Source organism: Citrobacter sp. Cpo103 (genome assembly GCF_030332605.1).
GTDB classification, from domain to species: domain Bacteria; phylum Pseudomonadota; class Gammaproteobacteria; order Enterobacterales; family Enterobacteriaceae; genus Citrobacter; species Citrobacter portucalensis.
The window spans coordinates 1-115,343 of the sequence record NZ_JAOWHO010000025.1 but is presented as its reverse complement, the minus strand read 5'-3'; the positions used below and the strand labels follow the sequence as shown (position 1 = coordinate 115,343).

Here is a 115,343-nt window from a genome sequence, read left to right as displayed (position 1 = left end):
AAGGTTTTAACCGCCTGAGCATGGGGGTGCAGGACTTCAATAAAGAAGTTCAGCGCCTGGTGAACCGTGAGCAGGATGAGGAGTTTATCTTTGCGCTGCTGAATCATGCGCGTGAGATTGGCTTTACCTCAACGAACATCGATCTGATTTATGGTTTGCCAAAACAGACGCCGGAAAGTTTCGCCTTCACCCTGAAACGCGTTGCTGAGCTGAATCCAGACCGACTGAGCGTCTTTAACTACGCGCACCTGCCGACGCTGTTTGCCGCTCAGCGCAAAATTAAAGATGCCGACCTGCCCAGCGCGCAGCAGAAGCTGGATATCCTGCAGGAAACCATCTCTTCACTGACCGAAACTGGCTATCAGTTCATTGGTATGGATCACTTTGCCCGCCCGGATGATGAGCTGGCGATTGCTCAACGCAAGGGTGTGCTGCATCGTAATTTCCAGGGTTATACCACCCAGGGTGATACCGATCTGCTGGGAATGGGCGTGTCAGCCATCAGTATGATTGGTGACAACTACGCGCAGAACCAGAAAGAGCTGAAGCGCTATTATCAGCAGGTAGACGAGCAGGGTGACGCGCTGTGGCGCGGAATTGCCCTGACCCGCGATGACTGCATTCGTCGTGATGTTATTAAGCTCCTGATCTGCAACTTCCGCCTCGACTATGCCTCTGTGGAACAGCAATGGGATCTGAACTTCGCTGACTATTTTGCCGAAGACCTGAAACTGCTGGCACCGCTGGCGAAGGATGGGCTGGTGGATGTCGATGAGAAGGGGATTCAGGTCACGCCGAAGGGCCGTCTGCTGATCCGTAATATTTGCATGTGCTTCGATGCGTATCTGCGCCAGAAAGCGCGGATGCAGCAATTCTCGCGGGTGATTTAACGCTTTTCCGGGTGGCGCTTCGCTTATCGTGCCTACGAAAATCTCAATACGTAGGTCGGGTAAGCGAAGCGCCACCCGGCGAACCCGCTAGCTGAAAAGCCCAACAAGCGCTGCGCACAATACTGCGGCGACCGCAGTTTGTGGCGTATGGCTTTCGACTGCACCGCTCGACAGCAGATTAATGATTGATTCCAGCATGATGACTTCCCCCCCGTTTTCCGGGCACGATCATACTTAACTCATCGGAACAGTAAAGCGCAAAATAGCAGCTATTTGCGCTCAATTATTAATCTTTACACAGTGACGATATGTCACTCCATTCCGAGTTCTTTTAGCTTACGCGTCAAGGTATTACGACCCCAGCCGAGCAAGCGTGCCGCTTCCTGTTTATGCCCCTGAGTATGACGGAGCGCGGTAGTCAACAGCGTGCGCTCCATCTCCGGTTGGGCCTCGGAAAGCAAGTTTTGATGGCCGGAGCGTAATGCCCGATCTGCCCACTGTGCCAATAGCGTTGCCCAACTATCCGGCTGCATATGGGACGGTGCGTCTGGCACGGAGGTTTCAAACAGCTCGGTTGGTAAGTCCTGAATCAGTACTTCCTGCCCGGCGGCCATTACGGTTAACCAGCGGCAGGTGTTCTCAAGCTGACGCACGTTACCTGGCCAGGCCAGACGGGTGAGCGCAGCCTCAGTTTCCGGGTGTAATTGTTTGGCTTCCACCCCCAGTTCGCGGGCGGCCTCCTGCAGGAAATGACGCGCCAGGCGGGGGATATCCTCCCGACGTTCACGCAGTGGTGGCAGATGTACCCGAATGACGTTCAGCCGATGGAATAAGTCCTCACGGAATTTGCCTTCCTGCACGCGTAGTTCAAGATTCTGGTGCGTGGCGGCGATAATGCGTACATCTACCTTTACGGGCGCGTAACCGCCAACGCGGTAAAACTGTCCATCGGCTAATACGCGCAATAAACGCGTTTGCACGTCCAGCGGCATATCGCCAATTTCATCGAGGAACAGCGTACCGCCGTCTGCCTGTTCAAAGCGCCCCTGACGAATGGTATTCGCCCCGGTAAACGCGCCTTTCTCATGACCAAACAGCTCAGATTCGATCAAATCTTTCGGAATAGCCGCCATGTTCAGCGCGATAAACGGCGCTTTGACGCGCGGGCTATGACGGTGCAACGCATGGGCGACCAGTTCTTTACCGGTCCCTGACTCTCCGTTTATCAATACGCTGATTGACGATCGGGACAGGCGGCCAATAATGCGAAAGACATCCTGCATTGCCGGCGCTTCGCCGATGATGTCGGTTGTGGGGCCGTTAATCTGAACATTGCGCGGCTGCTGCTGTTCCTGATAATGGCTGATGGCGCGCTCGACCAGCGCCACGGCTTCATCAATATCAAAAGGTTTAGGCAGATAATCAAACGCCCCTTGCTGATAGGCGCTGACGGCGGCATCCAGATCGGAGTGCGCGGTCATTATGATGACCGGAAGCATCGGATGCCGCTGTTTAATCTGTTTTAACAGCGTCAGGCCGTCCATACCCGGCATGCGGATATCCGACAACAGCACGTCCGGCGTTTTGCTGGCCAGCGCGTCCAGTACCTCTTTACCACTTTCAAATGTGGTACAGCTTAGCCCTGCCCCTGCGAGCGCACGTTCAAGCACCCAACGGATGGAACTATCGTCATCAACGACCCAGACTATTCCTCGTTGCATAAACGTCACCTTATTTCCTGATAGGCAGGTAAACCGAGAACTCGGTATGACCCGGCCAACTGGTAAATTCAATTTTGCCGGAATGTTGATCAATCAAATTACGGGCGATAGATAATCCAAGGCCGGTACCACCTTCGCGACCGCTGACCATTGGGTAGAACAGCGTGTCCTGCAAATGCGAGGGAATACCCGGACCGTTATCCTCAACATCAATTCGTGCCGCCAGACGATAACGCATGCCGTGTAGCGTGAGCTGAAACGCGGTGCGGGTACGCAGAATGATCTCGCCGCCTTCCGGTCCCAGCGCCTGCAAAGCATTGCGCACGATGTTCAGCAAAACCTGCTCAATCTGGTCCGGGTCGTGCAGTAACTCAGGCAGACTTGGGTCGTAATCCCGGATTAGCGTGACGTTTTCCGGCAGCTCCATCGAGACCAGCGCCACCACGCGTTCCGCCACTTTGTGAATACTTTCCGTGATGTGCATTCCCGGCTGTTGTGGCCCCAGCAGACGGTCGACCAGATTACGCAGGCGGTCCGCCTGTTCAATAATGACTTTGGTATATTCGGTCAGCGCCGGGTCCGGAAGTGCTTTGCTGAGAAGTTGCGCCGCGCCGCGTAATCCGCCCAGCGGGTTTTTAATTTCATGTGCCAGACCACGCACCAGATCGCGGGCAGCAATCTGCTGGGCGTGCTGGAGCTGTTCCTGACTCAGACGGCGCTGGTTATCCATAGGGGCCATCTCCAGCAAGATAAGGCCATCAGGCAGCCTCTGAGCGGTCACAGAGAGGATATGTGAGTGGCTGTCTATCACCAGCGTCACTTCGTTATCCGTAAAGCCCTGGCCTGCTTCCAGGCTCTCTCGCATCAGTCCGATGTTTAAGGAGAAATAACTCAACAGATCGGGAAGCGGTGTACCAAATAGTTTGCGGGAGCTTTGGGCGAGCAGCTGTTGCGCCGCCGGGTTGGCGTAATGTACAGCCAGCTCATCGTCGACCAGTAAGATGCTGTTGATTAAAGAATTGAGGATCTGCCCAGCATCGGGCAGCGTGCCGGTTGCCATTCAGCAGTCTCCTGAAAAGTGTTGCACCAATTTAGTGCATTATAGCGTTTTACATCAAAAAAGCGCGAAAAAGCAGGTTGTTAGTGGAGAAAAAAGCCCATCCTGGGATGGGCTACAGATGACTGGCAAACATAGATGCCGGATGGCGGCTTTGCCTTATCCGGCCTACAAGGTAATGTTACCCTCCAGGCCTGATAAGTTTGCTCCATCAGGCGTCCTATCATTCGCCATCGATCTCAAGCCTGCCTGAGCAGGCTAAAAGTTCCACGGCAACTCAAACGATTAAACGCTGTAGTACAGCTCAAACTCTACCGGGTGCGGAGTCATACGCACGCGGTCATCTTCTTCGCGACGCAGCGCAATGTACGCATCGATCGCTTCATTAGTGAACACGCCGCCTGCGGTCAGGAACTCGCGGTCCAGATCCAGTTCTTTCAGTGCTTCTTCCAGAGAACCAGCAACCTGTGGGATCTCTTTCGCTTCTTCCGGCGGCAGGTCGTACAGGTTTTTGTCCATTGCTTCGCCCGGGTGGATCTTGTTCTTAATACCGTCAAGACCAGCCATCAGCAGCGCTGCGAAGCACAGGTACGGGTTAGCAGCCGGGTCCGGGAAACGCACTTCGATACGACGAGCTTTCGGAGAAGCAACTACCGGGATACGGATAGACGCAGAACGGTTACGGGCAGAGTAAGCCAGCATGACCGGCGCTTCGTAACCCGGGACCAGACGCTTGTAGGAGTTGGTGGTCGGGTTAGCCAGGGCGTTGATCGCTTTAGCGTGTTTGATTACGCCACCGATGTAGTACAGCGCCTGCTCAGACAGACCTGCATATTTGTCACCGGAGAACAGGTTTACGCCGTTCTTGGACAGGGACATGTGGCAGTGCATGCCGGAACCGTTATCGCCAAACATTGGTTTTGGCATAAAGGTTGCGGTTTTACCGAAACGGTGAGCGACGTTGTGAACGACATATTTGTAGATCTGAATTTCGTCCGCTTTTTTGGTCATGGTGTTAAAGCGGGTCGCGATTTCGTTCTGACCAGCAGTCGCCACTTCGTGGTGATGCGCTTCAACAACCAGGCCCATTTCTTCCATGATCAGACACATGGTAGAACGGATATCCTGAGAAGAATCTACCGGAGGAACCGGGAAGTAACCGCCTTTCACGCCTGGACGGTGACCTTTGTTACCACCTTCGTATTTGGTGGAGGAGTTCCATGCGCCTTCGATGTCATCGATAGCCACGTGGGAACCGGAAATAGATGCGCCGAAACGGATGTCGTCAAACAGGAAGAACTCTGGCTCTGGCCCGAACAGAACGGTGTCTGCGATGCCGGTAGAACGCAGATACTCTTCAGCACGTTTAGCGATGGAGCGTGGGTCACGGTCATAGCCCTGCAGCGTACCTGGTTCCAGGATATCGCAACGGATGATCAGGGTAGACTCTTCAAAGAACGGGTCGATGAGAGCAGTAGACGCATCTGGCATCAGAACCATGTCTGATTCGTTAATGCCTTTCCAGCCACCGATTGAGGAGCCGTCAAACATTTTGCCTTCTTCAAAGAATTCGGCATTTACCTGATGAGCAGGAATAGTGACGTGCTGTTCTTTGCCTTTGGTATCAGTGAAGCGTAAATCAACAAACTTCACTTCGTGCTCGTTCAGCATCGTCAAAACGTGTTCAGCGGACATACTTACTCTCCCGGATTGGTCATTGTCGTCGTGGTAACGAAGTCTTCAATTCTGCAAAAATTGGCCGTGTCGCCATAAAAAATATAAAGCGAAATCTGTGCCAACTTTTAAATTGCCCCTAAAAGGCGTTATCATGCGCACCATCGTGCAAAGGGGCTGCACCATGAAGGTTGTATTGCACCATTATAGTGCTTTAATGTGAACATTAAGCACCATATTGGTGCAAAGCATGTCAGATTACCCCTTTTAACGCTCCGTGAATGTGATCACAAAGAAACTCTGCAATACTTGTTTGCGGAGGATGTTTGTGATCCTGTTTTGTACTGCGATTAATCCGTGTACAATAACGCGCTATTTCTAAAATGCCTGAGGCAAAGTTGTGATCGAAAATTTGCGTAACATCGCCATCATCGCGCACGTAGACCATGGTAAAACGACCCTGGTAGACAAGCTGCTCCAACAATCCGGTACGTTCGATGCACGTGCTGAAACCCAAGAGCGCGTGATGGACTCCAACGATTTGGAGAAAGAGCGTGGGATTACTATCCTCGCTAAAAACACCGCTATCAAATGGAATGACTACCGTATCAACATCGTTGATACCCCGGGGCACGCCGACTTCGGTGGTGAAGTTGAACGTGTAATGTCCATGGTCGACTCTGTGCTGCTGGTGGTGGATGCAATGGACGGTCCGATGCCGCAGACGCGCTTCGTGACCAAAAAAGCCTTTGCCCATGGCCTGAAGCCAATTGTTGTTATCAACAAAGTTGACCGTCCTGGTGCGCGTCCTGATTGGGTTGTTGATCAGGTATTTGACCTGTTCGTTAACCTCGACGCTACCGACGAGCAGCTGGACTTCCCGATCGTTTACGCTTCTGCGCTGAACGGTATCGCGGGTCTGGATCACGAAGACATGGCTGAAGACATGACTCCGCTGTATCAGACTATCGTTGATCGTGTACCGGCTCCGAATGTAGATCTTGATGGCCCGCTGCAGATGCAAATCTCTCAGCTGGACTACAACAACTACGTTGGCGTAATCGGTATCGGCCGTATCAAACGCGGTAAAGTTAAACCGAACCAGCAGATCACTATCATTGATAGCGAAGGCAAAACCCGTAACGGTAAAGTCGGTAAAGTTCTGACCCATCTGGGTCTGGAACGTATCGAGAGTGATATTGCCGAAGCAGGCGATATCATCGCGATCACCGGTCTGGGCGAACTGAACATCTCCGACACCATCTGCGACCCGCAGAATGTTGAAGCGCTGCCAGCTCTGTCCGTTGATGAACCGACCGTAACCATGTTCTTCTGCGTAAACACCTCTCCATTCTGCGGTAAAGAAGGTAAATATGTTACCTCTCGTCAGATCCTTGACCGCCTGAACAAAGAGCTGGTGCACAACGTTGCGCTGCGCGTTGAAGAAACCGAAGATGCGGATGCGTTCCGTGTATCCGGTCGTGGTGAACTGCACCTGTCTGTTCTGATCGAAAACATGCGTCGTGAAGGTTTCGAAATGGCGGTTTCCCGTCCGAAAGTAATCTTCCGCGAAATCGACGGCCGTAAACAAGAGCCGTTCGAAAACGTAACGCTGGACGTTGAAGAGCAGCATCAGGGTTCTGTGATGCAGGCTCTGGGTGAGCGTAAAGGCGACCTGAAAAACATGAATCCAGATGGCAAAGGCCGCGTACGTCTTGACTACGTGATCCCAAGCCGTGGTCTGATCGGCTTCCGTTCAGAATTCATGACCATGACCTCCGGTACCGGTCTGCTGTACTCCACTTTCAGCCACTACGACGATGTTCGTGCGGGTGATGTGGGTCAGCGTCAGAACGGCGTACTGATCTCCAACGGCCAGGGTAAAGCAGTTGCGTTCGCACTGTTCAGCCTGCAGGACCGCGGTAAGCTGTTCCTGGGTCACGGTGCTGAAGTTTACGAAGGCCAGATCATCGGTATTCACAGCCGCTCTAACGACCTGACTGTAAACTGCCTGACCGGTAAGAAACTGACCAACATGCGTGCGTCCGGTACTGACGAAGCAACGGTTCTGGTTCCGCCTGTTAAGATGACTCTGGAGCAGGCTCTGGAATTCATCGATGACGACGAACTGGTAGAAGTTACCCCAACCTCTATCCGTATCCGTAAGCGTCACCTGACTGAAAACGATCGTCGCCGTGCAATGCGTGGCGCGAAAGAAGAGTAATTAACACTCTTTTTCAGGTAAGCACAAAAAAGCCGCTGATTATCAGCGGCTTTTTTTATCCCGGAAGAATTAGAAGAAATACTTAGCCCCGACACGAATTTGATTTTGTTCGCGGTGATAAGGTTCTACATTGCGATCTAACCAGCGTAGTTCCAGGTAGGGTAACCAGTGTTCATTGATACGATACTTGAAGGTATTCGTAATCTCCCAGTGATGATCTTTTCCGTTACTGCTATTGAAGTCATTCACTCGAATAAAATAGTGCGGCTCAAAGGTATAGGAAAATTTATCGGTGATAGTAAAATTCCAGTAGTTGCCTATTTCATAGGTATCATTATTGTCCTGGTCACCGTTTAGATCGGTTGAGCTGTAGTTATTATGGTTATATCGGTTACGCACGGTAAGATTAAACCATGGGGTAAATTTATAGTTAACATCCAGATAAGCCGCACCACCGGAACCCGCACTCTTATCATTTATCAACCCACCTGGCTGGATAGTTAATTTATCTGTCGGTTTAAATAACGGATACCAGCCCTCTATTTCATTATAGCCGTGTTTTAACTCATCCTTGCGTTGCATGGTGTAGGTGTTGGTGAGCATGATACCCGCGCCCATATCGGAGTTATAGCCAACGCGCATCATCACTTCTATCTGATCTGACGCCAGATTATATGCCTCGCGGTTCTCGACATAGGCACCCGCAAAAACAGAGGTAGAAGCAACCGAAGATAAGAGAATTATTGTTGTTAACTTTTTCATAATAAATCCATTTTTTAAGCGTAGGGAGGCCGCCATCCATTAAGATGGAATAGGCGGCTATTATTTTTATACGTTTACAGCAGAGGTATTATTTTTAGTGGTAACAGGATTCGATAGAGTATTGTTTTTCTTCCGTTGGCTGATTTCCTCAATAATAAAAGCAAAGCGAGTTTCGTTGAGCTTATAAAATAAACCCATTGTGAATGCAGCGATAATGGCCAGCCCACAAGGCCAGAGGAAAATAAGCTGACGCAGGCCGAGCAAAGTTGCATCGCTTTGGGTTATGTTGGGGATATAACCGATTTGCGTCAGCATGATGCCCGGCAGGAAACCAGCGAGCGCAGCGGAAATTTTGCGCGAAAAGGTATAACCCGTATACACCGAACCTTCCGCGCGGATCCCTGTTTTCCATTCGCCATAATCGACCGTATCCGGAACCAGCGCCCAGTTCAGGCTGTTAACAAAAGCGGTTCCGAAGAAGGCCATACAGGAGAATGTCACGAACAAAAATGATGTGCTGCCCCAGAAAAAGTTCAGTACATCGCCGATAGCCCATAATGCCAGACCGCCGAGGTAAACCTGCTTTTTACCGAAGCGTTTCACCGCAGCGGGAACCAGCAGCACCCCAACCAGAATGCATCCCATGCTGAAGAACCCCATCCACGACAGCAGATGAATATCATTGAGCACGTACTGGGTGTAGTACACCTGGATTGCCAGCTTGATGTTGAATGCCGCTAGCGTGCATAAGTTGGCGACACACAGCACCAGCAGGGGAGGGTTACGGAAAATGGCACAGAACGATTTGAGAATGCTGGGCTTATGGTGATCCGGCACGATTTCAATGTAGCGTTCCTTCACTCCGCTGAAACACCACCACATGCTGAACAGCCCGCAGACTGAAAAGATCAGTGCGGCGATCAGATAACCCAGCGAGGATGAACTGACAAATAGCGCTTGAATCGGCATAAAGCCAACGGTGCACAGTAACAGACCAACGGTAGCGCCGCCCTGACGCCAGGCGGCGAGCTGAGCGCGTTCATGCGGGTTTTTAGTGATCGCAGGCACCATCGCGCCGTAGGAGCAGTTCATCAGGCTATAGAACAGACCGAATAGCATAAACAATACTGTCGCCAGCCCAGTTTTTACCGTTAGCGTAAAATCTGTCGCCAAAAACTGCGCGCTGGCAACAACTGCGACAGGAAATGACGCATACAAAATAAAAGGTCTGAATTTACCTTTTGCGCCAATATTACGCCTTGAGTCCAGCAATACACCGGTCAACATATCAGTGAAGGCGGTGAAGAACTTCGCCACCAGAAAGATAATCCCACCGTAATACGCCGGCATCCCTAGTTCATCGGTATAAAATTTAAGCAGATACAGTGTGCCGATACACAGCATCAAATTTGAGCCGAAGTCACCCACTCCGTAGGCGAATTTTTCACGCAGGCTCAGTTTTAGCGTTAGCGGATCATGAAAAGACATAATCGCTCCTCAATAGCGCCCCGTAGAGCGCTATTAATTATTATTATCAAACGGGTTGTTTACGCGCTTCTATCTCTTCAACGATGCGGACATACATCTTCTCGTTAAGGTTGTAGAAACAGCCCATAGCCACAATGGTGATCACCGCTAAAGCGCAGGGATAAATAAAGATCAACTGACGCAAACCTTCGACCGTACTTGCTGATTGCACCACGTTGGGAACGTAGCCGATTTGCGTCAGCATCCAGCCGGGGAAGAATCCCGCCAGCGCTTGTGAAACTTTACGAAAGAAGGTGAAACCGGTGTATACCGTGCCTTCAGAGCGTACGCCGGTTCGCCATTCGCCATATTCCACCGTATCGGAGACCAGCGCCCAGTTCAGGCTGTTAACGAATGCTGAGCCGAAGAACGCCAGGCAGGAGAAGGCGACAAAGCTGACGGAACCGCCACCAAAGAAGTAGTTAAGCAAATCCCCCGCGACCCAAATTAGCAAACCGCCAATGTAGACTTTTTTCTTGCCGAAACGTCTAACCATTCCAGGCATCAAGAAGACGCCGATGAAGATACAGCCCATGCTGAAAAAGCCCATCCAGGAAAGGAGAATTGGGTCATTCAGTACGTACTGGGTGTAATAGACCTGAATTGCCAACTTAACGTTAAATGCGCCAAGCGTACAAAGGTTGGCAACGCACAGAATAAACAAAGGGCGGTTACCGGCGATGGCGCGGAAGGATTGCAATAATCCCGGTTTTTGCGCGGCATCCACGGGTTTCACTTCCACGTAGCGTTCTTTTACCCCGGCATAGCACAGCCACATAAACAGCAGGCCAAACAGCGAGAACAACGTGGCGGCGAAGATATAACCCAGCTGTGAATTGCCTTCGATCAAGTTCATTACCGGTACAAAGCCGACTGTACATAGCAACAAACCCAAGGTTGCGCCCCCTTGTCGCCAGGCTGCCAGTGAAGCGCGCTCGTCCGGATTTTTCGTAATCGCGGGAACCATTGCACCATAGGAGCAGTTCATCATGCTGAAGAACAGTCCGTACAGCATAAACAGCACCGTTGCCATCACCGTTTTACCGGTTACTTCAAACGGTGTACCGACAAAGTTGGCAATCGCCAGCAACGTAACTGGAAATGCGGCGTAAAGAACGAACGGACGGAATTTCCCTTTCGGGCCGATTTTGCGGCGGGAATCGAGCATAATCCCGGTGCCCATATCGGTAAACGCGGTAAAAAATTTGGCGATAAGGAAAATGATGCCGCCATAAGTTCCTGGTAAACCAAGGACATCGGTATAAAACTTGAGTAAATAGAGGGTACCAATGTCCAACAGGATATTGGAGCCTAAATCACCCATCCCATAGGCGAGTTTTTCTTTGAACGGCAAGCGTAGGGTTGCCGGATTAGAGGAAGTCTGACTCATTATTATTCTCCATGTGCCCGCGAGTTTCCCCGCGGGCGAGCCGTGTTAGATATTGCGTAAGGTGGCAAACAGTGACGCCCATTCACTCTTCGCGCGATAAAACACCGGAGGCTTGCCGATAGGCGCATCTACGGTAATTTCACCGCCCTGGTAAGTTTCCCCAGTCCAGACGTTTACCCAGCTATCCTCTGGCAGATACAGCGTCCAGTTTTGCTGGCCCTGTTCGTGAACCGGCGCGACCAGCAAATCTTGTCCCAGCAGATACTGATATTTCAGGGTATAGGTCCGAGCATCGTCTTCGTAATGCAGGAACAGCGGGCGCATCACCGGCAGACCGATAGCGCTGTTTTGCGCGACAGCCTGTTTTAGATACGGTTTCAGGGTGGTAAAGACGGTGGTCATACGGGCAAAGTGGGCGATGGTTTCAGCATCACCATCAAACTGCCAGTTATCGCCAGGGCGGTTACCTTCGTGGGTGCGCATCATCGGCGTGAAGGCACTGAAGTCACACCAGCGCAACAGCAGCTCTTTGCTGCGTTTCATGTCAAACAGGGTGGTGTAGCCGCCGATATCGCTGTGGTGCAGACCGTGACCGGTCATCGCCAGCGACAGCGCCGCAGGAACGACGGAAGCCAGACCGTCGTCGAGGCTCCAGTCAACGTTCTGATCGCCTGCCCACATCATGGTGGAGTACTTCTGGCTGCCGGTGTAGCCCGCACGCATAAAGAACAGGATCTCGCCGAGTTTGCCGGTCTCCTGTAACGCTTCGTAGTTGCATTTCGCCCACAGTGCGGGCCAGGCGTTATGCATAATTTCAGCGCTGACGCCGTTGTGCAGATACGTATCGGTTGGCAGATATTCGCCAAAGTCGGCCATCCAACCGCCGCAGCCCAGCTCAATCATGTTCTTTTTGATGACTTCTTTGAACCAGTTGTAGGCTTCGGGGTTGGTCAGATCGACCACACCGCCGTAAAACTCGCCGAACTCAACCAAATAGTCAGCGCCTGAGGCATCTTTCGCCAGATAACCGCGAGCGGCAGCTTCGGCACAGAGATCTTTATCGCTGGCGACGTATGGGTTGATGTAGGAGAGAAACTGCACGCCTTCTTCTTTCCACTGCTTAATACGGTTATCCAACTGCGGATAGTTTTCGCTGTTCCACTTCCAGTTCCACATCACGCGCTTGCCAAAGGAGGTCATGCGGATCCCGGACCAATCCTGCGCCCAGATGCCGTTTACTTTCACGCCTGCGTTACGCATGGTGTCCAGTTTGTTCTGGCAAATCTCAGTACCGCCCTGAATACCGAGCGTGACGCCGTCGTATATCCAGTCCGGCAGCTCCGGCTGGCGACCTAACAGCGCGGTCAGTTTTTCCAGCAGGGAAATATACGTGTCGGCGCACTCAAAGCACAGGGTGGTTTTGTCTTCCCACAGCGCCAGCTCGTGATACTCCGGTGCGCTGAAGTCGAAATTCATATAGCAACTGTTATCAACGTGGCAGTAGTACTTCTGTGTGCTGACGAAGGTCGGCTGCGGGAAGAAGGTCCAGTAGTAGTCTCCGCCGGCATTTTCTTTGCAGTCAGCCTGCCAGGTGACATAGCTGTTTTTGTTACGGCCCACGCCCTGTTCGCTGGTCCACAGTGGGAAGGGTTTTCCGCGCAAATCGAAGTAAGAGAATTGTTCACCGCAGCCGTAAATATGATCGTCCGGGTTGGCTGCCAGACGCAGCCAGATGCGGTTATGGCTGAGATCATCGTTGTGCAGGTCCAGCTTCAGGCGGCCCTGTTCATCGGTAGAGATGTGCAGCGTGGCGTTGATGGTATTACCGCGGCTGAAATGTACCAGCCAGCCATCAGGTGACTCGCTAACCGTGGCGTCGGTCAGAGCAATCTTCTCATTGAGCTTGTCTTTGATGCTGAAGTTGCCGCGAAACATGTCAATGTCGGCAACGCCAGCGCCGATCCATAGACAAGGGGTTTCTGTGCTGTGACGTAAAATCAGGCGCTGGTGGTACGTTAAAGCAAATCCATCAGGTAGTGATGTGAGTTCTAAGGCGGTTGACCGTTGTTGTAGCGAATTCATTATCGTCTCCGTAAAAATAGGGTAATTCGGTAATTTGTCGGAAATCTGTTATTCACTGCCGATTAAAAAATGCATTTGATGTGTTTCTCCGGGCGCGAGATGAATCAGGCTAATTCCGGAGTTAAAGGCGTCTGGCGGGCAGGTCATCGGTTCAACCGCAAGGCCACGCCGTGCTAATTTTTCGCCGGTGTACACCTGTAGCCAGGGCTGGTGGCTGCGTAAAAAAGTGGACATGTTTTGCGATGGACTGGTTATCCTGACTTCCCACTCAGCGTCAGGTGGCATGGTCCTGAACGTATGATCGATAGTGGTCTGCGCAATGCGTCGCTGCGTTGTGAAATCCCGTTCATCGCATGTTTCTTCACTCGCTGGGAGTGTTAATTCACAGTCATCGATAGGGTGCTGATTGCAGGTCAGGTAGGGGTGTGCTCCCGCGCCATAGGGTGCAATTTCGTCACCCACATTCTGTGTCCGAATAATGACGTGCAATCCGCTGTCTGCCTCCAGTCGGTAAATCACCTCTGAAACCAGCGCAAAGGGATAGCCATAAGAGGGCGGAAGAAAAATCGTCAACGACACTTCCGTGTTCGACAGTTGATTAATCTGCCAGTCCCGCCAGGCCAGCAATCCATGGATGGCGGTATGTGAAACAGGGTCGTTAACGGCAAGTTGGAAGGTCTTGCCGTTATGTTGATAGCAGCCATTTGCAACGCGGTTTGGCCAGGGAACCAGCACTTTTCCTAAATGTGCCAGCGGCATCTCTTCCGGCTTATGTGGAATCACAATGTGACGCCCACGGTGCGTCAATTCTGCTAGTCCAGCACCAACCGTGACGATTTTCGCCTGGAAGTTTCCGGCTTGAAGATGAATGGTTTTTCCACCGTTATGCATGGCTGCTCACCTTGTTACTTATTTAGCGTTGATATCCAGCAGACCGGCAGCCACTGCCGGAGCAAGGCCCGGAGCCAGCGGTAGACGCGGGATCACCAGGCAGTGCAGCAGGTGATAAATGTCCTGCTTACCGTCCCAGACTTTGGTCGTCACCTTGTTATCGGTATCCAGTTCCTGCCACCATGAACCGGTCTCGTAGTCCATCAGATATGTGATGCAGTAATCCCACCACTTCTGGTACCAGGCTTCGTACTGGCTGTCGCCGGTGAGGGTATACAAGGCATAGGCGGTACCCATGGCTTCGACTATCGGCCAACGCACTCTTTCGCGAACTATGGGTTTACCATCCCAGTCCACCGAATAGACAAAACCATCTGCACCGTCTGGTGCCCAGGCATCACGGATGGTGGCGTGGAACAAGCCTTTGGCATCTTCCAGCAGCCAGGCGGGAGGCGTTTCGAAGCGGGCTTCCAGTGCGGCATGCAGATGCAGCATCAGGCGACCCCATTCGATCCAGTGGCCCGGCGTGCCGCCGTAAGCGCGGAAACGGTGAGCTGGGTTATCCTTGTTGTAATCGCGGATTGGGTTCCACTGTGAATCGAAGTGTTCGTTAACGCGATACTCCCCGCTGCGGGCTACGTCATGAATAATCACCGATGCAATTCGCAGTGCGCGATCGAGCCATTTACGGTCATGGGTAACGTCATACACGATCAGGAAAGCCTCGACCGCGTGCATGTTGGCGTTACCGCCGCGGTAATCTTCCGTCTGGCTGAAAGCTTCGTCCCAGGATTCCAGGCACATCTGCTCTTCTTCACTCCAGAAGTACTTTTCAATCACGTCGATAGCGTCATCCAACAATTGCCTGGCCTGCGGATGACCGGTGGTGACCGCACTTGCCGCACCGAGCAAAACAAAGAAATGCTGATAGCCCTGTTTGGAGGCGTCCATAACGCCTTCGTCATTTACGCAGGCGTACCAACCGCCGTAGCGAGTGTCGCGCAGCGCGCCATTCAGTGCTTTAATGCCATGATCGACTAGCTGATATGCGCCAGGACGACCCATTGACGCGGCAACGGAGTAGACGTGCAGCATGCGGGCGGTGATCCACAGATGTGTCCCCATATCTGCTCTGACCTGACCACTGTTTCCCAGCCAGCCAAATCCGGTGGGTACCGCCGCATTCTTACCAAAGTTAAAGATGCGGTCGGTTTCTTGCTCCAGCCAACGGTTGTGGCTTAGGGTGTTGAACCATTTCATTCTTAGATCCTCTTAGCGCCGGGCCATCATTTCGTCGACGATATCGCCCAGGCGTTGCAATTTAGGTGCGGAAACATCACGCAGCATCAGTTCGGTATCCGGCAGGCCAACAACCGATGACCAGACCGCACGTCCGGCCAGGAAGCCAGATGCGCCTGCGGTCATTGCTACGCTGACTGCGCGCGGGAACAGTTTTTCATCTACACCAGAGGAGAGAATGACCCACGGCATGTTGATGTTTTCATTCAGGCGCAGAGAGGCGCTAAGCAATTCTTGTTGGGTACCTTTGCCGTACAGCGGCATTTCGACCTTGTAGAGATCGGCACCGCTATCACCCAGTTCTTTTGCGGCATCGATAATGGCCTGTTCGCGATCGAACTTATCGCCACGACGCGGTGGGCGAACAACCGGCTCGATGATGCTCAGCAGGCCATTGGAATGGCATAGCTCATTGAATTCTTTCACCATATCAAGACGCTGTTGGGCATCTTCATCGCTACGCCACAGCACCAGCAGTTTGAGAGCCTTAGCACCATCTTGCTTCACGGCCTGCGGGTTGATTTTTTTATCAATCACCACGCTATCGACCGGGATTCCGTTACCCGGAATAAACTCATCAGCGGCCACAATCATGGCGCAGCTTTTGGCGACCGCGTTTTGCTCTACAACCTGGCGGTAGCAGAACTGCTGATCGACCAGAATGGCGGAGGCATAGGGGGACAGGATCTTCGCCGCATTGACTTTGAAATCGGTCAGTACGCTGTCATTGACCGGGGATTTTGCACCTGCTGCGGCAAACATTAAGCGCATGGCTTCGCGCTGATCGACCGCCAGCATGGCAAATCCGCCAGAAGCTCGGGTGATATCTTTCAGGGTGTACTTCGTCATTGCTCAGTCCTTACTTATCTGTGTGTTTATTTAGCCCGGCGGATGCGCGAACCTGTTCAAGAATGGCCGTCCAGTCTTCCCGGCCACGGCCAGCGGCACGCGCCTGGTTATAGACTTCGCGGGAGGCAGCACCGAGCGGCATCGGCACATGCAGTTGGTTGGCAACGTCCAGCGCGATGCCAAGATCCTTGTGAGCTAAATCGATCATGAATGCCGGGGAAAGATCGCCTTTCAGCACTTTGTTCGGCCAGGAGGTAGTGAAGTGGCCTTTCCCGGCGGGGGTACCGCTCATAACTTGCAAGGCCACATCAAAGGAGAGGCCAAGTGCCTCGCACAACACGGCTGCTTCGGCAGAAAGAGCGTTCAGTGCGATACTCATGTAGTTGTTGATGAGTTTCACGCGGATCCCCATGCCGGGACCCCCTGCATTGATCAGTTCATTACCCATCGCCATCAGAACCGGTGCGGCGCGTTCTACCTGCTGTGCTGTTCCGCCTGCCAGCAGCAACAGCGTTCCCGCGATAGCGTGATCGGAGGTACGCCCAACCGGGCAATCCATCATGTCGAAGCCTTTGGCACGCATATCGGCGATCAGCTTGTCGGTTTGCAGTGGGTGAATAGTCGACATATCAATCACTAATGCCTGCGGGGAGAGGCTTTCGCAGATACCTTGCTCGCCGAACAGTACGCTACGCACCAGATCGCCATTTGGCAGCATGGTGATGACAAATTCCGCCCCTTTTGCTGCCTGAGCCGGGTTGCTGGCAGGCTGTGCTCCTTTTTCCACCAGGCGCTGAACGGCATCCGGGTTAACGTCAAAGACGCTGAGTTGGTGACCCTGCTTCAGCAAGTTGCTCGCCATGGGTGAACCCATCTGACCTAATCCGATAAATGCTATAACTGCCATAACGTTCTCCTGAGACGTGGATGTCATTTTTTGTCATTTAAGGTCGTTTGTTTTTGTCTGTTTTTGATCGTATTTGTAATTTATGGTCAAAAAATTGACAGCCGTCACTTTTTAAACATTTTGTGAAATTAAAATGGTCCCATCTTGAAACGCCTAAGGAATGACCATGATTCGTATTGCTTGTGTAGGTATTGCCGTGATGGATCGCATCTATTACGTGGAAGGTTTACCGACTGAAGGAGGTAAGTATGTGGCGAAGCGTTATACGGAAGTGGGCGGCGGGCCTGCTGCAACGGCCGCAGTGGCTGCAGCGAAGCTGGGCGCACAGGTGGACTTTATTGGCCGTGTGGGCGATGACGACACCGGAAATAGCCTGCTGGCGGAGCTGGAATCCCTGGGGGTAAATACCCGCTACACCCGGCGCTATGCAGGGGCGAAGTCTTCGCAATCGGCAATTATGGTTGATGCGCAAGGGGAGCGGATTATCGTTAACTATCCCAGCCCGGATTTATTGCCGGATGCTGATTGGCTGAATGAGATCGATTTTTCCCAGTGGGATGTGGTGTTGGCGGATGTTCGCTGGCATGAAGGGGCCAGAAAGGCGTTCACGCTGGCGCGTCAGGCGGGAGTGATGACAGTACTGGATGGTGACGTAACGCCACAAGATATCAGCGAGCTGGTGGCGTTAAGCGATCATGCTGCGTTCTCTGAACCTGGTCTGGCACGTTTAACCGGGATAAATGATTCTGAAGCTGGACTGAAACAAGCAAAAACGCTCACAAATGGTCATGTTTATGTGACACGAGGGAGCGAAGGCTGTGACTGGATAAAAAATAATACGTTGCAGCATCAATCTGGATTTAAAGTTGATGTTGTGGATACTACGGGAGCTGGAGATGTTTTCCACGGTGCGCTCGCATTCAGCCTGGCTGGAGGCGATGCTCCAGAAGAGGCCGTCAGGTTTGCCAGCGGAGTTGCTGCGTTAAAATGCACGCGTCCGGGAGGAAGGGCCGGAATCCCTGACTGTGATCAAACCCGATCTTTTCTGTCACTTTTTGTATAAAATGCCAGGGCAATGGTTTTTCGAGGAAATTTCATGAGTCTTACCGAACTGACCGGTAACCCGCGACACGATCAACTGCTTATGCTGATTAGCGAGCGCGGTTATATGAATATCGACGAGCTGGCCAGCCTGCTGGACGTGTCCACGCAAACCGTGCGTCGTGATATTCGTAAACTCAGTGAGCAGGGATTAATTACGCGTCATCATGGTGGCGCGGGCAGAGCTTCCAGCGTGGTGAATACGGCGTTTGAGCAGCGTGAAGTCTCCTGGACGGAAGAGAAAAAAGCCATCGCGGAAGCGGTGGCTGATTATATTCCCGATGGGTCAACGGTGTTTATTACTATTGGCACCACCGTTGAGCAGGTAGCACGCGCGCTGTTAAACCATAATCATTTGCGCATTATTACCAATAGCCTACGCGTGGCGCACATTCTGTATAACAACCCACGTTTTGAAGTCATGGTGCCGGGGGGAACGTTACGCCCGCATAACAGCGGCATCATTGGCCCTTCTGCCTCGGCATTTGTCGCTGATTTTCGGGCCGACTACCTGGTTACCAGCGTTGGCGCGATCGAAAATGATGGTGCGCTGCTGGAGTTTGATGTCAACGAGGCCAGCGTAGTGAAGACGATGATGGCCCATTCAAGGCATATTCTGTTGGCTGCGGATCATACGAAATATACGGCTTCTGCCGCGGTAGAAATTGGCAACGTGTCTCAGGTGACCGCGCTGTTTACCGATGAGTACCCAGGCCCGGCCCTGCATAATTTACTCCAGTCACAGCAGGTAGAAATTGTGCAGGTGAGTCCTTCACAGGATGATGTTCTGGCAGTGTAATTCTCCCCAATGATGGCTCGATAAGTTCGTAGCCATCACTCTCGCATAGTCAAACTTCTCCTTTCCCGCTACAGTTATTCATCCACGGCGAATAAGGAGAAGGGCATGCTCTATATCTTTGATTTGGGTAATGTGATTGTCGATATCGACTTCAATCGCGTGTTAGGAACTTGGAGCGATCTGAGCCGTGTACCGCTGGCTTCGTTAAAGCAAAGTTTCACCATGGGAGAGGCTTTTCACCAGCACGAGCGAGGTGAAATAACGGATGAAGCCTTTGCCGAGGCGATATGTCATGACATGGCGCTACCGTTAAGCTATGAGCAGTTCTCCCATGGCTGGCAGGCCGTTTTTGTTGCCTTGCGTCCTGAAGTCATCGACGTCATGCAAAAGCTGCGTGAGCAGGGGCATCGGGTGGTCGTCTTGTCGAATACTAACCGTCTGCACACGACGTTCTGGCCGGACGAATACCCCGAAATCCGCCAGGCTGCTGACCATATTTACCTTTCCCAGGATCTGGGCATGCGTAAACCGGAAGCGCGGATTTACCAGCATGTCCTGCAGTCTGAAGGTTTTTCTGCGCATGAGGCGGTATTTTTCGACGACAACGCCGATAATATTGAAGGGGCTAATCGGTTAGGGATTACCAGCATCCAGGTTGTCGATAAAACGACCATTCCGGACTATTTCGCGAAGTTGCTATGCTAAAAAATGTTCAGCAACAAGCCAGGCACCATACGCGTCCTGTTCGGGCCTGGCTGAAGCTACTATGGCAGCGGATTGATGAGGACAACATGACGACGCTGGCAGGGAATCTTGCCTATGTCTCATTGCTCTCATTAGTGCCGCTTATTGCCGTAGTTTTTGCTCTTTTCGCCGCATTTCCGATGTTTTCTGACGTCAGTGTTCAGCTACGTCATTTCATTTTCGCAAACTTTATCCCGGCGACGGGAGATGTCATTCAGCGTTATATCGAACAGTTCGTCGCCAACTCGAACAAAATGACGGCCGTTGGGGCGTGCGGGCTGATTGTGACAGCGTTATTACTGATGTATTCCATTGATAACGCCCTGAATACTATCTGGCGCAGCAAGCGTACTCGGCCTAAAGTTTACTCTTTCGCCGTTTACTGGATGATTTTAACGCTGGGGCCGCTGTTGGCGGGGGCGAGTCTGGCAATCAGCTCTTATCTGTTGTCATTGCGCTGGGCCAGCGATCTCAACACGGTGATTGATAACGTCCTGCGTATTTTCCCGCTGGTGCTTTCCTGGCTCTCGTTCTGGCTGCTATACAGCATCGTACCGACTACGCGTGTACCCAACCGTGATGCAGTTATTGGCGCCTTTGTGGCCGCTGTGTTGTTCGAAACCGGAAAGAAAGGATTTGCGCTCTATATCACGATGTTCCCGTCTTATCAGCTCATTTACGGTGTCCTGGCGGTGATCCCCATTTTATTCGTCTGGGTATACTGGACCTGGTGTATCGTCTTGCTAGGCGCGGAAATAACTGTCACTCTCGGGGAATACCGCAAACTTAAACAAGCCGCAGAACAAGAAGAAGCAGAGCAACCATGATTGCATTAATTCAGCGCGTAACCCGTGCCAGCGTCACCGTGGAGGGCGAGGTGACGGGTGAAATTGGCCCAGGACTTTTGGTCCTGTTAGGTGTCGAAAGGGATGATGACGAACAGAAAGCGAACCGCCTGTGCGAGCGCGTACTCGGCTATCGAATCTTTAGCGATGTCGAAGGCAAAATGAACCTTAACGTGCAGCAGTCAGGGGGCAGCGTGCTGGTGGTTTCACAGTTCACGCTGGCGGCAGATACCGAACGCGGCATGCGCCCGGGGTTTTCAAAAGGGGCTGCGCCCGATCGTGCAGAGGCGTTGTATGAGTACTTTGTTGAGCGTTGCCGCCAACAGGAAATGAATACGCAAACCGGTCGATTCGCTGCGGATATGCAGGTTTCACTGGTTAATGATGGCCCCGTGACGTTCTGGTTACAAGTATGAACCAGCTACCGGTGTGGCCGCGGACAACAAGAGAGAATACGACTATGTATCACCTTCGAGTACCGCAAACAGAAGAAGAATTGGAGCGTTACTACCAGTTTCGCTGGGAGATGCTGCGTAAACCTTTGCACCAGCCTAAAGGCTCCGAACGGGATGCCTGGGATGCGATGGCGCATCACCAGATGGTGGTGGACGAAGACGGAAATCTGGTCGCAGTTGGCCGACTGTATATCAATGCGGATAACGAAGCCTCCATACGCTTTATGGCCGTTGACCCTTCCGTGCAGGAGAAAGGGTTGGGCACGCTGATGGCGATGACCCTGGAGTCTGTGGCGCGTCAGGAAGGAGTCAAACGCGTAACCTGTAGCGCCCGTGAAGATGCGGTCGAATTTTTCGCCAAACTGGGATTTGTGAGCCAGGGAGAAATCACCACACCGCAAACCACGCCGGTGCGTCACTTTTTGATGATTAAGCCTATTGCGACGCTGGACGACATTCTCCATCGCGGGGACTGGTGCGGACAGCTACAGCAAGCCTGGTACGAACATATTCCATTGAGTGAGAAAATGGGTGTGCGCATTCAGCAATATACCGGGCAGAAATTTATCACCACGATGCCCGAGACGGGCAATCAGAACCCGCACCATACGCTGTTTGCCGGGAGTCTGTTTTCCCTGGCGACGCTAACGGGCTGGGGACTTATCTGGCTGATGCTGCGTGAGCGTCATCTGGGCGGGACGATAATCCTTGCCGACGCACATATCCGATACAGCAGGCCGATCACCGGGAAACCTACCGCTATCGCCGATCTGGGCTCGCTGAGCGGTGACCTGGACCGTCTGGCAAGAGGTCGCAAGGCGCGCGTTCAGATGCAGGTTGGGGTGTTTGGCGATGACACGCCGGGCGTGGTGTTTGAAGGCACCTACATTGTGCTACCCGCAAAACCGTTTGGCGCATATGAAGAAGGCGGGAACGAGGAAGAGTAGGCCTTCTAGCTGAAATGCAATATTGGGTTCATTTGCTGATGTAAAATGCGGATTATGAAAATGCCATAATCCGCATTTTGATAAAAAATCGCATGCTGTCGATGATTGTATTGACGGGTACCTTCCTTAATCGCAGAACAGTTGTGTCCCATCAAAGCGTTTTTCTCTAACAGTAAAAAAAGCTGTTCCATCTCAGTCGTGTATTTATCCGCCTGCTGATAACCGAATTTTCTCCAGGTGTATTCATAGATAGATTCAAAGTCTTCGACTGCCTGATTAGAGAGTTTATACATTCAGACTGCGCTTTTTCCTGTGCGCGACCTCCTGTAGAGTCAGGTCGCTTGTGCCGCTGTGTATCCCATCCTCCAGCGCGTCGCGTAATGCGTTGTTTCGCAATTCTTGTTCTTCCAGTAAACGTAATGCTGAACGGACAACTTCGCTGGTGGAACCATAGCGCCCACTTTCAATCATTTCGTTAATAAAACGATCGAGATGCTCACCAATCGTAATGCTGGTAGTTCTGGGCATAGGTTTGTCCTTTGTGTTATCTATTCACACAAGATAGCACCCGTGGACGAAAACATGAACAACCTTACTGACCTAGCCGCCAGGCCACATCCCGCATAACGCCTCGTGCCGCCTGGCTCACCCCAGCCAACTGGAAAAATCCGTGGATAACGCCGAGATAGCGTTGGCAAGTGCACTCCACGCCCTGCTCCTGGAACCGTTGATACAGGGCCTCGCCTTCATCTCGCAGTGGGTCGAATTCAGCTGTAATGATGTGCGTGGTCGGTAAGCCGTTGAAGTCTTCGCGCCAGAGCGGGCTGACTTCGGGATGCAATGGATCGGTTTGCGAAATATACATCTCGTAGCCCGACAGCAGCGTGTCGCGGGTGATAATGTAATCCTGTCCATTATGGTCATAGCTCGCAAACCTGGCTGTTGCGTCCAGCATCGGGTAGATCAGCATAAGCTGCGCAGGTTGCCATTGTCCGCTAGCTTTCAGGCGTAGTGCGGTGACCAGCGCCAGATGCCCGCCAGCGCTGTCGCCAGCCAGCGTAATGTTGCTGCGGTCGACACCCAGTTTCTGGGCATACTTCCAGATAATATTGGCCCCGGTTTCAGCATCGTTATGTGCTGCCGGGAAGATGTGCTCAGGTGCGAGGCGATACTGCACCGCAATGACCCGACAGCCGCTGTACCAGGCAAGTTGCCTTAACTGGTTATCATGTGTGGCAAATCCGCCGCTGACAAAGCAGCCACCGTGATAATAGATAACGCAGGGGAGATTTCCCGTGCTGCCCCGCGGCGAAACTACGCGAAACATCATGGCATCGAGTTCAATATCTTCAACTTGTACGCGTGTTTCAGTTTCTCCTGCCAGCGCAGTGCTGGCGATGTAGCCTGCTCTCCGGTCATCAATATTCTGCTCGCGTGAAGAAGGGCGTCCCGCCGCGATAAATGCCTCAACCAGCTGTGCAATCCCGCTTTCCAGTGCCATTTTTACTTCCCTTTATCTGTATGGATATACAGGTTTATAACCTGGATTACTAAGAATGAAAATGGGAAAAATGGGGGTGGGTATGATTCTGGAAAGCGGCTCGCAAAAGTAAAAATCGTTCGCGTGGATGCTATTTTCTCGCTTTTCTCAGGGGTATGTTGTGTGAAAATTAATCGTTGATGATATACTGGAGGTATATGTGAGTATGATGGCTGGGATGGATATGGGCAGAATTTTACTCGATTTATCAGATGAGGTGATTAAACGTCTTGATGACCTCAAGGTTCAGCGCAACCTGCCGCGAGCAGAACTCTTACGGGAGGCCGTTGAACAGTATCTTGAGAGGCAAGATCAGGCTGAAACAGCTATTTCACGTGCTCTTGGGCTGTGGCAAGGCTGTGAGGAAGATGGTGTTGAATACCAGCGTAAACTACGTGAGGAATGGTAATGGTCAAAGGATCAGCGCTTTTTGATACCAATATCCTAATCGACCTGTTTAGCGGGAGAAATGAAGCAAAACTAGCGATAGAAACATGGTCGCCACAGAACGCAATCAGCCTCATTACATGGATGGAGGTAATGGTGGGCGCAAAAAAATACCATCAGGAAGCCCGCACTCGCGTTGCGCTAGGTGCTTTTAACGTGATCAGCATTTCACAGGATATCGCTGAACGAAGCGTGAGTATCAGGCAGGAACATGGGATGAAATTGCCGGATGCCATTATTTTGGCCACTGCGCAGCTTCATCGTCTTACACTGGTTACGCGTAATACCAAGGATTTTGCAGGCATATCTGGCGTGGTCACGCCGTATACGTTATAACCCGGGCGACTTACGCCGCCCGGTAGTGCGAAGAACCTACTCCCCTTCACCCGGGAACAGGAACGGGTTGATGGAGCTGCGGGCAAAGCCCTCTTGCTCCATGTGCGCGTCCAGCATCAGTGAAGCGAGATCGTCAGCCACGGCTTCAACTTTAGGGTCTTTTTCCTGATAGAGAATCTTCAGGTAAGTCCCGCAGTCGCCGCAGCTTTCAGCTTTAATTGCCGCCTGTTCGTTATCCAGCGACCAGTAGTTCAAATCACGGCTTTGCTCGCAGTTGCTGCACTTCACGCGTACCACGTGCCACTCGGTTTCGCACAGGTTGCAGTGCAGATAGCGCAGCCCCTGAGTGGTGCCGATTTGCACCATGCTGGAGACCGGCATTGAACCACACACCGGGCAGTACTGACGCTGTTCGCCGTATTCCGCACGGGCTTTGCCGGGGATCAGGCTTGCCATCTGCGCCCAGTAGAGCGACAGGGCAGCCCAAATAAACGGTGCTTTATCGCTGCTGACGGAGGCGAAATCAGAGGCAAACAGCGCGCTGGCCATCAGCTCCAGCTCCTGCTCTGAGGCTTTTTCCAGATTTTCGATCACGGCAAGCGCAGGGCCGCTCATTTCTGGTTTCAGCTCAGCAATTAACGACTGCAGTAGTTTTTGCCAGTGCTTGTCGCGTGGCAGAACGTGGATATCCAGCGGCGGTTTGCCCTGATCGTTCGCTTCTTTGATGCGAGCGGTCAGATCCATCTGCAGCGGATGGTCGTACAACACCACTTCCTGCGCGTGGGCGATCAGTGCTGCAAAGCGCAGGTAGTCGCCCAGCGGGTTGTTCTCGGCCAGCTCGCGCAGGCGCTCAGCGCGGCGGTTATACAAATTTTTGAGTCTGGGGAATAATAACGGCGGAATCATATCCGCCGTGCGTTTCTCGCTCTTCTCCAGCTCATCTTGCGGGATTATGCGAATACTCATTCAGATGACTTTTCCTGTTTCTGGCGGACTTCACGGTACCAGCGCGGGTGATGTTTCTTCGCCCATGAACTGGTAACCCATCCTTCCACCATCGCGGTAATGGTGCCTTTCACCCAAAGGGCGGCGTAAATGTGCACCATGATAACCACAATTAACGCTACTGCGGCAAATGAATGCAGCATTAACGCGAATCGGATCACCGGGATTGAGAAAGCAGGCGCAAAATACGGACGCCAGATGACCACTCCGCTCACCAGCAACAGGACCAGGAAGATAATCGCCGCCCAGAATACGCATTTCTGGCCGAAGTTATAACGTCCCGTGTCACCTACTTCCTCGTTGACGACAATCTTACGAATATTCTTCGCCCAAAAGATATCATCCCGATTGATTAGATTGTGGTGCCAGTAACGGAAAAACATGATGATAAACGAGGCAAACATGATCACGCCGACAAACGGGTGCACAATTCGCGCCAGTTGTGGAGTGCCCATGATGTGCATCAGCCAGTTAAAAGACGGGAAGAGAAAGCCCATCCCGCTCACCGCCGCAAGAATGAAGCAGAAGGCGGTGATCCAGTGGTTGATGCGTTCCGGCGCCGTGTAGCGCACGATGGTGTCACGTCGTTTCATTTGCGCACCTCGTCGTCTTTTTCATGCAGATTGTCTTCTTCCTCTTCCGCACGGTTCGGGCCTACGCCGACGTAGTGGAAGATGCTGGCCGCAAATGTCGCTGCAAAGCCGACGGCTGCGAGGGGTTTCCAGATGCCTTTCCAGAACTTAACGGTAGCGCTGATCTCCGGGTTCTCTGGCAGGCCGTGATACAGATTCGGTTTGTCCGCATGGTGCAATACGTACATTACGTGCGTACCGCCAACACCCGCCGGATCGTACAGACCCGCGTTTTCGTAACCACGCGTTTTCAGCTCCGCCACGCGTTCGCCTGCCAGGGTTTTCATCGACTCTTTGGTGCCGAAATGAATGGCACCGGTTGGGCAGGTTTTCACGCAGGCCGGTTCTTGCCCGACCACAACACGGTCAACGCACAGCGTACATTTGTAGACGCGGTTGTCTTCCGGATTGAGGCGCGGAACGTCGAACGGGCAGCCCGCGATGCAGTAGCCACAGCCGATGCACTGCTCAGACTGGAAGTCGACGATACCGTTGGCATACTGAATGATTGCGCCTTCAGCCGGACACGCCTTCAGGCAGCCCGGATCGGCGCAGTGCATACAGCCATCCTTGCGGATAAGCCATTCCAGTTTGTCGTTTTGTTCCACTTCCGAGAAGCGCATCACCGTCCAGGATTTGGCGGTCAAATCAGCCGGGTTGTCGTACACCCCAACGTTGTTGCCCACTTCATCACGGATGTCGTTCCATTCAGAACACGCCACCTGACACGCTTTACAGCCGATACAGGTGGTGACGTCGATAAGCTTCGCCACTTCTTCCTGATGGTCCCGCGCCTGAGGCGCGGGGGTGAAACCGTTAGTGGCGGAACGACGAATGATGTCTTGCGATTGATAAGCCATAGGTCGTCTCCGTTACACCTTTTCCACGTTCACGAGGAAGGACTTAAATTCCGGCGTCTGCGTGTTCGCATCACCGACGAATGGCGTTAACGTGTTAGCGATAAAGCCTTTTTTCGCCACACCTTCGTAGCCCCAGTGAATCGGAATACCGATAGTGTCGATATCCTTACCGTTAGCCTTCAGCGTGCGAATACGTTTAGTCACCACCGCCTTGGCCTTAATGTAGCCGCGATTAGAGGAGACTTTGACGGTATCGCCGTGGGAGATACCGAGCTTATTCGCCAGCTTCTCGCCAATTTCCACAAACTGTTCCGGCTGAGCGATGGCATTCAGCAGCGCATGCTTGGTCCAGTAGTGGAAGTGCTCGGTCAGACGGTAGGTTGTACCGACGTACGGGAACTTATCTGCTTTACCCAGTGCTTCCGCGTCACCTTTAAAGATACGTGCGGCAGGGTTAGAGATAACGTTCGGGTGCAGCGGGTTAGTTCCCAGCGGCGTTTCAAACGGCTCGTAGTGTTCCGGGAACGGACCTTCCGCCATCTTATCGATAGCAAACAGGCGTCCCATCCCTTCCGGCTGCATGATGAACGGCCCAACGTTGCTGCCAGGTGCGGCGGCACTGTAGTCCGGAATATCCATCCCGCTCCACTTCGCCCCATCCCATTTCAGGATCTGACGTTTTGGATCCCACGGATTCCCCTGCGGATCAGCGGAGGCGCGGTTATACAGAATGCGTCGGTTAAGCGGCCATGCCCAGGCCCAGCCCAGCGTATTACCAAGGCCTGACGGGTCGGCGTTATCGCGACGTGCCATCTGGTTGCCTTCCGGCGTCCAGCTACCGGCAAAAATCCAGCAACCGCTGGAGGTCGTGCCATCGTCACGCAGTTGGGCGAACGAGCTAAGCTGTTGGCCTTTCTTGACAATAACCGCACCGGTTGCCGGGTCGGTAATGTCGGCCAGCGCTTTACCGTTACTCTCCATCGCCACTTCTTCCGAAGCCGGTTCGTGCGGGGTGGAGTAGTTCCAGGTCATGCTCAGCACCTGTTCAGGGTTCGCGCCACCTTGCTCGGCATACATCTTGCGCAGACGCAGGAAGATACCGGCGAGGATTTCGCCATCGGTAACGGCAATCCCCGGGGCGTCCGCGCCTTTCCAGTGCCACTGCAGCCAGCGACCGGAGTTAACGATAGAACCGTTCTCTTCAGCGAAGCAGGTGGACGGCAGACGGAATACTTCGGTCTGGATTTTCGACGGATCAACATCGTTTGACTCACCGTGGTTCTGCCAGAAGGTGGAGGTCTCGGTGTTGAGCGGGTCGATAGTGACCAGGAACTTCAGTTTGGACAGTGAAGCCACAACTTTGTTTTTGTTCGGGAATGACGCGACCGGGTTAAAGCCCTGGCAGATATAGCCATTCACTTTGCCCTGATTCATCATCTCGAAGTACTGCAGGACGTCGTACCCTTTATCCCACTTCGGCAGCCAGTCGAAGCCCCAGCTGTTTTCCGCTGTCGCTTTATCGCCAAAGAAGGCTTTCATCATCGAAACGAAGAATTTCGGGTAGTTGCCCCAGTAGTTCACCTGACCTTCCAGCAACGGTTTTGGCGTGTTGGCGGCAAGGTAGGTTTGCAGGTCAGTCTGTTTCTCGCTTGGCAGCGTCATATAGCCTGGCAGGCTTTGTGACAGCAGGCCTAAGTCGGTCAGGCCCTGAATGTTGGAGTGACCGCGCAGGGCGTTAACACCGCCGCCAGCCATCCCCATGTTGCCAAGCAGCAACTGGATCATCGCCATGGTACGGATGTTCTGCGCACCCACGGAGTGTTGCGTCCAGCCCAGGGCGTACAGGAACGACGCGGTTTTATCTTTGGCACTGGTTTCTGCGATGTACTCACAGACCTTCAGGAAGTCGGCCTTTGGCGTACCGCAGATGTTTTCTACGACGTCCGGCGTGTAGCGGGAGACGTGCTGTTTCAGCAGGTTCCACACGCAGCGCGGATGTTGCAGGGTGACATCGCGTTTGGCGAAGCCTTTTTCATCCAGCTCGTAGTTCCAGCTGGTTTTGTCATACTTGCGTTTGTCCGCGTCGTAGCCGGTGAACAGGCCATCTTCGAAACCGTAATCCTCACGCACGATCAGGCTGGCGTTGGTATAGGCCTCAGTATATTCGCGGTTGAATTTTTCGTTGTTCAGCAGGTACAGCAAAACGCCTGACAGGAAAGCAATGTCAGTACCGGAACGAATTGGCGCATAGAAATCAGCCACCGCAGCGGTTCGCGTAAAGCGTGGATCGATAACAATCAGCTTCGCACCGTTGTGAATTTTGGCTTCCATCGCCCAGCGGAATCCGACCGGGTGAGCTTCAGCGGCGTTACCGCCCATCACCACGACGAGGTTGGCGTTTTTAATGTCGACCCAGTGGTTGGTCATCGCACCGCGACCAAATGTTGGAGCAAGACTTGCTACCGTTGGTCCGTGTCAGACGCGTGCCTGGTTGTCGACCGCGAGCATACCGAGCGCGCGGGAGAATTTTTGCGTTAAATAGCCGGTTTCGTTACTGGAAGCGGAAGCACACAGCATTCCGGTGGAAAGCCAGCGGTTAACGGTTACGCCTTCAGCGTTTTGTGCCACGTAGTTAGCGTCGCGATCTTCTTTCATCAGCTTAGCGATGCGGTCAAATGCCTCATCCCAGCTAATCTGTTGCCACTTATCTGAGCCTGGTGCGCGATATTCCGGGAATTTCAGGCGGCTTTCGGAGTGGATGAAGTCCACAAGTCCTGCCCCTTTCGGGCACAGCGCGCCACGGTTCACCGGGTGATCCGGGTCTCCTTCGATATGGAAGATGGATGCTTTGGCGTTTTTTGCGCCGTCACCGAGGCTGTACATTAACAGTCCACAGCCAACGGAACAGTAAGTGCAGGTGTTACGGGTTTCGCGGGTGCGCAGCAGTTTATATTGCCGTGTTTCCGCGAGCGCTACGCCGGGTGCAAAACCCAGTGCCGCTGCCGTGGTGCCTGCCATACCGCCAGCGCAGATCTTAAAGAACTGCCTTCTGCTGACCTGCATGGTTCGCTCCTTGTTTCGACATTGTCACGTTCCCTTCGCTTTTCTGTAACGCGAACGCGAGGGAAGTGGTTGTTATTTTTCTTTGCGGACGGGACCGCAAAGGTCCAGAATTGGGTGAATTTCCCTCCGTCCAGGAGGGATTTGTAAAGAATACCACAATGTTGGTATGCGTGTTCCAATATGGTTAAAAGAAAGTGAATAAGATTATTCAAGAAAACATCAAGAATGTGACATCTTCGACAGGATCTCGCCAGCTGACCCTCTGGAAACGCGAGGATTTGCAACATCCTCAGCCTGATGAAGTAGCTGAAGAAGTGCCTGTTGCGCTGGTATACAACGGGATTTCGCACGTGGTGATGATGGCATCACCGAAAGATCTTGCGCACTTCGCGATGGGTTTTTCACTTTCTGAAGGCATTATTGAGTCCCCGCAGGATATCTACGGAATGGACGTAGTGCCTTCCTGCAACGGATTGGAAGTGCAGGTTGAACTGTCCAGCCGTCGCTTTATGGGGCTGAAGGAGCGTCGTCGCGCGCTGGCCGGTCGCACCGGTTGCGGCGTTTGTGGCGTGGAGCAGCTCAATGACATTGGCAAGCCGGTCCAGCCGCTGCCGTTTACCCAGACATTCGATCTGGCGAATCTTGATAACGCTTTACGACATCTCAAGGATTTTCAACCCGTGGGGCAACTGACAGGCTGCACGCACGCGGCTGCCTGGGTACAACCGTCAGGTCATCTGGCGGGCGGGCATGAAGATGTTGGACGTCATGTTGCGTTGGATAAACTGCTGGGACGACGTGCAATCGAAGGGGAAACCTGGCAACAGGGCGCGGTATTAGTCTCCAGCCGCGCCAGTTATGAGATGGTGCAGAAGTCGGCGATGTGCGGTGTGGAGATCCTGTTTGCTGTTTCTGCGGCGACAACGCTTGCCGTGGAAGTTGCCGAACGTTGTAACCTGACGCTGGTGGGTTTTTGCAAACCGGGCAGGGCGACGATCTATACGCATCCGCAACGTCTGGCCGCGCTGTGACGCCACCAGGCGGCCAGAATACTGCCGGAAAATGCCAGTTCCATGATTACGGCAACTGGCGAGCCAACAATCACATTGTTCAGCAGCCAACACAGGCTGCCACACAAGGTGTATCCCCGTAATTTTCCGCTGCGTTTTTGAAATGACGCAAATGTCATCAGCAGGCTTCCCATCAGCGGCAATATACTCGACAGATTTTGCCAAAGATAAATGCTACACAGCAGCGACCCCAGCATAAATCCCCACATCACCCAGCGGTGAAAGGTGACGATGGCTGTCGCGTAGCGGCATGCGGCAATGATCATTAACCCAGCTGCAGCGTGTTGATCCAAAAGATAGAAATGGATAGCTAACAGAGAAGTGGAGCTGGTGAGCAGCGTTAAAGTGATAGCCCGGCGTTGAAAATGAAAAGCGGAAATATCCAGTAAGAAGCTGATGCCAGCCAGCATCTGAGAAAGAAGAAATGCGTTCATTGTGGTCGCCATCTATTAAAGAGTGACGGGACAATAATCGACGCATCACCGTAAGGCGTTAACCTTTGTTAAGACGCTGGCGAATACGGGACAGGCTAACGGGGGTAATGCCGATATAGCTGGCAAGATCGCGCTGGGTGAGCTGTGACTCCCAGTCCGGGAAGTGTGTTTGTACGTACTGGTAGCGTTGCTCTGGGGTATTGAGCAGCAGCATTTGCTCTTTTTTCTCTTTGTAGATCAATTGCTGGACCAGTAGCTGAGTCTTAATATCCTGATTTTCCGGCGCATCAAGCAAAGCCAAGGGGAATTCAGTGGTTTCTCCTGCGGAGATCATTTGCAGGCTGTAATCGGCAGGTGTGTTAATTAGCCAGTTCAGGTACAGAAAGCAGTATTCCCCGGCAAAGTAGAACTCTTTAACCCTTTCAACGCCGTTGTCTGCGTGATAAACCGCACGAGCCACACCATGATGTAAAAGATGAATTTTACTTTGTGGTTCACCCTGACGAAGTAACCAACTACCCGCCGGTTGCGTTTTTCTACGGCTGCCAGCAAGCCATTGTGATTCCTGATTACGTAACATCTTATCTCTCAAATAATTTGAATAAGACTGGCAAATCCTTCCGCTTTCAGTTGTTCGAGTATCAGCCTATTATTTATCACATCAAGGCACAGTGCCTTACTCAAACAACTAAGTTAAAGGGTTTATATCATGAAAAGCATCAAAACTTTTGTCGCAGTTATCGCTCTGGCTACTTCATTCGGTTCTTTCGCTGCTCAGACAGTGACCGCAACCGGTTCTACGCTGGAAAGCGCTGAAGCAAAAATCGCCGCTCAGGCTGAACGCGCAGGTGCCAGCGATTACAAAATCACTCAGGCCTATACCGGTAACCGCGTGCACATGACCGCCGAACTGCTGAAATAAGATACCTTAGTACTGTCGAAAGAGCGCCCTTGAGGCGCTTTTTTAGTTTATGCCCGCCATTCGCAGCAGCGCCGTCACCACTGCCGCAGCGACGATCACCACGATTAGCGGCATCTTGCGCCAGGCGAGAAATACCGCAAAAGCCACGCCCAGCACGCGGGCCATGCCAGCGAAGTGTTCACCTTCGTAAAAGGTGGTCGCCAGCGCAACGGAGAACAGTAATACCGTTGCGGCGTCGGAAAGCAGCGCCTGCGAGCGTTCCGAGAACGCTAAACGGCTCCCAAGCTTCGCTCCTCCTAAACGCATTAAATACGTTCCCAGAGATAACATGGCGATACCGACGATAAACAGCGTCATGTTGCCCATTATTTTTTCCTCGTCAGTAAGCCAAACAGTGAGAGCAGAACCGGTAAACCGACCGGCGCAAAGGGGATGGCGGCAAGCGACAACCCGGCACCGCTACAGGCGCGAATCAGCGTGGTGCGGTTTTTAAAGGCCGGGACCACTAAGGCTAATAAAATTGCAGGGAAGACGGCATCCAGACCGATGGTTTCCGGGGCGGGGAGCAGTTTGCCGACGCCCGCGCCGATCAGTGTGCCAACAGGCCAGAAAATCGCGACGCCCAGACCGCACAGCCAGAAGGCGGCTTTACGTTGTTCGGGCGTTTTTTGCGACAGGCCAAAGACTACGCTTTCGTCGTTCATGATATGACAGCCGAGGAAACTCGCAGCCCGGGAGCCCACCAGGTCGCGAACCGTGACGCCAAACGGCACGTGTCGGGCGTTGACCAGTAAACCGGCCGCCGCCGCCGCCAGTGGGTTACCGCCGCTGGCGACGATGCCGATAAACATAAATTCGGACGCACCCGCCAGTACCGTAATCGAAAGCACAAACGGTACCCACAGCGGGAAGCCGTAGGCCATCGCCAGCGAGCCGTATGACATGCCGACTACGCCGACGGCCAGACAGACTAAAAATATTGCTTTTATCGTGTCGCCTTTGAGACTGGAAAAATAATGTTTCATACCGTTTTAGCCATATCGAACGAATTTCCATTATAATGAACGCGACCAGTTAATATTACAAGTCGAACGATTCGTTCGATATAAAGAACATGGAGTCGTGAATGACCCAGCCCATCAGTATGATCGCGAAAAGCCTTGTGCGTGAACGCCAGCGCACCGGTTTGTCATTGGCAGAGATTGCCCGTCGCGCAGGGATTGCAAAATCGACACTCTCGCAATTGGAAGCGGGCAATGGCAATCCTAGCCTGGAAACGCTCTGGTCGCTGTGTGTGGCGTTGGATATTCCCTTTGCTCGCCTGCTGGAGCCGCAGGAACAAAAAACGCAGGTGATTCGTCGCGGAGAAGGGACAAAGGTGGTAGCCGAGCAGGCGCACTATCAGGCCATTTTACTGGCCGCCTGCCCGCCGGGGGCGCGGCGGGATATCTATCTGCTGCTGACGCAACCGGGCGCGGATCGTATTTCACAGCCGCATCCACCGGGATCGGTTGAACACATCATCGTGACGCAGGGTAAGGCGATGGTAGGATTGACTGAAGCGCCGGAGGAGTTAGGCGAGGGGGACTATATTTGTTACCCCGCCGATCGGGCGCATATTTTTAAAGCGCTGGAGCCTGACACCCAGGCGATTCTGGTCTCTGAGCAAAATTGAATTGTCGGATGGCGCTATCGCTTATCCGACCTACAAAAAATAAAACCGTAGGCCCGGTAAGCTTGCGCCACCGGGCATATAACTTACTGCAAATAAAACACTTCTTTTAGCTCTGCGCTAACCGGGCTGTTGTCCGGGTTTGCTGGCATTACGTCACGCATATGCTTCCACCAACGTTGGCAAACGTCGGTGCTGGCAACGGCATTCCAGCGTTCTTCGGACTCAATCTCAACGGTGGCGAACAGCAGATTGCGCGCCTGATCGAGATAAATCGCGTAGTGATGGGCGCCGTGCTCTTTCAGCACCGCTTCCAGCTCTGGCCAGATGGGGTTATGACGACGCTGGTACTCAACGTGCGCGTCGGCATTCACCTGCATCACAAAGGCCTTGCGGATCATAACGCCTCCAGATACAGCTCGCGGACCTCGTCGCGGCTGGCGGTGCGCGGGTTGCACGGCGCACACGGATCGGCCAACGCTTTATCCAGCCAGCCTTCAATATCCTCTTTCGTCACGCCAAGGGAGCTAAAGCCCGCAGGAATACCGACACGCTTGCTGAGTGCACGAATCGCGTTGATGGCCTCCATACTTGCCGCTTCATCGCTCATGTTACGGATATCGACGCCCATTGCCTGCGCCACGCGGGCAAAGCGCGCCACGGCGTTCGGACGGTTAAAGTTTTCGATTACCGGCAGCAGGATGGCGTTGCAGACGCCGTGTGGCAGATTATGGGTTGCGCCCGGCTGGTGCGCCAGCGCATGCACCAGACCCAGACCAGCGCTGTTAAATGCCATCCCCGCCAGATACTGACCAAACGCCATTTGCTCACGAGCTTCGAGGTTATGACCGTCGTCGACCGCTTTTGGTAGCCACAGGTTGATCAGGCGAATCGCTTCCAGTGCGTTAGCGTCGGTAAGCGGATGAGCACCAACGGAAACATAGGCTTCCACCGCGTGGGTCAAGGCGTCCATACCGGTTGCGGCGGTGACGGAGGCCGGGATTTCCAGCATCACGCTGGCATCATCCACGGCGATATCCGGGATGATATTCGGGTCGATGATCACCTCTTTAACCTTACGGGCAGAGTCGATAATGACTGCGTTGCTGGTCATCTCTGCTGCCGTACCGGCGGTAGTGTTGATGGCGACCAGCGGGACGCCCGCATTTTTCACTTTGCCCACGCCGGAGTAAGCGGTAGAAGGGCCAGGGTTGGCTGTCAGGATTTTTACCGCTTTGGCGGTATCGATCGGGCTGCCGCCACCGAAGGCGATGATGTAGTCACATTCTGCGTTCTGATAGGCCGCAAAACCTTTCTGTACCAGCTCTTCTGTCGGGTTCGGGAATACTTCATCAAACAGGTGGTAAGACATTTGATGTTTATCCAGCGCGGCAAACAGGCTATCCAGCAGGCCCAGTTTTACCAGTTGACCATCGGTGACGATCAGCGCTTTGCCCCATTGTTTATTCGCCACGAGATTCACCATATCGGCAATCGCGCCGGCGCCATGCAGGCTAATTTTTGGCAGTGCCAACATAAAGCTCATCACTATTCTCCTTAATAATAAAATCCTGTAGGCCGGATAAGGCGAAGCCGCATCCGGCGTTGAGTTGGGAGGTATCAGTACAGCTCTATGGCGCTTGCCAGCGGCGTAACACCAAAGCGTTTGCCAAGTGCGACCAGCTCTTCACGCGAGATGGTCTGCTTCATACCGCCCATCGAAAAGATTTTGACCAGAACTTCGGCGGATTTCTCTGCGGTATCTATCAAACCGAACGCTTCGTCTAGGGTAGGTCCGCTTCCGAACACGCCGTGGAACGGCCAAAGTACCAGCGAGTGTTTCTGCATTTCCTCGGCGGTAGCCTGACCAATTTCATCTGTACCCGGCACTATCCACGGCAGAATGCCAACGCCATCCGGGAACACCACCAGGCACTCGGTGCTGCCTTCCCACAGCTTGCGGGTAATCAGCGCTGTGTTGTTTTCCAGTACGTAGGTCAGAGCGATCAGGTTGGTGGCATGGCAGTGCATGATCACGCGGTCTTTACCGTTCGTCGCTTTAATGCGTTCGCAGTGGGAGAGGAAGTGAGCCGGCAGTTCAGAGGTCGGCACGGCCTCGTGGGTCAGGCCCCAGAGGATGTGGTAGCCCGCACCGTCGCTGTCTACTTGTACCACGCCCAAATTTGCCGCGGGATCGAGCTGAACGTTACGGAAAAATTTACCGGAACCAGTGACGATAAACGGCGTGTTTGCCAGCAGCGGCATCGGCTGACTTAGCGCAATATAGCGTGGTTTTTCGTAGAAATCGGCGCTAAACGGCGCGATATCTGCTTCATCAAGACGCAGCGTCAGGTTGCCGCCGTTACGCTCGTCCCAGCCTTTCAGCCACGCATCAGAAGTGGCTTTGATCATCCCCTGGACGAACCAGGAAGTCGTAATATTTTGCATGTTCGGTGTTCCTGTTTATTGCCCGAACGTTATCGGGTCTTACGAAGGCCGGATAAGCGAAGCGGTATCCGGCAATCGTGTTTCATTCATTGCCAGATGGCGACGCGGAGCGTCTTATCCGGCCTACAAGCCTGGCGTCACGGTTAGCTACGTTTGCTCAAAATCTCTTTTTCATAAGCGCGCACGCTGTCCAGCCACTGGCTGCCCGCAGGCGTGTCGTGGCGCTGGCAATACATCTCCCAGACGGCCTGCCACGGCAGCGATTTTTGCTCTTCCAGCAGGGCCAGGCGTGCGGTGTAGTCGCCGTTGGCTTCGAGCTGACGCAGTTGTTCGGTGGGTTCTAACAGCGCGCGCAGCAGGGCTTTTTTCATATTGCGGGTGCCGATCACCCACGCGGCAATGCGGTTAATGGAGGCGTCGAAGAAGTCGAGGCCAATGTGTACGCGGTCAAACAGGTTGTGGCGGACGATCTCGCTGGCAATCGCCTGAGTTTCATCATCCAGCAGCACCACGTGGTCGCTGTCCCAGCGCACCGGACGGCTGACGTGCAGCAGCAGGCGCGGTACATACAGCATGGCGGCAGAAATTTTGTCGGAGATCACTTCAGTCGGATGGAAGTGGCCCGCATCCAGACACAGTGCGGTCTGGCGGCTGGTGGCGTAACCCATGTAGAACTCGTTAGAGCCCACGGTGTAGCTTTCCGCACCGATGCCAAACAGCTTACTTTCGACGGCATCGATATGGTGCGCCGGGTCAAGTTTCTCGCTGATCACTTCGTCCAGTGCGTCCAGCAGACGCTGGCGCGGCGCTAAACGGTCAACGGTGATGTCTTTCATGCCATCCGGGATCCAGATGTTCATCACCGATGGTGTACCCAACTGCTCGCCAAAATACGCCGAGACGCGACGGCTGGCTTTGCAGTGATCGATCCAGAACTGGCGAATGGTGTCGTCGGCGTGCGCCAGCGTGAAACCGTCGGCGCTCAGCGGGTGTGAGAAGCAGGATGGGTTGAAATCCAGCCCTAACTGGTTCGCTTTCGCCCACTCAACCCAGTTTTTGAAGTGTTCGGGTTTGATTTGGTCGCGGGCAACCGGCGTATCAGATTCCAGATAGATCGCGTGCAAATTCAGACGTTTTGGACCAGGAATCAGGCTTAGCGCTTGCTCCAGATCGGCCCGCAGTTCGGTGGCGTTACGCGCTTTACCCGGATAGTTACCGGTAGCCTGAATACCGCCAGTAAGCGAGCCTTCCGGGTTTTCGAAACCGGCGACATCATCGCCCTGCCAGCAGTGCATGGAGACCGGCAAACGATCGAGCTGGCGTAAGGCCGCCTCGACATCAATGCCTACCGCGGCGAAACGCAGTTTTGCCAGTTCCCAGGCTTGTTCAAGTTGAGTGGTCATGCGCAAAGCTCCTTTGTCTGTCGTAGTGATTGAAACTGCGCCTGGTAGCGGGCAATTTCACTTTCAGGATTGGGAATGAAGGTGGTCAGTTCGTAGTTGGCGCGCACCACCTGACGGAAATCATCGACGTTGTTCAGCTCGTCCAGCGTTATCAGCTGGATGCCAATATTGCCGAGAGTGGAAGCCTCAATCGGCCCGGACATCACGCGAATACCGCAGGCATCCGCACATAGCTGGTTCAGTAAGGTGTTCTGGCAGCCACCACCGACAATGTGCAGTTGGCTAAATGCTGCACCACGCAGTTGAGCCAGTTCTTGCAGGATATCGGCGTACAGCAACGCCAGGCTGTCGAAGATACAGCGCGCCAGTTCGGCGTTTTGCAGGGGAACGGGTTGGCCTGATTCACGGCATGCCGCCTGAATTTCTGCACTCATATCGTCGGGGTTGATAAAGCGATCGTCGTTCGGGTTTATCAGGAACTGGCAGGCCGGCAGCGCTTGCGTTTGGCAGATAAGCGTTGGCAGGTCGGTAATCTGGCGCTCTTTTAATACGCGCTGGAGCAGCCATAGCCCCATAATATTTTTCAGGACACGGTAACGTCCTTCCGCGCCGCCTTCATTGGTGATATTCGCCGCCAGCGCCGCATCGTTGGTATACGGTGTTCTGCTCTCAAAGCCCATCAGCGACCAGGTTCCGGAAGAGAGATAGGCGCTGTTTTTGTCGGCCAGCGGAGAAGCAATGACCGCGCTGGCCGTGTCGTGACTGGCGACGGCGACAACCGGAATTTGGTTTTTCTGCGGGCAAATCCAGTGGCCGATCACGTTCCCTGGATGCGTCGGGCGACCAAACCAGGCTTTGTCTGCCCCGGTCCACGCCAGCAGTGTGTCATCCCAGTCGTCGGTATTGATATTGACTAGCTGGGTGGTGGTGGCGTTGGTGTATTCCCAGTTCATTTTGCCGGTCAGGCGAAAGCTGAAGTAGTCGGGGATCAGCAGGGCATGAGCCACCTGCGGGAGCAGTTCTGGCTGCTGTTCAACCAGCGCACGCAGTTGATACAGGGTGTTAAAGGGCAGAAACTGAATGCCGCTACGGCGGTAAATTTCACCTTTACCCGGCTGCTTCATCGCCTGCGCCAGAATGCCGGTCGTGCGGCTGTCACGGTAAGAGACCGGCAGACCGACACGTTGACCGACGTTATCGATCAGAACGTAATCCACGCCCCAGGTATCAATGCCGATGCTGTCTATCCGAATGCCTTCATCGCAGACTTTTTTCAGGCCAAGACGAATATCGTGTTCCAGGCTGTCGATGTCCCAGGTGTCAAAACCGTCTGTTTTTTGCAGGCAGTTCATGAAGCGGTGGATTTCACGTAGCGTCAGGGAGCGGTGTTCACTGTCGTAACGCGCCAGCATTACGCGCCCACTGGATGCGCCGAGATCGACTGCGACACAATGGCGAAAAGTCATAGCGAGGTCCTTCTGAGTTTTATTGCACTCAGTCTAAGAACCCCAGATAAAGCGTACCTTCTTGACAGTGACAGCCACAATTAGCGGCTGGCAACATGGCAAAGGTGAACGTGACGCTGTTCACAATTTCTATTAATAGGACCTGTTTTAGCGGATGTGACGCCTTCCGCAATTCCCGATCTTTCCCGCCATTTCTTGAAGAATTGACCGTGTTTACGCACTTTGGCGTCAAAAATTTAAGGTGAGGGTGATAACCCTTAATTACTATTCAGCCATGTTCATTTGATCGGGAAGGATGTCATCATGACGGTATTGCATTGCGTGGATTTTTTTCCGACAGGTAAAGCGCCAGTGGCTATTGAACCGCGGCTTCCTCAACCTGCGTTTCCAGAGCATCATCATGATTTTCATGAAATTGTGGTGGTCGAACATGGAACGGGGATCCATGTGTTCAACGGGCAGCCTTACACCATCAGCGGCGGTACGGTGTGTTTTGTTCGCGATCATGACCGGCATTTATATGAACATACTGACAATCTGTGCCTGACCAATGTGTTGTATCGCTCTCCGGATGCGTTTCAATTTCTGGCTGGGCTGAATCAGCTTTTACCTCAGGAACAGAATGGGCAGTATCCCTCCCACTGGCGGGTGAATCAGGGGGTGTTGCAGCAGGTTCGACAACTGGTGGGGCAGATGGAAGCGCTCGGTGAGGGGATGGATACACCAACGGCGGCAAATCGCGAGATCCTGTTTATGCAACTGCTGGTGCTGCTGCGTAAAAGCAGCCTGATGGAAGCAGCGACCGATAACGACGCGCGGCTTAACCTCCTGATGGCGTGGCTGGAAGATAACTTTGCCGACGAGGTGTGTTGGGAGGCGCTGGCCGAGAAGTTTTCCCTCTCTTTGCGCACTCTGCATCGCCAGCTCAAACAGCAAACCGGATTGACGCCGCAGCGCTACCTTAACCGCTTGCGGCTGATCAAGGCCCGACATCTGCTTCGCCACAGTGATGACAGTGTGACAGACATCGCTTATCTCTGCGGATTCGGCGACAGTAACCACTTTTCGACGCTTTTTCGTCGTGAGTTCAAGTGGTCACCACGCGATATTCGTCAGGGGCGCGATCTCGTTGTGGCAAGCCGCCTCCAGTAACGCGAAAGCTATCAACGTTTTTTACCGCCGAATCTCAGATAATCATGTCCCTTAACGCCGGATGGTGGCTACGCCTTATCCGGCCTACGTGGATGCCCTGTAGGCCGGATAAGCGCAGCGCATCCGGCAAGCATTCAGGTTGAGGTCATGTGATGGCGAATCAGCTAATCCTTCTGAAATCAGACTTCTTTGCGCATGAGCAGCAGGCTGTGGCCGTGGCTGACCGTTATCCGCAGGATGTCTTTGCTGAGCATACCCACGAGTTTTGCGAGCTGGTTATGGTCTGGCGCGGTAATGGTCTGCATGTCCTTAACGATCGTCCGTACCGGATAACCCGTGGCGACCTGTTTTACATTCGCGCCGAAGATAAACACTCCTACACCTCCGTGAACGACCTGGTGTTGCAAAATATCATCTACTGCCCGGAGCGGTTGACGCTGAATGTTGACTGGCAAGGGGCGATCCCCGGATTTGACGGTACGCCGAGGCAGCCGCATTGGCGACTCGGCAGCGTTGGCATGAGTCAGGTCCGACAGGTGATAAGCCAGCTTGAGCATGAAAGCAATCAGCGTGATGCACAGGCTTTTACCATGGCTGAGCTGCTGTTCGGGCAGTTGGTGACACACCTTAAGCGGCATCGTTATGCCACGGATACGCTCCCGGCGACCTCCAGTGAAACGCTGCTGGATAAACTGATCACCGCGTTAGCCGGTAGCCATGAGCATGCGTTTGAACTGGATACGTTTTGCGAGCGCGAACAGTGCAGCGAGCGCGTTTTGCGCCAGCAGTTTCGCAGCCAGACCGGGATGACCATCAACCAGTATCTCCGCCAGGTGCGGGTTTGCCATGCGCAGTATCTGCTCAAACATAGTCGGTTGATGATTAGCGAGATTTCCATGCGCTGCGGTTTTGAGGACAGTAACTACTTTTCAGTGGTATTTACGCGGGAAACCGGGATGACGCCGAGCCAGTGGCGTCATCTCAGTACTCAGCATGCTTAGCTGGCCATTCCCAGACCGACAATGTTTGCCGCGACAATGATCACCACGCAGCCGAGGCTTAGCACGCTGACCGGACGACGACCCGCGTTTTTCCACTCTTTCAATACCAGACCGACAATCCCGCCGCACAGAACATAGAAGCTCATGTGCAGCATCCAGCTTACATAGTCATACTGCGCCGGAATACGTGCGTGGCCCCAGGCGTAGAAGAAGAATTGCAGATACCACATCAAGCCACCAAGCGCAGAGAGCAGCACGTTGGTGATAATCAGCGGCTTGGCTAACGAGAAGTCGGCTTTTATCGACAAGTTCTTCACTTTTGCCAGACGAATGAAGCAGAAGCCCAGGTTAACAAGCGCGCCACCGCCCATAATGACCACATAGCTAGGCAGGGCGACATACAGCGGATCGACGCCCAACGCGGCGGCGGCATCGTGCATCGGTTTCGCCGCGTTCATCGCAAAGGACATCCCGGCGGAGAAAATACCGCACATGACGGCCAGAACCAGACCTTTTTTCAGGTTGAAATCTTCCGCTTTGATGCCCATTTTGCGTTCTTTTAACTGACCGGCACGGGTAACAATGCCTACGCCAATCAGCGCGACCAGTACGCCAAGCAGCGTCATGCGGCCACCAGAGGTATTGATCAGTACATCAAAATTGCCGTTGATAATCGGGGTCATCAGCGTGCCGACAATCAGCGTAATACCTATCGCAATCCCGATACCCATCGACATACCGAGATAGCGCATGGTCAGGCCATAGTTGATATTGCCAATCCCCCACATTGCACCAAACAGAAATACCGGAGCCAGTGTGGAGAGGCTGAAGGAGCTGAAGTAGGCCCAGAAATCGGGAAGTAACATGGCGCTGATGGTCCACGGCAGGATTATCCAGGAGACGATCCCGCCAACCGACCACATCGTTTCCCATGACCAATGTTTGACTTGCTTGAACGGGGCATAGAAACAGGCGGCACTGGCTGCCCCTATCAAATGCCAAAAGATACCCATCGTAATCGCGTTACTCATGACTTAATCCTCGTTATTTTTTATCGTCGGTAATGACCCCTCCGACCTAACGAGTTTAAAAATTACGCAGGTGGTTAACCTTTTGACGATTGCCGCCCTTTTGCGCATGTTGGCAATTATCACGTTAAGTGGGTGATTCGGCTCACATCTTTAACAATGGGTTTGATTCATTAAGACCCTGTAAAAAGTACGGCATTGATAATCATTTTCAATATCATTTAATTAACTATAATGACCCAACTGCTTACGCGGCGTTAACACTGGCCGCCCGACAATACTGGAGATGATTATGAGTTATACACTGCCATCCCTGCCGTACGCTTATGATGCCCTTGAACCGCACTTCGATAAGCAGACGATGGAAATCCACCACACCAAACACCACCAGGCTTACGTAAATAACGCCAACGCTGCTCTGGAAAGCCTGCCTGAATTCGCCAGCCTGTCCGTTGAAGAGCTGATCACCAAACTGGATCAACTGCCAGCAGACAAGAAAACCGTACTGCGTAACAACGCGGGCGGTCACGCTAACCACAGCCTGTTCTGGAAAGGCCTGAAAACCGGTACTACGCTGCAGGGCGACCTGAAAGCGGCTATCGAACGTGATTTCGGCTCCGTTGACAACTTCAAAGCTGAATTTGAAAAAGCAGCGGCAACCCGCTTTGGCTCCGGCTGGGCGTGGCTGGTTCTGAAAGGTGACAAACTGGCTGTTGTCTCCACCGCCAACCAGGATTCCCCGCTGATGGGTGAAGCTATCTCTGGCGCTTCCGGTTTCCCAATCGTGGGCCTGGACGTTTGGGAACACGCTTACTACCTGAAATTCCAGAACCGTCGCCCGGACTACATCAAAGAGTTCTGGAACGTTGTGAACTGGGACGAAGCTGCCGCGCGTTTCGCAGCAAAAAAATAAGTTCTACGCTTTAACAAAGCCCTGCAAGCGATGCTTGTGGGGTTTTTTTGTGATCAAACTCAATATAAAAACAATGATCCACTTAAATTGAAACAAGGTTTTATTATGCGAGTGAGATCACTTTTATAGTCTCTATGAATGTCTATCTTCTTTTCATCAAGACGGGCGCATCTCAAAGCAAGATGCAATCGCCCATAAAAATTGCCCCATTTTTATGTCTACAGGTGATGGAAATGCAGATCAAACGTACGATAGAGAAAATCCCAGGCGGTATGATGCTGGTGCCGCTTTTCCTGGGCGCGTTGTGTCACACCTTTTCCCCCGGCGCCGGGAAATATTTCGGCTCCTTTACCAACGGTATGATCACCGGTACGGTACCTATCCTGGCAGTCTGGTTCTTTTGCATGGGGGCGTCGATCAAGCTAAGCGCCACCGGCACCGTGCTGCGTAAATCAGGTACGTTAGTCATAACCAAGATTCTGGTGGCGTGGGTGGTTGCAGCGATTGCTTCACGCATTCTGCCGGAACATGGTGTAGAGGTCGGATTCTTCGCTGGGTTGTCTACGCTGGCGCTGGTGGCCGCGATGGATATGACCAACGGCGGGCTGTATGCCTCGATTATGCAGCAGTACGGCACCAAAGAAGAGGCCGGAGCGTTTGTCCTGATGTCGCTGGAGTCTGGCCCGCTGATGACCATGGTGATTCTGGGAACCGCCGGGATCGCGTCGTTTGAACCGCACGTATTTGTTGGTGCAGTATTGCCGTTCCTGATTGGCTTTGCGCTGGGGAATCTGGACCCTGAACTGCGGGAGTTCTTCAGCAAAGCGGTGCAGACGCTGATCCCGTTCTTTGCCTTCGCATTAGGTAACACCATTGATTTGAGCGTGATTGCGCAGACCGGCGTGCTGGGTATTCTGCTGGGCGTGGCGGTGATTATCATCACTGGTATTCCATTGATTATCGCCGATAAACTGATTGGTGGTGGCGATGGTACGGCGGGGATTGCCGCTTCCAGTTCCGCGGGGGCGGCGGTTGCTACGCCTGTGCTGATTGCTGAAATGGTTCCGGCATTTAAACCGATGGCACCGGCAGCAACTTCCCTGGTCGCCACGTCGGTGATTGTGACCTCCATTCTGGTGCCGATTATCACGTCTATCTGGTCGAAAAAGGTCAAAGCAAGGGCGGCAGAAATTGATATTCGTGGTACCGTGAAGTAAGTCTCTTAAGCCGGATGGTCTGCTCCATCCGGCTTAATTATTTACCCTTTGACGACAAACACCTCATCGATTGTTCGGCACTCACTCTCGTTCAACTCTCCACCGGCATTACGTGACACGCCGGTACAATAGCCAAATTTACGCGATACCACGGTTTTGATGGTGGTGACAAAATCTTCGCCGATGGCATAGATGGACATGTAGGTGCCAATCTGGTCCTGAATATCGCGAAGCGCTGCCAGGTCGCCCTGTTTAAACGCTTCCCGCGCGCTGACAAACAGTTCCGGCATGACGTTGTTCAACCCTGAAATAATCCCCGCGCCACCTGCCAACAGGTTGGGAATGTAGTATTCGTCATAGCCGGACAGCACGGCAAAATCCTCCCGCACGGCGCGGGTGGTCTGAATCATGCTGCGGGTATGGGACTGACAGTCGACGGTGTCTTTAATGCCAGCAAAATTCGGGAATTCGGCGGCGAGGGTGGCTACCAGTTCGGGGGTTAAATCGCAGCCGGTGCGTGCCGGGAAGTTATAAGCAAACCATTTACCGCTGAGTTTCTGCCCCAACTGACGGAAGTAGCTCAGCAGCTGTTTCGCCGTTTGTCCGTAGTAATAGGGCGGCAGGATCATCACGGCATCGTAACCTGAGCGATACGCTTCCTGTGCCATCAATAAAACATCATTCTGGCAGGTGGATGAGACGTTGGCGACCATCTTTAGCGAGCTCATGGCGCGGGCCTCACGGATCAGCAGCAGCCTTTCTTCGAGCGTAAAGGAAGCAAATTCCCCGATGCTGCCCATCAGCAAAATCACGTCGATTTTGGCCTCGGTAAGGCGTTTGAGATGCTGGCTCAGACCGTTGAGATCGATCTTGCCATCATTGTCCATTGGCGTAATGGAAGGACACCAGACGCCAGCAAATTGCGATTGACCAGTCACGTTGTCGACTCCTTATTTGAAATGATGTTTCAAAACCAGATTACATTGATAGCATGTGTCCCTAAGTTTCATGTGAACCGTGCTCTCATTTTGAGCGACTGGGGTAAAATAAATGTGGTGTAATGGGGGAAATTTATCGGGAGAGGGAACAGATGCGATATCCGGTCGATGTTTTTACGGGCAAAGTTCGGGACTACACGGGAAGCCGTCCCAGCGCGATTGCTAAAGTCCAGATTGACGGTGAGTTGATGCTGACCGAACTGGGGCTGACGGGGGATGAACAAGCGGAAACGAAAATTCACGGCGGGCCGGATCGCGCGCTGTGTCACTATCCGCGTGAACACTATCAGCACTGGAGACAAGCGTTTCCGGAGCAGGCGGAGCTATTTGTCGCCCCCGCGTTTGGTGAGAACCTCTCTACTGAGGGGCTGACTGAAGAGAATGTGTATATTGGCGACATTTTCCAGTGGGGAGAGGCGCTGATTCAGGTCACGCAGCCGCGCTCGCCGTGCTTTAAGCTGAATTTCCATTTTGGCATCAGCGATATGGCCAGCCAGATGCAGGATGTGGGTAAGACAGGCTGGCTGTGCAGCGTCATCGCGCCTGGTCAGGTGTCAGCAGACGCGCCATTGATCCTGGCGTCACGCGTGAGCGACGTCAGCGTACAGGAGGCAATTGCTATCGCCTGGCATATGCCGTTTGATGATTCGCAATATCACCGTTTACTGTCGGCTGCCGGGTTATCAAAAAGCTGGACCAGAACGATGCAAAAGCGCCGTCTAAGCGGCAAGATCGAAGACAATTCCCGCCGTTTGTGGGGAAAATAAACCTACCTTCATCTGGCAATTAAATCAGGTGGCGACACCTGATTTACCTCTCCCCCGTGGTTCATCTCCTGCGTACCAAACCGGGCAAAAACCTGACGGTCACGGTTTGCTTCAAAGCCATTCTTGATACCTGGTCCACAAAAAGAAACTCTGCGTTGAAAAAAAACTTGAGTATTTCCTGCACTCAAATATCTTAGCTTCAAATTGGTTTAAACCAGATGAGCGAAATGAAAAAGAAAAACAATGTTGATGTGCTCAGAGAGCGCTTTGAAAGCTGGTTAAACGAGAATAATTTACCAGCGGGCTCCAAATTGCCCTCGGAGAGAGAGTTATGTGAGCTGCTGGATGCAAAGCGTATGACCTTACGTCAGGTTCTGATTGAGCTTGAGATCGATGCGCGTATTTTCCGCAAGAACCGCAGTGGTTGGTTTATTTCATCGAAGCGATTTATTTATAACCCTAAATCACTTTCCAGCTTCAATGCTGAAGCTTGTGCTCAGGGACGTAAGCCTTTTTGGGATTATTTAACCAAAGAAACCATTGATACAGTTCCGCATCATGTTGATGATGTTTTTCTCTCCTCCGGCGATCGCTATTTAGTTACCGGCTGGTGCGGCCTTGATTCACATAAAGTGTTTTACCATGAATCCTATATTGATGCCGATGTTGCGCCAGGATTCATTAATAAATTGGGCAATCAGTCTTTTGCCAGCGTCTGGGAAGATGCGTTTGGCCATGTTTTAAATATCAAAGAAATGATTTTTAAACCGGTCAATATGCCAGAAGTGGCCTGCAAAGAGCTGGGTGTTGCGCCTAATACGTATGGAATTTTAGTAGAAAAACATCGGGCTACCCGAGATAAAAAAGTGGTTCAGGTTGATTTCGAATACTGGCGACTTGAATCAGTGGAACTTGTTATTCGCGATGAATGAGAAAAATAATGGGAAAATGTAACCAAGAACTTCTTGCGGAACGCGCGAGAAATATACCGCTGTACCTACATGCTTATGCTTTTCATCTGAATATGCGCTACGAGAGAGTCCTGCCAGGGGATCTTCTGGATATTGCGCATCAGCAAAAATTGAAGGGTGTAAAAATACATGTTGAGGATGGTGAGTCCCAATCACTGCAGAAACTGAACGATCAGCAGCTACACGATTTTAAAGAAAAGGCCAAAAAATATAATCTGGATGTGCATATCGAAACGAGCGCATCGGATAAGGCAACATTGACGGATGCAATCCGTATTGCTGTTGCTACTGGTGCAACTTCAGTGCGTTTCTACCCGCGTTATGAAGGGTATCTGAACGATGTTATGGCGAAGATTGCCAATGATATTGCGTGGCTGTCTCAGTATGACGATTGCGGACTAAGCTTTACTATCGAACAGCATGAAGATCTGCAAGGCCATGAGCTGGTGACGCTGGTTAATAATAGCGGGATGAAAAATCTCTCTATTCTGTTTGATTTTGGCAACATGATTAATGCCAATGAGCAGCCGCTTTCTGCGTTAGAGGTTATGTCTCCTCTGATCACTCAGGTGCATATCAAAGACGCAAAAATTATTAAAGAAGGTAAAGGCTGGGGGCATGAGGCTTGTCGTTCAGGACACGGCGATTTACCCATGGAAGAGATGCTTAAGGCATTATTACTTTTAGGTGAAGATAAACCGCAAGTACATGCTTTTGGCCTGGAAGAAGAAGTTGAATATTATGCCCCTGCATTTCGCTTCGACGATGAGGGTGATAATCCATGGATCCCATGGCGCGATGCAAGTTATACGCCGCTGCCTGACAGCAACATGATTGATACGCGACTGGCGCAGGAAAAAGAACATGCTCTTGCCCAAATAAAATATATCCGTGATATATGTGACAAGTTTATAGGCAATTAATTAGTTTTCTTAAAATATTATTAAATGCGGAAAGGATTATGAAAATAATCCCCTGGCGTTATTAATTATACAATTTAATTTAGATATTTCTCTCAACAAGCAATGAGGGTTTAATCATGTTCATGAATAAATGGGCAAGACTCTGTTTTTTGATTTTAGGCGGCGGCACGATATTCAAGCTTTCGAGTATGAAAGATGTTTTCTATGTGCCAATGCAGAATGACTGGGGTTTAACTAATACGCAAATTGGGTTGAGCTTTACGGTTTATACGATTGTTCAGACAACCGGACTTTTTCTTTCTCTCTATATCGCAGACCGTTACTCCAAGAAAATATTATTACCGTTCGGTCTGATTGGCGTTGGGTTATGTGGCTTATATCTGGCAACGTTACCGTCATTTACCGGTTATCTCATTTGCTTTGCCGCGATGGCTTTCTTTGCCGATGTGGTTTATTGGCCGGTATTGCTGAAAGCCGTTCGTTTGCTGGGAACGAAAGAAGAACAAGGACGCATGTTCGGCTTTTTAGAAGCCGGACGTGGCGTGGTGGATGTTATCGTTGCATCTGGCGCTCTGTTTGTCTTCGTCCAGTTTGGTGAAGGTAAAGCGGGGATGCAGGCGGGCCTGTTGTTCTATACGGTAATTACGCTTGTGGCAGGTATTGTGACGTACTTTATTGTCGATGATGACAAAGTGAAAGGCGGCGAGAAAACCAGTGCCAACATGGAAGTGTTAAAGGGTATCAAACATGTTTTGTCCTGCCCTAATGTTTGGCTGGCTTCTTTAGGTATTTTCTTCGTTTATGCCGCGTACTGTGGACTGACTTACTTTATTCCATTCTTAAAAGATATCTATATGCTGCCGGTAGCGCTCGTCGGTGCGTACGGCATCATCAACCAGTATGCGTTAAAAATGGTAGGTGGGCCGATTGGTGGAATGTTGGCAGATAAAGTTGCTAAATCACCGACAGTGTATCTGAAGTGGACGTTCCTGATCTCTGCTGTAGCGATGCTTGTGTTCATGCAGTTACCGCATCAAACAATGAACGTGTATATCGGTATGGCGGCGACATTAGGGTTCGGAGCGATTATCTTCTCACAGCGCGCCATTTTCTTCGCGCCAATGGATGAGATCGGTACCCCACGTGAGTATGCGGGCTCGGCAATGGCGTTTGGTTGCATCATCGGTTATATGCCAGCGATGTTTGCGTACACGTTGTACGGCTATTTGCTGGATACCAATAGCGGCATCACTGGCTACAACTATGTCTTTAGCGTGATGATTGCGTTCAGCTTTATGGGCTTTATCTGTTCGACCATTCTGGTGAAGCGGATTAAAAAGCAAAAGCTAGCGGCGGCAGAAGTGACAGCATAAAGTGAGAGCTTCCCCGGCACGAGGCTACCGGGGAAGCCTGTTAAGCGCGTTTATACAGCGGTAACCAAATCACCAGCCGTAAACCACCCAGCGGGCTGTCTTCGGCCTTCACCCAGCCACGATGCTGCTGAATTGCGGTTTCAACAATCGCCAGACCCAGACCTGTTCCGCCAGACTCGCGATCGCGCGCCTCATCGGTACGATAGAACGGACGGAAAATCTGTTCTCTGTCATCAGGGCTAACGCCTGGGCCATCGTCGTCCACGGTGATGGTAATCCCGTCGATATCCACCGCGAAGCCAACTTCAATCTTCGTATGTGAATAGCGCAGGGCATTGCGCACAATGTTTTCCAGCGCACTTTCCAACGCATTTGGGTTACCGTACAGCGGCCACGGACCCGGCGGGAAATTCACCGTGAGTGACTTACCCATCTGCTCAGCTTCAAAGGCGGCGTTATCCAGCACTTCGCCCCACAGCTGATTAGCTTTCACTGTTTCACTGACCAGCGCGTTTTTCTGCTGATTACGTGACATCACCAGCAGGTCGTTGATCATGCTGTCCAGTCGGTGTGCTTCTGTTTCAATGCGCTCCAGCTCTTTGCTCTCACCGCTACGACGGCGCAGCAGAGCGGTGCCCAGTTGCAGACGCGTTAGCGGTGTTCTCAGCTCGTGAGAGATGTCCGACAGCAGGCGTTGCTGTGTGGTCATCATCCGTTCCAGCGCTGTCACCATCTGGTTAAAGCTGGCGCCTGCTGCCAGAAACTCCTGCGGACCGGCTTCCAGTTCCGGATGCTGACGCAGGTTGCCCTGGGCCACTTCATCCGCCGCGTTTTTCAACTTACGCGCCGGTTTCGCCAGACTCCAGGCAAGCCAAAGCAATAGCGGTGAGCTGACTAACATGGTGACGATCAGCAACAGCAGCGGTCGGTCGAACAGCAGGTTGATAAAGTCAGATTGTGAGCTGCTGGCAGGTCGTATGAGATACAGCTGGTAGTTATCTTCACCGTCTCTGACGGAGAAAGGCCCCACCATCTCAACGCGACCGTATTTTTTCTTTTGCGGATGGTCGGCGTTATCGGCCTGACCAATAAAGTTACGAATGATCTGCATTTCGTTGCGTTCTGCGCCGATCACGCGTCCTTCCGTCGTAACAAGTAATAACCGCTGTCCTGGCGGCGCCCACTTGTCTATCGCCCGAAACAAGCGACGCCACCACATCAAATCGTTGGGTGGATCGTTCGCCAGTTCAGCTTCAACGTGTTGCTCAATCATTAACCCCTGGCGCTGCTCGCTGTCCAGTAGCTCGGTCATCTGGCGTGAATCGAGCTTGGGTAACATCAGTACCAACATCAACACCAGTGCCAGCGTCAACCAGAAGATGGCAAAGATGCGTGCGGTTAAGCTCCCTATCATGAAGCGGAGACCATCAGGTAGCCGCGACCACGCAGGGTTTTAAACCACGGGTGTCCGTCTTTACGCTCTGGCAGCTTACGACGCAGGTTCGAGATATGCATATCGATCGCGCGATCGAAAGGCGTCAGGCGTTTGCCCAGCACTTCCTGGCTCAGGTGCTCACGCGAAACCACCTGACCGAGATGCTGAGCCAGCAAATAGAGCAGGGTGAATTCGGTGCCGGTTAACTCCAAAATTTGCCCGTCAAAGCTGGCTTCCTGGCGACCCGGATTAAGGCTTAACGCATCTACTTCCAGCGTCGGCGAGCCGTTATCGCTGTTCTGCTGCTGTTCGCTCCAGTGTGAGCGACGCAGAATAGCGCGGATGCGCGCGACCAGTTCACGGTCGTTAAACGGTTTAGGTAAATAGTCGTCCGCGCCCAGCTCAAGGCCAAGTACGCGATCCAATTCGCTGCCGCGAGCGGTCAGCATGATTACAGGTGTCTGGTGTGTCTGACGAAGTGCTTTCAGCGTATCAATGCCGTTTTTCTTCGGCATCATGACGTCGAGCAAAAGTAAATCGATGCTGTCATCCAGAAGCTCAAGCGCCTGTTCCCCATCATAGGCAACCAGCACATCGAAACCTTCCATTTCGAGCAACTCCTTTAACAGGGAAGTCAGCTCTCGGTCATCATCAACTAACAGGATTTTATTCATTGTTTACGTACCTCCGAGGCAGAAATTACGTCATCAGGCGTCGCTAATCTATGACTTTACGTTGTTTTACACCCCCTGACGCATGTTTGCAGCCCGAATCGTAAACTGTCTCTCGTTGAATCGCGACAGAAAAGATTTTGGGAGCAAGTGATGGGCAAAGTTACCGCTGCCGTCATGGCCTCAACGCTGGCACTCAGTACATTTAGCCATGCAGCTGAAGTCGTCACAGGCGATCACTGGCACCTGGGTGAAGGCTCATCGCAACGCAGCGTTCAGAGCCACATGTTTGACGGTATCAGTTTAACCGAACATCAACGTCAACAGATGCGAGATTTAATGCAGCAGGCAAGACACGAACAGCCTCCTGTTAATGTTAGCGAAATGGAGACAATGCATCGCCTTGTCACCGCAGAGAAATTTGATGAAAGCGCAGTGCGCGCTCAGGCAGAAAGAATGGCGCAAGAACAGGTTGCCCGCCAGGTTGAAATAGCCAGGATCCGCAACCAGATGTATCGCCTGTTAACGCCCGAGCAGCAAGCGGTTTTAAATGAGAAACATGAACAACGAATGGAGCAACTGCGCGACGTAGCGCACTGGAAAAAAAGCTCATCGTTGAATTTATTGAGTAGTAGCAACTCACGTTCCCAGTAGTAACCCTGTTTTCCTTGCCATAGACACCATCCCTGTCTTCCCCCACATGATGTGGGGGTTTTTTTTGCCCAAAATTTGTCCCTCGGTTATTGCCTGACTGTTTTACTTCATCCGTTATACTAGCGGCATATCCTGGCAGGAGTGTTTATGAATCAAACCTATGGGCGGCTGGTGAGCCGGGCGGCAATCGCGGCGACCGTGATGGCATCGCTGTTACTTTTGATCAAAATTTTCGCGTGGTGGTACACCGGATCGGTCAGTATTCTGGCAGCACTGGTGGATTCGCTGGTGGACATCGCGGCGTCATTAACCAACCTGTTGGTGGTGCGCTATTCGCTGCAGCCCGCCGATGATGAACATACGTTCGGACACGGAAAAGCGGAATCGCTGGCGGCGCTGGCGCAAAGCATGTTTATTTCCGGTTCGGCGCTGTTTTTATTTTTGACCGGGATTCAGCATCTCATCCAACCCACGCCGATGAAAGATCCGGGCGTTGGGGTGGTTGTCACCATCATTGCGTTAGTGTGTACAATCATTCTGGTCTCGTTTCAGCGCTGGGTAGTGAAGCGCACGCAAAGTCAGGCCGTTCGGGCAGATATGCTTCATTATCAGTCTGATGTTATGATGAACGGTGCGATTCTCATTGCGCTCGGGCTGGCATGGTACGGCTGGCATCGTGCGGATGCCTTGTTTGCGCTCGGGATTGGCATCTATATTTTATATAGCGCATTACGCATGGGGTATGAGGCAGTGCAATCTTTGCTGGATCGCGCTTTACCCGATGAGGAACGTCAGGAAATTATTGATATCGTGACGTCATGGCCTGGAGTCAGCGGCGCTCACGATCTTCGCACGCGGCAGTCAGGGCCGACCCGCTTTATTCAGATTCATTTGGAAATGGAAGATAATCTGCCGCTCGTTCAGGCGCATTTAGTGGCTGAACAGGTTGAGCAGGCAATTTTACGGCGTTTCCCGGGATCGGATGTCATCATTCATCAGGATCCCTGTTCAGTCGTACCCAAGGAAGGCAAGATGTTTGAGCTTTCATAATTCGTTGTAAAAAAAGTGAACCGGGCCAGCATTTTGTGTATAAATTACCACCATTTGGCCTGACCTGAATCAATTCAGCAGGAAGTGATTGTTATACTATCTGCATATTCGTTGGATCGTTTCGATATGCGGAATCGACTTCCGGCAGCAGATTTCATTTTGCATTCCAAAGTTCAGAGGTAGTCATGATTAAGAAAATCGGTGTGTTGACAAGCGGCGGTGATGCGCCGGGCATGAACGCAGCAATCCGTGGTGTTGTACGTGCAGCGTTGACGGAAGGGCTGGAAGTCATGGGGATCCATGATGGCTACCTGGGTTTGTATGAAGACCGTATGGTCCAGCTTGACCGCTACAGCGTGTCCGACATGATCAACCGTGGCGGTACTTTCCTCGGTTCTGCTCGCTTCCCGGAATTCCGTGATGAAAACGTGCGTGCGGTAGCTATCGAAAACCTGAAGAAGCGTGGCATCGACGCCCTGGTTGTTATCGGGGGTGACGGTTCTTACATGGGGGCAAAACGCCTGACTGAAATGGGCTTCCCGTGCATCGGTCTGCCGGGCACTATCGACAACGATATCAAGGGCACTGACTACACCATCGGCTACTTCACCGCGCTGGGTACTGTCGTTGAAGCGATTGACCGCCTGCGTGATACCTCTTCTTCTCACCAGCGTATTTCTATCGTTGAAGTGATGGGCCGCTACTGTGGTGACCTGACCCTGGCAGCAGCGATTGCCGGTGGCTGTGAGTTCGTGGTGGTTCCGGAAGTGGAATTCAGCCGTGACGATTTGGTTACTGAAATCAAAGCAGGTATCGCGAAAGGTAAAAAACACGCAATCGTAGCGATCACTGAACACATGTGTGACGTTGACGAATTGGCGCATTACATTGAGAAAGAAACGGGTCGTGAAACGCGTGCAACCGTACTGGGTCACATCCAGCGTGGTGGTTCCCCGGTTCCTTACGACCGTATTCTGGCATCCCGTATGGGCGCCTATGCCATTGAACTTCTGCTGGAAGGTCACGGCGGTCGCTGCGTAGGTATTCAGAACGAGCAGCTGGTTCACCATGACATCATCGACGCTATCGAAAACATGAAGCGTCCGTTCAAAGGTGACTGGCTGGACTGCGCGAAGAAACTGTATTAATTGCAATTGCCGGATGGCGGCTTGCGCCTTATCCGGCCTACATGATGCAAATCGTAGGCCTGATAAGCGTAGCGCCATCAGGCAAAAACTCGACTCCATATATTCCCCCAAGTTATAGCAAATCTTTTTTTATTCTTTAATGTTTGGATGCCTTTCTGGCACGCTTTGCTCATCACAACACTACCTAAGAGAGCTGGGCGATGAACAAATGGGGCGTAGGGTTAACATTATTGCTGGCATCGACCAGCGTTCTGGCAAAGGATATTCAGTTACTTAACGTATCGTACGATCCAACGCGTGAACTGTACGAGCAGTACAATAAGGCCTTCAGCGCGCACTGGAAGCAGGAAACGGGCGACAACGTCGTGATTCGCCAGTCGCATGGTGGTTCGGGTAAACAGGCGACCTCCGTCATCAACGGCATTGAAGCCGATGTCGTGACGCTGGCACTGGCTTACGACGTGGATGCCATTGCTGAACGTGGCCGTATCGATAAAAACTGGATTAAACGCCTGCCGGATAACTCTGCGCCTTACACCTCCACCATCGTATTCCTGGTCCGCAAAGGCAATCCCAAACAAATTCATGACTGGAACGATTTAATCAAACCGGGCGTGTCGGTCATTACGCCAAACCCGAAAAGCTCCGGCGGAGCTCGCTGGAACTATCTGGCGGCATGGGGCTATGCCCTGCACCACAACAACAACGATCAGGCCAAGGCACAAGACTTTGTGAAGGCCCTGTATAAAAACGTTGAGGTACTCGATTCTGGTGCACGTGGTTCAACCAATACCTTCGTTGAACGTGGTATCGGTGATGTGCTGATTGCCTGGGAAAACGAAGCGCTGTTGGCAACGAACGAGCTGGGCAAAGATAAATTCGAGATAGTGACCCCGAGTGAATCTATCCTCGCGGAGCCGACCGTGTCCGTGGTTGATAAAGTGGTGGAAAAGAAAGACACCAAAGCGGTGGCGGAAGCTTACCTGAAGTATCTCTACTCTCCGGAAGGTCAGGAAATTGCGGCGAAAAACTACTATCGTCCACGTGATGCAGACGTTGCGAAGAAATACGAAAACGCATTTCCGAAGCTGAAGCTGTTCACTATCGACGAAGAGTTTGGCGGCTGGACGAAAGCGCAGAAAGAGCACTTCTCTAACGGCGGTACGCTCGACCAAATCAGTAAACGATAAATAAGTCTCTGATTTACCGACCCGGTGGCCTAACGCGACCGGGTTTTTTATTTGTCATGGTTTTGCGTTACTCTTGCCCTTCAATGGGATACAGGAAACGCGTAATGAAAAAAGCAGGCTATCTTTTACTGGCGGTGATTGTGGTCGCCGCCGCTGCAGGTATCGGGTACTGGAAATTCACCGGCAACCCGGACGCATTACGCCAGATCGTTCTTCAGCAATGCCTGCCGCACCAGTTGCAGCAGCAGGACCCCGCACCATGCGCTGAAGTAAAGCCGGATGCTGGATATGTGGTGTTCAAAGACCGTAACGGCCCACTGCAATATCTGTTGATGCCTACCTGGCGGATCAACGGTACGGAAAGTCCGCTGTTGTTGAAATCAGGCACACCGAACTTTTTCTGGCTGGCCTGGCAGGCGCGTAGCTTTATGAGCCAAAAATACGGCCAGGAAATCCCTGACAAAGCAGTCTCTCTGACCATTAACTCACGTAGCGGGCGTACGCAAAATCACCTGCATATTCATATCTCCTGCCTGCGAACCGATGTCAGAAAGCAGCTGGATGACAACCTGGCGAAAATCAGCACCCGCTGGCTACCATTACCGGGTGGGCTGCGCGGTCATGAATATCTGGCACGTCGCGTCACGGAAAATGAACTGGCACAACGCAGCCCGTTTATGATGCTGGCGGAAGAGGTGCCGGATGCGCGTGAGCATATGGGCAGCTATGCGTTGGCGATGGTGCGCCAGAGCGACGAATCCTTTGTCCTGCTGGCTACTCAGCGCAATCTGCTGGCACTGAATCTCGCCTCCGCTGAGGAAATTCAGGATCATCAATGTGATATTCTGCGTTAACCCCACCTAATCTGGCGTTTACTCCGCATGCCTGTCCCCGTATTCTTGTTGAAAAAAACAACAGGAGACAGGCATGTCGCTCTGGCTTACACACCCTCTGTTTATCCCCTCTCTGGTGGTTGGTATCACCATTCTGCTCTGGGCTACGTCGCTGCTGCCGGAGTTTATAACGGCGCTGCTGTTCTTTGCCGTGGCGATGGTCGCCAAAATCGCGCCACCGGATGTGATTTTTGGCGGCTTTGCGTCCTCCGCATTCTGGCTGGTGTTTAGCGGCTTTGTACTGGGTATTGCGATTCGTAAAACGGGGCTGGCGGACAGGGCGGCGAGGGCGCTGTCATCGAGGTTGACTGATTCCTGGCCGTTAATGGTGGCGAGCGTAGTGCTGCTGAGTTACGCGCTGGCATTTGTAATGCCATCCAACATGGGCCGCATTGCGCTGCTGATGCCGATTGTCGCGGCGATGGCGAAACGAGCTGGAATTAACGAAGGCACGCGCGCCTGGTATGGTCTGGCACTGGCCGTCGGGTTTGGGACGTTCCAGCTTTCTGCGACGATTTTACCCGCTAACGTACCGAATCTGGTGATGAGCGGCGCGGCGGAAGGCTCTTACGGCATCCACCTCAATTATCTTCCCTATTTGCTGCTGCATACGCCGGTTCTGGGTTGGCTTAAAGGCGCGGTGCTCATTGTGCTTATCTGCTGGTTGTTCCCTGGCAAGCCGCATGCGCCGCGCGATCTCACGCCGCCGGAGCCGATGAGCCGGGATGAAAAACGTCTGGCCTGGATGTTAGCGGTGGTGCTGTTCTTGTGGGTAAGCGAAAGCTGGCACGGTATTGGCCCCGCGTGGACCGGGCTGGCGGCGGCAGTTATCACATTGCTACCACGGGTTGGCTTTATCAATGGCGACGAGTTTTCCGCTGGGGTCAACATTCGTACCTGTATTTATGTGGCGGGTATTCTGGGGCTGGCGATCACCGTCACGCAGACCGGTATTGGTAGCGCCGTTGGCGAAGCGCTGTTACAGGTGATGCCGCTGGATGCGGAAAAGCCGTTTACCAGTTTCCTCGCGCTGACCGGTATTACCACTGCGCTTAATTTTATTATGACGGCGAACGGTGTTCCGGCGCTGTATACCACGTTGGCGCAAAGCTTTGCCGATGCGACGGGATTCCCACTGCTGTCGGTGATTATGATCCAGGTGCTGGGTTATTCCACACCACTGTTGCCGTATCAGGCTTCACCGATCGTGGTGGCGATGGCGCTCGGGAAAGTACCTGCAAGGGCGGGGATGCTGCTGTGTATCGCACTGGCGGCGGCAACATATCTGATTCTTCTGCCGCTGGATTACGCCTGGTTTACGGTGTTGGGAAAACTGTAGCTGTATCAAAATGTTAATTTTTTGTTTTGTGAGTGAGTGAATTGTATTATGCGCGGCAATATTGGTTAATGCCTGAGCGCAGATTTGCGCACTGGAAATTCAAGGATTGATTCATGGACAGTTTAACCCCCATCCGCTGTTGGCCTGCCATCATCTCGCTCGTGATTACGCTGACCATCTGGTTTGTTATCCCGTGTCCACCTGACGTAACCCCGCAAGCGTGGCACCTGCTGGCACTGTTTATTGGTACGATCGCTGCGATTATCGGTAAAGCCATGCCGATTGGCGCAATTGCGATTGTGGCGATTATGCTGGTGGCGATGACTGGCGTTACTAACCCCGGCAAACCCTCCGCGGCGTTGAACGATGCGTTGAGTGGTTTTTCTAACCAGCTAATCTGGCTGATCGGTTTATCCATTATGCTGTCGCAAAGTCTGTTAAAGACTGGCCTGGGAGCGCGTATTGGCTACGGGTTTATTGCGCTATTTGGTAAAAGAACGCTGGGCATTGCGTGGGCATTAACCCTTGCGGAAACGCTAATTGCACCCGTAACGCCAAGCAATACCGCGCGTGGCGGCGGCATTATCCACCCGGTAATGCGGGCGATTGCGGAGAGCCTCGGCTCGCAGCCAGGCCATGCCGAGAATGGCTCAACGGGCCGTTATCTCGCGCTGGTGAACTACAACATTAACCCGATCAGCTCGGCAATGTTCATCACTGCGACCGCACCTAACCCGTTAATCGTCAGCTTTTTGACGAAGGGGACGGATGGCGTGCTGAACATGACCTGGGGAATGTGGGCCATTGCGGCGCTTCTTCCTGCTCTGGTATCACTGGTTGTCATGCCGATTGTAATCTGGTGGCTCTATCCGCCAGCTATCACGCGCACGCCAAATGCGCCGCAGTTCGCGCGGCAAAAACTGGATGCGCTGGGTCCACTATCACTGGCAGAAAAAATCACCCTGGCAGTGTTCATTTTGCTGCTCTGCCTGTGGGCGGGTGTTCCAGCGATGCTGATGGGCAGTGCCTGGAGCGTAAACCCTACCAGCGCCGCGTTAATTGGATTGTCGATTCTATTGATGGCGGGCGTATTGAGCTGGGATGACATTCTTAAATGCCGCGGGGCATGGGATACGATAGTCTGGTTTGCCGCGCTGGTGATGATGGCAGATTTTCTCAGCAAACTGGGGTTGGTGGGATGGCTGGCAACCAGTGTTGGTAGTGCAATCGACCATCTTGGCGTGCACTGGAGTGTTGCAACGCTGCTGTTGATTCTGCTTTACGTCTACTCGCACTACTTTTTCGCCAGCACAACTGCGCATATTACGGCTATGTTCGCTGCGTTCTTCGCCGCAGGATTAGGCCTCGGCGCGCCACCAGCATTGCTTGGTTTAATGCTCGGTTTCTCCTCCTCTTTGATGATGTCGCTCACGCACTATGGCACGGGTACTGCGCCGATCATCTTTGGTTCGGGCTATGTCACGCTGGCGGAGTGGTGGAAAACGGGCCTGGTGATGAGTGTGGTCAACCTGACCATTTGGGGGGGGACCGGCGCCTTCTGGTGGCACTGGTTGGGATACTGGTAGTTAATACAGCGGGAGGAGTGCTCCTCCCGCCTTAACAACTTAAGCCTGTTTAGCGGCTTCTGCTGCTTTAACGATGACTGCGAAGGCATCTGCTTTCAGAGAAGCACCACCAACCAGCGCACCGTCGATGTCCGGCTGAGCAAACAGTTCTGCCGCGTTAGCTGCGTTTACAGAACCGCCGTACTGGATGATAACTTGTTCAGCGATTTTCGCGTCAGCTTTAGCAATGTGGTCACGAATAAATTTGTGAACAGCCTGAGCCTGAGCAGGAGTTGCAGACTTACCGGTACCGATAGCCCATACTGGTTCGTAAGCGATAACGACGCCTTCGAATGCTGCTGCGCCCTGAGTTTTCAGAACCGCGTCGATCTGACGTGCGCAAACTTCTTCAGTTTTGCCTGCTTCGTTTTCTGCTTCGGTTTCACCGATGCACAGAACCGGAGTCAGACCTTGCTCTTTCAGCACAGCGAATTTTTTAGCGATCAGCTCGTCAGATTCTTTGTGGTAAGTACGACGCTCAGAGTGACCGATAATGATGTACTGCGCGCCGATATCTTTCAGCATTTCAGCACTTGTTTCACCGGTGAATGCGCCAGACAGGTTCAGATCAACGTTCTGCGCGCCCAGAATGATGTGGCTACCGGCAGCGGCGTGTTTCGCCAGGTCGATATACATTTCCGGCGGAGCAATTGCTACTGCACAGCCAGCAACGCCAGCCAGTTCTTTACGCAGATTAGCAACCAGTTCGTTTACCATGTGGCGGCTGCCGTTCAGTTTCCAGTTACCCATCACTAAAGGATGTCGCATTTCATTTCTCCACGCTTGTCAGCGAATTAAGGAATATGGCCGCCCCTCAGGGCAGCATGGTCTGTGAAACAGTATAGAGATTGATCATCCCGAAGGCTTTGCTTTTTGTCATTTATTCGACCCTTCGAGGTTTTCAGATAGTGCCAGCTTAATCGGTTCAACAGCGAAGGTCAGCCCCTTTTCACCGTTATCTGCCACGACATAGCGAATTGCGCCTTCTGTTTCGGCGTAATAGTGCTTACCTTTGCCTGCGGCGAGCAGTTTTTGCAGCTTTTTCTGGCTCTGTTCCTTCGTCAGTAGTGGTGCGACAGTGCGGATGACGGCGGTCATGTATTCCAGCGCTTTCGCTTTAGCTGCCTTTTGCTCTGGTCCTTGAATTGGTAACCAGGTTATCTGCATGCTTTTGATTTTCAGGGTGCCGCGCTCAAGGGCGGAAGACGCATACAGGTTTTCATTGATTTTACTGGCCGCGCGGGTGAGATTTGCCCGATCGCGACTGCTGTCGATAGCGCGGAACTCATTCAGGATCAGCTTCGGATTCTGTGTATTAAAGTTTTCGCGAAACTGGCTAATCGACAGGTCAAAGGTCGGCGCGCCCGCCAGTAAATAGGGGGCTGTGGTTGCCGTCGATGGCTCTTTCGCCAGTGCCGCAGTGCTCGCGGTTAAGGCTGAAAACAATAATAAAAACAGTGTAAATCCGTGCTTCATCAATCGTACCTTTCATTCTCACTGCTCACGATTAAAACGGTAACCGTCGAGCTTGTCAAAAGGGTAAACTGTTCTGGAAGGTAATAATAAAGGAACTTACATGACCATACAGCAGTGGTTATTCTCATTTAAAGGGCGCATCGGGCTCCGTGATTTCTGGATTTGGATTGGCCTATGGATCGTCGGCATGCTGGTTCTGTTTTCGCTGGCGAGCAAACAATTACTCGATATTCAGACCGCGGCTTTTTGTCTGGTGTGTCTGCTATGGCCAACGGCGGCAGTGACGGTAAAACGTCTGCATGACCGAGGGCGTTCCGGAGCGTGGGCGCTGTTGATGATTCTGGCGTGGATGCTGCTGGCCGGAAATTGGGCGATGTTACCCGGCGTCTGGCAATGGGCGGTAGGCCGCTTTGTTCCAACGTTGATTCTGGTCGGTATGCTTATCGATCTGGGTGCGTTCATTGGCACCCAGGACGCAAATAAATATGGTAAGGATACGCAGGACGTAAAGTACAGAGCTGGCTCGTAGGCCGGATAAGCGCAAGCGCCATCCGGCAAAATGCCCGGGTGTTTACCGGGCAGTAAAACGTTCTTACCAGTAGTGCTCTGCAGTCATATGGCCCGGTCGGCGGCGCAGGTGTTTGGTCATCTGCCGGGTCTCTTTCAGCAACTGCTGCGTGTCGCGTACCATCTGCGGGTTTCCACACAGCATCACATGGCAGGTTTCTTTATCCAATGGCAGCCCGACTGCTTTTTCCAGCTCACCGCTTTCAATCAGCGCCGGTACACGCCCGGTCAGCGAATCTGCCACGGTTTCACGGCTGACAACCGTCTGGATACGTAATTTACCTTCGTAGCGCTTTTCCAGCGCCTGCATCAACGGTAGATAGCTCAAATCGGCGGCATAACGCGCGGCGTGGACCAGCACCAGGTTTTTGAAGCGATCCAGGTCCTTGCCTAACTGCAGAATCGACAAATATGGGCCGATAGCCGTGCCGGTTGCCAGCATCCACAGCGTGTCGCAATCGGGGACTTCATCCAGCACGAAGAAACCAGCCGCTTCACTCACCACCTGGACTTCATCGCCAGGCTTCAGTGCTGCCAGACGAGGGCTGAGTTTGCCGTCGGGAACCGTCACCAGATAAAACTCTAAATCGGGGTTATCAGGGGCATTGACGTAAGAATAGGCACGCTGGACGCGTTCGCCGTCGATCTCAAGGCCAAGCTTGGTGAATTGACCTGCAGTGAAAGGAAGAACCGGAGCTCGCACGGTCAAACTAAACAGGGCATCGGTCCAGTTCTGTACCTTCGTGACTTTGCCTGTTACCCAATCTGCCATGGTTTTCTCCTGTCTGCTTTGATTGCCTTATCTTCGTTCGTTGGACGAAAGATTTCCAGCCCATATGGGCTGGAAGGCTCTATTGATCAAATCAATTACAGGATGTGCGCCTGCACATCGGGATCTTTACGATCGAGGTAGTGAATCGACTGAATGCGACGGATCGTACGTGATTTGCCGCGGATCAGCAGCGTTTCGGTGGTCGCGATATTACCTTTACGGCTAATCCCTTCCAGCAAATCGCCTTTGGTGATGCCGGTGGCGGAGAAAATGACGTTGTCGCTACGCGCCATTTCATCGAGGCGCAGCACTTTGCCCGCTTCAATGCCCATGGCGGCGCAACGAGCCAGTTCTTGTTCGCCAATGCGACGGTTCTCTTCGCTGTCGCCTTTGACGTCATGACGTGCCAGCAAACGGCCTTGCATGTCGCCGTCCAGCGCGCGGATGACGGCGGCAGAAACCACGCCTTCCGGTGCGCCGCCAATGCCGTACAGCACGTCAACTTCACTGTCTGGCATGCAGGTCAGAATGGAGGCTGCAACGTCACCGTCTGGAATAGCAAAGACGCGCACGCCCAGTTTTTGCATTTCGGCGATCGTTTCATTATGGCGTGGCTTGGCCAGAATGGTGACGGTCAGTTCACTCAGTGGCTTATTGAGTGCAGCGGCAACGTTATGCAGGTTGGCTTCCAGCGACAGGTTCAGGTCGATAGACCCTTTTGCGCCTGGGCCGACAATCAGCTTTTCCATGTACATGTCTGGCGCGTTCAGGAAGCAACCTTTATCGCCAACAGCCAGTACGGCCAGCGCGTTTGCCTGACCCATTGCCGTCATGCGTGTGCCTTCGATAGGATCGACGGCGATGTCGACCGCATCACCAAGACCGGTCCCGACTTTCTCACCGATAAACAGCATCGGCGCTTCATCGATCTCGCCCTCGCCAATCACGATGGTGCCGTCAATGTTGACCTGGTTGAGCATAATACGCATGGCGTTTACCGCCGCGCCGTCAGCGGTATTTTTATCGCCGCGGCCCAGCCATTTATAGCCAGCCAGCGCGGCCGCTTCGGTCACGCGTGAAAATTCAATGGCAAGTTCTCGTCTCATTGCAAACTCGTAGCTGAAAGGAATGGCGCGAAGTGTAGCACAGGGGAGGGGGCGAGATTATTGATGTGTGTGCGGGGTTGCCCCCGCACGAAGATATTGCCGGATAAGGCACAGTTGCCATCCGGCTATGACGTATTACTCGTCGTGATCTTCCCACGCCATGGCGCGTTTGACCGCTTTTTTCCAGCCGCTGTAACGGAAGTTACGTTCGGTGGTTTCGATGCCTGGGCGGAATTCACGCTCGATGACTGCTTTTTCCTGCAGCTCATCCAGATTCTGCCAGAAGCCTACTGCCAGACCAGCCAGGTATGCCGCACCCAATGCGGTGACTTCGCGGACTTCCGGGCGCTCAACGCGCGTGCCGAGAATGTCGGACTGGAACTGCATCAGGAAGTTGTTGGCGACCGCACCGCCATCAACACGCAGGGCGTGCAGGCGAATACCGGAGTCAGCCTGCATCGCTTCCAGAACATCACGAGTCTGGTAAGCGATAGACTCAAGCGTGGCGCGGATGATGTGGTTGGAGTTTACCCCACGGGTCAGACCAAAGATGGCGCCGCGAGCATACGGGTCCCAGTACGGTGCGCCCAGGCCAGTAAATGCCGGAACGACGTACACACCGTTGGTATCTTTCACTTTGGTGGCGAAATATTCGGAGTCGAATGCATCGCTGATGAGTTTCATTTCATCACGCAGCCACTGGATGGAGGCGCCAGCCATAAATACCGCACCTTCCAGCGCGTAGTTCACTTCCCCGGTTGGTCCGCAGGCGATGGTGGTTAGCAGTCCGTTTTCGGACTTAACGGCTTTCTCGCCGGTGTTCATCAGCATGAAGCAGCCGGTACCGTAAGTATTTTTCGCCATCCCCTCCTTCACGCACAGCTGGCCAAACAGCGCCGCCTGCTGATCACCGGCGATACCGGAGATAGGAATACGAATACCGCCTTTACCACCGATGTTGGTCTGGCCGTACACTTCAGAAGAGCGACGCACTTCAGGCAGCATTGCACGCGGAATATCCAGCGCATCCAGCATCGTGTCATCCCAGTCCAGGGAGTGGATGTTGAACAGCATGGTACGCGAGGCGTTGGTGTAATCTGTGACGTGTACGCGCCCCTGCGTCATTTTCCAGATAAGCCAGGTGTCTACGGTACCAAACAGCAGTTCGCCGCGACGAGCGCGCTCACGCGAGCCTTCTACGTGGTCGAGGATCCACTTCACCTTGGTACCGGAGAAGTACGGGTCAATAACCAGACCGGTGTTGTTACGGATGTACTCTTCCATGCCGTCACGTTTGAGCTTTTCGCAGATATCCGCGGTACGACGGCACTGCCACACAATGGCGTTATAGATTGGTTTACCGGTTTCGCGTTCCCAGACGATGGTGGTTTCACGCTGGTTGGTAATACCGATCGCTGCAATTTCATCGGAACTGATATCGGCTTTCGCCAGAACTTCTACCAGCGTGGAGCTTTGGGTCGCCCAAATTTCCATTGGGTCATGTTCTACCCAACCGGCTTTCGGGTAGATTTGTTCGAATTCGCGCTGTGAAACGGCAACGATATTCGCATCGTGGTCCATTACGACCGCGCGGGAGCTGGTGGTGCCCTGGTCGAGCGCAACGATATATTTTTTTTCAGTCATAATTTTTTGTCCCGTAGTCACATTACTGCGAAGCTTTTTGTTGAGTGTTGGCCGCAACGTCTTTTTCTTCAATCGCGCAGACATCGCACGGTAAATGACGACCAATCAGTTTGCGATATGCCCATGCGCCCAAAATCGCGCCGGTAATCGGGCCAAACACCGGAACCAGGAAGTAAGGGATATCGCGACCACCCGTGAAGGCAATCTCACCCCATCCGGCCATCCAGGCGAAGAGTTTCGGTCCGAAGTCACGTGCCGGGTTCATCGCAAAACCTGTCAGCGGACCCATGGAAGCACCAATAACGGCAATCAACAAGCCGATCAGCAGTGGTGCCAGCGGACCACGAGGTACACCGTTACCATCGTCGGTCAGAGCCAGAATCAGCCCCATTAGAATAGCGGTAATGACCATTTCAACCGCGAAGGCCTGCACAAAATTGATATGCGGGTTCGGATAGGTGGAGAAAGTACCTGCCAGACCCAGGCTCTCGGTACTGCCGCGTACGATATGGTTAGTTTGTTCGAAATCGAGGAAAAGATTGTAATAAAGCCCGTAAACCAGTGCCGCTGCGCAAAAGGCGCCGGCAATTTGCGAAATAATAAAAGGAACAACTTTGCGTTTATCAAAACAGGCGAACAGCCAGAGTGCGATGGTTACCGCGGGATTCAGGTGTGCACCAGAAACGCCTGCGGTCAGATAGATAGCCATCGCTACCCCCAGACCCCAGATGATACTGATTTCCCACTGACCAAAAGTAGCCCCAGCCACTTTAAGTGCAGCGACACAGCCCACACCGAAGAAAATCAACAACCCGGTACCGAGGAATTCAGCAATGCACTGGCCTTTTAAGGTTGATGTTTGACTCATAATCGGATCCTGAAGAGAGTTTAATGTTTATTGTGTGCGAGAAGGTCACTGACATCCCCGGAGCCGGTAGGCACACTGTTAATTTATCGTTAACGCTCAAAAACGAGAAATATCGAAATTAAAATGTGTGTACTGCATCAACAAAATGAGCGTTTTCGCGCCATTGTGAGGTATTTGTTATACAAAAATAGTGTGAGCTGAATCATTTCACTGATCAATCTGTTAACACTTAAGAGTTATGACAGTAATGTCACCAGGAGAAAGACTAAAAGTGTTGCAAACCGCAATCTGCGCGGGATGCCGCTGGACAGGGATGACGCGGCTTCATACAATCGGTGTTAAGTAGAGTGCGCTCGTTTTTATTAAGGCGTCGCCGGTTATCGGGACGAGGATTTTTATCCATCAACGCCTTGCAATTCAGGAGAGGTATGACGATGTCATTAGAAGTGTTTGAGAAACTGGAAGCAAAAGTACAGCAGGCGATTGATACCATCACGCTGTTGCAGATGGAAATCGAAGAGCTGAAAGAAAAGAACAACTCACTGTCGCAGGAAGTTCAGACTGCACAGCAGCAGCGTGAAGAGCTGGAGCGTGAGAACAACAGCCTGAAAGAACAGCAGAGCGGCTGGCAGGATCGACTGCATGCCCTGCTGGGTCGTATGGAAGAAGTCTAATTCTGATTTCTTGAAAAAGGCATCCATAATGGATGCCTTTTTGCTATGTAGAGATTAGGATATCGTATTTTTTAAATATCAAAGAATACGATATGACAAAAAGAAACGATATTATTGATGATTCGGATCGACTTATCACCAGAGATATTAGATATGGTCTTATCTATACAGATAATTTAGGATGGATTGATTTAGGCCATGCTAATCCGGCAGGGGCTGAAAAATTATGGTTTGAAATGACAAGGCCTCGTGGTGGTGATAGTGAGTTTTATGAAGTGAATTATCATCAAAGTATGTCCAAAAACATTCATGGCATAAATATCAATACTGGTATATATCGTAGATTTATGGTGCGCCGAGGATTGCAGGAGCGAACCTTACAAGGTATTGCTTTATCAATATTCTTAGGTACGTCACATCGCTTTGAGTCCTTACAGGACTTTTGGCCTTATGTTTATTTAACGGATAGTGGTTATAGTGCTGAAGATTTGGTCTCAAATCTATTTGGTTTTTACCAAGCGGTAAATTATGCAGATTACACCTCTTACCTTCAGATATGCTCGAAAGAAAAGGCTTATCGAATCTGGGACTTCTATGGCCCAGTTGGTGAGGTTAAGAATAAAAGTGTTATTCCGTTACTGTTTCCTGACCCTATCAATAAAGATAAGAGACATGAACCCTATTCGGGTGAATTACCTTTATTTATGGATGTAATAAGACCTATTGCTAATCCTGATTATGTTCGGGAACTCCACATATGAAATCCAGGAGATCAGGTTTTATTATTGTGTTTATGCTTTTTATTGCGCTATTTTATTGTCATTTTATGGTGAGCATCTATACAGAAAAAATCTACACTCAGCAGAATTTATTATTTTATCATCTGCTAACACCGAAACCTCTTAAACAGGCTCCAAGGATATCTAACGACTGGTTTTTTGTAAGCTATGCAGATGATGGTAGTCATCTTCAACGCAGTGAGATAATTTTTACCGGGATACAAAAGAGTGGCATTCAGATAGCTGAGGATAAATTAAATGCTTATATCGAAACTTATCCTGTCAGTCGTGAGACGATGAGTATCGTTGTCGAAGAAAAATATAAAAAGTATGATATTAAAGTCATTCATTACGAATCAAATGAATGAAAAAAAGGCCATCAAAATTGCTGATGGCCTTTTTCGCTTACTCGATATCGAGCGGGTCTTCGGAGAGGATTATCCCGGTGTTATCGGCGTACAGGTGGTCGCCGGAGAAGAACGTCACGCCGCCAAAGTTGACGCGCACATCGCTTTCCCCGATACCTTCTCCTGAAGCACCTACCGGAATAGCGGCAATCGCCTGAATGCCGATGTCCAGCTCTCCCAGATCGTCTACCTGGCGGACTGAGCCGTAGATGACCAGACCTTCCCATTCATTCTGTACGGCCAGCCGTGCCAGTTCGGCATCGACCAGCGCACGACGGACAGAACCGCCGCCATCGACCAGCAGAATGCGACCACGGCCGTTTTGTTCGAGCAGATCGTACAGCAACCCGTTGTCCTCGAAACATTTTACCGTGATGATTTGCCCGCCAAACGACGACCGTCCTCCAAAGTTAGAGAACAGCGGTTCCACGACGTTGACATCTTCCTGATAGATGTCACAAAGCTCGGATGTATCGTATTTCATAGGCTTAACGTTCAGTTGCTGCGAGAATTTTTAGTATATCGCGCTATGTGTACTGTTGGCAAAATCATCAATTGTTAATTGATATTTGTCAGTTAAAGAGACCACTGACTTAAGAAAATTCCAACGACAAACAGCAGGTTAGTTAACAATGCCGCTTTTACGGTGCGTTCCAGCATCGGACGCATTGCTGCTGGGTCCATCTCGCGCATAACATAGCGAGCCTGTTTGATCAGCAGCGGAGCGGCGAGGATAAACAGCCATCCCCACAGGCTTTGCAGTGAGAACAGGTTGAACAATGCCAGACAGACCAGCGTGCCCATCAGCAGACAGGCGTGGTAGCGGCGGGCATTGACAGCGCCTAAACGCACGACCAGCGTGTTCTTGCCGTTCTCTCTGTCGCTGTTGATATCGCGCAGGTTGTTGACGTTGAGCACGGCGGTTGCCAGCAGGCCGCAGGCGGTGGCAGGCAGAATCAGCGCCGGAATCAACGTATGAGCCTGCAGATACCAGCTTCCCATCACACTGAGCCAGCCGAAAAATACCAGCACAGAAATATCGCCCAGGCCGATATATCCGTAAGGGCGATTACCCACGGTGTAGGTGATCGCGGCGATAATCGACAGGCCGCCGAGCACCAGGAAACCGACAAAATCCGCCAGCGTGTGACAGGCTACAGCTACCAAGGCCAGCCCGGACAGACAGATCAGCACCACAGTGACGATCAGCGCGCGCTTCATCTGCTGTTGGGTGATAACCCCTTTTTGCATACCGCGCAGCGGTCCAATGCGGTCGGGCTTGTCGCTGCCTTTGACGGCATCGCCATAGTCGTTAGCGAGATTGGACAGAATTTGCAGCAGTCCCGCCGTAATCAATGCCAGCAGAGCAACCAGCGGATCGAAGTATCCTTGCCACCATGCTAATGCCGTACCGACGATGATCGCCGCGAAGGCGAGCGGTAAGGTCTTAGGTCGTAAACTTTCCAGCCAGGCTTGTGAGCGGCTAATTTGTTGTTGTTCAGTCATATTTAGCGCCAATAAAAATGGGGCTTTATCAGCCCCATCAACAGTGATGAAAATGCATTGAACGCGATTATAGGATAAAACGGCTCAGATCTTCATCTGCGACCAGCGCATCCAGATGTTTGCTCACATATTCGGCATCAATTGTGATGCTTTGGCCGTTCAAATCGCTCGCATCATAGGAAATATCTTCCATCAGACGTTCCAGAACGGTATGCAGACGACGTGCACCGATGTTTTCGGTGGTTTCGTTAACCTGCCAGGCCGCTTCGGCAATGCGCTTAATACCGGATTCAGTGAAGTTGATGTCCACACCTTCAGTCGCCATCAGCGCTTTGTACTGGACGGTGATGGAGGCATTCGGTTCGGTAAGGATACGCTCAAAATCGCTGGTGGTCAGCGCCTGCAGCTCGACACGAATCGGCAGACGACCCTGCAGTTCTGGGATCAGGTCGGACGGTTTGGCTACCTGGAATGCACCAGAAGCGATAAACAGAATGTGATCTGTTTTCACCATGCCGTGCTTGGTGGAGACAGTGCAGCCTTCAACCAGCGGCAGCAGGTCGCGCTGTACGCCTTCACGGGACACGTCCGGGCCGGAAGATTCGCCGCGCTTACAGATCTTGTCGATTTCGTCGATAAACACGATCCCGTGCTGCTCAACGGCGTCGATAGCTTCTTGTTTCAGCTCTTCCGGGTTCACCAGTTTGGCCGCTTCTTCTTCAATCAGCAGTTTCATCGCGTCTTTGATTTTCAGCTTACGCGGTTTTTGTTTCTGACCGCCGAGGTTCTGGAACATGGACTGCAGCTGGCTGGTCATCTCTTCCATTCCCGGAGGCGCCATAATTTCAACGCCCATCGGTGCGGCCGCGAGATCGATTTCGATCTCTTTATCATCCAGCTGGCCTTCACGCAGTTTTTTACGGAATGCCTGACGTGCTGCAGAAGGTTCCTGCGGCTGCTCTGACTGTCCCCAGTTATTTTTAGCCGGTGGGATCAGCACGTCGAGAATGCGCTCTTCCGCCATCTCTTCGGCACGGAAGCGGTTTTTCTCGATTGCCTGCACGCGGACCATTTTAATGGCAGCATCGGTCAGATCGCGGATGATGGAATCAACTTCTTTACCAACATAGCCGACTTCGGTGAATTTTGTTGCTTCGACTTTGATGAACGGCGCGTTGGCCAGTTTTGCCAGACGACGGGCAATTTCGGTTTTACCGACGCCGGTCGGGCCAATCATCAGAATGTTTTTCGGCGTGACTTCATGGCGCAACTCTTCGTTGAGCTGCATACGACGCCAGCGGTTACGCAGGGCGATCGCCACGGAACGCTTCGCGTTATCCTGGCCGATGATGTGTTTGTTCAGTTCGCTGACAATTTCGCGTGGGGTCATTTCAGACATGGGGGATCCTTACGCTTTGGAGTTCAATTCTTCGATGGTATGGAAGTGGTTGGTATAAATGCAGATATCCCCTGCAATATCCAACGCTTTTTCAGCAATCTCGCGTGCGCCAAGCTCGGTGTTTTCAAGCAGAGCGCGTGCAGCAGCCTGGGCGTAGGGACCGCCGGAGCCGATAGCAATCAGATCGTTTTCTGGCTGGATGACATCGCCGTTACCGGTGATGATGAGCGATGCAGTTTCATCTGCGACGGCCAGCAGCGCTTCGAGTTTGCGCAGCATACGGTCGGTACGCCAGTCTTTTGCCAGTTCAACGGCAGCTTTCACCAGGTGACCCTGGTGCATTTCCAGCTTGCGTTCAAACAGTTCAAACAGCGTGAATGCATCCGCAGTACCGCCCGCAAAGCCCGCGATGACTTTATCGTTGTACAGACGGCGGACTTTCTTCACGTTGCCTTTCATTACGGTGTTACCCAGTGTGGCCTGACCATCACCGGCGATTACCACATGGCCGTTACGGCGTACGCTTACTATTGTTGTCACGAGCAGACCCCTTGGTTACAAATGCAATGTACAGGCCCCGCACAGTGTACGGGGCGTAATGCAAGTATAGATGGGGGAGATTTTGGGGGTTTCAACCCCCAGTGGAGAGTCGAATGCAGTTTGTGTGACCAGCAACCTTCAGGCGGCTGATGGTGTTGTCGGCATTCTCTTTGCCTTTGACCGGACCAATGACCACACGATTCCAGCCGTTATTGGTGGTTATACGGGAGTTAAAGCCTTCAAAGGCCAGCTGTGCACGCACAGTTTCTGCCTGCTCAGCGCCTTTAAATGATCCGCACTGAACCATCCAGCGGCGTTCATCTTTTTTCTCAGCCGTCTGTTTTGGCGGCTGCGTTTCATTGGTTATTGGCGCGGCCGGCTGCGGTTTTGGCTGAGCAGCGGTGGTATGCGCTGGCGTTTGCAGCAGATCCTGATACGGCTGTTGCGCTGCCGGTTTTGGCTGCGCTTTCGGCTGCTGTACCGGCGCGGCTTGTGCTGTACGCGTTTGCTGCTGCTGATACGGCTGTTCTGTTGCCCGTGGACGCGGTTGCTGAGCCTGCTGCTGGGCATTGTTCCACTGCTGCTGTTGCACCTGACGCTGACGCTGCAGCGTTTGCTGGCGCTGTTCAGCCGTTTGCTCGTTCCACGGTACTTCGTTGAGCTGTGTCGGCTGTTGACGCATATCAGCCTGCATTTGCGCCAATAGCTGACGCTGCTCATTGGTTAGCTGATCGGCATTCAGCACCTCGCCGCCCGCAGACGGTTCGGTAGGCGCACGTACGCCAGGCTGACGGCTCTCCAGCTCTTTGATGTATCGCCAGCGCTCTTCCGGTTTTGGCGGAATGCCATTACCGGTGACTTTCTGGTTTTGCAGCGTTTCGGACTCTTCTTTCTTGTGATGCGTAATGAAGTACAGACCACCGATAAAGGTCACGAGTACGGCTGCAGCAATAGCAACCATTGCGGGCGATACCGCAGGCGTATTGCGTTGTTTTTTCCGTGATGTGCTCTTCTTGCGCCGCGAAGGTGCCGGTTGGCCGCGACGTACATAATCTCGTTGTGCCACTATCGTTTCGCTGTATTTATTCGTTCGTCAGCCCGCCATGTTACTTAAGCGGCGGGCCTTTGACCAGACAGGGGAGTCCGAAAGCACTTTACTTTACGTCAGTGCCCGGGTAGTACCCCGAATAATAAGCTCGCAGTCCAGTAAACGTGAGCCACTGCTGACGCTCTGCCCTTGTAATTGATCGAGCAGTAACAGCATAGCTTCACGTCCGATATCGAAACGCGGCTGTGCGACGGTTGTCAGGGGTGGATCACAAAATTCCGTGAGCGAAATGTTATCAAAGCCAATAATGGATAAATCATCAGGGACTTTCAGACCCTGGCGTTTGGCGTAAGAGAGTGCGCCCAGCGCCATGACGTCGCTGTGACAAAAGACCGCGGTAGGCGGCTGCGGTAGTTCAAGGAGCTGCTTCAGCGCATTGGCTCCCGCTTCATAGGTAAAGTCACCGCGCGCGATAAAATGCGGATCGACCGTAATTCCGCTGCGGCGTAATGCCTGAACGTAGCCTTGCAGACGGTAATGGCACAGCGGCATATCTTCGGGGCCGGCGATACAGCCAATGCGTTTATGCCCCAGTTCCAGCAGATAATTCATCGCGTTAAAGGCGGCGGTGAGGTTATCAATGTGTACGGTAGGGAGTTCCAGCTCTGGTGCGAACTCGTTCGACATGACCATCGGCGGTAAATTGCGCTGCTCTTCCACGCTGGCATCAAACGGCAGGCGCGAGCTGAGCAGTACCATGCCATCGATCTGCTTGGTGATAATGAGGTTAAGAAACGTCTTTTCCTGTTGGTTCTGGTGCGCGCAGTCGCCAATAAGCACCAGGTATCCCTGTTCTGCGGCAGTCACTTCAATGCCACGAATCACTTCGCTAAAAAACGGATCGCAGATATCCGGCACAATCACCAGAATGGTACGCGACTCATTACGCTTAACGTTACGTCCCATTGATTGGGGTAGATATCCCACTTCCAGCGCTGCCTGCTCAACCTTGTTACGGGTTGACTGCGAGACTTTGTCCGGGTTCATTAATGCGCGGGATACGGTTGCCGTTGAGACTTTCGCCTTCAGAGCAACATCTTTCATCGTAGCGGCGGCAACCTGCTTATTCGGTTTCACTCTTTCTCCTCGCCAGAGAGCTGCTGGCACAGACTCGTCCCTGGATAACCTTCATCTGAAACATTTTTATCAGATAGTGAATGGAAGCGGTTACAGAATTTTCATAAAAAGTGTGATGGATCTTTAATTTTACGATCCGCCTCGCATCGTGAGGGGTTATCCCTCGATGGGATCGACATCCAGCACCCATTTAACCTTGCGTGCATCGGGTAGCGTATTGATCAGTGCCAGCGTGCCGCTGACGATATGTTGCAGGCGAATTCGTGATGGATGTTGCAACAATATTTGCCAACGATAACGACCACCGCGTTTGGGCGCCAGTGCGGGAACCGGGCCGAGCACCCAGAGTTTGTCATCGGCCAACGGGCTGGCTTGAATGAGATTCCGTAGCTGCTGCAAGAACATTGGTGCATGCTGGTTGTTATGATCTTCTGCCCGCACGATCACATGGCTGGTCCACGGTGGAAGCTGGAGCGTTTGTCGCTCGGCCAGCGCCTGTTCGGCAAACGCGTCATAGCCTTTATACAGCAAGGTTTGCAGCAGCGGATGTTCAGGATGGTGCGTTTGCAGCACCACTTCGCCTTGCTTCCCGGCGCGTCCGGCACGGCCAGAGACCTGCGTATAGAGCTGGGCGAAGCGTTCTGCTGACCGGAAATCTGCGGAGAATAGCGCGCCGTCAACGTCCAGCAGCGCCACCAGAGTGACGTCCGGGAAGTGGTGGCCTTTGGCCAGCATTTGCGTGCCTATAAGTATTCGTGCGCCGCCGCGATGCACTTCCGCCAGATGCTGCTCCAGCGACCCTTTACGGCTGGTGGTGTCGCGATCTATACGTGAAATTGGCACACCGGGGAAAAAAGGTGCCAGAGCCTGCTCAAGCTGTTCGGTGCCGAGTCCTACCGGAACCATATGCGTCGAACCGCAGGAAGGGCACTGACGCGGTATTGGGCGCTGGCTGTCGCAGTGGTGGCAACGCAGGTGGTGCTGCGCCTGATGTAGCGTGTAGTAATGATCGCAACGCGGACATTCGGCAATCCAACCACAGTCGTGGCACAGCAGCGCAGGCGCAAAACCACGACGGTTCAAAAACAGGATCACCTGGTTATCCGCCTGCAGGTGCTGACGCATACGGGCGATCAGCGCAGGGGCTAGACCGGCCTGCACCTGCTGACCTTTGAGATCCAGCACGTGCTGAGTGGCTGGGCGCGCATTTCCGGCGCGGCGCGTCAGGCGCAGCATGCGGTATTTGTTCTGCCGCACGTTACACAGCGTTTCCAGTGCCGGAGTGGCTGAGCCGAGAATAATCGGGATTTGCTCGCTATGGGCGCGGTAAACCGCGAGGTCGCGCGCATGATAGCGCCAGCCTTCCTGCTGTTTATAAGAGCTGTCGTGCTCTTCGTCGATGACAATCACGCCGAGATTTTTAAACGGCGTAAACAGCGAAGAACGCGTGCCGATAACAATCGCCGCCTCGCCATTTTTTGCTTTCAGCCAGGCTGAAAGACGTTCACTGTCGTTTAAACCGGAGTGCAGGACTTCGACCGGCGCATTAAAACGTTCGCGAAAACGGGCAATAGTTTGCGGCGTCAGGCCAATCTCCGGCACCATCACCAGCGCCTGCTTGCCCTGGGCAAGGACGTTTTCCAGAACGCTGAGATAGACTTCTGTTTTGCCTGATCCCGTTACGCCCGCTAATAGCCAGGCGCTAAAACTGTCTGAGGCGCTGTGAATCGCCCCGACGGCGGTGGCCTGCTCGGTGTTCAGTCGCAGACGCTCACCGGAAACCGCGTAGTCCGTACGCCAGTCGCTAAAGCCTGGTGTTTCGCTCGCCAGATCGCACAGCCCTTTTTTCCGCAGTGCCTGTAATGCGGCATCATTAAATTCCAGTTCAGCCACCTGGTCGCGCCAGATTTTCCCCTGGCGTAGCGCAGCCAGCGCCTGTTGCTGCTTGGGAGAACGCTTTAGGCTGTTGAGGTCAATAACCTGGCCTTCTTCAGTGGCAAACCAGTACCACATGGGCGCGTTTGTCGCCGGGCGTCCCTGGCGCAGTAAAATTGGCAGGGCGTGAAACAGTACGTCACCGATGGGATGATGATAATAATCAGCCGCCCACAACAGCAGACGCCAGACAGAGGTCGAGTAGACCGGTTCGCTGTCCAGCACTTCGAGAACGGCTTTCAATTCGCTCCGCGGCAGTTCACTGTGCTCGCTGACGGAAAGGACGATACCCACGCGCTCCTGCTGCTTGCCAAAGGGCACGCGTACACGACACCCGGCTTTGGCGCTCATGCCTTCCGGCAGGAGGTAGTCAAAGGTACGAGGAAGCGGAACGGGTAAGGCAACGTGCGCAACGGGCATTGAATCATCCTGACTTGAAATCTGGCGGGTTAGTATACACATTAGTGAAGGGTAGAATGCGGATCAGTTTGCATGAGCAGGTTAATTTCTGTATGATTCGCCGCCTTTGATGCAAATTGATTGCGTCAAATACTGACCATTACCCGAGAGTTTCGCGCGGCTGGAAGGCGGCAAGCGAGCGAATCTCTGGGAGCATAGTGAACTATGTGACCAGAGTGAGTGAACGCAGGCAACGCATCAGCAGTGTGAAAGGTGACGGGGAATAATTAACATCGCGTGGTGTCTGGCGTTAGGGCTGGAAGAGCGACGCGGCCTTAAACCGAGGTTTTCCCATGAAAAAAGATATTCACCCGAAATACGAAGAAATTACTGCAAACTGCTCTTGCGGTAACGTCATTAAAATCCGCTCTACTGTCGGTCACGATCTGAACCTCGACGTGTGCAGCAAGTGCCACCCGTTCTATACTGGCAAGCAGCGTGATGTTGCTACCGGTGGTCGTGTTGATCGCTTCAACAAGCGTTTCAGCATCCCAGGCAGCAAGTAAGTTTCAGCTGTCAGAAAAAAGCGCCTTATGGCGCTTTTTTGTTTCTGCGTTTCAGAACTGAAATATATATTGATGCATTGAATAGTCTATTTAATTTAATAAATAAAACGCTGTTTTATTTTTTCGGTAAAATATTGAGACTGGTGATCTGCATCCTTTTTATCTTCTGTCTTTTGCCACTTTTACTAGTTCCTGGCAAAATGCCAAAGGTTTCTGCTTTCTTTCTAAAATACACTTTTGTGGAAATATAAAATTAATCTAAAAGCCTTTTTGTTTTCCCATTTTATGGACAAAACGAGATGGATAATTTCCGTTATTGAGTGTGAAGAGGGATTGTCATGAAATTTAAATCTGCGTTATTACTGATTCCATTATTCTCTGCGGCCGCACAAGCGGGTTATGTTGATTACCGGCATGAATATTATGACGATGGACGTAATTACGATCGTGTTTATATGTCTCACCGTTTTGCCACGGGTTTTGGTGTCGCAGTCGAAGCCATTTCTCGTTCCGAAAACACGCAGTCAAATGATGCGTGGAATAATATGGAAAGTAACGGTAACGAGTATACCGCAAGCTACCAGTTCACATGGCAGGGTCTTGTCTGGCAGCCCGGCATTGCGATAGAAACGGGCGATAATATCGCGATTTATAAGCCTTATATCCGCGTGCAGTACAACATCAACGACAACTGGTGGACCGCGTTCCGCTATCGTCAGGAGTACATGCGCAGAAACACTGACGGCAAAGATGACCGCATGGTCTATCGTCCGGAAGCCTGGCTTGGTTATAACGTCAATGACTGGATGTTTGAGCTAAATGGTATTTATAAAATTGCCGATAGCGAAGATTTATATAACAACCGGAAAGATGATTATGAATATAACTTCCGCGTGGCGTATAAACTAGGCTCATGGGTTCCATTTGTTGAAGTTGGCAACGTTTCCTCGGGTTATAACACTACCACCACAGACGATCGTCAGACCCGTTATCGTGTCGGTCTTGGTTATAACTTCTAATCGGTAATAGTTTTCGTATTGGCTGATTACGTCGATAAGCATAGTTTGTGTGAATAATATGTCTAAGGAGTTGACATCATGTCTAATGATGGAACTATTATTGGAAATAATGAAACCACTGCCGTCAGGCCTTTCGGAATTAGAGATAAAATCGGTTATTTATGTGGTGACCTCGGAACCTGTTTTATTCTTGGCTTAGTTAATAGTTTTTTAATGATTTATTACACTAACGTCCTCGGTATTTCCGGCGTTATTGTTGGCTCACTCTATTTTGTGACCAAACTCTTTGATGCGTTCGTTGATGTTGGTGTAGGGCGCTTATGCGATACCTCTAAACTGACGGTACATGGACGTTTCAACCCGTGGGTGCGTCGCATGAAGTATCCATTTTGCATCATTGCGGTTGTCCTGTTCCTGCCGTTTGTGAATGATTTTTCTTATACGGCGAAAATCATCTACATCTGTTGCTCCTATTTCATTTACGGTTCGCTGTTATCGACCGTGAGTATTCCGTACGGTGCTATGTCTGCGGCGATTAGCTCGAATCCGGATGATCGTGTATCGCTTTCAACCTGGCGTAGCGTTGGGTCAGCAATTGGCGGTGGGGCAACTGGCTTTTTCATTCCGATCCTGATGTACACCACCCTGGTGGACGGAAGCCAGGTGATTTCCGGGCAACACTTCTTCTGGATTTCCATTGGTTGCGCAGTGCTGGGCTTGATCTTTTTATCCTTGACCTGTCATTTAACGACGGAGCGCGTGCGCGTGGAGAGAAAAGAGAGCATGCCCGTTTCGGTGTTGCTGAAGGGACTGGCACGCAATAAGGCGCTGATTGTTTTAGTGGTTGTGGATTTGCTGATTGTAATTAATCAGGGGTTGTCCGGTACCAACATGACTTACCTGTTTAATGACTATTTCCACAATAAAGAGGCGATGTCAGTCGCGTTGCTGTTTACCTTTGGTTCCCTGGTTTTGCTGGCGCCATCGGCATCCTGGCTCACGAAGCGGTTTGGTAAAAAAGAAGCCAGCGTAGGCGCGTTGCTTTTTGCCGTGGTCATGTATGTGATTATGTACTTTGTCCACATTACGGATGCAAAGGTCTATCTGGTTTTCTTGTTCCTGGCGACGCTGGGTGCAGGGTTATTCAACCTGATGATTTGGGCGTTTATGACTGATGTTTGTGACTACCATCAGTATGTCACTGGCGATCGCGAGGATGGCACGGTTTATGGTGTGAACTTCTTTGCGCGCAAGGTTGGTCAGGCATGCGCAGGGGCGATTGGTGGCTTTATGTTGGCTATCATTGGCTATCAATCATCGTCAACAGGTGGTGCAGTGCAAACCAGCATTGTGCAGGAAAATATTTATACGATGGCGAATCTCTTGCCGGCGCTATGCCTGTTTTTGGCGGCGGTCATTCTGATTTATTTCTATCCATTGAACCGTACGGAAACGCTCAAAATGGAAGAAACATTGAATAAACTCAATGGTATTAGTAAGTAACACAGTGAGAAAAGGCGGGAGCATTCCCGCCTCTACACATCCATTGCTGTTCTAACTATCAGTATTCCCACGTTTCCGGGTTGATACCCAGTTCACGCATGATTACCTTTGCTTCTTCCGGGATTTCATCACTGCGTTCTTTACGCAGGTCGTCATCGTTGGGTAAGGGTTGCCCAGTAAAAGCATGCAGAAACGCTTCACACAGCAGTTCACTGTTGGTGGCGTGGCGCAGGTTGTTCACCTGACGACGCGTGCGTTCATCGGTAAGGATTTTTAACACCTTCAGAGGAATGGAAACCGTAATTTTTTTGACTTGCTCACTCTTCTTACCGTGCTCAGCGTATGGGCTGATATATTCGCCGCTCCATTCAGCCATGAGATACCTAATCCTCTTCGTCATTAATATTGAGGCCAGAACCTGAGCCCGGACCATAATTGCGCGTAGTTTATCGTAGTGGCGTGGCCCTGACACGAAGTAAGCCGACGCAGATGTACGCTAATGCATATAATTTTAACGGCTATTTCCAGTTTGCTCAATCTATACGCAAAGAAGTTTAGATGTCCAGATGTATTGACGGCTATCGTAACTATGATTACTCTGGTGTCTGACTTTTCACCGACTCAGCCAGGATCTCCTCAATATGACGCGTAAACAGGCCACCATCGCAGTGCGTAGCGGGTTAAATGACGACGAACAGTACGGTTGCGTTGTCCCGCCGATTCACCTCTCCAGCACCTATAACTTTACCGGATTTAATGAACCTCGCGCCCATGACTATTCGCGTCGCGGCAACCCAACGCGCGATGTTGTTCAGCGTGCGCTGGCGGAACTGGAAGGCGGTGCTGGTGCTGTGCTGACCAATACTGGCATGTCGGCGATTCATCTGGTGACCACGGTCTTCCTCAAGCCAGGCGATCTGCTGGTCGCACCGCATGACTGCTACGGCGGGAGCTACCGACTGTTTGACAGTCTGGCAAAACGTGGCTGTTACCGCGTCCTGTTTGTCGATCAAGGAGATGAGCAGGCATTGCAGGCCGCATTGGCGGAAAAACCGAAGCTGGTGCTGGTAGAAAGCCCAAGCAACCCGCTGCTGCGCGTGGTGGATATTGCGAAAATCTGTCAGCTGGCGCGTGAAGCTGGCGCGGTCAGCGTGGTCGACAACACTTTTTTAAGCCCGGCACTGCAAAATCCACTGGCATTGGGCGCCGATCTGGTGTTGCATTCATGCACGAAATATTTAAACGGTCACTCAGACGTGGTGGCTGGTGTTGTGATAGCGAAAGATCCGGAAACGGTCACTGAACTGGCATGGTGGGCGAATAATATTGGTGTGACCGGCGGCGCGTTTGATAGTTATCTACTGTTGCGCGGCCTGCGTACTCTGTCTCCTCGAATGGAGGTGGCGCAACGTAATGCTCAGGCGATAGTCGATTATCTGCAAACTCAGCCGCTGGTGAAAAAATTGTATCACCCGTCATTGCCGGATAATCAGGGCCATGAGATTGCCGCGCGTCAGCAAAAAGGCTTTGGCGCGATGTTAAGTTTTGAACTGGATGGCGATGAGCAAACGCTGCGCCGTTTCCTCGGCGGGTTGTCATTGTTTACGCTGGCGGAATCGTTAGGGGGCGTTGAAAGTCTGATCTCCCACGCCGCAACCATGACACACGCGGGCATGGCACCAGAAGCGCGTGCTGCTGCCGGGATTTCCGAAACGCTGCTGCGTATCTCCACCGGTATTGAAGATGGCGAAGATTTAATTGCCGACCTGGAAAATGGCTTCCGGGCTGCAAACAAGGGGTAAACATGAGTGTGATTGCGCAGGCAGGGGCGAAGGGTCGTCAACTGCACAAATTTGGTGGTAGTAGTCTGGCAGACGTGAAATGTTATCTGCGTGTCGCAGGCATTATGGCGGATTACTCGCAGCCTGATGACATGATGGTTGTTTCAGCCGCAGGCAGTACCACTAACCAGTTGATTAGCTGGCTGAAATTAAGCCAGACCGATCGCCTTTCTGCGCATCAGGTTCAACAGGCGTTACGTCGCTATCAAAGTGAGCTTATCAGCGGTTTGTTACCTCCTGAGGTAGCGGATGGACTGATTGGCGCGTTTATTCACGATCTGGAGCGTCTGGCCGGATTACTCGACAGCGGTGTGAACGATGCCGTCTATGCTGAGGTTGTTGGGCATGGTGAGGTATGGTCCGCGCGTTTGATGTCTGCGGTCCTTAACCAACAGGGGCTGGAGTCAGCCTGGCTGGATGCGCGCGATTTTTTACGTGCTGAACGCGGTGCCCAGCCGCAGGTAGATGAAGGTCTTTCTTACCCGCTGCTACAGCAACTGCTGGCGCAGCATCCGGGTAAACGGCTGGTGGTTACCGGCTTTATTAGCCGCAGCAATTCCGGTGAAACGGTCCTGCTGGGGCGTAACGGCTCCGACTACTCGGCGACGCAGGTTGGCGCGCTGGCGGGCGTTTCTCGCGTAACTATCTGGAGCGATGTCGCCGGGGTTTACAGCGCGGATCCGCGTAAAGTAAAAGACGCCTGTTTGCTGCCGCTGCTGCGTCTGGATGAAGCCAGCGAACTGGCGCGTCTGGCGGCACCGGTTCTCCATGCCCGTACCTTACAGCCGGTTTCCGGTAGCGATATCGATCTCCAGCTGCGTTGTAGCTATACGCCGGAGCAGGGTTCAACGCGCATTGAACGCGTACTAGCCTCCGGTACCGGGGCGCGTATTGTGACCAGTCATGATGACGTCTGCCTGATTGAGTTTTTGGTTCCGACTGGCCAGGACTTTAAGCTGGCTTATAAAGAGATTGATCAGGTTTTAAAACGTACCCAGGTGCGTCCGCTGGCTGTGGGTGTGCATCCTGACCGCCAACTGCTGCAATTTTGCTATACCTCCGAAGTCGCTGACGGCGCACTGAAAATTCTTGATGAAGCTGGTCTGCCAGGCGAGCTGCGTCTGCGCCAGGGGCTGGCTCTGGTGGCGATGGTCGGGGCGGGCGTCACCCGTAATCCGCTGCATTGCCACCGTTTCTGGCAACAGTTGAAAGGTCAGCCGGTTGAATTCACCTGGCAATCGGAAGAGGGTATCAGCCTGGTCGCGGTACTGCGTACTGGGCCAACAGAGAGCCTGATTCAGGGCCTGCATCAGTCAATTTTCCGCGCCGAAAAACGCATTGGTCTGGTGTTGTTCGGCAAAGGCAACATTGGTTCGCGCTGGCTGGAGCTGTTCGCTCGCGAGCAGAGCACGCTCTCGGCGCGCACCGGATTAGAGTTTGTGCTGGCGGGTGTGGTTGATAGCCGTCGTAGCCTGCTGAATTACGAAGGGCTGGATGCCAGCCGCGCGTTAGCTTTCTTTGATGACGAGGCAGTAGAGCAGGATGAAGAGTCTCTATTCCTGTGGATGCGTGCTCACCCGTATGATGATTTAGTGGTGCTGGACGTTACTGCCAGCGAGCAACTTGCGGATCAGTATCTGGATTTTGCCAGCCATGGTTTCCACGTTATCAGCGCCAACAAACTGGCGGGGGCGAGCAGCAGTCATAATTATCGCCAAATTCATGACGCTTTTGAAAAAACCGGTCGCCACTGGTTGTATAACGCCACCGTGGGTGCAGGCTTGCCGATCAACCATACCGTGCGCGATCTGATTGATAGCGGAGATACCATTCTGTCGATCAGCGGGATCTTCTCAGGCACGTTGTCGTGGTTGTTCCTGCAATTTGATGGTACGGTCCCGTTCACCGATCTGGTGGATCAGGCGTGGCAACAGGGTCTGACTGAACCCGATCCGCGCGTAGATCTTTCTGGCAAAGATGTGATGCGTAAGCTGGTGATTCTGGCGCGTGAAGCAGGTTACGACATCGAACCGGACCAGGTTCGCGTGGAATCGCTGGTGCCTGCGCACTGTGAAGAAGGCTCTATTGACCATTTCTTTGAGAATGGTGATGAGCTGAACGAACAGATGGTGCAGCGTCTGGAAGCGGCGCGTGAAATGGGGCTGGTGCTACGCTATGTGGCGCGTTTTGATGCTAACGGTAAAGCGCGCGTTGGTGTTGAAGCGGTTCGTCCTGAACACCCGCTGGCGGCGCTGTTGCCGTGTGATAACGTATTTGCCATTGAAAGCCGCTGGTATCGCGATAACCCGCTGGTGATCCGTGGACCGGGCGCAGGTCGTGACGTCACCGCCGGCGCTATTCAGTCAGACATCAACCGTCTGGCGCAACTGCTGTAGTTTTTGTTGCCGGATGATCCGGCCGACGGTTCGTTTGTGACCCTGGCCGGATAAAATACGTCAACAGCCTTCTGCATAATCACTTCAACTCTCATCCTGGGTTAAACCTACCCGTATTGCGTCTTACCCGCGCTCTGGCCAGAGGCGAGGCTGTCACCGCTCTCGTTAACGGCTTGCAGACGGTCGTGCCGCAATCCCCCATCATTTCAGGCTGATGTGAATTTTTTTCACATTGGCTGAGTATTCCTCACCTTTAACGATGATTTTTGTGTTGACGCCAGCGTGCTTTTCCGTCATTTTTACATCTAGACGTCTAAACGTATAGCAGTTCACAACACAACATATAACGACAAAAGATTGATGAGGTAAGGTATGAGCTTTTTTCACGCCAACCAGCGGGAAGCCCTGAATCAGAGCCTGGCGGAAGTGCAGGGTCAGATTAACGTTTCGTTTGAGTTTTTCCCGCCGCGCACCAGTGAAATGGAGCAAACCCTGTGGAACTCCATCGATCGCCTGAGCAGCCTGAAGCCGAAGTTTGTTTCAGTCACCTACGGTGCAAACTCTGGTGAGCGCGACCGCACGCACAGCATTATTAAAGGCATTAAGGATCGCACGGGTCTTGAAGCGGCTCCGCACCTGACCTGTATTGATGCAACCCGCGATGAGCTGCGGACCATTGCTCAGGACTACTGGAATAACGGTATTCGTCATATTGTTGCTCTGCGCGGTGACTTGCCGCCGGGAAGCGGTAAACCGGATATGTATGCCTCTGACCTGGTGACTCTGCTGAAAGACGTTGCGGATTTTGATATCTCCGTTGCGGCTTATCCGGAAGTACACCCGGAAGCGAAGAGCGCTCAGGCCGATCTGCTGAACCTGAAGCGGAAGGTAGATGCCGGTGCAAACCGCGCGATCACCCAGTTTTTCTTCGATGTAGAAAGCTATCTGCGTTTTCGCGATCGCTGCGTTTCTGCGGGTATCGATGTGGAAATTATTCCGGGCATCTTGCCGGTATCTAACTTTAAACAGGCGAAAAAATTTGCCGATATGACCAATGTTCGTATCCCTTCCTGGATGTCGACCATGTTTGATGGTCTGGATGATGATGCCGAAACCCGTAAGCTGGTGGGTGCGAATATTGCCATGGACATGGTGAAGATCCTCAGTCGCGAAGGGGTGAAAGATTTTCACTTCTATACGCTCAACCGCGCCGAGATGAGCTACGCAATTTGTCACACACTGGGTGTAAGACCGAATTAAACAGATGCCCCAGCCCTCTACGGAGGGCTTTTTTTTGATCATTTTGATCTACATCTCTGTAACTTAAAATATAAAAGGAATTAGCTATCGAATCTGTGGGTTATTTCGACTATATCTTATCTCTGGTGGTGTATATCGTAGTCAGAACACTGTAAAGGGAGCATATAGATGAGCATGTCCGACGATAGCCAGAACGCATCAACTGCCGGTAAGTGTCCTTTTCATCAGGGCGGTCACGATCAGAGCGCAGGAGCAGGAACGAATAACCGCGACTGGTGGCCAAATCAACTCCGCGTTGATCTTTTAAACCAACATTCTAATCGTTCGAACCCGCTGGGTGAGGACTTCGACTACCGTAAAGAGTTTAGCAAACTCGACTATTCTGCCCTGAAAGGGGATCTCAGAGCCCTTCTGTCCGAATCTCAACCGTGGTGGCCCGCTGACTGGGGAACCTATGCCGGATTATTTATCCGCATGGCATGGCACGGTGCAGGGACCTATCGTTCCATCGATGGACGCGGTGGCGCGGGTCGCGGACAGCAGCGTTTTGCACCACTGAACTCCTGGCCAGATAACGTCAGCCTGGATAAAGCGCGTCGCCTGCTGTGGCCTATCAAGCAGAAATATGGTCAGAAAATATCCTGGGCCGACCTGTTTATCCTCGCGGGCAACGTGGCGCTGGAAAACTCCGGCTTCCGCACCTTCGGCTTCGGTGCTGGTCGTGAAGATGTCTGGGAACCGGATCTCGACGTAAACTGGGGTGATGAAAAAGCCTGGCTGACCCACCGTCACCCGGAAGAGCTGGCGAAAGCGCCTTTGGGCGCGACCGAAATGGGTCTTATCTATGTAAACCCAGAAGGGCCGGACCATAGCGGCGAACCGCTCTCAGCGGCAGCGGCGATTCGCGCGACCTTCGGTAACATGGGCATGAACGACGAAGAAACCGTGGCGCTGATTGGCGGCGGTCATACGTTGGGCAAAACCCACGGCGCAGCACCGGCTTCGCACGTTGGGGCCGATCCAGAATCCGCGCCGATTGAAGCGCAGGGCCTGGGCTGGGCCAGCAGCTACGGCAGCGGCGCGGGTGCAGACGCAATTACTTCCGGTCTGGAAGTTGTGTGGACGCAGACGCCGACTCAATGGAGCAACTATTTCTTCGAGAACCTGTTCAAATACGAGTGGGTACAAACTCGCAGTCCGGCAGGCGCGATTCAGTTTGAAGCCGTTGACGCACCAGAAATTATTCCCGATCCGTTTGATCCATCGAAAAAACGTAAGCCGACGATGCTGGTTACCGACCTGACGCTGCGTTTTGATCCTGAGTTCGAAAAGATCTCCCGCCGTTTCCTGAACGATCCGCAGGCGTTTAACGAAGCGTTTGCCCGTGCATGGTTTAAGCTGACGCACCGTGATATGGGGCCAAAATCGCGCTACATCGGACCGGAAGTACCAAAAGAAGATCTGATTTGGCAAGACCCGCTGCCGCATGCGTTCTTCAACCCAAGCGAAGAAGATATTCTGAAGCTGAAGGCGACCATCGCCGCTTCCGGGTTGTCCGTGGGCGAACTGGTATCGGTAGCGTGGGCTTCCGCATCAACTTTCCGCGGTGGGGATAAACGTGGCGGCGCTAACGGTGCGCGTCTGGCGCTGGACCCACAGCGTGGCTGGGATGTGAATGCTACCGCGGCACGCGTACTGCCTGTGCTGGAAGGCATTTATAAGTCAGCCCATACCGCTTCGTTAGCCGATATTATCGTGCTGGCCGGGGTTGTTGGTATAGAGCAGGCGGCTAGCGCTGCGGGTGTCAGCATCAAAGTACCTTTTGCGCCGGGCCGCGTGGATGCGCGCCAGGATCAAACGGATATTGAGATGTTCGAATTGCTCGAGCCGATTGCCGATGGTTTCCGTAACTACCGCTCTCGTCCAGACGTGTCGACCACCGAGTCGCTGCTGATTGATAAAGCACAGCAGCTGACGCTGACCGCACCGGAAATGACCGTGCTGGTGGGCGGTATGCGTGTACTGGGCACCAACTTCGACGGTAGCCAGCACGGCGTCTTTACCGATCGTCCAGGCGTACTCAGCACTGACTTCTTCGTCAATCTGCTGGATATGCGTCATGAGTGGAAGGCGGTTGATGAGTCAAAAGAGCTGTTCGAAGGTCGTGACCGTCTGAGCGGCGAAGTAAAATACACGGCAACCCGCGCCGATCTGGTGTTCGGTTCTAACTCCGTACTGCGCGCAGTGGCTGAAGTTTATGCCTGCAGCGATGCTCACGAGAAGTTTGTGAGAGATTTCGTTTCCGCATGGGTGAAAGTAATGAACCTGGATCGTTTCGATCTGCTGTAACAGCTAATGCCGGATGTCGCTTGCGCGGATCCGGCATGGTATGAATAAAAAAATCCCCGCTTTTGCGGGGATTTTCTATTTGCAGGTTATTCCCACTCTTGCAGGTAACGTTGACCGTACTGATCAGCCACCAGCAGGGCGGCATACACCTGGTCCGACGTCGCGCCGCCAGGCATGTTGTGGATGGTTTCGCCTTCGGCACAGGCTGCCTCAGCCACAATGCGCATTTTCGCTGGGATATCCTGTTTGATATCCAGTTGCGCCAGGGTAATCGGTAGGCCAACGGAATGGCACAGTGCTGCAACGGTTTCAATTTCATCGACCGGCGCGTTTTCCAGCACCAGCTGCGTCAGCGTACCGAAAGCCACTTTCTCGCCGTGATAGTAGTGATGCGCATCCGGGATTGCGGTCAGACCGTTATGAATGGCGTGAGCCGCTGCCAGACCACCGCTTTCAAAACCGACGCCACTCAGATAGGTGTTGGCTTCAATAACACGTTCCAGTGCCGGTGTAACCACGTGCTGCTCGGCTGCCAGCATCGCTTTTTCACCTTCTTCGATTAGCGTATTAAAGCACAGCTCTGCCAGCGCCAGCGCCGCCTGAGTACACTGACCGCCCGCCATGGTGGTTGCGCCGCTACGTGAACAGGCACGGGCTTCGAACCAGGTCGCCAGCGCATCGCCAATACCCGCAGCTAACAGACGTGCCGGTGCGCCCGCGACAATTTTGGTATCCACAATGACCCTGTCCGGGTTGTTGGGCAGCAGCAGATAGCGATCGAATTCACCGGCATCGGTGTAAATGACGGACAGCGCGCTGCACGGCGCATCGGTAGAGGCGATGGTTGGGGCAATGGCGACAGGCACGCCCATAAAGTGCGCCAGCGCTTTGGCGGTATCCAGCGTTTTACCGCCGCCAATACCAAGTACTGCGCCACACTGCGCTTTTTCTGCCACGCCGCGCAGACGGTCGATTTCGTTTTGTGAACATTCGCCGCCAAACGGTGCAATTTCCAGCGCCAGTCCGGCATCCTGGAAGCTTTTTTCCAGTGCGCCCTGGGCAAAACCTAAGACAAACTTGTCCCCAACGACCAGCCAGCGTTCTGCCAGTGGTTTGAGGTAGCTGCCAAGACGGGTAATAACATCGGCACCCTGGATGTACTTACCAGGTGATTGAATAATGCGATCCATACTTTATTTCCCTCACAGGTTGATGTGACCAAATGCGTTGTTCCAGTCCTGCTCAAACTTCTCTATTGCTGACTCTACCGCAGGGGTATTGAGCATTTGTTGCGCTACGTCTAATGGCAGGGTGATAGCTTCACATCCTGCCAGTAAGCAATCCAGCGCCTGACGCGGGGTTTTAAAGCTGGCTGCCAGTACCATGCTGTTTGGCGCATGCAGTTCCAGTAACGTTTGCAGTTCCTGTACAGTGCGAATTCCGTCGCCGCCCTGCGCGTCGATACGGTTAACGTAAGGTGCGATATATTTAGCTCCCGCCAGCGCAGCCAGTAGCCCCTGAGAAGCACTGTAAACCGCGGTTCCTAGCGTGGTGATGCCCTCTTTTTTCAGCATCTTAATCGCGGCCAGACCTTCGGATGTCACCGGGATTTTCACTACCAGACCGGGCACCGCGTTGCTCAGGCGTTTGGCCTCTTCCACCATGCCCTGTGCGTCTCGGCTCATGGTTTGGGCAAACAAAATACCCTCTTCGCCGATGGCGTTTTGCAGGCGTGGCAGTACATCCCAGATGGATTCTTTGCTTGCCGCTACAATGCTTGGGTTGGTGGTGACACCCGCGATAGGGAAGATGCGTGCCAGACGTTCAACTTCCGCGACGTTGGCGGTATCAAGATAAAGTTCCATACAAAAACATCCTCTTTAAAGTTCAAGTTCATGTTGCAACAGGCTGGCGATAGCGTCGGCTGAGGCGGCGCTAACCAGCGCGTTACGGAATTCTTCATGCATAATGCGGCGCGCCAGACGCGAGAAAATACGCATATGCTGATCGCCAGCGGCATGTTTGTTGAGCGTCAGCATAATAATGAACTGCGCATCATCATCACCCCAACGTACAGGCGCTTGCAGGCGCGCTACACTGATGGTGGACTGCTCAATATGTTCGGATTTGCTGTGTGGAATGGCGAAGCTAAAACCTAATCCGGTAGAGAAGACGGCTTCGCGTGCCCACAGATCTGCTTCCAGTTTACGTGGATAGCGGCAACGGCCTGCCAGCAGGAGGTTGTCGGTCATCCCTTTGATGACCTCTTCTTTACTGCGCCAGTCGCTATCCAGCGTGATGCACTCGGCGGTAACCAGCGGAGTATCCTGTTGGGTCATGCGGAACTGGGCCAGCAGATGTTCGACCTCCAGCGAAGTTCGACAAGCCATCGCTTGATTCAGCAACTGACGGCAGGCGCGGCTGTCGAGTTGCGCCATCCGCGCTTTGGCGGCGGGAATGGAGGGAGCGCTCATGCTAAGTTCGTCCAGGCCCAGCCCCACCAGCAGTGGCAGTACAGAACCTTTGGCACCCAGTTCACCACACAGGCCAATCCATTTCCCCTGTCGATGTACTGCCTGCACGGCGTAATCCAGTGCGCGCAGGAAGGCCGGATTCAGGCTGTTGTAGTGGCGGGTAACTTTGGCGTTGTCGCGGTCGACCGCCAGTAAGTATTGCGTTAGGTCATTGCTGCCAATACTAAAGAAATCAATCTCTTCGCAGCATTGGTCAATGATGAACATCACAGACGGAACCTCCAGCATAATACCGAGCTGGATCTTCTCATCAAACGGAATGTGTTCACTTCGTAGCTGCTGTTTGGCTTCAGCCAGTTTCTCTTTGACCCACAGGATCTCTTCCATGGAGGAGATCATTGGGATCATGATTTTCAGGCTACCGTGCGCTGAGGCGCGCAGGATCGATCGCAGTTGCGTGGTAAACAATGCGGCATATTCTTCATAGATACGCACCGCACGATAACCGAGGAACGGGTTGGCCTCAGCAGGAATATTCAGGTAATCAACGGGTTTATCACCGCCGATATCCATGGTGCGCACAATAATGCTGCGTCCCTGTGCGGGTTCCAGCGCCTGGCAGAAAATGTTGTATAGCTCGTTCTCATCCGGGGCGCAGGTACGGTCCATATACAGCATTTCCGTACGGAACAGGCCAACTGCTTCCGCACCGTTACTAAAGGCTGCCTGCGCTTCCACGGAGTGGGCTATGTTGGCGGCGACTTCCATGCGGATATCATCAGCCGTGCGTGCCTCCTGGGTCAGCCAGATACGTTGTTGTTCCCGAATGGCATCCTGGATACGGGCTTCCTGCTGATAGTAACGTACGACAGATTCATCAGGGGCAACGACGACTGCTCCTGCGTTACCATCGATATAAACTGTTTGCTGCAGCCATGGCCTCAAAGATTCAATATCTACGCCAACCAGCGTAGGGATGTTGAATGACCGGGCGAGAATCACCGTGTGTGACGTAGTACCACCGCTTTTTAACAGCAAGCCTTTCAGCAATGTTTTATCCAGTTCGAGGAACTGGCTCGGTGTTAGCTCATCCGCCATGCAAACCGTAGGCTGGGTCAGTTTTCCCGGCGCAGGGAAGCGCTGTTCTCCATAAATTTGCTGCAGAAGCTGGAAGCAAACATCGCGTACATCCAGCGCACGCTCCTGTAAATAACTGCTGCTTGAACGGGAGAATTCATCACAAAAATGTCCGGCACTTTCAACAACCGCCTGGGCGCAGCTTAACCCGCGTGATACGCCGGCGAGCAGGTGCTGGCGCAGTGAGAGGTCGCTTGCCAGCGAGCGGTGTGCTTGCAGAATCGCGCTGGTAGCGCCGTCGCTGTCGAGTAATCGAAACTCAATATTCTTCATCAACAGCGTTAAACCGTTATCCAGCGCCGCTTGCTCGGTTTCAATATCCTGAGCGGATGGAAGGTTACTGAGCGCGTTGAGATCCAGCGAAGAAAGCAGACTCAGAACGCCTCCTGCGCTGCCGCTGCAGACGGTGCGAGCGCGGAAAAGCTGTGGATTTAAATGGGTGAGCGATGCCGGAAGTGGCTCCAGCTCGTTGTTTTTGGCTTTCGCTAGCGGTGCATCGCAGTGCGGAAATTCATTACGTAACCATTGGCTCAGATGCTGGTGAGCTGCCTGTTCATCTGTACCGGAAATCAGCAACTGACAGCTATCACCCGCCAGAGTATCGGTGCCAATCAGCGATAACGCGCTCTTAGCGTTGCCCTTACGTTCGGTACGCAGGTTGTGCCACTCAATGTGCGAGGTAAAGGTGTTGCACTGCGTTTCTATGTGGCTTGCCGGGCGTGCATGTACGCCATTGGGTAGCTCACAGGTAAATTCCACAATCAGGGCCATAGCCTCATCTCCCATAACGATTTCTCGCTACAGGATAAAAGGGCAACGCCTGAGCATGCCATGTGACAAAACTGCCAAAAACTGGATAAATGTAATGTAACCATCAAAGTGAGACATCCCTCACAAGTCAGCGTATCCCCTATAAATTCCGAGAAACTGCAAGTTATGAGGCGGATCGCATTTTTGTACTGACATTACAAAAGTCCAGCAAATGGCCTTTTTATCCACTGTTTGCGTCGCGTCGGATTGCCTATTGTTTTCCGCAACAAGTTTATGGATATGGGCTTTAGGCAGCCCGGGAGCGACGTATGAAAGAGTTGGTACAAATCCTGAAAAATACTCGTCAGCACCTGATGACCGGTGTTTCGCATATGATTCCCTTCGTCGTAGCGGGCGGTATTTTGCTGGCTGTCTCCGTCATGCTGTATGGCAAGGGCGCGGTACCGGATGCTGCGACCGATCCTAATCTCAAAAAGCTTTTTGATATTGGGGTCGCTGGGTTGACGCTGATGGTGCCATTTCTTGCCGCTTATATCGGCTATTCCATTGCTGAACGTTCTGCTCTGGCCCCTTGTGCGATTGGCGCATGGGTGGGAAACAGCTTCGGTGCAGGTTTCTTTGGCGCATTAATTGCCGGGATTATTGGCGGTATCGTCGTCCATTATCTGAAGAAGATCCCGGTTCATAAGGTGTTGCGCTCGGTAATGCCTATCTTTGTTATTCCTATCGTCGGCACTTTTATCACCGCAGGCATCATGATGTGGGGCTTGGGAGAACCCGTTGGCGCGTTAACCACGAGCCTGACCGAGTGGCTGCAGGGTATGCAACAGGGCAGCATCGTATTGCTGGCGGTAATTATGGGACTGATGTTGGCCTTCGATATGGGAGGGCCAATTAACAAAGTTGCCTACGCTTTCATGCTGATTTGCGTGGCGCAGGGGGTTTATACCGTGGTGGCAATCGCTGCGGTGGGGATCTGCGTGCCGCCGCTGGGTTTAGGTTTGGCGACGCTGATTGGTCGTAAGAACTTCTCTTCTGAAGAACGCGAAGCCGGTAAAGCTGCGCTGGTAATGGGTTGTGTTGGCGTAACAGAAGGCGCGATTCCGTTTGCTGCAGCCGATCCGCTGCGCGTCATCCCATCGATTATGGTGGGTTCCGCCTGCGGCACGGTAACCGCCGCCCTGTTTGGTGCGCAGTGTTATGCCGGCTGGGGCGGACTGATTGTTCTGCCTGTAGTGGAAGGAAAACTGGGTTATATCGCGGCGGTTGCCGTTGGTGCTGTAGTGACCGCCGTGTGCGTTAACGTACTGAAAAGTCTGGCGCGGAAAAAAGTGTCTCAGGTCGATCAGAAAGAAGATGACCTGGATTTAGATTTTGAAATGAATTAAGTGAGGAATGAGTCATGACCAAGATTATCGCAGTAACCGCATGTCCTTCTGGCGTTGCCCACACCTATATGGCAGCCGAAGCGCTGGAAAGCGCCGCTAAAGCCAAAGGTTGGCAAGTAAAGGTTGAGACTCAGGGGTCGATCGGTCTGGAAAACGAACTGACCGCGGCGGATGTGGCGGAAGCCGACATGGTTATTCTGACCAAGGACATTGGTATTAAATTTGAAGAACGTTTTGCAGGCAAAACTATCGTTCGCGTCAACATCAGCGATGCAGTGAAACGTGCCGACGCCATCATGAACAAGATTGGCGCGCATCTGGCGCAAACCGCTTAACTTTTCATTTTTAGAGCCTGCTTCATCAGGCGTTATCGTTGCAGGCAGTTTGAACACGGACAGCGCGCAGGAACCCGAGTGTACACGCAGTACGTGAGGGGCGCGAGCACTGCCCTGGCTCAAAATGACAAATAAGATAGCTTGATGGACAGGTTCCAGGGAGTTCCTCATGACTAACCGTATCCAACGTTTAAAAAACGCTCTGTTTCAGAACAACCGTGAAATTTCGCTTGAGCGTGCGCTGTTATATACCGCCAGCCACCAGCAGACGGAGGGAGAGCCGGTTATTCTGCGTCGGGCGAAAGCCACCGCATATATTCTTGAGCACGTTGAGATTTCGATTCGTGATGAGGAACTGATTGCCGGAAACCGTACCGTTAAACCGCGTGCGGGCATTATGTCGCCGGAAATGGATCCTTACTGGCTGCTTAAAGAGCTGGAGCAGTTTCCAACCCGTCCGCAGGACCGTTTTGACATCAGCGAAGAGGATAAACATCGCTATCGTGATGTGCTGTATCCGTACTGGGAAAAGCGGTCGATGAAAGATTTCATCAACGGTCAGATGACCGATGAGGTAAAAGCCGCCGTCAGTACCCAGATTTTTAGCATTAACCAGACTGACAAAGGTCAGGGACATATCATTATTGATTATCCACGCCTGTTGAATCACGGGCTTGGCGAGCTGGTAGCGCAGATGCGGGCGCATTGTCTGCAGCAGCCGGATAATCACTTTTATCAGGCTGCGCTGTTGCTGCTTGAGGCTTCGCAAAACCATATTCTGCGTTACGCTATGTTGGCAGAGAAGATGGCGGAAAGCTGCCCGGATGCGCAGCGACGCCAGGAATTACTGACGATTGCTGAAAACTCCCGGCATAACGCCCAGAGCAAGCCGCAAACCTTCTGGCAGGCATGTCAGCTGTTCTGGTACATGAACATTATTTTGCAATATGAATCCAACGCCAGTTCGCTTTCACTCGGACGCTTCGACCAGTATATGCTGCCGTTTTATCAGGCTTCGCTGACGCAGGGGGAAGACCCGGCATTCTTACAAGAGATCCTCGAATCCCTGTGGGTAAAATGTAATGACATTGTGCTACTGCGATCCACCAGCAGCGCGCGCTATTTCGCTGGCTTTCCAACAGGCTACACCGCGCTACTGGGGGGATTAACGGAGAATGGTCGTAGTGCGGTAAATGTACTGTCTTTCCTCTGTCTTGATGCGTATCAGAACGTACAGCTGCCACAACCAAATCTCGGTGTGCGCACGAACGCGTTGATCGATACACCGTTCCTGATGAAAACAGCACAGACCATTCGTCTTGGTACCGGCATCCCACAAATCTTTAACGATGAAGTAGTGGTGCCCGCGTTTCTGAATCGCGGTGTTTCGCTGGAAGATGCGCGGGATTACGCGGTAGTAGGCTGTGTCGAGCTGTCTATTCCAGGCAGAACATACGGTTTGCACGATATCGCCATGTTTAATCTGCTGAAAGTGATGGAAATCTGTCTGCATGAGAACGAAGGCAACCGCACGCTGACGTACGACGATCTCCTGGCGCATATTCGTGCCAAAATCAGCCACTACATCACGTTGATGGTCGAGGGCAGTAATATCTGCGATATCGGTCACCGCGACTGGGCGCCGGTGCCGCTGCTCTCCTCGTTTATTAGCGACTGTCTGGATAAAGGGTGCGATATTACCGACGGTGGCGCGCGGTATAACTTCTCCGGCGTACAGGGGATCGGTATTGCAAACCTGAGCGATTCGCTGCATGCGCTCAATGGGCTGGTATTCGAACAACAGCGCTTATCTTTTGATGAGCTTTTGTTGGTGCTAAAAGATAACTTTGCTACCCCGGAAGGCGAGAAAGTTCGCGCCAGGCTGATCAATCGCTTCGAAAAATACGGCAACGATATCGATGATGTAGATAACATCAGCGCCGAACTGCTGCGTCATTACTGCAAAGAGGTAGAGAAATACCAGAATCCACGCGGCGGGCAATTTACGCCGGGTTCGTATACCGTCTCTGCGCACGTGCCGCTGGGTTCGGTCGTTGGGGCAACACCGGATGGCCGCTTCGCCGGGGAACAACTGGCAGATGGGGGCCTGTCGCCGATGCTGGGACAGGATATGCAAGGACCGACGGCGGTATTGAAGTCGGTCAGCAAGCTGGATAACACGCTACTTTCCAATGGGACGTTGCTGAATGTGAAGTTTACGCCAGCCACACTGGAAGGTGAGGCCGGTTTACGCAAGCTGGCGGATTTTCTGCGGGCATTTACCCAGCTCAAGCTCCAGCACATCCAGTTTAACGTGGTAAATGCCGACACATTGCGCGAAGCACAGCAGCGCCCGCAGGATTTCACCGGGCTGGTGGTGCGCGTGGCGGGTTACAGCGCCTTCTTTGTCGAGCTGTCGAAGGAGATCCAGGATGACATCATTCGCCGCACCGCGCATCAACTGTGAAGTAATTGACCCCCGTGGCGAGGAAGTCGCGCGTATATTCAACATTCAGCGTTACTCACTGAATGATGGGCAGGGTATTCGTACGGTCGTCTTTTTTAAAGGCTGTCCGCATACCTGCCCTTGGTGTGCTAACCCTGAATCTCTCTCCCCACGTATTGAAACGGTACGGCGGGAGAGTAAATGCCTGCACTGCACACCCTGTCTGCGTGATGTTGACGAGTGTCCCTCCGGTGCGTTTGAGCGTATTGGTCGTGATATCACGCTGGACGAGCTGGAACGTGAAGTGATGAAAGATGATATTTTCTTTCGCACCTCTGGCGGGGGCGTGACGCTTTCCGGCGGTGAAGTGCTGATGCAAGCGCCCTTTGCCACACGATTCCTGCAACGTCTGCGGCGCTGGGATGTGCGCTGTGCAATTGAAACGGCTGGCGATGCGCCGGCCGGTCGCTTGTTATCGCTGGCAAAAGAGTGTGATGAGGTGCTGTTCGATCTCAAAATAATGGATCGAGATTTGGCACGTGAGATCATCAACATGAATCTGCCGCGTGTGCTGGCGAATTTACGGCTATTGGTGGAGGAAGGGGTTAATGTCATACCTCGCCTGCCGCTGATTCCAGGCTTTACGATGAATTCAGATAACACGCAGCATGTGTTGACGATGTTGTCATCACTAGGCATAAAGCAGGTACACCTGCTACCGTTTCATCAATATGGCGAGCCAAAATACAGCCTGCTCGGTATGCCCTGGTTGATGAAAGAAGTGCCCGTACCGACGGCGCAAGAGGTGGATAGTATACGTAAGATGGCAGAATGCGCCGGATTTCAGGTAACAGTAGGAGGATAGTATGACCATCGCACCTGTACGATATCTGGTTGCTGTCACCGCGTGCGTAAGCGGCGTGGCCCATACCTATATGGCAGCTGAGCGGCTGGAGAAACTCTGCCAGCAAGAAAAATGGAGTATCAAGATCGAAACTCAGGGTGCATTGGGTACCGAAAATCGCCTGACGGAAGAGGATATTAACCGCGCTGATGTGGTGTTGCTGATTACTGATATTGAACCGGCAGGAGCAGAGCGTTTTACGCAGAGCCGATACGTTCAGTCGGGCATTAGCGCATTTCTGCGTGAGCCGCATCGGGTGATGAGCGCCGTGCGAAAGCTGCTTTCAGCGCCACAGCATACGCATCTTACTCTGGATTAGCTTCTTTCTCCGTCAATTGGCTGTGGTACTGCCGACGGTATTCTGATGGCGAACGTTCGGTATTTTTGCGAAACAGGCGGCAGAAGTAGTTGCTGTCAACAAACCCACAAATGTGCGCCACCTCTTTAATCTTCAATTCGTAACCCTTCAACAGCGTTTTTGCGTGTTCCAGTCGCGTGTGGTTCAGGTATTCGTTAAAACCGATAGCGCCCGTTTTTTGAAAAAGGTGGGAAAGATAATTGGGTGAGATGTAGAACGCCTGCGCGACGGATTCTCGGGTGAGCGGTGAAGCGTAGCGTTCGTCAATATAGTTGCGAATGGCTTCGAAAAGCGCCTGACTGCGTGATGCGGTTTGGATCTGGCTGCCGAGCAAATCGCGGCAGTGGCTCAGCAAGCTCGCAACGATTAGCCTGGCGGTTTGCTGCTCCTGCGGCTGCATCTGCATTTCATTGAGCGTTTGCAGCAGAAATGAGCCAATACGCGGTCCACGCCGCGCGACGTGCTGACGGGTAAGGTTTTGATATTGCTTACCGTCCCACTGCACGATGCTAAAACCCAGTTGCTGTTTGCCAAATAAGATACTGAGCGTGGTCACCGGTGTGAGCCACTGTGGAAAGTTCCAGCCACCAGCCGGAACGAACAAGGCATCGTAAGGCTGTAACGTCGCGGATGCGCCAGCAACACCGTTATCGGTGAATTCACCTTCCAGCACAATCTCCAGTCGGGGAAAATCGACCTGATACGCCAGTTCCGGCGTTGAGCTACTGGTGCTGGCAAAGTAAATCTGGCGCAGCGGCGTGGGGCCGTTGATCAGGCGAGAGAGCAGGTGGCTGATGTCGTGATACATGTTAATCCCTTGCAGGCAGCAGACAGGGAAACAGTAACGTTGAAAACAATCGCCCTCAAGTGATTATTGCCGGATGGCGGCTAATGCCTTATCCGGCCTACAAGTCTTTGCGAGCTGTAGGCCGGATAAGCGTAGCGCATCCGGCAGACTGTTACTGATTACCGATTTGATCGCCGTAAGGCAGGGTATCGTAATCAATCAGGGCATTCTTTTTGTACGGGTTGCCAATCCAGCGGGTCGTCTCTTTGAACTGCGGGCTGGTAATGGCACGAGTTGGATCGAAACCATCATAGGTGAAGCCCGCTAAATCAGACCAGGTGTGGATAAGCTCTGAGCTGCTGTATTTACGATTCACATCCTGTGAGAAGTCACGCGGGTGTGCAGCCTGCCATTTTTCCGAGGTCCACAGCAGGAACGGCACCGTATACATATGACGCGTTGGGTTGTCTTCATTACGACCCTGCGTTTTATGCGGCGGCGTATCGTATACCTCTTCTCCATGATCGGAGAAGTACAGCAGGAAGCCGTTCGGATCGGTCGCTTTATAGTCTTTGATCAGACTGGCAATGATATGGTCATTGTAAACATTCGCGCTGTCGTAATCGTTGTAAGCTTCCAGCTCATCGTCACTCAGGCCAGCGGGCACATTGTCGATATTATTGTCGAACTTACCCTGACCATCCGGATAGCGGAATTTGTACTTAATATGCGTTCCCAGCAGGTGCACGATGATGAACTTTTTCGGTGCAGGGTCAGCCAGTACTTCTTTAAACGGTGCCAGCACGTTGCTGTCATATTCGCGTGCACTTTGTGTACGCTGCTGGTTCATATAGAACTGTTTATCCGTCTGCTTAGAGAACACTGTCAGCATGGTGTTGCGGGCAGTCATCGTCTGCTGATTGGTGATCCAGAAGGTTTTATAACCTGCCTGTTTCATCATGTTCATCAGGGACGGCTGAGTCAGATACAGATCCGGGTTCTTCTCGTTAGCGAAGGTCAGCGCCTGCTGCAGGATTTCAATGGTGTACGGACGGGAGGTCACGACATTATTGAACACGGTGAAGTTAGGATCGGATTTATGCAGCGCATCCAGTTCCGGCGTTGTTTCGCGTGGGTAACCGTACAGGCTCATGCGGCCACGTTGCGTTGATTCGCCAATCACCAGTACCAGCGTACGCGGTGCATCACCTGAGCTGTCTTTAAAGTTGGCCAACGGCGGTAGGGCATTGTTCTCATTCAGCAGGCTGTTCAGCGCGGTCAACTGCTGACGATACTGATAATAACCGGAGATGAATTGCCATGGCGCAGCTGGTTCCATGCGTGAGGCGAGACCATTCAACGTTTTTTCAAATGGTTTATGTTTGATAAACGTGTTCACCGTCATCGGATGCAGAATCAAACCGTATAACAGTGCAAACGACACCAGATAGCGCCAGGGTGATGGAATATGCACAGGACGCAGACGTGTCCATAGCAGAATTGCCACAGCTGTATAGGCCAGCGCAATTAAGACAATCTTCAGACTGAAATATTGGCTCAGATATTCGCTGGCTTCGTTCGCATTGGTTTCAAACATTACGTACAGAACGCTTTGCGAGAACTCTTGTCCGTAAATGACGTAATAGCTTAGAGCAGCCAGCGAGGCCGCCCATAGCATTACGCCAATGACGGCAGCAATAACGCGGATACGGTTTGGAAATAAGAATACCGGAATCAACCACAGCGAACTGAACAGTAAGGAGTCGCGTAAACCATTAGTTCCGCTATAGCCGGATAAGAGAATAACGACCTGGAGTAAACTGGAAAAAAAACAAAAATAGAGGAGCGCCCAACCCAGGGCTTTCCAGCTAAATTTAGGTTTAGACTGGGGGTGTAAGGATTGCATAATGTAAGCCTGTCTTTAATTGTAGCGCCAAGAGTAGCACTTAAACATTAAGAGGAACTGAAGCATCACGATCTTAGGATCGTGTTTTGCCATCTATATATTCATTTAGTGAATATATTCGAGGGGGAATATATTGAAAATGAAGTGGTTGTAACAGCGGTTTTTGCCGTCGCCTCCGAATAATAGCACGAAGGCGACGGGGGAGGGATGTTAGCCTGTATTACGCATACCAGCGGCGACACCAGCGATTGTGACCATCAATGCTTGTTCCACGCGAGGGTCCGGTGCATTGCCTTGCTCTTCCGCCAGGCGTGAGCGGTGTAACAGCTCTGCCTGTAATACGTTCAGCGGGTCAGTATAAATATTTCTTAACTGAATGGACTCGGCAATCCACGGCAGGTCGGCCATCAAATGTGAGTCGTTGGCAATCGCCAGTACGACATCGATATCTGCTGCCAGGCGTTGGCGTAGCTCTGCACCCAACGGCCACAGATCTTTTTTGACCAGGCGCTGATCGTAATACTCTGCCAGCCACAGGTCTGCTTTCGCGAAAACCATTTCCAGCATGCCAAGGCGTGTGGAGAAGAATGGCCAGTCGCGGCACATGGCTTCAAGTTCGCTTTGCTTGCCGTCTTCAACCACTTTTTGCAGCGCGGTACCTGCACCCAGCCAGGCCGGGAGCATCAGGCGGTTCTGCGTCCAGGCGAAGATCCACGGAATGGCGCGCAGAGACTCTACCCCGCCGGTCGGACGGCGTTTTGCCGGACGTGAACCGAGCGGGAGTTTACCTAGTTCCTGCTCCGGTGTAGCTGAGCGGAAATAAGGGACGAAGTCTTTGTTTTCACGCACATATCCACGATAGAGCTCGCAGGAAATATCGGAAAGTTCATCCATGATATGACGCCAGCTATCTTTCGGTTCTGGCGGTGGTAACAGGTTGGCCTCCAGAATTGCTCCGGTATACAGCGACAGGCTGCTGATGGTCACTTCCGGCAGGCCGTACTTAAAGCGGATCATCTCCCCTTGTTCTGTCACGCGCAGACCACCTTTCAGGCTGCCCGGCGGTTGAGAGAGTAGCGCTGCATGGGCAGGCGCGCCGCCGCGACCAATGGAACCACCGCGACCGTGGAACAGCGTCAGTTCGATACCGGCTTTTTCGCAGGTTTTGATTAGCGCGTCCTGAGCCTGGTATTGCGCCCAGGAGGCCGCCATCACGCCCGCGTCTTTTGCGGAATCAGAGTAGCCAATCATGACCATCTGTTTGCCCTGAATAAATCCGCGGTACCAGTCGATATTCAACAGTTGCGACATGACGTCATCGGCATTGTTGAGGTCGTCCAGCGTTTCAAATAGCGGAGCGACCGGCATAGCAAAACCAATTCCGGCTTCTTTCAGCAGCAGATGCACGGCCAGCACATCCGACGGAGTTTTCGCCATCGAGATAACATAGGCGGCAATGGAGCCATATGGGGCTTCGGCAATGACCCGACAGGTGTCGAGCACTTCGCGGGTGTCGTTGCTCGGTTCCCAGTTACGCGGCAGGAGCGGACGCTTGGAATTCAGTTCGCGGATCAGGAAAGCCTGTTTATCCGCTTCCGACCAGTTTTCGTAGTCGCCAATGCCCAGATAACGGGTCAGTTCGCCCAGGGCTTCAGTATGACGGGTGCTTTCCTGACGAATATCAATACGCACCAGCGGTACACCGAAACACTTCACGCGCCTAAGGGTGTCGAGCAATTCGCCATTGGCGATAATGCCCATGCCACAGGCCTGTAGAGACTGGTAGCACGCGTATAGCGGGTCCCAGAGCTGTTCGTTTTGGGTGAGAAGTCCCGCAGGTTTCGGCAATTTCTCGCCTTTCAGACGGGCTTCAAGCCAGGCCTGGGTTGCCATCAGACGAGAACGCAGGGTTTTCATCAGATAGCGATAAGGTTCAGCTGCACCTTCTTCGCCTACCAGCGCCATCAGCTCCGGCGTGGCATCCACCATCGACAGCTCAGAAATCAGAAACTGGATGTCTTTCAGGAACAGGTCTGTCGCTTTCCAGCGGCTGAGCAGCAGCACGTGACGGGTGATATCTGCCGTTACGTTCGGGTTACCATCACGGTCACCGCCCATCCAGGAAGTAAATCGAACCGGGACAAAATCAACCGGCAGCTTATAACCCAGATGCTCTTCCAGTTGTTCATTCAGCTCGCGCAGGTAGTTCGGCACACCTTCCCACAGGCTGTTTTCAACTACCGCGAAACCCCATTTGGCTTCATCAACCGGGCTTGGGCGCAGCTTGCGGATCTCATCCGTATGCCAGGACTGAGCAATGAGCTGACGCAGACGGCGCATCAGTTGGTTGCGTTCATAATCGACGAGGTCTTTGTTATCAAGCTGCTTGAGGCAGGCGTTCACTTCACCCATTTTATGGATCAGCGTACGACGAGTGATCTCGGTCGGGTGGGCGGTGAGTACCAGCTCCAGAGAGAGTGATTCTACGGCTTTCTTGATGGTGGCGTCATTGAGGTTGGGCTGCTCTTTCAGTTTACGCAGAGTGCGAGCAATCACTTCCGGGTTGCTGGCTGCTTCGCCTTTTGGCGAAATGCTGTGGTATTGCTCGGCGGTATTGGCCAGGTTCAGGAACTGGCTAAATGCGCGGGCAACCGGCAGCAGCTCGTCGTTAGACAGATTTTGCAGTGTGGTGAGCAATTCCTGGCGATTAACTTCATTGCCAGCGCGAGATGATTTGGACAGCTTACGAATTGTTTCTACGCGATCAAGAATGTTCTCTCCCAGCGCATCCTTGATGGTCTCTCCCAGCACTTTGCCGAGCATACTGACATTACTACGCAACGCGGAATATTGTTCGTTCATATTAACCCAGACACCCCATCTATTTTGAATATGTCCTGTATCTTTCGCGCCTGACTATCACGCGAAATCTTGCGGACTTAACTTTTTAGCCGTCTTTTATAAAGCCACGTAAAACACGTGACGTCAATTGCTGCGAAATCGGTTCAGCAAACGAATAAATGCCGTGAATTTACGTTATTTAATTCACATCCAATCAAATAAGCGTTGCTTATGGAAATGTTAAAAAATCACCCCGCTTACCACTTAAGGATTAGCGGGGTGACAAGTAGTTAATGCCAGCAAAAATGATGCACAACCTGGGTGATTAATTCGCGAGTTGGCTTAATAAAGCGTGTTTCCAGATATTCATCCGGCTGATGCGCCTGATTAATAGAACCTGGACCCAATACCAGCGTCGGGCAAAGCGTCTGGATAAATGGCGCTTCGGTGCAGTAGTTCACCACTTCAGTCTGTGCGCCCAGCAGTTTCTCAACCACCTCCACCAGTTGATGGTCAGGCGGACACTCATAGCCTGGAATCGGCGGATGCAGTTCCGATACGGTCAGGCGACCCGGCCAGCGTTCGCTGACAGGGGCCAGCGCTTCGTTAAGTAACCCATTGAGATCGTTTAGCGTCATACCCGGTAGCGGTCGAATATCCATATGCAGTTCGCAGCAGGCGCAGATTCTGTTGGCGGCGTCGCCGCCGTGGATGTGGCCCAAATTTAACGTTGGATACGGAACGGTAAAGGCATCATGGTGATAGCGCGCTTTCAGGTCATCGCGCAGATGCATGATATGGCCGATGGCATCATGCATCAGTTCAATCGCATTAACGCCACGTGCCGGATCGCTTGAATGACCCGATTGTCCCAGAATGCGTATCGCATTAGAGATATGACCTTTGTGTGCACGAACCGGTTGCAGTGAAGTGGGTTCGCCAATAATCGCGCAGTCTGGGCGCAGAGCAGTGGTTTCAGAAAAGTAGCGAGCTCCCGCCATGCTGGTCTCTTCGTCAGCAGTGGCCAGAATGTAGAGGGGCTTTTTCAGCTTTGTGACGTCGACATCACACAACGCGTCGAGGATAAAGGCGAAGAAGCCTTTCATGTCCGCCGTACCCAAACCATAGAGCTTATTGTCATGTTCGGTCAGGGTGAACGGATCGCGCGTCCAGCGTCCATCGTCAAAGGGTACGGTATCGGTATGACCCGCCAACAACAGACCACCAGCGCCCTGTCCAATGCTCGCCAGCATATTGAATTTATTTCGCGTATCGGGAACCGGTTGGACCTCCACATTGAAGCCTAAATCTTTAAACCAGCCCGCCAACAGAGTGATTAAACCTGCATTGCTTTGATCGAGCGCTTCTTCGGTAGCGCTAATCGATGGCGTGGCAATCAGAGCGCGGTAAATCTCGATAAATGGCGGTAAATTGTTTTTCATTGTTGACACACCTCGGGTCATGATAGTATCAATATTCATGCAGTATTTGTGAATAAAAATACATTAACGTTGAGCGTAATAAAACCCACCAAGTGTAAGGTGAGGTGATAAAGGCTTATACCTGGCAACAGAATCTAAGAAGGTGAGCAGCCCCGATGTTGAATACGCTGATTGTGGGCGCCAGTGGCTATGCCGGCGCAGAGCTTGTGACCTATGTAAATCGCCATCCTGATATGACCATAACCGCTTTGACCGTCTCAGCGCAAAGCAATGATGCAGGAAAATTAATCTCCGATTTGCATCCGCAGTTGAAAGGCATTGTCGATTTACCGTTGCAGCCAATGTCAGATATCAGCGAGTTTAGCTCAGGGGTGGATGTTGTGTTCCTCGCAACGGCTCATGAGGTAAGTCATGACCTGGCGCCGCAGTTTTTGCAGGCCGGTTGCGTGGTGTTTGACCTCTCTGGCGCGTTTCGTGTAAATGACGGCGCGTTCTATGAGAAATATTATGGTTTTACCCATCAGCATCCCGACCTGCTGGAGCAGGCAGTTTACGGGCTGGCGGAGTGGAACGCGGACAAGCTGAAAGAAGCGAATCTGATTGCTGTGCCGGGTTGTTACCCGACGGCGGCGCAGCTTTCGCTGAAACCACTGATTGACGCCGGACTGTTGGATCTCAGCCAGTGGCCGGTAATTAATGCGACCAGTGGCGTGAGCGGCGCGGGCCGTAAAGCGGCTATCTCTAATAGTTTTTGCGAAGTAAGCCTGCAACCGTATGGCGTGTTTACCCATCGTCATCAGCCGGAAATCGCCACTCATCTGGGGGCTGAAGTGATTTTCACCCCACATCTGGGCAACTTCCCGCGCGGAATTCTGGAAACTATCACTTGCCGCCTTAACGCGGGTGTAACTCATGCTCAGGTAGCTCTGACGCTGCAACAGGCGTATGGCGATAAACCGCTGGTGCGTCTGTATGACAAAGGGGTTCCAGCGCTGAAGAATGTGGTTGGATTACCATTCTGTGATATAGGGTTTGCTGTGCAGGGTGAGCATTTGATCGTTGTGGCGACGGAAGACAACTTATTGAAAGGCGCGGCGGCACAGGCGATGCAGTGCGCAAATATTCGTTTTGGCTTTGCCCAAACGCAGTCTCTTATTTAAGGGTGCAACAATGAATCCATTAATTATCAAGCTGGGCGGCGTTTTACTGGATAGCGAAGAGGCGCTGGAGCGCTTGTTTACCGCACTGGTGAATTATCGTGAGTCGCACCAGCGTCCGCTGGTCATTGTGCACGGTGGCGGCTGCGTGGTCGACGAGCTGATGAAGCAGCTGAATCTGCCTGTGAAAAAGAAAAATGGTCTGCGCGTCACGCCTGCCGATCAAATTGACATTATTACCGGTGCCCTGGCGGGAACGGCGAATAAAACCTTGCTGGCCTGGGCGAAAAAGCATCACATCGCGTCTGTTGGTCTGTATCTTGGCGATGGCGACAGCGTAAAAGTGACGCCGCTCGATAAAGAACTGGGTCATGTTGGGCTGGCGCAGCCGGGTTCGCCTAAACTGATTAACACGCTGCTGGAAAGCGGTTTTCTGCCGGTAGTGAGCTCTATTGGTGTCACTGATGATGGTCTGCTGATGAACGTGAATGCCGATCAGGCTGCAACGGCGCTGGCGGCAACGCTGGGTGCGGATCTGATCCTGCTCTCTGATGTGAGCGGTATTCTGGATGGCAAAGGCCAGCGCATTGCCGAAATGACCGCGGCGAAAGCGGAACAGCTGATTGAACAGGGCATTATTACCGATGGCATGATCGTGAAGGTGAATGCGGCGCTGGATGCCGCGCGTACGCTGGGCCGTCCGGTGGATATCGCCTCCTGGCGTCATGCAGAGCAACTTCCGGCGCTGTTTAACGGCACGCCAATTGGTACGCGTATTCTGGCTTAACTATTAATGTGCCGGATGGCGGCTTCGCCTTATCCGGCCTACGTGGGTTTTGTAGGCTCGGTAAGCGCAGCGCCACCGGGCAAAAATATCATATTAAGGAAATTTGTTATGGCACTTTGGGGTGGGCGTTTTACACAGGCAGCAGATCAGCGGTTCAAACAGTTCAACGACTCGTTGCGTTTTGACTACCGCCTGGCAGAACAGGATATTGTTGGCTCTGTGGCCTGGTCCAAAGCGTTGGTAACAGTCGGTGTACTGACCGCCGATGAACAGCTGCAGTTGGAAGAGGCGCTGAATAACCTGCTGGAAGAGGTTCGTGCGAATCCTCAGCAGATTTTGCAAAGCGATGCCGAAGATATTCACAGTTGGGTGGAAGGTAAGCTGATTGATAAAGTCGGCCAGCTTGGTAAAAAACTGCATACCGGGCGTAGCCGTAATGACCAGGTCGCGACCGATCTCAAGCTGTGGTGCAAAGACACGGTTATCGAATTACTGTCGGCCAATCGTCAGTTGCAAACTGCGCTGGTGGTGACGGCGGAGAATAACCAGGACGCCGTCATGCCGGGTTACACCCACCTGCAACGTGCGCAGCCGGTGACGTTTGCTCACTGGTGTCTGGCCTATGTTGAAATGTTGGCGCGTGACGAGAGCCGTTTGCAGGATGCGCTCAAACGCCTGGACGTCAGTCCGTTAGGCTGCGGCGCGCTGGCGGGTACGGCGTATGAAATCGATCGCGAGCAGTTGGCGGGTTGGTTGGGCTTTGCCTCGGCAACGCGCAACAGCCTGGACAGCGTTTCTGACCGTGACCACGTGCTGGAGTTACTCTCCGACGCCTCTATCGGCATGGTACACCTGTCGCGTTTTGCTGAAGATCTGATTTTCTTTAACACCGGCGAAGCGGGCTTTGTTGAACTCTCCGACCGTGTGACTTCCGGTTCATCTCTGATGCCGCAGAAGAAAAACCCGGATGCGCTGGAGCTGATCCGTGGCAAATGCGGTCGCGTGCAGGGTGCGCTGACCGGCATGATGATGACTTTAAAAGGCCTCCCACTGGCATACAACAAAGATATGCAGGAAGACAAAGAAGGGCTATTCGACGCGCTCGACACCTGGCTGGACTGTCTGCATATGGCCGCGCTGGTGCTGGATGGCATCCAGGTGAAACGTCCGCGTTGTCAGGAAGCGGCGCAGCAGGGTTATGCTAACGCCACTGAGCTGGCGGATTATCTGGTGGCGAAAGGCGTCCCGTTCCGCGAAGCGCACCATATCGTGGGGGAAACGGTGGTCGAGGCGATTCGTCAGGGCAAACCGCTGGAAGCGCTGTCGCTTGCCGACTTACAAAAGTTCAGCCAGGTGATTGGCGATGACGTTTACCCGATCCTCTCGTTGCAATCGTGTCTGGATAAACGTGCAGCGAAAGGTGGCGTGTCGCCGCAGCAGGTTGCGCAGGCGATCGACTTCGCGAAGGCACGCCTGTAGGTCGGATAAGGCGAAGCCGCCATCCGGCACGGTGCGCCGTTCTGCCTGATGGCGCTACGCTTATCAGGCCTACCAAACCATAACCCGGCCGAGCTTTGCGACGCCGGGCTTTTTTATGCAAAAAAAATGCGGACTCAAGGTCCGCAAAAGTTCACGTTGGCTTTAGTTATTTCGAGTATGAGAGAAACTCTCAAACGGACAGTAGCTTCAAGGGTTAAAGGGGTACCGTTCCGTTTCTGTGGTGCATTATTAAACAGAAAGCTTGATAGGGATAATCGTTCGTTGCTATGCTACCTATCGCTACGAACTATCGTGGCGATGGAGGATGAATAATGAATATTCGTGATCTTGAATACCTGGTGGCACTAGCCGAACATCGTCACTTCCGACGAGCGGCAGACTCCTGTCACGTTAGCCAACCCACGCTGAGCGGGCAGATCCGCAAGCTGGAAGATGAGCTTGGCGTCATGTTGCTGGAGCGTACGAGTCGCAAGGTGCTGTTCACCCAGGCCGGTTTGCTGCTGGTGGATCAGGCGCGCACCGTGCTGCGCGAGGTCAAAGTGCTCAAGGAGATGGCAAGCCAACAAGGCGAGACAATGTCTGGCCCGCTGCATATTGGTTTGATCCCAACGGTGGGGCCATACCTGCTGCCGCATATTATCCCTATGTTGCACCAGACCTTTCCAAAACTGGAAATGTATCTTCATGAGGCGCAGACGCATCAGCTGTTGGCGCAACTGGATAGCGGTAAGCTCGACTGCGTCATCCTGGCGCTGGTGAAAGAGAGTGAGGCGTTCATCGAAGTACCATTATTTGATGAGCCTATGCTGCTGGCGATCTATGAAGATCACCCATGGGCAAACCGTGACTGTGTACCGATGTCCGATCTGGCGGGTGAAAAACTGCTGATGCTGGAAGATGGCCACTGTCTGCGCGATCAGGCGATGGGTTTCTGCTTTGAAGCGGGTGCTGATGAAGATACCCATTTTCGGGCAACCAGTCTGGAAACGCTGCGTAACATGGTGGCGGCAGGCAGTGGTATTACCTTGCTGCCTGCGCTGGCCGTTCCGCCGGAGCGTAAGCGTGATGGTGTCGTTTATCTGCCATGCATTAAACCCGAACCGCGTCGCACGATTGGTCTGGTGTACCGTCCTGGTTCGCCGCTGCGCAGCCGTTATGAACAGCTGGCAGAGGCCATCCGTGGATCAATGGATGGCCATTTCGACAGTGCGTTAAAACAGGCGGTTTAAGCCATTTAGCGCCGCTACCCGATAGGCTTCTGCCATGGTTGGGTAGTTAAAGGTGGTGTTAACGAAGTACTCGATAGTGTTACCACCACCTTTTTGCTCCATTATCGCTTGTCCGATGTGAATAATTTCGGCCGCGCGCTCCCCAAAGCAGTGGATCCCCAAAATCTCTTTGGTTTCGCGATGGAACAGGATCTTCAGCGTTCCGACACTCATACCCACGATTTGTGCACGTGCCAGATGCTTAAACTGGGCGCGGCCAACCTCGTATGGAACTTTCATTGCCGTGAGCTGCTGTTCTGTTTTACCAACGGAGCTGATTTCCGGAATGGTATAAATCCCGGTTGGGATATCTTCGATCAGATGCGCGGTGGCTTCGCCTTTTACCAGTGCCTGGGCGGCAATGCGTCCCTGGTCGTAGGCCGCTGATGCCAGGCTCGGATAACCGATTACATCCCCTACGGCATACACATGCGGCAGCGCCGTCTGGTACATACTATTCACTTTGAGCTGCCCGCGGCTGTCGGTTTTCAGACCAATGTTTTCCAGCGCCAGCGAATCGGTATTACCGGTACGGCCATTGGCGTACAGCAGGCAGTCGGCCTTCAGTTTCTTACCGGACTTCAGGTGCATGATGACGCCGTCATCGCAACCTTCAATCTTCTCATACTCTTCGTTGTGGCGAATGACCACACCGCTGTTCCAGAAGTGGTAAGAGAGCGAGTCGGACATCTCCTGATCGAGGAATGCCAGCAGACGATCGCGGGTGTTGATTAAATCAACTTTGACGTCCATTCCACGGAAGATCGACGCATATTCACAGCCAATGACCCCCGCGCCATAAATCAGCACATGACGGGGTTCGTGGTGCAGGCTCAGGATAGAGTCACTGTCGTAAACCCGGGGATGCGAAAAGTCGACATCAACAGGGCGATAAGGACGCGAACCGCAGGCAATAACAAACTTATCCGCAGTCAGCGTTTCCACCGTACCGTCGTGACATTCCAGGGCAATCGTGTGTTCATCAACAAAACGGGCATTTCCCTGCAAAATTTCGCAGTGGTTGCGTTCGTAAAATCCTTGCCGCATACGTGTTTGCTGATTAATAACGTTATCAGCGTGGTTGAGAATATCGGCGAAAGAAGAACGAAGGAGTCGGGAGTGGTCGCTGTACAGTGGGTTCTGATTGAATTCAATAATGCGGCTGACGGCGTGGCGGAGAGCTTTCGACGGGATGGTGCCCCAGTGGGTACAACCTCCGCCGACGTTATGATAGCGCTCAATTACCGCGACGCGCGCTCCTTGCTTAACCAGACCCATTGCCGCGCCTTCGCCGCCGGGACCGGAACCTATTACTATTGCATCGTAATCGTAAGAATGTGACATGGTCAGGCTTACCTGTTCTTATACATAAAAGCAACAGAATAGTAACATCGTTGTTGAGATAACCCAATTATCGTTGTGCTTTTTTGCGAAGTCGAAGCACAAACTGCGCGTAAACAAACATTCACAAAGCCATGCCAACCGCCTAATCTCTGGTATAGTGCCAGCAAGGTATGTGGAAGGATTCAGACATCGTGATGGGCGTTAGAGCGCAACAAAAAGAAAAAACCCGGCGTTCGCTGGTAGAAGCCGCATTTAGTCAACTGAGCGCTGAGCGCAGTTTTGCCAGTCTCAGTTTACGCGAAGTTGCTCGTGAAGCGGGCATTGCGCCAACCTCGTTTTATCGCCATTTCCGCGATGTGGATGAACTCGGCCTGACGATGGTGGACGAGAGCGGTCTGATGCTGCGTCAGTTGATGCGTCAGGCGCGCCAGCGTATCGCGAAGGGCGGGAGTGTGATCCGCACCTCGGTCTCAACATTTATGGAGTTCATCGGCAACAATCCCAACGCCTTCCGTTTATTATTGCGCGAGCGTTCGGGGACATCCGCAGCGTTTCGTGCAGCGGTCGCTCGTGAAATTCAGCACTTCATTGCGGAACTTGCGGACTATCTGGAACTCGAAAACCATATGCCTCGTGCGTTTACTGAAGCGCAAGCCGAAGCCATGGTAACCATTGTGTTCAGCGCCGGGGCAGAAGCACTGGATGTTGGCGCTGAACAGCGCCGACAGCTGGAAGAGCGGCTGGTATTGCAACTACGCATGATCGCGAAAGGCGCATTTTATTGGTACCGCCGTGAACAAGAGAAGATGACGCACCACTCCGAGTAACGAGAAGGACAAGCAATGAAACAGTCAGGTCAAGATAAAGGTACGCTGCTGCTGGCGCTGGTTGCTGGCTTATCGATCAATGGTACATTTGCGGCGCTGTTTAGCTCCATTGTGCCATTCTCCGTATTCCCGATCATTTCGCTGGTGCTGACGGTGTATTGTCTGCATCAACGCTATCAGAACCGCACCATGCCTGTGGGATTGCCGGGCCTGGCTGCAGCCTGCTTTATCCTCGGCGTTCTGTTGTACAGCACCGTGGTACGCGCTGAATATCCGGATATTGGCTCTAACTTCTTCCCGGCGGTACTGTCTGTAATTCTGGTGTTCTGGATCGGCTTTAAAGTCCGTAACCGTAAACAGGAAATTGCGGAGTAACAGTTGTAGCGGTAGGCCGGATAAGGCAACGCCGCTATCCGGCAATCTGAACAGGTAGCGCTTATCCAGCCTACGTTCTGTCTTACTTCTTGGTTAACAGTACGCCGCACTCCATATGGTGCGTATACGGGAACTGATCGAACAGAGCCAGACGTGAAACATTGTGCGTCTGGCTTAACGTTTCCAGGTTCTTACACAATGTCTCCGGATTGCAGGAGATGTACAGAATGCGCGGATACGCCTGCACCATTTTCTCCGTTTCACTGTCCAGACCGCTGCGCGGTGGGTCAACGAAGATAGTTTCACACTGGTAACTCTTCAGATCGATTCCCTGCAGGCGGTTAAATTCGCGAACCCCGTTCATTGCCTGAGTAAACTCTTCGGCCGCCATGCGGATAATTTGTACGTTATCAATATGGTTAGCCGCAATGTTGTACTGTGCAGCAGCCACGGATGGCTTGGCGATTTCCGTCGCCAGTACGCGGTTGAAGTTTTGTGCGAGGGCTAACGAGAAATTGCCATTGCCGCAGTACAGTTCAAGCAGGTCGCCTTTTGAGCCCCTGGTGACATCAATCGCCCATTCCAACATCTGAATATTCATGGCGGCATTCGGCTGGGTGAAGCTGTTCTCAACCTGGCGATAGATAATCTCTTTACCCGCAACCGGCAAGCGTTCGTCAATGTAGTCCTGATCCAGCTCGATTTTGGTTTTGGTTGCCCGGCCAATCAGATGTACGTTCAGGTTTTTCGCCCGCAGCGCATCCCGCAGCGCTTCAGCTTCCTGACGCCATTCATCATCCAGCTTTTTATGGTACAGCATCGATACCACCGCCTGATCGCTCAGGGTTGTGAGGTAATCAATCTGAAACAGTTTGTGACGCAGGACGTGGTTGTTGCGAACGCCTTCGATCATTGCCGTCATCAGCGTGTTGATAAGCTCACTGGCTGCCGGGAAGCTGTCGACACGGATACGGTTTTTGGTCTGGCTGTCGAACATGATGTGGTACAGATCATCACCTTCATGCCACAAACGGAATTCCGCGCGCATACGGTAGTGGCTGACCGGTGAGCGAAACACTTCCGGAGCCTGTGCATAAAATGGCGTCATTAAGCTCTGCAGACGCACCACTTTTTCAGCTAACTGTGCGTCGTACTGTTCTGTCGGAAGGTGTTCGGGGGTCATGATGCGTCCTGAAAAATAAAAGTACGCGGGGATTGTAGGGATTGCTCATCAGATGTCCAGTCATTGATGATTTCCGATATTGTGATACGCAGTCTGGACAGTGGGTTGTAACAAACTGTAGCATCCGTTTTCCGGTCCTGTGAGTTAAAAGGGAATCCAGTGTGAATCTGGAGCTGACGCGCAGCGGTAAGGAAGGTAGGGGATGAGCGCACCTGGTGCAGACACTGCGGCATGCCGTGGGAAGTTATCGTCTCTTTAAGTTGCCTCCAAGCCCGAAGACCTGCCGGCTAACGTCGCATCTGGCTTTCATCATCGCGTACTATCGGTGGGACCTGCGGCATCCTTCTTATATTGTGGATGCTTTACAATGATTAAAAAATCGTTGCTGTGCACGGCACTTTCCGTCACGGCATTTTCTGGTTGGGCACAGGATACTAGCCCAGATACTCTCGTCGTTACTGCCAACCGTTTTCAGCAGCCTGTTAATACCGTGCTGGCACCTACTGAAATTGTGACACGCGAAGATATCGATCGTTGGCAATCAAAAGATCTGACTGATGTGATGCGTCGTCTGCCTGGTGTGGATGTTGCGCAAAATGGGGGGATGGGACAATCCAGTAATATCTATATCCGTGGTGCAGAAGTGCGCCATACTTTAGTTTTAATTGATGGTATTCCTTTGGCAAAGTCGGGAATTACAGGTATTGCCGATTTTAGTCAAATCCCCCTCTCTTTGATTCAACGTATTGAAATGATTCGTGGCCCGCGCTCGGCAGTCTATGGTGCGGATGCAATTGGCGGTGTTATCAATATCATTACCCAGAATACGCAACCCGGCGGTAAAGTTCAGGTTGGGGTGGGTTCTAATCATTACCAGCAATACGATGCAAGTCTGCGTCAGGAGCTTGGCGAAGATACACTGGCGACGATTGCTGGCTCTTTCACTGATACAAAAGGCTACAACGTTCAACCCGATTCTTCATATTCGGGAGATAGTGACCGTGATGGCTTCCGTAATAAGACATTTTGGGCTGGAGTGACCCACAAATTTACTGACGAATTATCCGCTTTTGTTCGTGGTTATGGTTATAGCAACAATACGGACTATGATGCAGGCTATAAAGATGGGGGTGATGAGCACCAGGTTTACAACCACACCTATGAAACAGGACTTGCATGGAATAATGATTTTTACTCCACACAACTTACTGGTAGTTATCAGAAATATAAAGACTATAACTATTCCAGTACGCAAGGCTTGTATCAAGCAGGGACCACACTTGATGATATGACGCAGAAAAACGTCCAGTGGGGCAACAGCTTCATAGTAGGGAAAGGAACGGTTAGTGCGGGTATTGACTGGCAACAACAAAAACTGACATCAGTTGATACGTATAACTCTAATGATTATAAGCGTGATAACACCGGTTATTATCTGACTGCGCAACAAAAGGTGGATACGGTAACTCTTGAAGGCGCGCTACGTGGAGATGATAACGAACAATTTGGTTGGAATGGCACCTGGCAAACAGCAGTAGGCTGGGAATTTGTACCTGATTACCAAGTAACAATTTCCTATGGCACAGGATTCCAGGCGCCTACACTGGGACAAATGTATGGCCAAAGCCGTTTGTATATTACCCCTAACCCTAATTTGGAAGCCGAGAAATCAGGTCAATTTGAAGTCGGATTACAAGGGTTGACAGGACCGGTTAACTGGCGGCTTGCGGCATACCAGAACAAAATTAAAAATCTGATTGATTATTACTCCCCAGATAACGGTATGACAGGGGTGTACTACAATACCCAGTCAGCAACGATTAAAGGTGTAGAGTTAACAGGAGACTTTGATACTGGGCCAGTGACGCATCGTATTAGCATGGGTTATCTTGACCCGCGTCGGGATTCTGATAATGAAGTCTTGGCTCATCGTTCCCGTCAGCAATACAAATACCAACTGGATTGGACGATGCTCGGCTTTGATATGGATTTGTCCTATCAATATTATGGCAAGAGTTACAATAATAACTCGAATCAGTTTTCCAGCACACAGCGTCGTATGCCGTCGTATAGCCTGTTAGATATCTCTGCCTCATATCCAATCACCTCACAGCTGACAGTTCGTGGTAAAATCGCCAACCTGTTCGATAAAGATTACGAGACAGTTTATGGCTACGCAACTGCAGGACGGGAATACACCTTGTCTGGCAGCTACACCTTCTGATCCCCGTCCCACCGTGCTGGTGTTTGATTCCGGCGTCGGTGGGTTGTCGGTCTATGACGAGATCCGGCGTCTTCTGCCGGATCTCCACTATATCTACGCTTTCGACAACGTCGCCTTTCCTTATGGAGAGAAGAGCGAGGAGTTTATCGTCGAGCGTGTTGTTGAGATTGTGACTGCGGTCCAGCAGCGCTATCCTCTCTCTCTTGCGGTCATCGCGTGTAATACAGCAAGCACGGTGTCGCTCCCTGCGTTACGTGAGAAATTTGCTTTCCCGGTTGTGGGCGTGGTGCCTGCGATTAAACCGGCAGCGCGACTCACGGCGAACGGTATTGTGGGGCTACTGGCTACACGTGCAACGGTGAAGCGCTCGTATACCCATGAGCTGATTGCGCGATTCGCTAACGAATGCCAAATTGCAATGTTGGGTTCTGCTGAGCTGGTGGAACTTGCGGAAGCGAAGCTACACGGTGAAACAGTTTCTCTGGAAGAGCTGCGGCGTATTCTGCGTCCGTGGCTGCGGATGTCTGAACCACCTGACACTGTAGTGCTCGGCTGCACTCATTTCCCTCTATTACAGGAAGAGCTTTTACAGGTCCTGCCCGAGGGGACGAGACTGGTGGATTCTGGTGCCGCGATAGCGCGCCGCACGGCCTGGTTGTTAGAGCATGAAGCACCAGATGCGAAATCAACCGATGAGAACGTCGCATTTTGTATGGCAATGACGACAGAAGCTGAACAATTATTGCCTGTGCTACAGCGCTATGGCTTTAAAACGCTCGAAAAACTGTCAGTTTAAGTGGTTTTGATGAAAAAATACGCACTCGGAAGATTATTTTAAATTTCCCCTTGTCAGCCTGAAATAACTCCCTATAATGCGCCTCCACTGAC

The 115,343-nt window shown here is 52.4% G+C and carries 107 protein-coding genes and 1 riboswitch (1 of these 108 running past the window's edge); of the genes, 52 read left to right on the top strand and 55 right to left on the bottom strand.

The annotated features are described in order from the left end of the window. On the top strand, positions 1-890 hold the 3' portion of the coding sequence (gene hemN, locus OGX89_RS07715) for an oxygen-independent coproporphyrinogen III oxidase (RefSeq protein WP_003825321.1). The gene continues 484 nt to the left of window position 1, outside the view; only the last 890 of its 1,374 coding nucleotides appear in the window; its start codon lies off the left edge, out of view; the stop codon is at positions 888-890. 87 nt (positions 891-977) lie between these two features. On the opposite strand, the gene OGX89_RS07710 is transcribed toward hemN, so the two are convergent. From OGX89_RS07710 to glnA, 4 genes are all read right to left on the bottom strand, one after another. Continuing rightward, the gene (locus OGX89_RS07710) at positions 978-1,088 is read right to left on the bottom strand and encodes a YshB family small membrane protein (protein WP_020996121.1); all 111 of its coding nucleotides are present in this window, start codon (positions 1,086-1,088) and stop codon (positions 978-980) included. A gap of 113 nt (positions 1,089-1,201) precedes the next feature. After that, complete coding sequence (gene glnG, locus OGX89_RS07705; RefSeq protein ID WP_003825317.1) at positions 1,202-2,611, bottom strand: nitrogen regulation protein NR(I); 1,410 nt, start codon at positions 2,609-2,611, stop codon at positions 1,202-1,204. Between the two features lie 10 nt (positions 2,612-2,621). After that, complete coding sequence (gene glnL, locus OGX89_RS07700) at positions 2,622-3,671, bottom strand: nitrogen regulation protein NR(II) (protein ID WP_008786986.1); 1,050 nt, start codon at positions 3,669-3,671, stop codon at positions 2,622-2,624. A gap of 282 nt (positions 3,672-3,953) precedes the next feature. Next, the gene (gene glnA / locus OGX89_RS07695; RefSeq protein WP_003825314.1) at positions 3,954-5,363 is read right to left on the bottom strand and encodes a glutamate--ammonia ligase; all 1,410 of its coding nucleotides are present in this window, start codon (positions 5,361-5,363) and stop codon (positions 3,954-3,956) included. Between the two features lie 379 nt (positions 5,364-5,742). Here glnA and typA point away from each other — a divergent pair, with 379 nt between their 5' ends. Then, positions 5,743-7,566, top strand: a complete 1,824-nt coding sequence (gene typA, locus OGX89_RS07690) for a ribosome-dependent GTPase TypA (RefSeq protein ID WP_003028641.1) — start codon at positions 5,743-5,745, stop codon at positions 7,564-7,566. A gap of 69 nt (positions 7,567-7,635) precedes the next feature. Here the strand turns inward: typA and ompL are convergent, their stop codons facing one another. The 8 genes from ompL to yihU form a co-directional block, all read right to left on the bottom strand. Next, complete coding sequence (ompL, locus tag OGX89_RS07685; protein WP_003825311.1) at positions 7,636-8,328, bottom strand: porin OmpL; 693 nt, start codon at positions 8,326-8,328, stop codon at positions 7,636-7,638. Between the two features lie 66 nt (positions 8,329-8,394). Then, positions 8,395-9,816: an MFS transporter gene (locus OGX89_RS07680; protein WP_126957465.1), complete on the bottom strand. Its 1,422-nt coding sequence runs from the start codon at positions 9,814-9,816 to the stop codon at positions 8,395-8,397. Positions 9,817-9,862: 46 nt separating this feature from the next. Next, positions 9,863-11,245, bottom strand: coding sequence for an MFS transporter (locus OGX89_RS07675; RefSeq protein WP_003825308.1), 1,383 nt, complete (start codon positions 11,243-11,245; stop codon positions 9,863-9,865). A 45-nt stretch (positions 11,246-11,290) separates the two neighbouring features. Beyond that, complete coding sequence (locus OGX89_RS07670) at positions 11,291-13,327, bottom strand: alpha-glucosidase (RefSeq protein ID WP_126957463.1); 2,037 nt, start codon at positions 13,325-13,327, stop codon at positions 11,291-11,293. A 48-nt stretch (positions 13,328-13,375) separates the two neighbouring features. Further along, a complete protein-coding gene (locus OGX89_RS07665) occupies positions 13,376-14,218 on the bottom strand; it encodes an aldose-1-epimerase (protein ID WP_126957461.1) in 843 nt (280 codons plus the stop codon). Positions 14,219-14,236: 18 nt separating this feature from the next. Beyond that, entirely contained in the window at positions 14,237-15,478 is a 1,242-nt protein-coding gene (gene yihS / locus OGX89_RS07660; RefSeq protein WP_126957459.1) for a sulfoquinovose isomerase, read from the bottom strand. 12 nt (positions 15,479-15,490) lie between these two features. Beyond that, on the bottom strand, positions 15,491-16,366 hold the full coding sequence (gene yihT, locus OGX89_RS07655; RefSeq protein ID WP_003825301.1) for a sulfofructosephosphate aldolase: 876 nt from the start codon (positions 16,364-16,366) through the stop codon (positions 15,491-15,493). 10 nt (positions 16,367-16,376) lie between these two features. After that, entirely contained in the window at positions 16,377-17,273 is an 897-nt protein-coding gene (gene yihU / locus OGX89_RS07650; protein ID WP_048227546.1) for a sulfolactaldehyde 3-reductase, read from the bottom strand. Positions 17,274-17,439: 166 nt separating this feature from the next. Here yihU and OGX89_RS07645 point away from each other — a divergent pair, with 166 nt between their 5' ends. The 6 genes from OGX89_RS07645 to fabY all read left to right on the top strand — a co-directional run bounded on the left by OGX89_RS07645 (position 17,440) and on the right by fabY (position 22,164). Further along, positions 17,440-18,336: a sugar kinase gene (locus OGX89_RS07645; protein WP_126957457.1), complete on the top strand. Its 897-nt coding sequence runs from the start codon at positions 17,440-17,442 to the stop codon at positions 18,334-18,336. Positions 18,337-18,369: 33 nt separating this feature from the next. Further along, positions 18,370-19,173 carry a DeoR/GlpR family DNA-binding transcription regulator gene (locus OGX89_RS07640; RefSeq protein WP_063941731.1) on the top strand — a complete coding sequence of 268 codons (804 nt, stop codon included), beginning with the start codon at positions 18,370-18,372 and terminating at the stop codon, positions 19,171-19,173. A 105-nt stretch (positions 19,174-19,278) separates the two neighbouring features. Next, the gene (yihX, locus tag OGX89_RS07635; RefSeq protein WP_003825293.1) at positions 19,279-19,878 is read left to right on the top strand and encodes a glucose-1-phosphatase; all 600 of its coding nucleotides are present in this window, start codon (positions 19,279-19,281) and stop codon (positions 19,876-19,878) included. Next, the gene (locus OGX89_RS07630; RefSeq protein ID WP_008786998.1) at positions 19,872-20,744 is read left to right on the top strand and encodes a virulence factor BrkB family protein; all 873 of its coding nucleotides are present in this window, start codon (positions 19,872-19,874) and stop codon (positions 20,742-20,744) included. Before yihX ends, OGX89_RS07630 begins: the two co-directional genes overlap by 7 nt. Beyond that, entirely contained in the window at positions 20,741-21,178 is a 438-nt protein-coding gene (gene dtd, locus OGX89_RS07625) for a D-aminoacyl-tRNA deacylase (RefSeq protein ID WP_126957455.1), read from the top strand. The genes OGX89_RS07630 and dtd overlap by 4 nt, the downstream gene beginning before the upstream one ends. Before the next feature lie 44 nt (positions 21,179-21,222). Further along, a complete protein-coding gene (fabY, locus tag OGX89_RS07620; RefSeq protein WP_164563265.1) occupies positions 21,223-22,164 on the top strand; it encodes a fatty acid biosynthesis protein FabY in 942 nt (313 codons plus the stop codon). Between the two features lie 5 nt (positions 22,165-22,169). Here fabY and OGX89_RS07615 read toward each other — a convergent pair whose 3' ends face one another. From OGX89_RS07615 to OGX89_RS07605, 3 genes are all read right to left on the bottom strand, one after another. Beyond that, entirely contained in the window at positions 22,170-22,457 is a 288-nt protein-coding gene (locus OGX89_RS07615) for a type II toxin-antitoxin system RelE/ParE family toxin (RefSeq protein WP_003825284.1), read from the bottom strand. After that, positions 22,450-22,692, bottom strand: a complete 243-nt coding sequence (locus OGX89_RS07610) for a type II toxin-antitoxin system ParD family antitoxin (RefSeq protein ID WP_003825282.1) — start codon at positions 22,690-22,692, stop codon at positions 22,450-22,452. The genes OGX89_RS07615 and OGX89_RS07610 overlap by 8 nt, the downstream gene beginning before the upstream one ends. 64 nt (positions 22,693-22,756) lie before the next feature. After that, the gene (locus tag OGX89_RS07605) at positions 22,757-23,665 is read right to left on the bottom strand and encodes an alpha/beta hydrolase (RefSeq protein ID WP_126957451.1); all 909 of its coding nucleotides are present in this window, start codon (positions 23,663-23,665) and stop codon (positions 22,757-22,759) included. 205 nt (positions 23,666-23,870) lie between these two features. Between OGX89_RS07605 and OGX89_RS07600 the strand changes: the two genes are divergently transcribed. Beyond that, the gene (locus tag OGX89_RS07600) at positions 23,871-24,113 is read left to right on the top strand and encodes a ribbon-helix-helix domain-containing protein (protein ID WP_003825279.1); all 243 of its coding nucleotides are present in this window, start codon (positions 23,871-23,873) and stop codon (positions 24,111-24,113) included. Then, the gene (locus OGX89_RS07595) at positions 24,113-24,487 is read left to right on the top strand and encodes a type II toxin-antitoxin system VapC family toxin (RefSeq protein ID WP_126957449.1); all 375 of its coding nucleotides are present in this window, start codon (positions 24,113-24,115) and stop codon (positions 24,485-24,487) included. The genes OGX89_RS07600 and OGX89_RS07595 overlap by 1 nt, the downstream gene beginning before the upstream one ends. Before the next feature lie 36 nt (positions 24,488-24,523). Here OGX89_RS07595 and fdhE read toward each other — a convergent pair whose 3' ends face one another. The 4 genes from fdhE to fdnG are packed head-to-tail and all read right to left on the bottom strand — an operon-like array spanning position 24,524 to position 30,047. Continuing rightward, the gene (fdhE, locus tag OGX89_RS07590; RefSeq protein WP_003028685.1) at positions 24,524-25,453 is read right to left on the bottom strand and encodes a formate dehydrogenase accessory protein FdhE; all 930 of its coding nucleotides are present in this window, start codon (positions 25,451-25,453) and stop codon (positions 24,524-24,526) included. After that, entirely contained in the window at positions 25,450-26,085 is a 636-nt protein-coding gene (gene fdoI / locus OGX89_RS07585) for a formate dehydrogenase cytochrome b556 subunit (protein WP_003028686.1), read from the bottom strand. Before fdoI ends, fdhE begins: the two co-directional genes overlap by 4 nt. Continuing rightward, positions 26,082-26,984, bottom strand: a complete 903-nt coding sequence (gene fdoH, locus OGX89_RS07580; protein ID WP_003825273.1) for a formate dehydrogenase O subunit beta — start codon at positions 26,982-26,984, stop codon at positions 26,082-26,084. The genes fdoI and fdoH overlap by 4 nt, the downstream gene beginning before the upstream one ends. Before the next feature lie 12 nt (positions 26,985-26,996). Beyond that, entirely contained in the window at positions 26,997-30,047 is a 3,051-nt protein-coding gene (fdnG, locus tag OGX89_RS07575) for a formate dehydrogenase-N subunit alpha (RefSeq protein ID WP_100193805.1), read from the bottom strand. A 194-nt stretch (positions 30,048-30,241) separates the two neighbouring features. On the opposite strand from fdnG, the gene fdhD reads away from it, so the two are divergent. Further along, positions 30,242-31,078: a formate dehydrogenase accessory sulfurtransferase FdhD gene (gene fdhD, locus OGX89_RS07570; protein ID WP_126957447.1), complete on the top strand. Its 837-nt coding sequence runs from the start codon at positions 30,242-30,244 to the stop codon at positions 31,076-31,078. Here the strand turns inward: fdhD and OGX89_RS07565 are convergent. After that, positions 31,045-31,551, bottom strand: a complete 507-nt coding sequence (locus tag OGX89_RS07565; protein ID WP_003825266.1) for a YgjV family protein — start codon at positions 31,549-31,551, stop codon at positions 31,045-31,047. The genes fdhD and OGX89_RS07565 overlap by 34 nt on opposite strands. Positions 31,552-31,609: 58 nt before the next feature. Further along, a complete protein-coding gene (locus tag OGX89_RS07560; RefSeq protein WP_003825264.1) occupies positions 31,610-32,131 on the bottom strand; it encodes a Crp/Fnr family transcriptional regulator in 522 nt (173 codons plus the stop codon). Between the two features lie 129 nt (positions 32,132-32,260). On the opposite strand from OGX89_RS07560, the gene OGX89_RS07555 reads away from it, so the two are divergent. Beyond that, on the top strand, positions 32,261-32,473 hold the full coding sequence (locus OGX89_RS07555; RefSeq protein WP_003825262.1) for a YdgH/BhsA/McbA family protein: 213 nt from the start codon (positions 32,261-32,263) through the stop codon (positions 32,471-32,473). 42 nt (positions 32,474-32,515) lie between these two features. Here the strand turns inward: OGX89_RS07555 and OGX89_RS07550 are convergent, their stop codons facing one another. Both OGX89_RS07550 and OGX89_RS07545 read right to left on the bottom strand, forming a co-directional pair. Then, positions 32,516-32,839: an AzlD domain-containing protein gene (locus OGX89_RS07550; RefSeq protein ID WP_003825260.1), complete on the bottom strand. Its 324-nt coding sequence runs from the start codon at positions 32,837-32,839 to the stop codon at positions 32,516-32,518. Further along, positions 32,839-33,498, bottom strand: a complete 660-nt coding sequence (locus OGX89_RS07545) for an AzlC family ABC transporter permease (protein ID WP_003825259.1) — start codon at positions 33,496-33,498, stop codon at positions 32,839-32,841. The genes OGX89_RS07550 and OGX89_RS07545 overlap by 1 nt, the downstream gene beginning before the upstream one ends. A gap of 101 nt (positions 33,499-33,599) precedes the next feature. Between OGX89_RS07545 and OGX89_RS07540 the strand changes: the two genes are divergently transcribed. Continuing rightward, positions 33,600-34,148, top strand: coding sequence for a helix-turn-helix domain-containing protein (locus tag OGX89_RS07540; RefSeq protein ID WP_003825255.1), 549 nt, complete (start codon positions 33,600-33,602; stop codon positions 34,146-34,148). Between the two features lie 83 nt (positions 34,149-34,231). Here the strand turns inward: OGX89_RS07540 and rhaM are convergent, their stop codons facing one another. From rhaM to rhaB, 5 genes are all read right to left on the bottom strand, one after another. Beyond that, entirely contained in the window at positions 34,232-34,546 is a 315-nt protein-coding gene (rhaM, locus tag OGX89_RS07535) for an L-rhamnose mutarotase (RefSeq protein WP_003825253.1), read from the bottom strand. Continuing rightward, complete coding sequence (fucO, locus tag OGX89_RS07530) at positions 34,543-35,691, bottom strand: lactaldehyde reductase (RefSeq protein WP_126319630.1); 1,149 nt, start codon at positions 35,689-35,691, stop codon at positions 34,543-34,545. Before fucO ends, rhaM begins: the two co-directional genes overlap by 4 nt. 74 nt (positions 35,692-35,765) lie before the next feature. Next, positions 35,766-36,593 carry a rhamnulose-1-phosphate aldolase gene (gene rhaD / locus OGX89_RS07525; RefSeq protein WP_126957445.1) on the bottom strand — a complete coding sequence of 276 codons (828 nt, stop codon included), beginning with the start codon at positions 36,591-36,593 and terminating at the stop codon, positions 35,766-35,768. 143 nt (positions 36,594-36,736) lie between these two features. Continuing rightward, positions 36,737-37,996, bottom strand: a complete 1,260-nt coding sequence (rhaA, locus tag OGX89_RS07520) for an L-rhamnose isomerase (RefSeq protein WP_126957443.1) — start codon at positions 37,994-37,996, stop codon at positions 36,737-36,739. Further along, the gene (gene rhaB, locus OGX89_RS07515; RefSeq protein ID WP_126957441.1) at positions 37,993-39,462 is read right to left on the bottom strand and encodes a rhamnulokinase; all 1,470 of its coding nucleotides are present in this window, start codon (positions 39,460-39,462) and stop codon (positions 37,993-37,995) included. Before rhaB ends, rhaA begins: the two co-directional genes overlap by 4 nt. Positions 39,463-39,765: 303 nt before the next feature. Here rhaB and rhaS point away from each other — a divergent pair, with 303 nt between their 5' ends. Then, complete coding sequence (gene rhaS, locus OGX89_RS07510; RefSeq protein ID WP_008787013.1) at positions 39,766-40,614, top strand: HTH-type transcriptional activator RhaS; 849 nt, start codon at positions 39,766-39,768, stop codon at positions 40,612-40,614. 152 nt (positions 40,615-40,766) lie between these two features. Continuing rightward, the gene (gene rhaR / locus OGX89_RS07505) at positions 40,767-41,615 is read left to right on the top strand and encodes an HTH-type transcriptional activator RhaR (protein ID WP_126957439.1); all 849 of its coding nucleotides are present in this window, start codon (positions 40,767-40,769) and stop codon (positions 41,613-41,615) included. Here rhaR and rhaT read toward each other — a convergent pair. Then, positions 41,612-42,646 (bottom strand): L-rhamnose/proton symporter RhaT, encoded by a 1,035-nt coding sequence (gene rhaT / locus OGX89_RS07500; protein ID WP_003825242.1) that lies wholly within the window; start codon positions 42,644-42,646, stop codon positions 41,612-41,614. The genes rhaR and rhaT overlap by 4 nt on opposite strands. Positions 42,647-42,935: 289 nt before the next feature. On the opposite strand from rhaT, the gene sodA reads away from it, so the two are divergent. Then, a complete protein-coding gene (gene sodA, locus OGX89_RS07495; RefSeq protein WP_003825239.1) occupies positions 42,936-43,556 on the top strand; it encodes a superoxide dismutase [Mn] in 621 nt (206 codons plus the stop codon). Positions 43,557-43,789: 233 nt separating this feature from the next. Then, entirely contained in the window at positions 43,790-44,773 is a 984-nt protein-coding gene (kdgT, locus tag OGX89_RS07490; RefSeq protein WP_003825237.1) for a 2-keto-3-deoxygluconate transporter, read from the top strand. Between the two features lie 41 nt (positions 44,774-44,814). Here the strand turns inward: kdgT and OGX89_RS07485 are convergent, their stop codons facing one another. Then, positions 44,815-45,711, bottom strand: coding sequence for a dihydrodipicolinate synthase family protein (locus tag OGX89_RS07485; RefSeq protein WP_003825235.1), 897 nt, complete (start codon positions 45,709-45,711; stop codon positions 44,815-44,817). Between the two features lie 152 nt (positions 45,712-45,863). On the opposite strand from OGX89_RS07485, the gene yiiM reads away from it, so the two are divergent. From yiiM to OGX89_RS07465, 4 genes are all read left to right on the top strand, one after another. Further along, positions 45,864-46,538 (top strand): 6-hydroxyaminopurine reductase, encoded by a 675-nt coding sequence (gene yiiM / locus OGX89_RS07480; RefSeq protein ID WP_003825233.1) that lies wholly within the window; start codon positions 45,864-45,866, stop codon positions 46,536-46,538. 227 nt (positions 46,539-46,765) lie between these two features. Next, entirely contained in the window at positions 46,766-47,470 is a 705-nt protein-coding gene (locus OGX89_RS07475) for a GntR family transcriptional regulator (protein WP_003825231.1), read from the top strand. Positions 47,471-47,478: 8 nt separating this feature from the next. Continuing rightward, positions 47,479-48,432, top strand: a complete 954-nt coding sequence (locus tag OGX89_RS07470; protein WP_003825228.1) for a sugar phosphate isomerase/epimerase family protein — start codon at positions 47,479-47,481, stop codon at positions 48,430-48,432. 122 nt (positions 48,433-48,554) lie between these two features. Beyond that, a complete protein-coding gene (locus tag OGX89_RS07465) occupies positions 48,555-49,805 on the top strand; it encodes an MFS transporter (protein WP_126957471.1) in 1,251 nt (416 codons plus the stop codon). Positions 49,806-49,845: 40 nt separating this feature from the next. Here OGX89_RS07465 and cpxA read toward each other — a convergent pair whose 3' ends face one another. Continuing rightward, entirely contained in the window at positions 49,846-51,219 is a 1,374-nt protein-coding gene (cpxA, locus tag OGX89_RS07460) for an envelope stress sensor histidine kinase CpxA (RefSeq protein WP_126957437.1), read from the bottom strand. Then, positions 51,216-51,914, bottom strand: a complete 699-nt coding sequence (gene cpxR / locus OGX89_RS07455; protein ID WP_003028763.1) for an envelope stress response regulator transcription factor CpxR — start codon at positions 51,912-51,914, stop codon at positions 51,216-51,218. Before cpxR ends, cpxA begins: the two co-directional genes overlap by 4 nt. Before the next feature lie 150 nt (positions 51,915-52,064). Here cpxR and cpxP point away from each other — a divergent pair, with 150 nt between their 5' ends. From cpxP to OGX89_RS07420, 7 genes are all read left to right on the top strand, one after another. After that, positions 52,065-52,565: a cell-envelope stress modulator CpxP gene (gene cpxP, locus OGX89_RS07450; protein ID WP_008787022.1), complete on the top strand. Its 501-nt coding sequence runs from the start codon at positions 52,065-52,067 to the stop codon at positions 52,563-52,565. 147 nt (positions 52,566-52,712) lie between these two features. Continuing rightward, a complete protein-coding gene (fieF, locus tag OGX89_RS07445; protein WP_003825216.1) occupies positions 52,713-53,615 on the top strand; it encodes a CDF family cation-efflux transporter FieF in 903 nt (300 codons plus the stop codon). 185 nt (positions 53,616-53,800) lie between these two features. Then, positions 53,801-54,763, top strand: a complete 963-nt coding sequence (pfkA, locus tag OGX89_RS07440) for a 6-phosphofructokinase (RefSeq protein ID WP_003825214.1) — start codon at positions 53,801-53,803, stop codon at positions 54,761-54,763. Positions 54,764-54,963: 200 nt separating this feature from the next. After that, on the top strand, positions 54,964-55,953 hold the full coding sequence (gene sbp / locus OGX89_RS07435) for a sulfate/thiosulfate ABC transporter substrate-binding protein Sbp (protein WP_126957435.1): 990 nt from the start codon (positions 54,964-54,966) through the stop codon (positions 55,951-55,953). Positions 55,954-56,057: 104 nt separating this feature from the next. Beyond that, entirely contained in the window at positions 56,058-56,807 is a 750-nt protein-coding gene (locus OGX89_RS07430; RefSeq protein ID WP_020996109.1) for a CDP-diacylglycerol diphosphatase, read from the top strand. Between the two features lie 73 nt (positions 56,808-56,880). Continuing rightward, positions 56,881-58,185, top strand: coding sequence for an SLC13 family permease (locus OGX89_RS07425; RefSeq protein ID WP_126957433.1), 1,305 nt, complete (start codon positions 56,881-56,883; stop codon positions 58,183-58,185). A 113-nt stretch (positions 58,186-58,298) separates the two neighbouring features. Beyond that, positions 58,299-59,771, top strand: a complete 1,473-nt coding sequence (locus tag OGX89_RS07420; RefSeq protein WP_103285929.1) for a DASS family sodium-coupled anion symporter — start codon at positions 58,299-58,301, stop codon at positions 59,769-59,771. A 39-nt stretch (positions 59,772-59,810) separates the two neighbouring features. Here OGX89_RS07420 and tpiA read toward each other — a convergent pair whose 3' ends face one another. Together tpiA and OGX89_RS07410 are read right to left on the bottom strand one after the other, a co-directional pair. Then, positions 59,811-60,578 (bottom strand): triose-phosphate isomerase, encoded by a 768-nt coding sequence (gene tpiA, locus OGX89_RS07415; RefSeq protein ID WP_003028783.1) that lies wholly within the window; start codon positions 60,576-60,578, stop codon positions 59,811-59,813. 108 nt (positions 60,579-60,686) lie between these two features. After that, positions 60,687-61,286: a YiiQ family protein gene (locus OGX89_RS07410; protein ID WP_126957431.1), complete on the bottom strand. Its 600-nt coding sequence runs from the start codon at positions 61,284-61,286 to the stop codon at positions 60,687-60,689. 100 nt (positions 61,287-61,386) lie between these two features. On the opposite strand from OGX89_RS07410, the gene OGX89_RS07405 reads away from it, so the two are divergent. Further along, positions 61,387-61,815 carry a DUF805 domain-containing protein gene (locus OGX89_RS07405; RefSeq protein ID WP_126957429.1) on the top strand — a complete coding sequence of 143 codons (429 nt, stop codon included), beginning with the start codon at positions 61,387-61,389 and terminating at the stop codon, positions 61,813-61,815. A 63-nt stretch (positions 61,816-61,878) separates the two neighbouring features. Here the strand turns inward: OGX89_RS07405 and fpr are convergent, their stop codons facing one another. The 4 genes from fpr to OGX89_RS07385 form a co-directional block, all read right to left on the bottom strand. After that, complete coding sequence (gene fpr, locus OGX89_RS07400) at positions 61,879-62,625, bottom strand: ferredoxin--NADP(+) reductase (RefSeq protein ID WP_126319619.1); 747 nt, start codon at positions 62,623-62,625, stop codon at positions 61,879-61,881. Positions 62,626-62,720: 95 nt separating this feature from the next. Then, positions 62,721-63,731: a class II fructose-bisphosphatase gene (glpX, locus tag OGX89_RS07395; protein WP_063941743.1), complete on the bottom strand. Its 1,011-nt coding sequence runs from the start codon at positions 63,729-63,731 to the stop codon at positions 62,721-62,723. A 135-nt stretch (positions 63,732-63,866) separates the two neighbouring features. Further along, positions 63,867-65,375 (bottom strand): glycerol kinase GlpK, encoded by a 1,509-nt coding sequence (glpK, locus tag OGX89_RS07390; RefSeq protein WP_003028792.1) that lies wholly within the window; start codon positions 65,373-65,375, stop codon positions 63,867-63,869. A gap of 22 nt (positions 65,376-65,397) precedes the next feature. Continuing rightward, positions 65,398-66,243, bottom strand: coding sequence for an MIP/aquaporin family protein (locus tag OGX89_RS07385; RefSeq protein ID WP_003825195.1), 846 nt, complete (start codon positions 66,241-66,243; stop codon positions 65,398-65,400). Between the two features lie 428 nt (positions 66,244-66,671). On the opposite strand from OGX89_RS07385, the gene zapB reads away from it, so the two are divergent. The 3 genes from zapB (at position 66,672) to OGX89_RS07370 (ending at position 68,064) form a co-directional block, all read left to right on the top strand. Beyond that, positions 66,672-66,917: a septal ring assembly protein ZapB gene (gene zapB / locus OGX89_RS07380; protein WP_095533156.1), complete on the top strand. Its 246-nt coding sequence runs from the start codon at positions 66,672-66,674 to the stop codon at positions 66,915-66,917. 92 nt (positions 66,918-67,009) lie between these two features. Beyond that, complete coding sequence (locus OGX89_RS07375) at positions 67,010-67,678, top strand: hypothetical protein (RefSeq protein WP_126957427.1); 669 nt, start codon at positions 67,010-67,012, stop codon at positions 67,676-67,678. Beyond that, positions 67,675-68,064: a hypothetical protein gene (locus OGX89_RS07370; RefSeq protein ID WP_003825190.1), complete on the top strand. Its 390-nt coding sequence runs from the start codon at positions 67,675-67,677 to the stop codon at positions 68,062-68,064. The genes OGX89_RS07375 and OGX89_RS07370 overlap by 4 nt, the downstream gene beginning before the upstream one ends. 37 nt (positions 68,065-68,101) lie before the next feature. Here OGX89_RS07370 and rraA read toward each other — a convergent pair whose 3' ends face one another. The 7 genes from rraA to priA form a co-directional block, all read right to left on the bottom strand. Next, positions 68,102-68,587 carry a ribonuclease E activity regulator RraA gene (gene rraA, locus OGX89_RS07365; RefSeq protein ID WP_003825188.1) on the bottom strand — a complete coding sequence of 162 codons (486 nt, stop codon included), beginning with the start codon at positions 68,585-68,587 and terminating at the stop codon, positions 68,102-68,104. 92 nt (positions 68,588-68,679) lie between these two features. Further along, on the bottom strand, positions 68,680-69,609 hold the full coding sequence (menA, locus tag OGX89_RS07360) for a 1,4-dihydroxy-2-naphthoate polyprenyltransferase (RefSeq protein ID WP_003825185.1): 930 nt from the start codon (positions 69,607-69,609) through the stop codon (positions 68,680-68,682). 67 nt (positions 69,610-69,676) lie between these two features. Next, positions 69,677-71,008, bottom strand: a complete 1,332-nt coding sequence (hslU, locus tag OGX89_RS07355) for an ATP-dependent protease ATPase subunit HslU (RefSeq protein WP_003028803.1) — start codon at positions 71,006-71,008, stop codon at positions 69,677-69,679. A gap of 9 nt (positions 71,009-71,017) precedes the next feature. Next, a complete protein-coding gene (hslV, locus tag OGX89_RS07350; protein ID WP_003028805.1) occupies positions 71,018-71,548 on the bottom strand; it encodes an ATP-dependent protease subunit HslV in 531 nt (176 codons plus the stop codon). Between the two features lie 91 nt (positions 71,549-71,639). Then, the gene (ftsN, locus tag OGX89_RS07345; protein WP_072025521.1) at positions 71,640-72,614 is read right to left on the bottom strand and encodes a cell division protein FtsN; all 975 of its coding nucleotides are present in this window, start codon (positions 72,612-72,614) and stop codon (positions 71,640-71,642) included. 93 nt (positions 72,615-72,707) lie between these two features. Beyond that, positions 72,708-73,733 carry a DNA-binding transcriptional regulator CytR gene (gene cytR / locus OGX89_RS07340; protein ID WP_003825179.1) on the bottom strand — a complete coding sequence of 342 codons (1,026 nt, stop codon included), beginning with the start codon at positions 73,731-73,733 and terminating at the stop codon, positions 72,708-72,710. A gap of 156 nt (positions 73,734-73,889) precedes the next feature. After that, entirely contained in the window at positions 73,890-76,088 is a 2,199-nt protein-coding gene (gene priA / locus OGX89_RS07335; protein ID WP_126957425.1) for a primosomal protein N', read from the bottom strand. 332 nt (positions 76,089-76,420) lie between these two features. On the opposite strand from priA, the gene rpmE reads away from it, so the two are divergent. From rpmE to OGX89_RS07320, 3 genes are all read left to right on the top strand, one after another. After that, positions 76,421-76,633, top strand: a complete 213-nt coding sequence (gene rpmE / locus OGX89_RS07330) for a 50S ribosomal protein L31 (RefSeq protein WP_003028810.1) — start codon at positions 76,421-76,423, stop codon at positions 76,631-76,633. 338 nt (positions 76,634-76,971) lie between these two features. Continuing rightward, on the top strand, positions 76,972-77,652 hold the full coding sequence (locus tag OGX89_RS07325) for an oligogalacturonate-specific porin KdgM family protein (RefSeq protein ID WP_003825173.1): 681 nt from the start codon (positions 76,972-76,974) through the stop codon (positions 77,650-77,652). A gap of 78 nt (positions 77,653-77,730) precedes the next feature. Beyond that, positions 77,731-79,155, top strand: coding sequence for an MFS transporter (locus OGX89_RS07320; RefSeq protein ID WP_003825170.1), 1,425 nt, complete (start codon positions 77,731-77,733; stop codon positions 79,153-79,155). Between the two features lie 58 nt (positions 79,156-79,213). On the opposite strand, the gene metJ is transcribed toward OGX89_RS07320, so the two are convergent. Next, positions 79,214-79,531 carry a met regulon transcriptional regulator MetJ gene (metJ, locus tag OGX89_RS07315; protein WP_003825168.1) on the bottom strand — a complete coding sequence of 106 codons (318 nt, stop codon included), beginning with the start codon at positions 79,529-79,531 and terminating at the stop codon, positions 79,214-79,216. A gap of 265 nt (positions 79,532-79,796) precedes the next feature. Between metJ and metB the strand changes: the two genes are divergently transcribed. The 4 genes from metB to katG all read left to right on the top strand — a co-directional run bounded on the left by metB (position 79,797) and on the right by katG (position 87,001). Continuing rightward, on the top strand, positions 79,797-80,957 hold the full coding sequence (metB, locus tag OGX89_RS07310; RefSeq protein WP_003028818.1) for a cystathionine gamma-synthase: 1,161 nt from the start codon (positions 79,797-79,799) through the stop codon (positions 80,955-80,957). A gap of 2 nt (positions 80,958-80,959) precedes the next feature. Beyond that, the gene (locus OGX89_RS07305; RefSeq protein WP_003825164.1) at positions 80,960-83,392 is read left to right on the top strand and encodes a bifunctional aspartate kinase/homoserine dehydrogenase II; all 2,433 of its coding nucleotides are present in this window, start codon (positions 80,960-80,962) and stop codon (positions 83,390-83,392) included. A gap of 372 nt (positions 83,393-83,764) precedes the next feature. Next, the gene (gene metF / locus OGX89_RS07300) at positions 83,765-84,652 is read left to right on the top strand and encodes a methylenetetrahydrofolate reductase (RefSeq protein ID WP_003825161.1); all 888 of its coding nucleotides are present in this window, start codon (positions 83,765-83,767) and stop codon (positions 84,650-84,652) included. 168 nt (positions 84,653-84,820) lie between these two features. Next, positions 84,821-87,001: a catalase/peroxidase HPI gene (katG, locus tag OGX89_RS07295; protein ID WP_126957423.1), complete on the top strand. Its 2,181-nt coding sequence runs from the start codon at positions 84,821-84,823 to the stop codon at positions 86,999-87,001. 86 nt (positions 87,002-87,087) lie between these two features. Here the strand turns inward: katG and gldA are convergent, their stop codons facing one another. The 3 genes from gldA to ptsP are packed head-to-tail and all read right to left on the bottom strand — an operon-like array spanning position 87,088 to position 91,383. Next, positions 87,088-88,191 carry a bifunctional L-1,2-propanediol dehydrogenase/glycerol dehydrogenase gene (gene gldA / locus OGX89_RS07290; RefSeq protein WP_126957421.1) on the bottom strand — a complete coding sequence of 368 codons (1,104 nt, stop codon included), beginning with the start codon at positions 88,189-88,191 and terminating at the stop codon, positions 87,088-87,090. Between the two features lie 12 nt (positions 88,192-88,203). Further along, complete coding sequence (fsa, locus tag OGX89_RS07285; RefSeq protein WP_003825157.1) at positions 88,204-88,866, bottom strand: fructose-6-phosphate aldolase; 663 nt, start codon at positions 88,864-88,866, stop codon at positions 88,204-88,206. 15 nt (positions 88,867-88,881) lie between these two features. Further along, positions 88,882-91,383 carry a phosphoenolpyruvate--protein phosphotransferase gene (gene ptsP, locus OGX89_RS07280; RefSeq protein ID WP_126957469.1) on the bottom strand — a complete coding sequence of 834 codons (2,502 nt, stop codon included), beginning with the start codon at positions 91,381-91,383 and terminating at the stop codon, positions 88,882-88,884. Between the two features lie 308 nt (positions 91,384-91,691). On the opposite strand from ptsP, the gene OGX89_RS07275 reads away from it, so the two are divergent. The 5 genes from OGX89_RS07275 (at position 91,692) to OGX89_RS07255 (ending at position 96,775) form a co-directional block, all read left to right on the top strand. Next, positions 91,692-92,771, top strand: a complete 1,080-nt coding sequence (locus OGX89_RS07275; RefSeq protein WP_003825153.1) for a PTS fructose transporter subunit EIIC — start codon at positions 91,692-91,694, stop codon at positions 92,769-92,771. Positions 92,772-92,785: 14 nt separating this feature from the next. Beyond that, on the top strand, positions 92,786-93,106 hold the full coding sequence (locus OGX89_RS07270; RefSeq protein WP_003825151.1) for a PTS fructose-like transporter subunit IIB: 321 nt from the start codon (positions 92,786-92,788) through the stop codon (positions 93,104-93,106). 169 nt (positions 93,107-93,275) lie between these two features. Further along, a complete protein-coding gene (locus tag OGX89_RS07265) occupies positions 93,276-95,573 on the top strand; it encodes a formate C-acetyltransferase (protein ID WP_126319606.1) in 2,298 nt (765 codons plus the stop codon). Next, on the top strand, positions 95,539-96,417 hold the full coding sequence (locus OGX89_RS07260; protein WP_126957419.1) for a [formate-C-acetyltransferase]-activating enzyme: 879 nt from the start codon (positions 95,539-95,541) through the stop codon (positions 96,415-96,417). Before OGX89_RS07265 ends, OGX89_RS07260 begins: the two co-directional genes overlap by 35 nt. A gap of 1 nt (position 96,418) precedes the next feature. Beyond that, positions 96,419-96,775 (top strand): PTS fructose-like transporter subunit IIB, encoded by a 357-nt coding sequence (locus OGX89_RS07255; RefSeq protein ID WP_003825145.1) that lies wholly within the window; start codon positions 96,419-96,421, stop codon positions 96,773-96,775. Here the strand turns inward: OGX89_RS07255 and OGX89_RS07250 are convergent. From OGX89_RS07250 to argE, 4 genes are all read right to left on the bottom strand, one after another. Next, positions 96,762-97,622 carry a helix-turn-helix transcriptional regulator gene (locus tag OGX89_RS07250; protein WP_003825144.1) on the bottom strand — a complete coding sequence of 287 codons (861 nt, stop codon included), beginning with the start codon at positions 97,620-97,622 and terminating at the stop codon, positions 96,762-96,764. The two genes, OGX89_RS07255 and OGX89_RS07250, sit on opposite strands and share 14 nt — an antisense overlap. A gap of 151 nt (positions 97,623-97,773) precedes the next feature. After that, entirely contained in the window at positions 97,774-99,507 is a 1,734-nt protein-coding gene (locus OGX89_RS07245; protein ID WP_126957417.1) for a phosphoethanolamine transferase CptA, read from the bottom strand. A 210-nt stretch (positions 99,508-99,717) separates the two neighbouring features. Continuing rightward, positions 99,718-102,369: a phosphoenolpyruvate carboxylase gene (ppc, locus tag OGX89_RS07240; RefSeq protein WP_003825139.1), complete on the bottom strand. Its 2,652-nt coding sequence runs from the start codon at positions 102,367-102,369 to the stop codon at positions 99,718-99,720. Positions 102,370-102,638: 269 nt separating this feature from the next. Then, positions 102,639-103,790: an acetylornithine deacetylase gene (gene argE, locus OGX89_RS07235; protein WP_126957415.1), complete on the bottom strand. Its 1,152-nt coding sequence runs from the start codon at positions 103,788-103,790 to the stop codon at positions 102,639-102,641. 155 nt (positions 103,791-103,945) lie between these two features. On the opposite strand from argE, the gene argC reads away from it, so the two are divergent. The 4 genes from argC (at position 103,946) to oxyR (ending at position 108,463) form a co-directional block, all read left to right on the top strand. Continuing rightward, the gene (gene argC / locus OGX89_RS07230) at positions 103,946-104,950 is read left to right on the top strand and encodes an N-acetyl-gamma-glutamyl-phosphate reductase (protein WP_003825135.1); all 1,005 of its coding nucleotides are present in this window, start codon (positions 103,946-103,948) and stop codon (positions 104,948-104,950) included. Between the two features lie 10 nt (positions 104,951-104,960). After that, the gene (argB, locus tag OGX89_RS07225; protein WP_003028854.1) at positions 104,961-105,734 is read left to right on the top strand and encodes an acetylglutamate kinase; all 774 of its coding nucleotides are present in this window, start codon (positions 104,961-104,963) and stop codon (positions 105,732-105,734) included. 108 nt (positions 105,735-105,842) lie between these two features. Further along, on the top strand, positions 105,843-107,213 hold the full coding sequence (argH, locus tag OGX89_RS07220; protein WP_003825132.1) for an argininosuccinate lyase: 1,371 nt from the start codon (positions 105,843-105,845) through the stop codon (positions 107,211-107,213). 332 nt (positions 107,214-107,545) lie between these two features. After that, on the top strand, positions 107,546-108,463 hold the full coding sequence (gene oxyR, locus OGX89_RS07215) for a DNA-binding transcriptional regulator OxyR (RefSeq protein ID WP_003028858.1): 918 nt from the start codon (positions 107,546-107,548) through the stop codon (positions 108,461-108,463). Here oxyR and sthA read toward each other — a convergent pair. Further along, positions 108,446-109,846, bottom strand: a complete 1,401-nt coding sequence (sthA, locus tag OGX89_RS07210; RefSeq protein WP_003028860.1) for a Si-specific NAD(P)(+) transhydrogenase — start codon at positions 109,844-109,846, stop codon at positions 108,446-108,448. The two genes, oxyR and sthA, sit on opposite strands and share 18 nt — an antisense overlap. Positions 109,847-110,037: 191 nt before the next feature. On the opposite strand from sthA, the gene fabR reads away from it, so the two are divergent. Then, on the top strand, positions 110,038-110,673 hold the full coding sequence (gene fabR / locus OGX89_RS07205; protein ID WP_003028862.1) for an HTH-type transcriptional repressor FabR: 636 nt from the start codon (positions 110,038-110,040) through the stop codon (positions 110,671-110,673). Between the two features lie 15 nt (positions 110,674-110,688). After that, positions 110,689-111,048 carry a YijD family membrane protein gene (locus tag OGX89_RS07200; RefSeq protein ID WP_003825114.1) on the top strand — a complete coding sequence of 120 codons (360 nt, stop codon included), beginning with the start codon at positions 110,689-110,691 and terminating at the stop codon, positions 111,046-111,048. 82 nt (positions 111,049-111,130) lie between these two features. On the opposite strand, the gene trmA is transcribed toward OGX89_RS07200, so the two are convergent. Beyond that, positions 111,131-112,231, bottom strand: coding sequence for a tRNA (uridine(54)-C5)-methyltransferase TrmA (gene trmA, locus OGX89_RS07195; protein WP_126957411.1), 1,101 nt, complete (start codon positions 112,229-112,231; stop codon positions 111,131-111,133). Between the two features lie 115 nt (positions 112,232-112,346). Beyond that, positions 112,347-112,533: riboswitch (cobalamin riboswitch) on the top strand. Positions 112,534-112,598: 65 nt separating this feature from the next. On the opposite strand from trmA, the gene btuB reads away from it, so the two are divergent. Both btuB and murI read left to right on the top strand, forming a co-directional pair. After that, a complete protein-coding gene (gene btuB / locus OGX89_RS07190; protein ID WP_286560166.1) occupies positions 112,599-114,455 on the top strand; it encodes a TonB-dependent vitamin B12 receptor BtuB in 1,857 nt (618 codons plus the stop codon). Continuing rightward, complete coding sequence (murI, locus tag OGX89_RS07185; RefSeq protein WP_003825097.1) at positions 114,400-115,251, top strand: glutamate racemase; 852 nt, start codon at positions 114,400-114,402, stop codon at positions 115,249-115,251. The genes btuB and murI overlap by 56 nt, the downstream gene beginning before the upstream one ends. Positions 115,252-115,343: the final 92 nt, after the last annotated feature.

Coding starts and splice junctions, on each gene's coding strand:
- OGX89_RS07710 (WP_020996121.1), bottom strand. CDS start 1,088: ATGCTGGAATCAATCATTAATCTGCTGTCGAGCGGTGCAGTCGAAAGC.
- glnG (WP_003825317.1), bottom strand. CDS start 2,611: ATGCAACGAGGAATAGTCTGGGTCGTTGATGACGATAGTTCCATCCGT.
- glnL (WP_008786986.1), bottom strand. CDS start 3,671: ATGGCAACCGGCACGCTGCCCGATGCTGGGCAGATCCTCAATTCTTTA.
- glnA (WP_003825314.1), bottom strand. CDS start 5,363: ATGTCCGCTGAACACGTTTTGACGATGCTGAACGAGCACGAAGTGAAG.
- ompL (WP_003825311.1), bottom strand. CDS start 8,328: ATGAAAAAGTTAACAACAATAATTCTCTTATCTTCGGTTGCTTCTACC.
- OGX89_RS07680 (WP_126957465.1), bottom strand. CDS start 9,816: ATGTCTTTTCATGATCCGCTAACGCTAAAACTGAGCCTGCGTGAAAAA.
- OGX89_RS07675 (WP_003825308.1), bottom strand. CDS start 11,245: ATGAGTCAGACTTCCTCTAATCCGGCAACCCTACGCTTGCCGTTCAAA.
- OGX89_RS07670 (WP_126957463.1), bottom strand. CDS start 13,327: ATGAATTCGCTACAACAACGGTCAACCGCCTTAGAACTCACATCACTA.
- OGX89_RS07665 (WP_126957461.1), bottom strand. CDS start 14,218: ATGCATAACGGTGGAAAAACCATTCATCTTCAAGCCGGAAACTTCCAG.
- yihS (WP_126957459.1), bottom strand. CDS start 15,478: ATGAAATGGTTCAACACCCTAAGCCACAACCGTTGGCTGGAGCAAGAA.
- yihT (WP_003825301.1), bottom strand. CDS start 16,366: ATGACGAAGTACACCCTGAAAGATATCACCCGAGCTTCTGGCGGATTT.
- yihU (WP_048227546.1), bottom strand. CDS start 17,273: ATGGCAGTTATAGCATTTATCGGATTAGGTCAGATGGGTTCACCCATG.
- OGX89_RS07645 (WP_126957457.1), top strand. CDS start 17,440: ATGATTCGTATTGCTTGTGTAGGTATTGCCGTGATGGATCGCATCTAT.
- OGX89_RS07640 (WP_063941731.1), top strand. CDS start 18,370: ATGAGTCTTACCGAACTGACCGGTAACCCGCGACACGATCAACTGCTT.
- yihX (WP_003825293.1), top strand. CDS start 19,279: ATGCTCTATATCTTTGATTTGGGTAATGTGATTGTCGATATCGACTTC.
- OGX89_RS07630 (WP_008786998.1), top strand. CDS start 19,872: ATGCTAAAAAATGTTCAGCAACAAGCCAGGCACCATACGCGTCCTGTT.
- dtd (WP_126957455.1), top strand. CDS start 20,741: ATGATTGCATTAATTCAGCGCGTAACCCGTGCCAGCGTCACCGTGGAG.
- fabY (WP_164563265.1), top strand. CDS start 21,223: ATGTATCACCTTCGAGTACCGCAAACAGAAGAAGAATTGGAGCGTTAC.
- OGX89_RS07615 (WP_003825284.1), bottom strand. CDS start 22,457: ATGTATAAACTCTCTAATCAGGCAGTCGAAGACTTTGAATCTATCTAT.
- OGX89_RS07610 (WP_003825282.1), bottom strand. CDS start 22,692: ATGCCCAGAACTACCAGCATTACGATTGGTGAGCATCTCGATCGTTTT.
- OGX89_RS07605 (WP_126957451.1), bottom strand. CDS start 23,665: ATGGCACTGGAAAGCGGGATTGCACAGCTGGTTGAGGCATTTATCGCG.
- OGX89_RS07600 (WP_003825279.1), top strand. CDS start 23,871: ATGATGGCTGGGATGGATATGGGCAGAATTTTACTCGATTTATCAGAT.
- OGX89_RS07595 (WP_126957449.1), top strand. CDS start 24,113: ATGGTCAAAGGATCAGCGCTTTTTGATACCAATATCCTAATCGACCTG.
- fdhE (WP_003028685.1), bottom strand. CDS start 25,453: ATGAGTATTCGCATAATCCCGCAAGATGAGCTGGAGAAGAGCGAGAAA.
- fdoI (WP_003028686.1), bottom strand. CDS start 26,085: ATGAAACGACGTGACACCATCGTGCGCTACACGGCGCCGGAACGCATC.
- fdoH (WP_003825273.1), bottom strand. CDS start 26,984: ATGGCTTATCAATCGCAAGACATCATTCGTCGTTCCGCCACTAACGGT.
- OGX89_RS07565 (WP_003825266.1), bottom strand. CDS start 31,551: ATGAACGCATTTCTTCTTTCTCAGATGCTGGCTGGCATCAGCTTCTTA.
- OGX89_RS07560 (WP_003825264.1), bottom strand. CDS start 32,131: ATGTTACGTAATCAGGAATCACAATGGCTTGCTGGCAGCCGTAGAAAA.
- OGX89_RS07555 (WP_003825262.1), top strand. CDS start 32,261: ATGAAAAGCATCAAAACTTTTGTCGCAGTTATCGCTCTGGCTACTTCA.
- OGX89_RS07550 (WP_003825260.1), bottom strand. CDS start 32,839: ATGGGCAACATGACGCTGTTTATCGTCGGTATCGCCATGTTATCTCTG.
- OGX89_RS07545 (WP_003825259.1), bottom strand. CDS start 33,498: ATGAAACATTATTTTTCCAGTCTCAAAGGCGACACGATAAAAGCAATA.
- OGX89_RS07540 (WP_003825255.1), top strand. CDS start 33,600: ATGACCCAGCCCATCAGTATGATCGCGAAAAGCCTTGTGCGTGAACGC.
- rhaM (WP_003825253.1), bottom strand. CDS start 34,546: ATGATCCGCAAGGCCTTTGTGATGCAGGTGAATGCCGACGCGCACGTT.
- fucO (WP_126319630.1), bottom strand. CDS start 35,691: ATGAGCTTTATGTTGGCACTGCCAAAAATTAGCCTGCATGGCGCCGGC.
- rhaD (WP_126957445.1), bottom strand. CDS start 36,593: ATGCAAAATATTACGACTTCCTGGTTCGTCCAGGGGATGATCAAAGCC.
- rhaA (WP_126957443.1), bottom strand. CDS start 37,996: ATGACCACTCAACTTGAACAAGCCTGGGAACTGGCAAAACTGCGTTTC.
- rhaB (WP_126957441.1), bottom strand. CDS start 39,462: ATGACTTTTCGCCATTGTGTCGCAGTCGATCTCGGCGCATCCAGTGGG.
- rhaS (WP_008787013.1), top strand. CDS start 39,766: ATGACGGTATTGCATTGCGTGGATTTTTTTCCGACAGGTAAAGCGCCA.
- rhaR (WP_126957439.1), top strand. CDS start 40,767: ATGGCGAATCAGCTAATCCTTCTGAAATCAGACTTCTTTGCGCATGAG.
- rhaT (WP_003825242.1), bottom strand. CDS start 42,646: ATGAGTAACGCGATTACGATGGGTATCTTTTGGCATTTGATAGGGGCA.
- sodA (WP_003825239.1), top strand. CDS start 42,936: ATGAGTTATACACTGCCATCCCTGCCGTACGCTTATGATGCCCTTGAA.
- kdgT (WP_003825237.1), top strand. CDS start 43,790: ATGCAGATCAAACGTACGATAGAGAAAATCCCAGGCGGTATGATGCTG.
- yiiM (WP_003825233.1), top strand. CDS start 45,864: ATGCGATATCCGGTCGATGTTTTTACGGGCAAAGTTCGGGACTACACG.
- OGX89_RS07475 (WP_003825231.1), top strand. CDS start 46,766: ATGAAAAAGAAAAACAATGTTGATGTGCTCAGAGAGCGCTTTGAAAGC.
- OGX89_RS07470 (WP_003825228.1), top strand. CDS start 47,479: ATGGGAAAATGTAACCAAGAACTTCTTGCGGAACGCGCGAGAAATATA.
- OGX89_RS07465 (WP_126957471.1), top strand. CDS start 48,555: ATGAATAAATGGGCAAGACTCTGTTTTTTGATTTTAGGCGGCGGCACG.
- cpxA (WP_126957437.1), bottom strand. CDS start 51,219: ATGATAGGGAGCTTAACCGCACGCATCTTTGCCATCTTCTGGTTGACG.
- cpxR (WP_003028763.1), bottom strand. CDS start 51,914: ATGAATAAAATCCTGTTAGTTGATGATGACCGAGAGCTGACTTCCCTG.
- cpxP (WP_008787022.1), top strand. CDS start 52,065: ATGGGCAAAGTTACCGCTGCCGTCATGGCCTCAACGCTGGCACTCAGT.
- fieF (WP_003825216.1), top strand. CDS start 52,713: ATGAATCAAACCTATGGGCGGCTGGTGAGCCGGGCGGCAATCGCGGCG.
- pfkA (WP_003825214.1), top strand. CDS start 53,801: ATGATTAAGAAAATCGGTGTGTTGACAAGCGGCGGTGATGCGCCGGGC.
- sbp (WP_126957435.1), top strand. CDS start 54,964: ATGAACAAATGGGGCGTAGGGTTAACATTATTGCTGGCATCGACCAGC.
- OGX89_RS07430 (WP_020996109.1), top strand. CDS start 56,058: ATGAAAAAAGCAGGCTATCTTTTACTGGCGGTGATTGTGGTCGCCGCC.
- OGX89_RS07425 (WP_126957433.1), top strand. CDS start 56,881: ATGTCGCTCTGGCTTACACACCCTCTGTTTATCCCCTCTCTGGTGGTT.
- OGX89_RS07420 (WP_103285929.1), top strand. CDS start 58,299: ATGGACAGTTTAACCCCCATCCGCTGTTGGCCTGCCATCATCTCGCTC.
- tpiA (WP_003028783.1), bottom strand. CDS start 60,578: ATGCGACATCCTTTAGTGATGGGTAACTGGAAACTGAACGGCAGCCGC.
- OGX89_RS07410 (WP_126957431.1), bottom strand. CDS start 61,286: ATGAAGCACGGATTTACACTGTTTTTATTATTGTTTTCAGCCTTAACC.
- OGX89_RS07405 (WP_126957429.1), top strand. CDS start 61,387: ATGACCATACAGCAGTGGTTATTCTCATTTAAAGGGCGCATCGGGCTC.
- fpr (WP_126319619.1), bottom strand. CDS start 62,625: ATGGCAGATTGGGTAACAGGCAAAGTCACGAAGGTACAGAACTGGACC.
- glpX (WP_063941743.1), bottom strand. CDS start 63,731: ATGAGACGAGAACTTGCCATTGAATTTTCACGCGTGACCGAAGCGGCC.
- glpK (WP_003028792.1), bottom strand. CDS start 65,375: ATGACTGAAAAAAAATATATCGTTGCGCTCGACCAGGGCACCACCAGC.
- OGX89_RS07385 (WP_003825195.1), bottom strand. CDS start 66,243: ATGAGTCAAACATCAACCTTAAAAGGCCAGTGCATTGCTGAATTCCTC.
- zapB (WP_095533156.1), top strand. CDS start 66,672: ATGACGATGTCATTAGAAGTGTTTGAGAAACTGGAAGCAAAAGTACAG.
- OGX89_RS07375 (WP_126957427.1), top strand. CDS start 67,010: ATGACAAAAAGAAACGATATTATTGATGATTCGGATCGACTTATCACC.
- OGX89_RS07370 (WP_003825190.1), top strand. CDS start 67,675: ATGAAATCCAGGAGATCAGGTTTTATTATTGTGTTTATGCTTTTTATT.
- rraA (WP_003825188.1), bottom strand. CDS start 68,587: ATGAAATACGATACATCCGAGCTTTGTGACATCTATCAGGAAGATGTC.
- menA (WP_003825185.1), bottom strand. CDS start 69,609: ATGACTGAACAACAACAAATTAGCCGCTCACAAGCCTGGCTGGAAAGT.
- hslU (WP_003028803.1), bottom strand. CDS start 71,008: ATGTCTGAAATGACCCCACGCGAAATTGTCAGCGAACTGAACAAACAC.
- priA (WP_126957425.1), bottom strand. CDS start 76,088: ATGCCCGTTGCGCACGTTGCCTTACCCGTTCCGCTTCCTCGTACCTTT.
- rpmE (WP_003028810.1), top strand. CDS start 76,421: ATGAAAAAAGATATTCACCCGAAATACGAAGAAATTACTGCAAACTGC.
- OGX89_RS07325 (WP_003825173.1), top strand. CDS start 76,972: ATGAAATTTAAATCTGCGTTATTACTGATTCCATTATTCTCTGCGGCC.
- OGX89_RS07320 (WP_003825170.1), top strand. CDS start 77,731: ATGTCTAATGATGGAACTATTATTGGAAATAATGAAACCACTGCCGTC.
- metJ (WP_003825168.1), bottom strand. CDS start 79,531: ATGGCTGAATGGAGCGGCGAATATATCAGCCCATACGCTGAGCACGGT.
- metB (WP_003028818.1), top strand. CDS start 79,797: ATGACGCGTAAACAGGCCACCATCGCAGTGCGTAGCGGGTTAAATGAC.
- OGX89_RS07305 (WP_003825164.1), top strand. CDS start 80,960: ATGAGTGTGATTGCGCAGGCAGGGGCGAAGGGTCGTCAACTGCACAAA.
- metF (WP_003825161.1), top strand. CDS start 83,765: ATGAGCTTTTTTCACGCCAACCAGCGGGAAGCCCTGAATCAGAGCCTG.
- katG (WP_126957423.1), top strand. CDS start 84,821: ATGAGCATGTCCGACGATAGCCAGAACGCATCAACTGCCGGTAAGTGT.
- gldA (WP_126957421.1), bottom strand. CDS start 88,191: ATGGATCGCATTATTCAATCACCTGGTAAGTACATCCAGGGTGCCGAT.
- fsa (WP_003825157.1), bottom strand. CDS start 88,866: ATGGAACTTTATCTTGATACCGCCAACGTCGCGGAAGTTGAACGTCTG.
- ptsP (WP_126957469.1), bottom strand. CDS start 91,383: ATGGCCCTGATTGTGGAATTTACCTGTGAGCTACCCAATGGCGTACAT.
- OGX89_RS07275 (WP_003825153.1), top strand. CDS start 91,692: ATGAAAGAGTTGGTACAAATCCTGAAAAATACTCGTCAGCACCTGATG.
- OGX89_RS07270 (WP_003825151.1), top strand. CDS start 92,786: ATGACCAAGATTATCGCAGTAACCGCATGTCCTTCTGGCGTTGCCCAC.
- OGX89_RS07265 (WP_126319606.1), top strand. CDS start 93,276: ATGACTAACCGTATCCAACGTTTAAAAAACGCTCTGTTTCAGAACAAC.
- OGX89_RS07260 (WP_126957419.1), top strand. CDS start 95,539: ATGACATCATTCGCCGCACCGCGCATCAACTGTGAAGTAATTGACCCC.
- OGX89_RS07255 (WP_003825145.1), top strand. CDS start 96,419: ATGACCATCGCACCTGTACGATATCTGGTTGCTGTCACCGCGTGCGTA.
- OGX89_RS07250 (WP_003825144.1), bottom strand. CDS start 97,622: ATGTATCACGACATCAGCCACCTGCTCTCTCGCCTGATCAACGGCCCC.
- OGX89_RS07245 (WP_126957417.1), bottom strand. CDS start 99,507: ATGCAATCCTTACACCCCCAGTCTAAACCTAAATTTAGCTGGAAAGCC.
- ppc (WP_003825139.1), bottom strand. CDS start 102,369: ATGAACGAACAATATTCCGCGTTGCGTAGTAATGTCAGTATGCTCGGC.
- argE (WP_126957415.1), bottom strand. CDS start 103,790: ATGAAAAACAATTTACCGCCATTTATCGAGATTTACCGCGCTCTGATT.
- argC (WP_003825135.1), top strand. CDS start 103,946: ATGTTGAATACGCTGATTGTGGGCGCCAGTGGCTATGCCGGCGCAGAG.
- argB (WP_003028854.1), top strand. CDS start 104,961: ATGAATCCATTAATTATCAAGCTGGGCGGCGTTTTACTGGATAGCGAA.
- argH (WP_003825132.1), top strand. CDS start 105,843: ATGGCACTTTGGGGTGGGCGTTTTACACAGGCAGCAGATCAGCGGTTC.
- oxyR (WP_003028858.1), top strand. CDS start 107,546: ATGAATATTCGTGATCTTGAATACCTGGTGGCACTAGCCGAACATCGT.
- sthA (WP_003028860.1), bottom strand. CDS start 109,846: ATGTCACATTCTTACGATTACGATGCAATAGTAATAGGTTCCGGTCCC.
- OGX89_RS07200 (WP_003825114.1), top strand. CDS start 110,689: ATGAAACAGTCAGGTCAAGATAAAGGTACGCTGCTGCTGGCGCTGGTT.
- trmA (WP_126957411.1), bottom strand. CDS start 112,231: ATGACCCCCGAACACCTTCCGACAGAACAGTACGACGCACAGTTAGCT.
- btuB (WP_286560166.1), top strand. CDS start 112,599: ATGATTAAAAAATCGTTGCTGTGCACGGCACTTTCCGTCACGGCATTT.
- murI (WP_003825097.1), top strand. CDS start 114,400: ATGGCTACGCAACTGCAGGACGGGAATACACCTTGTCTGGCAGCTACA.